Consider the following 115343-nt stretch of genomic DNA (forward strand, 5'->3'; position numbering starts at 1 on the left):
CTTTCACGCCCGCTTTATTATTCACTACTGTGATTGCTCCGGCCACTGGCGCTTTTGTTACTGTTTCAGATGCATACTTTACTGCCACACGTGCACTTTCTTCTTTATTCGCTTTTGTCACTGTTACGTACACTGTTCCACCTGTTGCTGTTAATAAATCTTTTTTCTCAATTGTTCCTTCTTTACCATTCTCTCCAACTGTTGTTGTAGCCAATGCCTTCTCTTCTTTAATCGCATTGTATATTTTCACAATATCTCCAGCTTCTAAATTACCAACTGAAATCGTATCTGTATCACCCGTTTTTTTATTTTCAACCTTAATAGCTGAAGTCGCTGGAGCTATCGATGGATTACCTGCCGCTAAAGCTGTGATAGATGGGGCTGTAGCAGAAAACATCAAAGCTGAACTCACACAAATACCCGTTAAAATTTTAGAATTTTTATTTTTTTTCATTATAATTCCTCCTGTTCTAATAGAACGATAATTAAATATTTTAATATTAACAGATTATATTATCTTACTTTTTTTAAAAATATGCTAGTAGATTTTTTTATTTTCAAGTACTTTTTCATCATAAAAATATATATTTAAAAGCAGTTATACTTAATTTAAAATATATAAACCAAACAAATAAGGTAATCAATCATATATATGAATTGACTACCTTACATTAATAGGAATACCAAATAATTACATATCTTTTTTTATAAAACTAACTTATCGACAAGACCAATTAACTCTTGAATATCCGGCTTACTTACTTGGGCGTTCGCACCAACAGCCTCACCTTTATGGAATAACTCATTCGTAATTAATGAAGAGAAAATAATGACAGGTAAACGATTCATTACTTCACTATCCTTAACCACTTTCGTTAAATGATGTCCATCCATTTTCGGCATTTCAATATCAGTAATTAGCAAGTGAATATGTTCAAACATTTTTTCGCCTTGCTCTTTCGCTAATTTTTCAATTTGTGCTAATGCCTCTGCACCATTGCTGAAGAAGTTCATTTTCGTATATCCAGCTGATGATAATGTTTCTTCTAATATTTGGCGAAGCATTGCTGAATCTTCTGCAATATAAATCACTTTTTCAGCTCGATCTCTTTTCTGTTCTAACCCTGCAAGTGATTTATTGTCATAACCCGTACCGCTAATTTCGCATACAATTTTTTCATAATCTAATAGCAAAATAATTTGTCCATCTAGTTTTACAATACCAGATGTTGTTTCTTCTAATCCCATAGATAATGAAGCTGGTTCATCAATTTGTTCCCACGAAATACGTTGAATACGATGCACTTCATCAACGCGGAAAATAACCTTCATTTGATTTAATTCAGAGATAATAAATTTCGTTTGATCAAGTGGCTTTGTCGATTTTAAATTAAGAGCTGTCGCTAAGTTAATAACAGGTAAAATTTCACCACGTACTTGAACAACACCTTCAACTGCATGATGAGATTCTGGCACAGTTGTAACAGGGAATGGATTAATGATTTCACGTACTTTCATTACATTAATACTAAATAGGTTTTCACCAACAGTATATGTAACAATCTCTAATTCATTTGTTCCACTTTCTAATAAAATACTTTGTGCTTGTGACATAAAGGTGTCGCTCCCCTTCCATTAATTCCGTATATCTAATTATTAAGCTTTATTAAACCGAAAAAGTCAACTACCTATATAAAAAATATAGATAGTCGAACGATTTATTTTAAAAGACGCTTAATCTTGTATAAACGAAGCAAGTGCCTCTAATAACACTTCTTGTGCTCCTACAATTTCTGTCGGCATTGCTTCCCACTTTTTCGAAAGCTCCGTTTCTACTCTTATTCTTAGCTCCGAATCCATTTCTTCTAACACATATTCTTTCGTCGCTATATCAACATCAAGTAGCGCAAGCGCATATAATTCTGGATCATTTATTTTTTTAAATAATTGTTTCAATATAGCTGGTGCTATATGTTTTAATTTTTCAATATGAATTTCCTTATCCGAAAATAGTAACTCATATTGAATAAATGTAACATTTTCTTTAATCACTTTAAAATAGCAATTATTTTTTTTATCATTTACAAAATAACCGTTCGGATCTGCAATGATACTCTCTACTTTACGAATTAAATCTGGCAAACTACTCGCCGCCATTACAGTCCGCTGCTCAACCTCACTTGGCGAAATGAATGTAACGCGATACTTATTTTGCGCCATCCTCCTCACCTCTCCTTTTATAGAAATCTATCGTCACAAATAAACTTATTAGTCCATCTAACACGCTAAGACCACAGGTATTATTCATACTACACTTCGCTTAAATCTTAAACTAACCTAGTAACTCTTCATATCTCTGGTCTTAAACAACGGTCAAGCACCCACATAAGCACTAACCGCCAGATCCTCTCTCTCAAAACCTAAAAAAGGGCTTTTAAAAGCTTTTTAAGAGCTTTTCAATAACTCGATGTTATTGAACCAAAATGCAATCTGCTGATCCGTTATCCCTGATAGTGTAATAAAAAACTCACGGCACTTCATCTCGTCCTTAAACAGTTGATACTTCCATTTTCGCTCGCTACCAACACTTACGAAATAAAACTCATGAATACGGCCAATGATTGATTGCTTTTCACCAAATGAATATGCAGGTACTTGCTTAATTTCAAATTGATCAGGTAAATATATATGCTCTTCTCGTTCCATTTTTAACACTTGCTCTGCAAGTTCACATTTATTTTCGAAAAAAGGCAATTGTAAAATTCGCTCTTGTCTTGTCGTCATACGAATAAAAAACCCTTTCTACTACATTACAATTTTACTTTATGATATATTATCGAATTAAGTTTACAACTTCATTTAATACTTCATCTGAAACTTTAATTACTTTCGCATTTCCTTGGAATCCACGTTGATAAAGCATTAAATCAACAAATTCTACGGATAAATCTACGTTTGAACTTTCTTTTGCTGATCCTCGTACATTACCTGCACCATTCTCACCAGCAACACCTATCCCCGGAATACCCGCTGATGGTGTCGCAACGTAATTTCCATTCCCAGTTTTCATTAATCCACCTGAATTTGGGAATGTAGCTATAGCTAGTTGTCCTACAACTTTCATACTACCATCCGAATATTTCATCATAACGAAACCACCGTCAGAAATAGAGTAGTCATTTGCAATTGCAGCTGGACGCCCCGTTACTTCTGTGGTAGAAATCGTTTTCCCTGTCGGATAATTTGTTAATCCGCTTAAATCAAGTGTTAGACCACCACCAAAAGGAATTTGAACAGATCCACCTTTAGTGATTTTACCAGTTACTGGATCTTTTTGTACAACCTCATCTGTCTCCTTTAAATTTCCTAATGTATCAAATTTAAGATTTTTTTCACCCGTCATGCCTTCGACAGGCTTAAATTCTTTTTCGTTTTTAGAATCATTCCTTACAGAAACTGTATATGTATATTCGCCTGGCACTGGCTTTTCAACTTCTTTACCATCTACAGTCTCTTTTGTAGTCTTTTGTTTAATATTTACACGTAACGTTAACGAGTTCCCTTCCGCATCAAAAACTGTAAATTCGTGAGATAATGCATTTTGGTTTCTAGGAAGGTTTCCGCCTATTGTCGCTTTATCTGTTTGAATCCCACCAACAGCTGATCCCATTGGAATATGAATTGGGCTTGGTCGTGAAGAAAAATCTACTTCTTGTGTTCCTGTTTTTACACCATAACCTAGTACATACTGTCCACCTGTATTTGTAACATAGCTATCTTTCGATACACCGAAAGACCCTTTTCTCGTATACTCTACATTTCCAGCATTACGATCACCAACTAAGAACAAACCGTTTCCTTCTATCGCTGTCTCCATCTTATCACTAGTTAAAGTAATAGAACCATCACTAAAATCTGTAGATGTCCCACTGAACTTTACACCGTTACCAATACTCTTTGGATTCGTGCCAGCATAAGCACCATCACCACGTGAACCAACCGTATTATTATATAGCAAATCATCAAAAATAGCCTTTTGCTTTTTATATCCAACTGTTTGTGCATTTGCAATATTATTTGAAGTCACACTTAATGCATTTTGTGCTGCATTCATCCCTGTAATACTTGTATATAACGCTTTAATCATAACCCTTGTACACTCCTTTTATTAATCTGGTTTAACCTCTTCATTTTTTTCTATATCATCTTTCTTCTCATCTTCCGGATTAGTTTCTGTTATCGGTTTATCAGAAACCCTCTCTATGAAACGAAGTGAGACAACTTGATTATCAACAATAAGTTGCACCTCGTTATTTTCAGCAAGTCGAACTGTTTCCACTTGACCAGTCACTTGCTTTCCATTATTGCTTACACCTCTAACGTACTTTCCTAAAAACTTCATCCCCCCATCAAGAGCTGTCGAATACATCGTTGATTGCAGTTTATCTACTGCTTTCGTCATATTCTGTACTTGCTCCATAAGCGATAGCTGTGCTGTTTGGTTCATCATTTGGTTCATATCCATCGCATTAAACGGGTCTTGATGTTGAAAGCTTGCTAAAAAAAGTTTCAGGAAATCATCTTTATCCATAATACCGGGTGTTTTTTGAGTACTTGCTGATACTCCGTTTGCTTGTTGAGCTGTCGACTGTGCACCAGTAACAGATGCGTTTTTTGTTTGTGCTCCTGCTTGTAACGGAATATGATTTGTACTCGTTTTATTTAATCCAACTGTTGGCACACTTTATTCCTCCAATAATCCCGCAAATTCTTTTGAATGTTGTTTTTCATGTTTCGTACTTGCTAATTTTTGTTTTTGTCTTTGCTCTTGTTCTCGCTGTTCTTTTCGATTTTCATCTTTATCTGAATAGCTAATTTGAATATTGATTTCTTTTTCTTTTAACTTCAATCTCAATTCATCAAAAATGATTTCAACACGTTTTTTCGCATCATGTTTTTCCATTTCTACGTGAACATCAATTTGATCTCCATTTTTTTTCATAAACACTGTTAATGTACCAAGTTTTTCTGGATTTAACTGAAATAAAACACGCTCTTGTTTCACTACAAATTTTTGCAATGCTTCTACTTGCGCTTCCATTTTCTTTCCTAAATCAGGCAATGAAACTTTCTCAGCGCCACTATTTGATTTTCCTATTTGATCCGTACCCGTTGCTTTATTTAGCAACTCCGCACCCGTTGAACTCGAATCGTTTAACACATCACCTTCCGGCAACTCTATCTTTACATCATCGCCCTCAGCTTTTGGAAGATCTACATCTAAGTCTTTGGAATCTTCTTGTTTTTTTGCGATATTACAAGTTTCTGTTTCTACAACTTTCAATACTTGCATCGTTTGCTCTGGCATCTTCACTTTATCTAACGCCATTTGCATTGTATCTTCTAAACATATAGCATTTTTGATATTCATATTTGAAAGAAGCTCTTGCAACTGTTGTAATTCATTGGCGGGTAATTCGTTAAGTTTTATATTCCCATATTCTTTATATAGCTCTTGTATTTTTTGTATGTATTGATATAACAATTCCGGTTGCACACGTAATTGCTCAATTGCAACCATTTGCTCAGATACAGCTAATAGTAACTGTTCTGTCTCTTTTTTTTCTTCTTTCTTTACAATTGGCTCTTCTTTCGTTACTGATTGTTTAGAAAGAATATATTCTTTTTTTTCTTCTTTTGGTGCTTCTTCTTGTTTCATTTTCTCCGTTTTCGGCTGCTTTTTATTTTCCATTCTCATCGTACGATCGAATGAAGAATCTTCACTTTTTGATTGTACTTCTAGCCCTTTTTCTTTTTGCGGAGGTAAACTTTGTTGCACCGGTAATACAGACTGTATCACTATATTCACCTCATCCATTCATACACATTTTCAAATCAAGAAGCATTTTTTCTTCCTGCTTTTCTCGTACTTTTGCAAGCTTTCTACAATCTTCTTGATACATCTCATCAATGACACGTTCTTTTTCTTTTACCTGTTCTAAAAGGCTTTCATTTTTTTGAATAAAATCTTCCGTTTTTTTAATTTTCCGATTCCATTCTTCTATTCTTTCAGGTGAAAACGTATGTGACGAAAGCATACCGGCCATTATACGCTGCCCAGTTTGTACGACTTTACTACGCGATTTTACTACATATAAATCATATTCTTTTTTTTGTTCTATTTTTCTTTTTTCACCTGTTAATTCATACACTTCTTTCAAAATCTGTTCTTTTTCTTGATTTATTTGCAATTTTATCGTGTCGTACTGCTGCTTATCCACCTGTTTTCATAGCCCCTTCCTATTATAACGCTCTCTTTTTCTATTATATAGTTTTTTCCCAAAAAAATCTGTGAAATATTAAAAAACAAAAAAATAAGACCTCTTGGGCAGAGGTCTTATACTGTATGGTGCATCGCTTCAACAATATCATCAAATTGGAAACTATCAGATCGACCTTGTTTTAAAAACGTATTTATACCTTCTACTTTGTTTTTACATTCAAAAATATAAGCATTTTCTGCATTTTCTTGAATCGTTCCTAATTTAAAATACAATTCATTTTCTTTATAAACAGATAAGATTTTTCTCATTTCATTTGCAAGTTGCCAATGAGTTGGCGAAACGATTTCTTCCATAATCCTACTCACTGAGTCTAGCACTGAAATAGCAGGGTAATGACTAAGTGTTGCAAGCTCACGTTTTAATACAATATGTCCATCTAAAATACCACGCGCTAAATCTGGTACAGGGCCGTTTAAATCGTCTCCATCAACGAGTACGGTATAAATACCTGTTATGGATCCCTTTTGTGTTTTCCCAGAGCGCTCTAACAGCTTCTTCATATAGCTTTCCATTAAGAGTGTTTTACCACCGATCGGCAACTCTTTAACGGCAATATCAACACTTCTACGCGCGTCAGCAAAACGAGTAACAGAGTCCATCATAAGTAGTACGTTATTACCTTGATCACGGAAATATTCAGCAATAGACGTTGCAAGTTTCGCTGCACGAAGTTGCATTAGGTGACTTTCATCTGACGTCGCTACAACAACGACGCTTTTTCGCATTCCTTCTTCACCTAATTCTTTTCGAATAAAGTCTTTTACTTCTCGGCCACGTTCTCCTACTAAACTAATAACATTAATGTCAGCTTTTGCGTTTTTCGCAATCATTCCGAGTAAAGTAGATTTACCAACACCAGACCCAGCGAAAATACCAATCTTTTGACCGATACCAATTGTTAGCATAGAATCAATGGACTTTATTCCCGTTTCAAATACATCAGTAATCTCTTCACGCTCAAATGCATGGATAGGGGGGGCATCTAATTTTATTTTCTGTAGTGGAATATTTTCAGCGTTCTCATTTAACACTTCACCATTCGCACTTAACACCTTTCCAAGTAAATGATCACCACGAGGTATAACAACATCTTCTGCAATTAATGTAACGGCATCTCCGTAACATACTTTTTCTGTCTGTTCAAACGGGAGTAACATATTGTTTTCTTTTTCAATTGCAATTACTTCACATAAGACGCTATGTTCTCCAACGAAACAAACATCTCCGATTTTTGCCTTTGGCCCTTTCGCTACAAAAAACTGTTCTTGTACACTATGAACTTTACCGACTTTCGTATAAAACGGCGTTTCAATAAATGTATTCCATTTTTGGTTTTCATTCATTAACAGTCGATTCATACATTTTGCTCCTCAAATAACTTCTCTTCTTCCCATTTCTGGCGAAGTTTCGCAAATATAGGTGCAAATTTAAATTCAAAGAACTCTTTCTCTTCTTCTAGAACAAATTCACCGAACTGTAAGGAGAAATCATATTTCCATTCTACTAATTGTAGTAACCAATACTCTTTCGTATTTTCCTTCTCTTCTTGAATACGTTCAAATGTTTCTGGGTGTACGGTAATGATTAATTTTTCAAACGAAGTAGGCAACGTTTGAACGATACCAGTTAAAATGGGTAACACATCAAGCAATCGTGAATCTACCGCTTGATTCACGATTTTTTCTGCTAGTTGAAAAGATTGATTCCATAATAACTCTGTCCATTCATATGCTGTTTCTTGTTGTTCTTTTTGAAACTGCATACGTGCTGCTTCCATCTGTTCCATTTGTTCATGAATATGCATTTGAAATTGTTCTTTATCTTGCAATAGCTGTTGATGCTCTCGTTCTAGCATTTGCTGTTCTTGCCTTAGTTGATTCATTTCCATATGTAACGATTCTTGTTGCGCGCGAAGTTCTGCATGATCAACTTGTAATTCTTCCTCTTCTATATGAACTGCGGCTGGCTTTGGGAATTGTAATTCATACGTTTCTTCAGAAAAAGAAACAGAATTCTTCGGAATTCTGTTTTTAAATAAGGACATCATCTTCACCTCTTTGAACGATAATTCTTCCTTCCTTCTCTAGCTTTTTCACTGTACCTGTAATCGTTTGCTGTGCCTTTTCAGCATCCGTCATCTTAAGCGGTCCTAAGCCATCTAATTCTTCTAGAATCATCTCTTTACGGTTTGAAGACATACATGTAAATAATTTCTCTTTAATTTCTTCTTTTGCAATTTTAAGTGCTTTAGCAATGACACCGTTATCTGTAATTTCTTCTAATACACGACGAAGTGCAAGATCTTCAAGTCCGAGTAAGTCTTCAAATACAAACATGTTTTCTTTAATTTTCTCAGATAGCTCATAATCCATTTCATCGAGCTTTTGAAAGACTGTTTTTTCAACACCTCGTGAAACATTATTTAAAATGTTTACTATTGTTTTCAAGCCATCTGTTTTATTAATTGCATTAAATGCCATATTATTTAATTTTGATTTTAATAAATCACCAATTTGATTTATTAATTCACCATCAACTTGCTCTAGCTTCGCAATCCCCATTACCGTTTCTACTCGCTTATGATCTGGTAATCTCTCAATTAATTGAGAAGCAAGCTGCGGTTTAATATAAGAAGCGATAATCGCAATCGTTTGTGGCGATTCATCATTAAGTACAGTAAGAAGCGGTTCTAAATCCGCAAGTGAATTTAAGAATTCAAACGGATTATCTTTGTTATACCAAAGATCTTCCAATAATTTTTCTAGTTCGTCTTCTGGCATATTTTTAAATATGCGACGAATATATTCTTTATCTGGAGTCACTAGGTTCAACTCTTTTACATTTAATTCATACAAGAATTCTCCTAGTACATTTTCTAACGTTTCCGGTTTATATACACGAAACTTCGCGATTTCACGAAGTAATACTTCTTTTTCCTCAGCCGTCATATATTCAATGACTTTTGCTGCCACCCCTTCTTCTAATGTACGAATAAGGATGGCAGCTTTTTCTTTGGAGGAGATTTCATCTAACATCGTTGTTCCTCCCTTACTGTCCATTTAACCATTTTTTAATTACTTTTGCAGTACCTTCTACATGTTCTTTCGTAGCATCCTGCACTTGTTCATCTAACGTCGGTTCTTTCGGCCCTTCTGGTTCAGGTTTTGGTTCTGGTACTATTTTTTCTTCAGGAATTTCCATAATACTTTCACTACTTGCAGCAATTTCCTCTTCTGCTAAGTATTCTTCATATTCCTCTTCTTCTTTCTTTCTCTTACGTCTTGCTAATAGGAACCATACTAGACCACCAATCGCTAATAAACCAGCTGGAATTCCACCGAATAACCACCAGTTTATACCACTTTCTTCTGGCTCTTTCTTCTTCTCTTCTTTCGGCTGATCGAACTGAACAGTTACAACGTTAACTTGACCGTTTGTAAAGTTTCCATTCGGATCAGCTTGAAGCCCAGCAGCTGTGCCGATTGCTTCTTTGAAAGTAGTCATATCTATTTTTCGTTTTACTAACGTATCGTTGTCTACCCATACTACAACATTTGTTTTCGTTAATTCTGGGTGTTTCTTAATTGTTTCAACTGTTTTATCTATTTCATAGTTTTCAATTTTGTTACCATTTTTATTATCATAGACGATTTTACCATTTTGATTATTGTTCGTACCGTAATTTGGCACTTCACCGTTCGCTGTAATACCAGCGCCTTGTTTCGTCTCTGCTCCTTCTTGTGCAGTAGAGCTTTCTTCTTGCTCTTGTTTACTACGAAGTACACCTTTATCACCATATTTTTCTGACTGGCGTGTAACTTCATCATAGTTTACAGACACTTTCGTATTCACTTTATATTCATTCGGTTTAAACATCGTCATTAATGTTGCATCAATATCTTGCTTTAATTTACCTTCAATTTGTTGCTGCATCTCTACTTCTTTTTCATAAGAAGAGGAACTAGTAGAATGTGCTTCATCTGCTCCTTTTGAGATAATACCTTTTTTGCTATCAATCACACTTACTTCTTCTGCTTTTACACCTGGAACTGCTGCACTAATCATTTGCTGTATACCTGCAACCTGATCTGCAGTTAATAATTGGCCACGTTTCACACCTACAGTAATTGCTGCTGTTCCTTTTGCTTTTTCTTCATCAAAAATTGTCTCTTTTTCAGGTAATGTAATTTGAACATTCGCCGTTTCAACTGTCGCAAAGTTTCTTACGATATCTTGCTCCAATTGCTTTTTCGTACCAACAATTTGCTTCATTTTTTTATCTTGCTCACTTGAACCGAGCGAGCTTTCTAATAAAATTTCCTCACCACTTTTAGAATTAAACGGTAAGCCCATTCCATTCATTTCTTTTCGAACCCATGGAGCATCATTTTTTTGCACACGAATCGAACCATCGGCCGCTAATTGATAATCGACACCTAACTTCGATAATTCTGCTGTAATCTCTTGTTTATCTGTATCATTTAAATTTTGATATACAACAACATATTTATCTGGCAAGGTGAAGTATAAAAGTGCTCCTGTTACAATCGCTAAAAGCGCAGCACCGATTACTAACTTATGCCACGTTTTTAATGATTGGATAACATTTTTTATCTTTTCCATTTAAACACACCCGTCCACTTTCCTAAATTTGCATATTAATTAGTGACTTATAATTTTCGATAAGATTATCACGTACGAGAGCAGCCGTTTTCATTTGGGACTCTGCCTTCTTCTGCTGAATTAAAACGTCATGCGTTTCCCCTACCCCTTTAGTTAGTAAATCGTATACTGCTGTTTGCGCATTGTTTTGCGTTTGATTCATATCTTCCAATAAATCAATAAACTTTTTCCCCTCAACTACAGATGTTTGAGACGTTTTCGGTGCACCAATTGACTGAATTGCTCCAAATGGTTGCGTATTTAACATTGGTTGGATTTTCATATTACTATATTCCCCCTTATCCTCTGCCAATTTCTAAATCTTTATCAAGCATTTTTTTATTCGCATTTAATACACTTGTATTCGCTTCGTACATTTTTTGGGCAACCATTACATTCGTCATTTCAGCAGTCACATCAATATTTGGATAGCGTACATATCCTTCTTCATTTGCATGCGGATGTGTTGGATCATACACTAAGTTTTCAGTTTTATCTGCTTCAATACTTTTTATTTTTACTCCATTTGTAGGAGACCCATCTAACATATTTGCAAAACTATTGTTTGATTCTAGCACTACACTACGACGCTCATATAAATCCGCCCCCGGAGCAGCCGTTGTATTTGCATTTACAATATTGTTAGAAGTAACTTCCATCCACTTTCTCGCTGTCGTTAGCCCTGAGCCACTTGCATTAATTGCCTGAAACATCGTTTGTCTCTCCTTCTACTTTTAACGTCCGCGTGCCGCTTGGTTAATTGCATATTGTGTATTAATCGCGTTAATTGAAATACCGTATAACTGATTTGCTTTCATTAAATCTAGCATTTCTGTCGTTACATCCACACTATTTCCATCTTTATTCGTTTGCATTGATTTTGTTTGCATCTTTGCATATGTATTTTTCGTATTCACTGTCGGTAAGTGCATTTCATTCGTTTGATATAAATTCGGATTACTCTTTAAGTCCGCAGCATTGTTCTTATATAATGCACTACTTTTATTCATTTGCTCAGCAAATGTTACATCTTGTGCTTTATAGCCGGGTGTATTCGCATTTGCAATATTACTAGAAACAGTATTTCGTTTCGTCACTAAATAATTCATATAATGGCCTACATCACTCACTAAATCTGGCATATTCCACACCCTTTCTTTTCTAACTTAATGATCCACTGATGGAAGTTTCACTTCATTATTTATTTTCTTATATGTGTTTATTAAAATATTTACAATCATGTACCCTTACATATTTTATTCCATTTTTCCATTGTTGTCTTTAGAAAAATACAAAAATATAAAAAAGAATACAAAAAAACTGTATACACGCAATAATCTATGAAACATTTCAATATATGATCTACAAACTAAAGTTCATTTTCACATTTTTTAGATTACTACTATTTTTTCATTACAGTCATAAAATGAAACCTCAACCAGCGGAAGTCTTTATTTAAACAAAGGAATGGATCCCCTCTTAAAAGGGGAATCCGTTTCTAAACTCTATCACTAAAATTTACCGTAAAATGAATTAGCTTTCATGCGCCCATCATTTGTCATAATCATTTCTTCCAAAATCTTTTGCTTATCTCGAATATGCTGTGCCGCTTTAATAATAAATGGGCTTACTTCTGCTGCAACTTGCGCACGCGTTTCTTCATCTAGTGTCATCATCCAACGATTTAACATCTCACTCTTCTCAGCAAACTCTTCATCTGAAACTTGTAATTCACCAATTTCATTAAAACAGCCGACAAACGTCCGATAAATATCATTGTTCATTTTCAAGTGCTCCGCGGTAACCGTCTATTAAATCTTGTAACACTTTCACAATCGCATCCACATCTTTTGCTTCACGTGTTACTTTCATCGTTTGAATTTGAATGCTAATCCAATCGTATAAGCCATATAAACTATCGTATAAATCTTTCGTAATCTCAGGGTTTAATTGAAGTTTTAATTCTTCAAAAATACGTTCTAACTTTTCAAGAAGTTCATCACCATCTTGAATTTTGAATGTATTTAAAAGTTCTTCCAATTTACGAAACTCGATAATACATCTTTCATAAATAAATATTGTATTTTTAATCGGATTACTCGTCATAATATCATTTTGCATATAACGTTGCCATGCTTGCATACAATCACTTCCTCAGCTTTCATTAGTCATCACTTTTTGTTTTTGTCATTGCTTGAATTGTCTTCAACTGACTATCAAGCAATGCTAACTGACTTTCTAATTTTGCATATTTATCAATAATTGTTTTTTGTTTTTCCTTATTAACCGTATCAATATCTTGAATTTTTCTCTCTAAATCAGTTACTTGCTTTTCAATACTTTTAGAACGTTTCCCAATAATCCCTTCATCGCCAAATATCCCGTCTAATTTTTTCTCTGTATCATGACCTAAGCCATTCAAGCCAAAGAAAAATTGTTTCGTAGATTCTGGACTCTCTTTAAAAGCTGTTTTCAATTTTTCCTCATCAAGAGTCATATTACCTTTTTTATCAATTTGAATTCCAAAAGAAAATAAATACTTATCATCTTGAGAAAATTTAAAAATACTTGTCATTGCATTATTGATAGCAAATGACACATTATTCCCTTGCATTACTCCATTTTCCCCAGCAAATAAATCCAAACTTTTAACAGCCTTATTATACTCGTCTTTCATTTTTTTTATTAAGTCTATCGAATTTTTTATATCAGAATCTTCAATAGTTAATTTTATTGGCTCTGTAGTTTCCTTTTCTAAATTAATAGTTAATCCTGGAATTGTATCAATCTTATTTGTTTTACTAGTTCCTTTTATTCCATTTATTGTATACTCAGCATTTATTGCTCCTGTCACTTGATGTGCAACAACATTCGTTCCATCCGTATTTTTCGCAGAAGTAACTAGCCCTATATTTTGTAAAAAACCATTGGCGCCATCAGTTAATTTCAGCTCTCCAGCTTCTCCTGCAGTAGTCGATGTGAAAAATAGTTGATCCCCTAAAGTATATACTGATGCACCATAATTTCCATTATTTATCTTATTGACAAGATCTTTATACGTCATATCTTTTGAGATTTTAACTTCTTTTCCATTTATCTGAAATACATCATCTACTCCGAGTTTTAAATCTAAACTAAATTGTTGCTCCATACCTTCAGGAGTTTTTGAAGGAGTAAGTGGAGCTGTAGTTACTTGATGTCTTTCAGCTACTCGTTCTACTGTAATTGTGTATGTTCCAGGAATTGCAGCAGCGTCAGCTTGTGCTTTCATAAAACCATCTTTGGATAGAGTTGTTTTCTTTTCATCACCTTTAAATGCGTATAAATCTTTGAACACTTGTACAAGATTTGCAAATTCTTTTTTCATGCTTGCATACACATTTTTTTCGTTTGTTAATGTTTGTTTTTGTGTAGTATAGGGTGTTTTTTTCATTTCCAATGCTTGTAACTCTAAATCTACTAACTTCTTTGTATCTATCATGTTATTTCCTAAATTCCATATTTGTTGTCTGCCACCATAATCAGATATTGTTCCTGCCATATTTTTCACTCCTTATCATTTACATGTAGTCTAAAATACTCGTTTTACTCATCGTACTAACAGCTTTTAATGTTGCTTCGTACGTTGCGTTTATATAAGCTAAATCAGAAATTGCGACCGCTAAATCAACATCCTCAATTTCTTTACGGTTTTCTTGAAGTGCTACATTTTGCTCGCTTAAAATTGTTTTAAACGTCTCCATTGTGTTCATTGTCGAACCAACTTCAGTTGTACGATTAATGATGCCATCTAAGTTTTGCTTATTTCCTTCTAATAACGGTTTTAACGCTTTTGGGTCACCGTTTTGCATCGCTTCACTCATCTGTTTTAACGTTTTTATAACTGGGGATAATAATGCTTCTCCGTTACGAAACGCTTTGAATTCATAACCGTCATTTAGTTGCCAGTTCACATCATTTTTTCCACCTTGGTATGTACCATCTTCTGTAAACGGCGGCTTCTCTGCACTATCACCACCGAAAATATAACGGCCTTGCTCTTTCGTATTCGCTAAATATACAACTTGTTTTAAAATTTGATCAATTTCTACACCAATAGCCTTCAATTCTTTTTCACTATTTGTTCCATTTAATGCTTGTACTGTTAATTGATCTGCTCTTGTTAAAGATTTCAAAACACCTTGTAAAGTATTTTCAGTTTGTGTTAACACATTTTTCGAATCCGCTAAATCTTTTTGCATTTGTTCAATATTCGCCAATGAATGTTGAATCGCAAATGATTTACTTGCTGCAAGTGGATCTTCACTCATAAGAAGGTTTTTCTTCCCTGAAGTTACTTGATTTCGATGGTATTGTTGTTGCACATTTAAATCCATTAACTGATTCTTTGCCCAGCTTGCATTTTGAAATGTAGATACTCTCATTTTTATCTCCTCCTTATATATTTCCAATCAACTACTATCACTTATCGAATAATCGAAAATAGGCTATCAAACACTTCATTCATCGTCGTAATAGCTTTAGAGTTTGCGACGAAATATTTTTGGAAGGCCATTAAATTAACCATTTCCTCTTCCATATTAACGCCTTCAACACCCATCTTTTCTTGCTGAATTCCCTCTAATAAATCCCCATGGATTTTTTGATAAGCATTCACTGCACTTTTATCAGATGCTACACCAACTATAAATTGGTCTAATGCTTGTTTATATGTAAGTCCTTCTTTATAATCATCATTCGTAATTGCTGCTAGGTTATTTGCTGTTTCAGCAGATATTTTCATTTTCGAAACATCTTTTGCAAATTCAGGGTTTAATTTCATATCTTTCGCTTGATCTTCCACAAAGAACTCTTTTCCCATTTCTGTGTTCACTTCATTCTTTACAGAAATCATTAATTCTTCAAGGTTTTTCTTATAACTAGCAATCTTCGCTTTCGTATCGATCGCTGATTGGATTGCTCCACTAGTTAAAGGAATTTCCGAACCGTAAATTTCAGCAGTCATTGGTTCTTTTTCTTTATTTAATTGAAGTGGATATGTATCTTGTCCATTTACTGTTAAAACACCATTCATTCTAACACTCGCGATATTAGGATTCATAGATTCATAAGACACTTCTATATTTGCATACTTAGACATTTCTGTAATGATACGATCACGTTCATCCAAAAGTTGATTTGGCACTTGTGTACCTGCTTGTCCAATTTTTTTATTCGCTTCCGCTAAGCTGCCAGCAAGACGATTAAATTCATTTACATGCGCTTCAATATCTTCTGTCGTTTGTGCTTCTGCTGTATCTAAGCCTTTCGCTAGACGATTTACTTGACTTGTAAACTTCCCAGTTTCAGAAATTAATGTATCGTAGTAATTTGGTTGTTCTGGATTTTTTGCAACTTCACGAAAGGCATTAAAGAAGCCATCCATTAAACTAGATAATGAATTCTTTCCTGTCGTTCCAACCATAGATTCTACACGTGATAAAGTCGAATTCATGTAGTTATAGTAAGAGAGTTGAGATAATTGATCGTTAAACTGTTTCGTCTTCACTTCATCTGTAATACGGTCAATGCCTAACGTTTGTACACCGTAACCTATTTTTTGTTCCGGTGAATAGCCCTGACTTGCTCCAGCCGATCCGTAATTCACCATTTGACGCACATAACCAGGCGTATGAATGTTTGATAAATTTTGTTTCGTCGTTTGTAATCCCATTTGTGCCGCTAACAAACCCGATAACGGCGTATTATAATCAGATAGTCTCATAATGTTTCACTTCCCCTTTACAATAGTTCGTTCATAAAGATTTGTGAATTATTGTTTCGCTCTAAATTATATTCAGAAACGGAATCCACAATACTTTCTGTAGTTTTTAATAGTACGTTTAAGTAATATTGATTTTTCAAAAGAATCATTTTTACATTCTCTTCTAATTCTGTTAGGTTTTTTTGTAATTCTTCCATTTTTTCAATTTCTTCATGAGAAAAATACGAAAATAACGCACTTACGCGAAATGCTTCCACTCCCTGTTCTTTACAAAACTGAGCAACCATTTCTTCAAATGAACTTGATAACTTTTTTAAACCATCAATGTACTGCAATTGCTCTACTTGTAACTTTTGAACTGCATTTACATTTTTATGTTTTAAATTCTCATATATTTGTTCTCCAAGTATTTGAATGTTTTCATATGCTTTTTGAATAATAACGAGCTTTTCATATAATTGTATGTACATATAGCTTCCTTCCCTTTTACAAGACTAAATTTACAATTAAACCGTGGATTTCTCCAATTTGATTTAACATTTCTAAATGTCCTGTTTTCGTATTAATTAAGTTCATAACATCTTCTAACTCATTTAATCCCATTTCCGCCTGTTTCACAATCGTCATTTTCTGTGAATATCCGTAACGCGGATGACGAGACATGACATCTTTATATTGCAATACATTATCTACGTAAAAATTCAAAAATGATTTTACTGTATTTTTGTATTCCATTACATTATCAAGCGTTAATTCCATTTCAATTTTCTCTTTAATTTCTCCAATGTTATCGACAAATGCTTCCATTTGTTCTAGCAATTTATCTTTTTTCGGATCTGCATGCAAATTATCCGAAAATGCAAGTCCTGTCCTGACATTTGCTTCTTTCGGCATTTGAGTAGCAGGCGGTATATGCGATAAAATTGGATTATGCGAGATCGAACGCAGCATATATATCACCTATTTATTTTTTTATTTCTTCCTAAACTTAATCGTAAAATCCAGTTATTTATAATTATACTCTGAACACTAATATTTTGCAGTTATTTTTTATAAAAGATATGTTACAATTTAGCATGAGGTGGCACAAATCTATGAATATTTTTCTTTGTGGTTCAAATCAATTAACAGCATTAGATCAAGAAGAAATAAAAAAATTTTTAACTGACTATGCTCACAAACATAAAATTTACATATTATGTTATAAATCTATCGAAAATGAGATTCTTCGTTTTTTCATCGAAAACGAAAGACTCGCTCAAAATTTATGCCTTTACACGCTACAGCCGTTACAAGCATTAACAGATGAATTTCAAGAGGTCGTTGATTACTTAAAAAAACACGGAGCCGAGTATGTCGCTTTTGATCATCCTTCCGACTCCATTTACCGATCAGATTATATGTTTTTTGTAAAACAAATAATCGAAGATACCGATTTAGTTCTCTGTTTTTATAATGGGGACAAGCATACTTCTGTCATTCCCGTTGACGTTGCAAAAGAAGCAGGAATTGATGCTGTTATTTATGATTTACCAGGTTTACATGAAAAACAGATGAAAAAAAACTTTGAACAAAAAATCCGTATGATGTAAAGGGGGAGGCACAATATCGTTATTGTGCCTATTATAAATATGATAATTGAACAAGATTATGATCATTTTATCGCGAGTTTTAAACAACAATTCAATATGGATATCGCTTCATATAAACAAGATAGAATGCGTCGTAGAATCGATGCTTTTATTTCGAGAAAGGGCTTTGAGAACTACACTAGTTTTCTAAGCAATTTACGTACCGATCAAAATTTATTTTTAAGTTTTATTGACTATATTACAATTAACGTTTCAGAATTTTTTAGAAATAAAGAACGTTGGCAAACGTTAGAGACGAAAGCACTACCAAAATTACTTGAACAAAATAACGGAAAATTAAAAGTATGGAGTGCCGCTTGCGCTGCCGGTGAAGAACCATATACACTCTCTTTGATTTTATCGAAGCATCTAGCTCCATTTCGTTTTGAAATACAAGCAACAGATCTTGATTTTCACATTTTAGAAACTGCAAAACGCGGTCAATATACAGAACGTTCTTTAAAAGAATTACCTATCGATTTGAAAGAGCGTCATTTCACAAAAGAAAATGATATATATTCATTACATCAAAATATTAAGCAAAACGTCACGTTCAAACAACACGACCTGTTAATGCAGTCGTTCGATACAAATTACGATTTAATCATTTGTCGCAACGTAATGATATACTTTACTGAAGAAGCAAGGGTAAAACTTTATGAAAAGTTTAGTCGTTCTTTACGAAAAGGCGGCGTACTATTTGTTGGTAGTACCGAACAAATTTTAACACCTGAACGTTATAATCTTCAGAGATTTGATACATTCTTCTACGAAAAAATATAAAAGAGGTCGTCACAATGTAAAGTGACGACCTTTTTATATAACTCGAATTAAAATAATAGCAACAATCCATACAAAGAGAAAAAGAAATGCCATAGACCATTTATGTTCTTGCATCGTTTGTTTCAGGGCCTGTGATAATTGTGTCATATTCATTTCTGCGAGCGCTCTCCATACACTTACATCCCGCTCTTTAGCTGTGCGATCTGTAACGCTAATTAAAATAGTTTCGTTAGACAATTTCGTTATGTAAGCAGTAATAACCGTTACCATTAAATTTATATTTCCTTCTGAAGAATCACTTTCCACTCTAGAAATGAGTGCACTTACATCTAATAACGGAATATGTACCTTTCTACCAAATGATAGTTGTACTTCTGCGAAATCATACGTTCCATCTAACAAAGGAAGTTCTTTTATATGCGCCTGTTTAACAAGCCCTTGTAAACTTCTCATTACTTGTTCAAATACTTTTTCTGTTTGCTTTCCTTCACCAGATAACGTATGTAACTTTTTAAAGAGTTGTAATACTGTATCCATCTCTTTAGAAAGCATTTCCTTCATAACCTTTCCATCACCTAAACTCGCAAGTAAAATCCCTATTTCATTATTTCTCGAAATAATCTTAGACTGTCCAGTAAACACTAGATTACTATGCTTTCGTTCTTTCTGGATTTCATGTTCCGAAATAGCTGCAGGCTGTTTTAATGGTTGTAGCGTCTTATTTTCAATTGTCGTACGTTTAATCTCCATCTAAGCGCCTCCACTACTATGAAATTATTAGCCCCATTCTTTATTACTTTTTAAAACTAAAAACAATACGAATAAACCTGACATGATAGCAAATACATTAGAAGCTTGTATTCCTTGTTCGCTACTGTCTTCTTTTTTCTTTTGCGGTTCTTCTATTTGTTCTTTCTTTTTCGAAACGACTCCATTGTCATTTCTACTTTTGTTCTCTTTTTGAGCCTTTCCATCACTTACTTCCTTATGATTTTCCAACGGCTCTTTTATAAAGTAAGTAATTTCTTCTTTCTCTTTCAGCGGCTCTTTTATAAGATCGTTTACTTTCTCTTCTTGCTTCGGAATTTGAACAACTGGCGGTTTTTCTTCTGGAAGCGGGATTTCTACTTTCGAGTCTTCCTGCTTCTCAGTTTCTTTCTTATCTTCTAATTTATCTTCATTCTCTCGTTCTTCTACCTTTTTATTATCTTCTGGTTTTTGCTCCAAAATAGAAACGATATACTCACTTTCTTCAACCAGTTTATTGCCGGCCGCATCCACTATCTCTACAAGTATTTCGTATGTCCCGATTGGCAACGCATCCGTTATTTCAAATACTTTTTGCCAATCCATGTCGCGCTTATTGTAATCTAATAAAAATGTAATCTCTTTATTTTCTTTCCCTTTTAATGTAACACGAACCTCTTTCACAACTGATTCTCCGTCTGTCGCCTTCACTCGCACACGTATAGAATCGCCTTGTTTCCGTTCAATTAGCTTCTCTTCCGCCTCGTCAACAGTAACTTTATGCAACTTCGGCAGTTCTTTATCTATTGTTGGCGTGTCATTATTTATACGAATAAATGGGACTTTCACTTCATTTTCTATAAGCTCTTCTTTCTCAGTTTCTTTAGAACTTTGAATGAGCTGAAGATTCCAATCACCTTGCAAATCAAAAGTTTCGACCTTGTAGTTAGCAATCCATCGCTTTGTTTCCTCTTCATACTTAAACGATAGCATTCTTTCTTGTTCATACTGATCGCCGTTTTTTGGCAAGCGCAAAATACCTTTTATACTTTGAACATTTTGCTCTTTCGGCTCTACAATAACTCGCACTTCTTCGCCAACTTTTAATTCCGACTTATTTACTGTAATAACCCCTTGATCCGTCTCTATCTTTTTTTCGACCTCTTGTTCATTTACTACTTCTTGTTGTTCCTCTTTACCTTGATTCACTTCCACTTGCTCTGGCTGCTCTTGAACTTCTTTGTTTTCTTCTTGTACATTCATTTCATTTAGTTTTTGATCTGGCTCAATTTGTTCTTCCGCCTGACTTTGCAGAGGGAAGAACAAACACACATTTATGAATAACCAGCTCATTAGAAAAAACTTTACGTTTTTCATCTACTAGCTCAAACTCCTATTTCAACGACTTATAGCGATTTCGTCACTTTTACTCCGAAAAATCCATCTACATTTACAAGTTCACCATACGCCACCAATACATCATTTACATAAATACGAATTGGCTCGTCAATATCCTCATCTAGTACAACCGCTTCATTCTCTTGTAAACTTAAAATATCTTGAATTGTTTTCACTGTGCTTCCAAATACAAATTTCACATTCATTTCTACATTTTGTAAGATGGATGTGTCCATGTATACTGGTTCCATTTGTTTTACTTCTTTAAATTCAATAGTTTGCACAACAGGTTCTACAATTTTTTCTTCTTCAATTTCTTCCGTAACAATCTCTTCTTCCTCTTCCACCATTGGATATAGAAGTCTTCTTACCATTTCTTTCGCTTCTGAAATCGGTAAAATTTGATACATTTTCGATTGAAGCAGGTCGCCAATTTCAAGGTTGAACGTAATTTGGACGAGTTCGTCCACTTTCATTGACTCTCCCAAATATTCCATTTCTTCTTTTAACGTTACGAATTTAACATTTGGTGGTGTCATGTCCATTTTTTCTTGAAACATTTCTGACATCGCCGTCGCAGCATGCCCCATCATTTGGTTCATGATTTCTTTAATACCGCTCAGTTCTAATTCACTAAGCTCCTTCTCTGGATCAACTTCCCCTGTTCCCATCATCATTAAATCTACCATTGTTAAAGCGACATCTTTCGTAAATACGAATACATTTTCATTCTTTAGCCCTTCAACAAAATCAACATTTAAAATAACAAACGGGACTGGTACTCCGTCATAATGACGAACATTGATTGATTCTACATTGGGCGTACTAATTGTAACTGGCTGATTTAATAGTGTTGACAATACTGTTGAAGCTGAACCAATTGAAATATTTGCAATTTCACCAAGGACATCTTTCTCTTCTTGTGTTAAATGCTCTTTTTCAACTTGTTCTTCTACAATCTCAGTTTCCACTATTTCTGCTGGCTCATCTTTTTCTTCTACTCCACCAGATAATTGCATTAATTTATTTACCATTCGTTTCGCATGTTCAACTGAAACAATTTGCACAAGTTTAGAGTTTACAAGATTATCTATCTTTAAATCAAACGATACTTTAACAATCGTTTGATTCCCATCAATCTCAGAAATTTTCTCCATTTCTTCTGATAACTTTACAACTTTAATTGTCGGCGGAGACATATCTACTGTATCTTGAAAGAATTCTGACATAGATGTAGCTGCGAACCCCATCATTTGATTCATCGCTTCTTGTACAGCACTTAGCTCTAATTCACCAAGTTCTTTTCCGTCTTCCACTTCACCTGTTCCCATCATCATTAAATCAGCAATGGATAATGCAACATCTTGCTTAAGGACAAGAAGGTTTTCCATATCTAATCCTTTTGTAAAATGAATGTTTAATACAACGTGTGGAACTTCGACGTCGCTTGAATCATATAAATCTACCAATTCTATGCGAGGAGCAGTAATACTTACTTGCCTATTTAAGATTGTTGATAATACAGTCGAAGCTGAACCAAATGATATATTTGCAATTTCGCCAAGAATATCGCATTCTTGAGGCGTTAAATGCTCATTTTCTTTTTCTAGCACAATTGTGCTCGTATCCCCTTTTGTATGTTGCTCAGGCATTTTCTCTGCCTCCTCATTTCTGTTTTTCTATCAAATGATATAAACTCTCATTTTATTTTAACAAACTTATTATATAAAACGTTAATATGTATTTATTCCCATTTTCAGATTAGTAACGATTAACCAAAAAGCTCCCCAATTGTATACAAGTGGGGAGCTTTCCTTCATTCCTATTATAAACCTTCTGGGTTTAAAATGAGGACCACTCGTCCATCACCGAGAATTGTCGCACCAGAGAAATAATTAGAACTCTCTGCAAAGAAGTCACCTAATGACTTTAAGACGATTTCTCTTTGACCGATAATTGTGTTTACAATAAGTCCATAGCTGCGATGTGTATTACGAACAATTAACACAGGAACCATTTGACCATCATATGACGCAAACGCCTCATCTACTGTTTTCTCACCAAATACAGTACTTAAATGCTTCACTTCAATAATTTGATTACGGTAATTTAACACATCTTTTCCTTGTAAGGATTGGATGTCTTCTCTCTTAATCCGAATTGCTTCAACAATATTACCAAGAGGGAAAGCATAACGTTTATCATTCGTTTGAACAAGCATAGATTGAATAATGGACAACGTTAATGGCAGTTCAATTCTAAATGTACTACCTTTTCCTTCTTCAGAATCAATAATTAAATGTCCACCTAAACTATGGATCGTATGTTTCACTACATCTAATCCAACGCCACGCCCAGAAAGGTCGGATACAACTTCAGCTGTACTAAATCCTGGTTGGAAGATCAAATCAAATACTTCACGATCCGTTAATTTATTTGCCTCAGATTCTGTTACAACACCATTTTTAATCGCTTTTTCTAATACTTTCCCTTTATGAATTCCATTTCCATCATCCGTAATTTGAATAACGACATGATTTCCACTATGAAACGCTTCTAATTTAATCGTACCTGTCTCATTTTTCCCTGCATCACGACGTTGTTCAACAGTTTCAACACCGTGATCAATTGCATTACGAATTAAATGGACGAGTGGATCACCGATTTCATCAATAACAATTTTATCAACTTCGGTGTCTTCACCTGTAATTTGTAAATCGATTTTCTTCCCTAAATCTTTCGCTAACATACGTACCATACGGGGGAAACGATTGAATACCGTTTCAATTGGTACCATACGCATGTTTAGTAGTACATTTTGAATATCTTTTGAAATATCGCCTAATCGATTTAAATGCTCAATTAATTCCTTGTTTTGAATTGCTTGTGCCAATTCATCTATACGACCACGCTCAATTACACTTTCTTCAAACATGTTCATTAATCTTTCAATTTTTTCTAATTGAACACGTATGGAACGATTTTCCACTTTACCATTTTTCGTTTTTGCAGCGCTTTTAGCAGGTGTAGCATTAGCAGATTGCTTCGAAACTTCTTTAGTTGATTCCACATGAGTAGCCGCTTGTAAATCTTCCTGCATAGCTTCTTGTGTACCCAATTCTTTCGAGACTACTTCTTTTAATGTATGTCCTTGCTTCACTTCTACTTTCTCAATTTCAGAAACATGAAGCACTACTTGTTTTAATTCTTCTTCACTTTGATCAGTATCCATAAATACTGTGAACTCAAACCCGAAAGCATCTGCTTCAATTTCTTCAATACTTGGAACTGTTTTTTGTACATTACCTACATTTTGCAGTGCTTCAATACACATAATTGCACGTACTGCTTTTAAAATAGCATGTTGCTCAACAGTTATATGCACTTCATGCGAAACTGCATCATCATTATTTATAGGTTCTTGCTCAATATATTCCGCAGGAGTTTCTACATTGCCATTCAATAATGCTTCTAATTTCTGCTTAGTTGTAATTACATCAATATCGCCCATTCCGCCTTGTTGCACATCTGCAACCATCTTCTCTAAATTATCAATGCACTCAAAAATCACATCAATAATCTCTGCATTTACAACTATATTCCCATGACGAATTTCATCTAAAACGTTTTCCATTTTATGCGTTAAATCCGCCATTTCCGTAAATTCCATACTCGCTGACATACCTTTAAATGTATGGGCTGAGCGGAATATTTCTCCTACTACACTCATATCAGCAGGATTCTGTTCTAAAATTAGCACATTTTCATTTAGCGACTGTAAATGTTCTTCTGATTCCTCAAAAAATATATTTAATAGATCTGTTTGCATTTTCATCCCCTACCTGTCTAACAAACATTTCATTTATGTATAACAATTTAGTGTTTTAAAGCAAGAAAAAAGGGGGCCACACGCATATCCGCTATCAATGTTTAGATTCCTTGTGGCACCCCTTCTATATTAGCTGTTTGCTACTTTTGTTAAAGCTTCAATTACTCGATCCGCTTGGAACGGCTTTACAATAAAGTCTTTTGCTCCACCCTTAATTGCATCTAATACCATACCTTGTTGTCCCATTGCAGAACAAATAACAACTTTTGCACTTGAATCAATTTTAATAATTTCTTTTAACGCTTCAAGTCCGTCCATTTCTGGCATAGTAATATCTAATGTTACAATATCCGGTTGAAGTTCTTTAAACTTCTGAATTGCTTCTACTCCATTCTCTGCTTCACCAATAATTTCAAATTCAGAATTACTTTTTAATAAGTTTTTAATCATCGTTCGCATGAACATCGCATCGTCTACAACTAAAATTTTATGTGCCATTCTTTTTAATTCTCTCCTTCTATGTATAAATATATCTTAATATTTCACCTTATCATTCTCACTCATTATACAAAATAAAATGATAAAATTTAATATTTTTTTAAAAGAATTTTCGTATTTTCATTATTTTATTATTAAAATGATAATATACTATTCTTTTATGTAAATGACAACGCGACGGTTTTTCTCCCAATTTTGCGGTGAATCATTTGGTACAACTGGCTTTGTGTCTGCATATCCTACCGCAGCTAGCCTTTTATCATCCACATTATACACTTCGATTAAGTGGTGAATCATATTTGCTGCTCTTGCTGAAGACAGCTCCCAGTTAGAAGGGAATTTGTCATTATGAATAGGTCTACTATCTGTATGCCCTTCAACAACAATCGGATTTGGTACTGATTGGAAAAACCCAACTAATTGACTTATTATCTCTTTCGCTTCCGGTTTAACGTTCGCGTCACCCGTATCAAATATTAAATTATCTACTATAACGACGCTTACTCCCGTATCCTCTCGATATACATTCACTTGACTAATACCGTTATTATCTACATATGCTTTTAACTTTTTATATAATTCGTCCATTCTCTTTTTAGAGACCATTTTTTCATCATTTTTTTCATGTGAAATATCTGGTATTGTATTTCCCATTACTTTTGCATCTACTTGCTCCACGTCACTAAACTTTTCAAGCATCTTTGACAATTTTACTGCATCCTGCTTTGATGTAGCAACTAGTAATACAAAGAAAGTTAATAATAACATTGTTAAATCTGTAAAAGTCGTCATCCAACGAGGCGATCCCTTTTGCGGTCGTTGCATCATAACCATACCACTCCTTGAAATATTAGGCTGCTCGTTTTACTTTTTTTATCTTTGTTTCGTATACATATGTATCGAGTTTCAACTTTAATTTAGAAGGAATTTGACCGCGATATAATTCTGAAATCGCTTCAATAACAAACTTCTTCTCTGTATATAAATCTTCAATACCACGATACACCTTTTCAGCAAGAGGGATTGCAATCATATTTGCAAGTACTGACCCATACAATGTCGTTAACATCGCAACTGCCATCCCTGTACCAATTTGCGATGTGTCTTGCAAGTTTTGAAGCATAATGATAAGACCGATTAAAGTCCCTATCATGCCCCAAGCTGGAGCGAAATCGCCAATTTTATCTAATAATGCTGCCCCTTTTCTTAACTCATACACTTCCGTTTCAACATCTTTCATTAACACTTCTTTTAATTCATCTTCATCGTAACCACTTAACATTAATCGAATTCCTTTTTGAATAAAAGGATTGTCTACTTGCTCTCCATCAACTTCTAAAGAAAGTAGGCCGTGTTTTTTAGACTTTTTCGAAAAATCAACAAATAAATCCGTTAACTGTTCTAAATTTTCTTCTTTTCTATGTAAAACAGTAAAAATGCTTTTCGTATATTTTTTTATTTCTCCAAATCGATATGCCACAACAATTGTCGCTGTAGTTCCCCCTATGACAATTAAAATAGATGAAATATCTAAAAAGTTTTTAAAAGCTTTTATTCCGCCGCCGCCAATCATAATTGCCGCTATCACTATAGCAAAACCTACTATAATGCCGACTGGGCTAGAAATGTCAAACTTCCTTTTTCTTCTTTGTGGTCTAGCAAATCCTTGATTTTCTTCTCCCATATTCCTGCCCTTTCCTTTTCATTTTTATAAAACATTTTTTTATTTTAATAATGCGTTTTCACATATAATAAGTATTATACGCTTATCATCTGTTTATCGCAATATACTCATAAAATTGACACATTTCATTTCCATATTAGAATTATAGTATGGAAATATGAGGAGGATTACGATGGAACATAACATTTTACAAGTCATTGCACTAGCAGAAAAATTAAAATATGAAATGCGACATAGCTGGCTTTCTAACGGACGTCAAGAAAGTGTTGCTGAACATACGTGGCGCATGTCTCTAATGGCCATTTTAGTTGAGCCTTATTTAGATCAAAAAGTAAATATTGAAAAATTACTTAAAATGGTTATTATTCACGACCTAGTCGAAGCTGAAGCTGGTGATATTCCTGCTTTTGATACAATGAATAGTCATGAATTACAATTACAAAAACAAATAAATGAGCAAGAAGCCATTTTAAATATTAAACGAACATTAAAAGGTTCTCTCGGTGAGGAATTATATGATTTATGGATGGAGTTTGAAGCGAAAGAAACGTACGAGGCAAAAGTAGCTAACGCACTTGATAAGCTTGAGGTGAAAATTCAGCATAACGAAGCTGATATTGATACGTGGCTACCAATTGAGCATAAAATGACATTCCAAGTAGCAAAGCATACAAACTTTGATTCTTTCCTATCTAAATTACAAAAAATGATTGAACAAGATGGCGAAAAGAAATTACTAGCTGCTGGCATTGATGTGGAAGCTTGCAAACGATAATGAAAAGACACTCAATATGAGTGTCTTATTTTATTATCGTTGATATAGCCTGCTTGTATATAAGCTGTTGTTTTCCATCAACTAACATTAAAACGGTAAATTTGTCTATCGCAACAACTTCTCCTACTATTCTAACGCCACTCTTTAAAAAAATTGTAATAATACCTTTTTCTTCTTTTATTTGTTTATATAACTCTTCTTGTAAATGTTCCAAATACTTTTCTCTCCTTTTTTACAAAATATCTTAATATAAAAAACTACAAATTATTTATTTGTGTACTTTATCTTTTACATTCATAAACTTATTAATAAGTATATCTAAATCTCGGCTAAATAACAAAACTTTATCATGATCCAATCCGTGTCTAGCAACAAGTTGGATTAGCTCTTTCTTTTTGTTTTCTATTTTATTGTGTAATTTTCCCATCTCCATCTCTTTACTAAAACTCCCTTTTCCCATAATATTACTTGTAAAATTATAGTACAAATCCTCTCATAAAAAAATATAAAAATGGTTTTTTTTACAATTTTTATATTTTTTTATGAACAAATTGCAAAATATATAATGATTTCTTCACATACCCCTAGCACAATATACAATCAAAATAACCATACAGGCGTTTGTCTAATTACAAAAGAGACTGGCTCCTTTTCCATACAAAAAACATACTGTATATAGTAGTCCATGAATTATATAGATTAACTTACTCAAAAGGAGGAAAACATATGAGCTATGGTGGAAGTTGCTCTGGTTTCGGCGGTGGATTTGCTTTGCTTATCGTACTATTCATCCTTCTAATCATCATCGGATGTAGCTGCTGGGGTGGCGGCGGATACGGATACTAATATATCCTATCCTTAACAAATGAACGAAAAACTATACGAAAACAGCTCATATTCGAGCTGTTTTTTCATACTTTCGTATGAAGTGATATCCCTCTTTTTTGTGATTTCAACTAATAAAAAAACGTTTACTATGAAATAAGAAATGTTTTACTAAGGAGGATTACAATGATTAAAGGTCTTTACGAAGCACACTTACCTGTCAGTAACTTAGAGATATCAATATCTTTTTATGAATCACTTGGACTGAAATTATATAAAAGAGGAGATGATATTGCTTTCTTTTGGATTAAAGAAAACGAAAGTTGGCTCGGTCTTTGGGAAGGCACAGAATACAAAGTTAATTATCACCCTTCTTTACGACACATCGCCTTTCAAGTAAGCTTACATGATTTAGAAAATGCAATACACTGGCTAAACCAAAAAGGAATTTCAGCAAGAAAAGATTTTGGAATGGAACCAATTGAGCCGATTGTTTTTCCAGAATTAGCACATGCCGCCGTATACTTTAATGATCCTGACGGAAATAGTTTAGAATTGATCGCACAATTACCTGTTGGACTTCCTACAGCGGAGAAAGTGTATTTAAGCGAGTGGAAAAAACAAGTTCAAGCATCATCATTACATAAGGATTAATCTTTTTATGTCAGTTTCTTATTCCGCACTTCTTAAAACAAATAGTAACTTCAAAAAACTATTTTACGGTCAAACATTAAGTGTACTTGGAGATTGGTTTCATACTGTAGCTTTAGTAACATTCGTCTATAGCCTAACGGAATCGCCATTTATGATTGCACTCACTTTTATAAGTAAAGGCTTACCACAGCTACTTCTTAGCCCTTTTATAGGCGGAGTTGTAGATCGTTTTTCTAAAAAGAAGATTCTGATTTTTACCGATTTTTTACGAGGCATGATCGTCCTCACTTACTTATTTGCATTATATAAAATTGAGATTATTTTCATTTCTAATATATGTTTATCCGTACTTTCTTGTTTATTTGAACCAGCTAAACAAGCAACCTTAAAAAATATCGTACACCAAAATCATTTCGTAACTGCTAACTCTCTTTCTAGTACAATTAATGGTTTTATGTCTATTATGGGTGCTTCTTTGGGCGGGATAATTGCACAATCTTTACATATTGAGTTCGCTTTTTTAGTAAATAGCCTGTCATACTTTATTTCAGCCTATTTTATTTATACTATGAATGTCCCTTCTCATGATACTTGTAACAAGAAAAAAGCATTTTTTACTGATATAAAAGATGGTTACACATACATATTACAAACAAAAATCATTTTAACGTTAATTCTTGTCGGCATTTCATGGGGTATTATTGGAGGCGCTTATCAGCTACTTCTAACGATCTATGCCGAAAAGATTTTCCACACCAACATTGGAATTTTATATACGATTCAAGGGGCTGGGCTTATGATTGGAAGCCTCCTCGTTAACCTTTATATATCTAAAAATGAAGAAAAAATGAAAAAAGCATTCGGTTGGGCCTATTTCCTACAAGGAATTTTCTTTCTCGGATTCATTTTGTCCGATCAACTTATTATCGGTATCATTACATTGCTTTGTATGCGCATAGCAGGAGGAATTATCGTTCCACTTGATACGACATTACTTCAAACTTATACGAAGGAAAATATGATGGGTAAAGTTTTTTCATTCCATTATTCCATTTACGGATCTCTTATTCAGTTATCCATGTTTTTTACAGGAGCGCTTTTAGAAATTCTTTCTCCGCAAATTATTGGTAGCCTATTAGCTCTATGCTGTATTTTTGTTAGTTTTATATGGCTTTACCTGTTTTATCGCGGGAAACTGATTGAAGAATCTACTAACACTTAATAGCATGTTTATGTACATGCTATTTTTCTTTATGTCGAAATATAAAGGAAAAAGGCGATTTATTTTCCTTATGTTCTAATTTTTTAGAATGTACAATAAATTTAGATCATCAGAAAGGAGATATCATAATGTTTGACGATAGACTTACTATTTCAGCTGAGCAGCAGAAGCTCATTTCTAATGCAACTCGCATTCAAATTCTTCACCTTTTAAAAGACGAGGCACTCACTGCAAAACAAGTAGCTACTAAACTAAATAAATCTGCTGGTAGCGTTCATTATCACGTTCAAATTTTATATGATGGAGGGTTACTTGAATTAGTAGACACGAAAGAAAAACGAGGAATTATTGAAAAATATTACAAGGCAAAATCTGCTCATTTCTATATTGAAGAAAGCGGCACAGAAGGAACGAATACAGGCAGTCATATTGTATCTCATTTATTCTTAACTCCAGAGGAATTACAACAGCTTACTTGGGAAGTTACACAAGTTTTATTACGCTGGGAAAACAAAACCGCTCGTCAATCAAACTCCGAAGAGGAATACGCTATTTCCTGCAGGATTAAAAAACAATGAAAGAAAGGTCCAACTGCTTATGAAAAATAAATTATTATTATTGTCGGGAACAGGAATTTCTCGTTTAGGTGATTTTATGTATCTCATCGCCCTAAACTTAATGGTGTTAAATAGTACAAACTCCCCTGCTGCTGTAGCAGGATTATGGATTGTAGGTCCAATTGCCACCGTTGTTACAAAAATATGGTCTGGTAGTATAGTAGATCGATTAAACAAACGGTCCATTATGCTCATCACAGATATAATTCGGGCAACTCTTATTGGCTGTATTCCACTATTTGATTCTATTTGGGCCATTTATATTTTTATCTTTTTAACTCGCATCGCTACATCATTTTTCGATCCAGCTTCATTCACCTATAAAACAATGCTCATACAAGCTGAAGAACGCGCTCAATTTAACGCTTGGAATAGCTTATTTACAAACGGAGCTTTCATTATCGGTCCAGCTCTTGCCGGAATACTTCTCACCACGCACTCAGCATCCTTTGTAATTTACTGCAACTCACTTTCCTTTCTACTTTCTACCATTCTCATTTACTTCTTGCCAAACATTACGTTACAAACAAAGCAAGACGAAGAAGTTGCAAATACTTTCGTACAAACATTACGAAGTGATTGGAAACAAGTTTTTTCATTCGCTCGAACTGAAACTTACATCATTCTCATATTCGTTTTATTTCAAGCCACTATGCTTGTTTCTATGGCACTCGATTCACAAGAAGTTGTATTCACAAATCAAGTACTGTTTTTATCCAATATAGAATATAGCATGCTTGTTAGTATAACTGGTGCTGCTTACGTTTTCGGTTCATTTCTTGTTTCTCTCTTTGCTAAACGATTACCAATTCAACATTGTATCGGATTAGGTATGATTTTCACAGCAATAGGCTATGTAATTTTCGCCTTTTCAAATTCATTTATAGTTGCAGCGAGTGGTTTCATTTTACTTGGCATTTCTTCATCATTTGCTGGTACTGGCTTTATAACATTTTATCAAAATAACATCCCTGTACATATGATGGGACGTATTGATAGCGTATTTGATTCCATAAAAAATTTCATCCAAATCTTTTTCATTTTAGCAATTGGGGCATCCGCACAATTTCTTTCCGTTCAAATCACTGTAATAAGCAGCTCATTACTCATTCTTTTCCTTTCCTGTTTATTAGCAATCCGGGTAATGACGCCTTCACGAGAAAAATATTTTAAGGCTACAGGGTCATCATTGGAATATTAAATGCGAGAAAAAAGCGGCTATTTAGCCGCTTTTTTCCCGTTTTAAAGGACAGTAAGCCCCACTGATTAAAGTTTCACTTTATGTTAAAATATGTATTGGACCTAATTATGTAGGAGGACTATATTGGAGATTATATTCACTTTCATATGTATTATATTAGTAGCTTCTATTTTACAAACAAGTACAGGTTTTGGCTTTTCTATTATGGCAACACCTTTCTTACTCATGCTATTTCTACCACAAGAAGCTATACAAATAAATATCATTTTATCATTAATTATTTCTATATCACTCATCTGGAAAATAAGAATGGACATTGATTTTATTCTACTGAAAAGATTAATTTTCGGAAGTATAATTGGTGTTCCTTTTGGTATTATCATTTTCACTTCCATTAACATCAACACATTTAAATTAGCAATTAGCATCCTTCTCTTACTATTAACGTTGATGCTAATATGCAACTTTAAGATTCAATCAACAAAATCTAGAGATTTCATAGTTGGCGGATTATCTGGTCTTTTAACGACAAGTATCGGTATGCCAGGACCTCCACTGTTACTTTATTTTACAGGAACTGATACGAAAAAGGAGAAGTTACGAGCAACTACATTGGCTTTTTATCTATTTATATATTTCATTAGCCTACTAACCCAAATACTCTTCACTGGGACAAACAAAACAATTTGGGAATCCAGTTTATATGCTATTCCAATCGTATTTCTAGGTTTGTATATAGGTCAAATTATTTTCAAATGGCTTAATCAACGGATTTTTAAAATATTTACGTACATCCTTTTGAGTTGTACAGGTATGTATCTTCTTATTGAAAGTTTGCATTTATTATAAGTAAGTTTTTCAAGATAAAACGATTAAAGCTTGCTTCATTTTTCTCCTCCAAAAAAGGCAGACCTGCATGCAGGTCTGCCTTTTTTCTCATTTCTTATTAAATCCTTTTTCACTTAAAAACTCTTTCATATGCATTCTTTTTTCTTTAGCCATAAACGAACTCATTGATTCCGTCCATGTTACGTTTTTCTTGTTTGCTGATCTTTCTTTGTAATACGAGCTCATCGTTTCATCGTATTCGTTTAATAATTCATCATATTTCTTTTCATCATACCCATTTTCATGAAGAATTGCTGCTACTGGTAAACGCGGTTTCACTCCATGATTTTCATCTGGTACACCAACTGTCATTCCGAATATAGGATATACTTTATCTGGTAAATGAAGCAATTCACTTACTTCTCTCGGGTTATTACGAATACCACCAATATAACAAATACCGTATCCTAACGATTCTGCTGCTAACGCTAAGTTTTGCGCGAACAGTGAAGCATCTACCGTCGCAACGATAAAGTCTTCTACTCCTTCATGCTTAATCTCTGTACCATGCTGTTCACACGCCATTTCAAGTCGTTTTAAATCTGCACAACAAACAAAGAATGCTGCGCAGTCTTTCACGTGACGATTTCCGGATAGCTCTGCTAGTTTAACCTTTAGGTCTTGATCTGTTACATATATAACAGAATACGCCTGTACAAAATGCGAGGAAGCAGCATGCTGCGCAGCTTGCACCATTCTTTCTACTACATCTTTCGGAATTGATTCTTCTTTATATTTACGAACTGAAACGTGTTGCTCCATTTTATGTATGATCTCATTCATGAAAAACACTCCTTTTTTCTCTTCATAATGAAAAATTAACATATCTTTTTCAATATTCACAACTTATAAGCACAAAAAGAGCAATTCTTTTTGAATTGCTCTTTTTAAAACTTCTATTAGTACGGTAAATGAAATTATATCGACGATTCCTTGCATTATATCAACGATTTTTCGAATATATCGACTTACCAACAAATACCGACAGGTTTACATCAAATTATTTCTTGTCTTATTACGCTGTTTTCAAAACTTTAACACCTTTTACGATATTCCAAATGAAGTAATAAACCCCTACAAGAATGAACACCGCATATGTGATCATCATTCCAATTCCAGCACCATCAGATTGATTGAAGCTTAAACCATATATGCCGGATACTGCTAATCCACCAAATAAAACCGCATACGGGAAAATATGTGACCAAAATGCTTTTTTCGCGTGGTATTTCACTTCATCCTCCGCAACGAAGTAGACGATAATTGGCAGTAAAAATGGTGCAAAAAAGATACTAAAGTAACATAGTGAAGATAATATATTATTTCCTTTCATCCGATTCACCTCTAAATAGTTTTTGTTATCTTCATTATGTCAGGAATCGATTCTAGAAACTATCGCTTTACCTTTCATGAACATGACATATTTGTAAGATTTTCATCAAAAATAACCCCGACTGGACTTCCAGACGGGATTACTTTTCTCTATATTCGATTCATAAACCAATATTGCGTAATGGCTAAATACTCTCGTATATTCGATGGAATGACAATTCGCTTCGGTGTTTCAGCCGGAAGACCTTCTAATTGTAAACCTTGCTTGGCTGCTATTTTTTTCGCTCTAAACATATGGAAGTCGTTTGTTACGATCATTCCTTTTTTCATATTGTCCGGAATTAACGGTTTTGAGAATTTAATATTCTCATCTGTACTCGTTGACTTATCTTCCATTATAATGCGGTCTTCTGCAATTTTTAGTTTCATTAATCCATTTTTCATTGCTAATGCTTCTGAAATATCTTCTCCTTTTCCTTTCCCTCCAGATACTATAGCAATTGTTTTCTCATGTGATTGTAAATACTCAGCTGCTTTATCAATACGATATTGCAATGAGTACGACGGTTTCGTTCCATTTACTTTCGATCCTAATACAATTATATAATCCGCATCGTAGGTTGCATTCATCTGTCCATGCTTATAAATGTTATATTGTAAAAATCCTGCATAAACGGTGCAAATGATTATAATGCCTATCATATACTTAATTATTTTCTTCTTTTTCATATCCATATACTCCTATGTTCTTTGCTTCTTTCATGATAATATCCATTTATTTGTTTGTATACAGACAAATTCCAATTCAGCCTAATTTATCCTCTGGAAAGTAATATTTATATTTCTTTCGGGAACAGTAAGTACAACTTTGCACGAAGGAGTGTCTCTATTGCTTCTCTTTTTATGTAACGTATCGTTCTTTTTCATCTTATTTTTACTATCACTTAAAATGCTCGGTAAATCAGCTTTAGCACAACTAACTCCTCATGATTTTGGTGCTATTATCTTTTTATCTTATTTAGCTTTTCAGGCCATACCTGTCTCTGGTGCTTTGCAAGCTTTTCTCGGTATGGTCGTTATTACATGTTTGCATTTGCTTCTTACAAAATTAAGCTTACTAAACAAACTAAATCGTTTTATTCTCGGACACCCTATCATTTTAATTAAACATGGTGATATTATTTTTGAAAACTTACAAAAAAGTAGATATCCAATCGCTGAACTACTGTCTAACCTTCGCGTCGCAGGATATCCAAGTGTTCACGAAATTGAATATGCTATTTTAGAAGCGAACGGAGCCATTAGCATTTTACCAAAGCGTGAACTTGTACCATTAACTCCAAAAGATTTAAACATAGATGTTACGTATGCTGGATTACCAATTGCCCTTATCGTTGATTCGCAAATTCAATACGATAACTTAAAGTTAATTCATAAAGACGAAAAATGGTTATATAAAGAATTAAAAGAAAAGGGCATCACTAATATTAAAAGCGTTGCTTTCGCGTCTGTTCAAGAAACAGATGGATCTTTTGCGATTAGTTTAAAAGAGTAAAAAAATCCCCTTACTTGCTCAAGGGGATTTTCTTCATTAAATCGCTTCTTTCTCTCCCGCCATATTTAATGGAACAGGATGTTTCATACGATTCATCGTAAATACGATAATCGCTGTCAATACTTCAGCTACTGGCATAACGAGCCAAATTCCATTTATCCCAAATACTTTTGGCATAATCCATAATAATGGAATAATAAATAGTAACCCTCGGCTCATTATAATCAGCACTGATTTTGTCGTTTGTCGCACTGATTGGAAGTACTCTCCATACACAATGTTATATCCTAAAAATACATATTGGATAAAGAACAAGCTAATACCCGTTAATGTTAACTCCAATAACTCTGGAGATTGGACATCAAATAGACCAATAATATATTTCCCGAAGAATAATCCGATAACTATTGCAATACCACCGAGTACTACCGCAATTTTTACAGCGAACTTTAATCCTTCACGCAATCTTTCTGGTAAATTTGCCCCGTAATGGAAACTAGCGATCGGTTGTAACGCTGCTCCAACACCGAAGAATAGTAGTAATGTCATCGCATGAATACTGTTCACCATCGCATAAGAAGCGACTCCTACTTCTCCTGCATATTGAACGAATGCAATATTAAAACCAATCGTAACAATCGCTACTGTACTTTCTGCTGTAAAACTAGGAAAACCTATAATCATAATTTGTTTAACTGTATCCCATTCAAAATGGAATTTCGTCCACTTTAAAATACTACTTTTTCTAAAGAAATGCGTTAATAATACAAGGAAACCAATTGCTGCTGAAAGAATAGTCGCTGAAGCAGCACCTGTTACACCCCATCCAAAGATGAAAATAAAGATATAGTCAAACACTATATTTAATACAGCAGTTACAACTAGACCTGCCATTGCTAAATTAGGATTTCCGTCATTTCGTATAAATGTACTTAAAATATTTTCTAAAACGTATATCATTCCAAATGTTAATAACACGTGTAAATAGTCTAACGTATACGGTAAAATCACTTCGTTTGCACCGAATAAGTATGCTAAATCTTCTATTCTCCATAAGCAAATCGCTGCTAACACACCTACGATAATTACTGCTACCGTCATGGATTGAGTAAAAATAGATCTTGCCCTATCTAATTTATTTTCACCTAGTGCAATGGAATATAACGTTGCCCCGCCCATTCCAATCCATAATGAAATAGAGAAGAAAATTGAAAACGCTGGAATAGCCACGTTTACTCCTGCTAATCCGTTCGCTCCAACTCCCCTACTAATCATAACCGCGTCAATCACAATATTAACTGACATTAACACCATTCCTAGAACGGCTGGTATTAAATAAGAAATAAATAAACTTTTTATCGGTTTTTCTCTTAACTTTTCTGTTGTTTCCATCATATAAATGCTCCTTTTTCAATGCTCTGTTCACAGTTTAAACCTTCAAGTTACTTGAAGGTCAATAGAGAATTAAAAAATAGGTAACTTAATTATCGTGTTTGATGCCAATTTGTAATGATACGAGTCCTACAACTTATTGCTTTGTTTTTTCATTATAGGAATTTGAATTTCTGTTACTTGCTCCTCTGGATTATCTGTTACAGACCAATCAATTAATGCAATCTCAATCGCATCTCCACTTACTTCGTATCCTTCTTGATTAATATATTTCATTAACTTCTTATACGTTTCATCCGTTTCTTCATATGGTCCATGATGATATACACAGGCAAACATGCCTTCTTTAATTTCATCTGAACTATGTATTTGAAAAGGCATGTAATCCAAAAGAATAAAAACACTGCTATATGCTTGAAACTCATTTTGCATTAATCCTTTTTTCGCAACTGTTACACCGATATCTCCAGAAAATAAGCTATCATCCATTTGTTTCATATTTTTTTGCAACGAATGAATATAGTACTCAAACATATCATCCGTCGTATTCGGGGCAACCGCAATTGCTGTAATTTTTCGCTGCGGGATCTCTTTAATTACCATTTGTTCAGCTTTTGCTTTTGTCGCTTCCTTAATTAAATGAATTTTATGTTCCATTTTCGCCAAAGCATACTCAATTTCTCTTTGTTTTTTCAACATCATTTCTTGTTGTTTTTCCAGTAAATTGAGTGCGTATGCCGGATTTCTTTCATCAATATATTTCTTAATTTCCTTTAATGGAATATTTAATTGGCGTAAAAATTTAATCGTATCTAATAGTGAAAATTGATCGATCGTATAATAGCGATAATTTGTTTGCGGGTCCACAATGGACGGATGAAAAATCCCCTTTTCATCATAATAGCGTAAAGTAGATTCCGCTATATTATGCATTTTTGCCATTTCTCCAATTGTAAAACGTTTATTTAATAACATCTTTTATTTCCTTCCATTTCTATTTATTTCATTATATGTTCATTCTGTCTTCAAAACAAAAAAGAATTCCCCTAAGAGAATTCTTTTTATTAAATCTTAAACCTCTATTATTATAGGAAGGATCATCGGTTTTCTTTTCGTGTTAGTATATATAAACTTCCCTAAAGCCTCTCTTACTTCTCTTTTCAAAATACCCCAGCTATTCACATTCTCTTTCTTTAAATTATTAATCGTAATAACAGCTAATTTATTTAATTCCTTCAAAAATTCTTCTGAATCACGAACATAGACGAATCCACGAGAGATAATATCAGGACCGGAAATAATTTCTCCATCCATTTTATTAAAGGTAATAACTATTACGAGCATTCCATCTTCTGAAAGTTGTTTTCGATCACGTAATAAGGCATTTCCAACATCACCAATTCCTAAACCATCTACATATATATTTCCAGCCTGTATTTTTCTAGATTGAATGGCCACTTCATTACTTATATCTACAACATCTCCATTACGAACGATAAAGATATTTTCTTTTTCGACACCAATTGATTCTGCTAACAAGCTATGGTGATGTAGCATTCTAAACTCTCCATGAATTGGGATAAAATATTTAGGTTTCATTAAAGTGAGCATTAATTTCAATTCTTCTTGATACGCATGACCAGATACATGAACTCCAGTAGAACTACCTGATCCATAAATTACTTTTGCTCCTAAAGCAAATAAATTATCTATAATTCTTGAAACGTTACGTTCATTGCCTGGAATCGGAGTCGCCGCTATAATAACCGTATCTTCTGCTAAAACATCAACTTGTCTATAGTTTCCACTCGCTAAACGCGCTAAAGCTGCCATCGGTTCTCCTTGACTTCCTGTACAAAGTATCGCTACCTGCTTTGGATCTAAACGATTTACTTCACTCGCTTCAATTAACATGTCGTCTGGAATATGTAAATACCCTTTCTCTAGAGCAACTTCTACTACATTTACCATACTTCTCCCGAGCAGAGCTAGTTTTCGATTTGTTTTTATGCAAGCTTCAACTATTTGCTGAACACGATTCACATTAGAAGCAAATGTAGAAATAATTACTTTTCTATTTGCTTTCATAAATATTTCCTCTATCCGTTCCCCTACCGATCTCTCTGATGGAGTAAAACCTGGTCGTTCTGCATTTGTACTTTCAGATAGTAAAGCTAGTACACCTTCACTACCTATTTTAGCCATTTTATGAATATCAGGATGTTGGTTATTTACTGGTGTTAAATCAAATTTAAAATCCCCGGTGTGTACTACAGTACCTTCTGGTGTATGAAACACAATACCGAGACAGTCTGGAATACTATGATTCGTTTTAAAGAATGTCGCCTTAATAGAACCGAGATCGATTTCTGATTCTGCGTGAATAACGATTAATTCCGTATCATTTTGAAGATTATGCTCTTTTAATTTAATTTCAATTAAACCTAACGTTAACTTCGTCGCATAGATTGGTACGTTTAGTTGTTTTAAAAAATATGGTATTCCACCAATATGGTCCTCATGTCCATGCGTCACGACTAACCCGCGAATTTTTTCTTTATTTTCTTGTAAGTATGTGATGTCTGGAATTATTAAATCAATTCCTAATAAACTTTCATCTGGAAATTTAGATCCACAATCAATAACGATAATATCATTTTCATATTGAATAGCGTACATATTTTTTCCTATTTCATTTACTCCACCTAAAGCAACGATAGACAAATTGTTTTTTAATGACTTCAAATGATAAGCCCTCCCTTTCACATTTATAATTCTTGAAATCGTATTTAGGCTTTATTATTTGTAATGAAAAAGGGCTTCATACTATTTCATACATATAAAAATTCACACACTATTCTTATATGTATATCCCTAATAACACCTTTTCTCTCCAAAAAAGCTCCCATTTTTTCATTGATTTTTTGTAAAATATATTATATATTAATTACAGGTTCAAATTACGAGTTCAAAAGAACTTGTAATCAGACCCTTTGTTTAATGGGTTTTACATATTTTCATTAGGCAAATTCCGAGAAATCGTATGATAAAAATAAAAATGATGAGGAGAGGATCCGATGGATTTCGAATTTTTCTTTCAAATTGCACTTATTTTATTAAGTACAAAGCTTGCTGGTGACCTTAGTGTTAGACTAGGTCAACCTTCTGTACTCGGTAAATTAATTGTCGGTATCGTTATCGGTCCAGCTATATTAGGTTGGATTGAAAATTCAGAGCTTCTAACACAATTAAGTAATGTCGGTGTTATTCTTTTAATGTTTATGGCAGGACTTGAAACAGACTTAGAGGAATTAAATGCAAATCGTAATTCTTCTTTAGCTGTTGCCCTTGGAGGTATCATTCTACCATTCGTAGGTGGTTACGTTTCTGGTCTTGTTATGGGAATGGAACAAGGAAATGCTGTATTTTTAGGATTACTTCTATGTGCGACAAGTGTTAGTATTTCCGTACAAACACTTCGTGATTTAGGAAAGATGAAAACACGTGAAAGTACAACTATGCTTGGCGCGGCTGTATTTGATGACATTCTTGTTGTTATTTTATTAGCATTTGCAATGAGCTTCTTAGGTACAGACGATGTTAACTTAACAATGGTTATCTTGAAGAAAGTTGTATTCTTCGCTTCTATTATTTTAATCGGATGGAAAGGTGTTCCTGCGATTATGCGCTGGTTATCACCACTACGCGTATCTGAGTCTATCGTGAGCGCGGCTCTTATCATCTGTTTCTCATTCGCATATTTCGGCGAACTATTAGGAATTGCTGGTATTATCGGTGCTTTCGCCGCTGGTATCGCTATTTCTCAAACGAACTACAAACATGAAGTAGAAAAGAAAGTAGAACCAATCGCTTACGCTATGTTCGTTCCAGTATTCTTCGTTAGTATCGGTATGAATATTACATTTGACGGTATTGGCAATCAAATTTGGTTCATCCTAGCATTAACAGTAATCGCTGTATTAACGAAACTAATTGGTTGTGGATTTGGTGCGCGAATGACTGGATTTGACGCTAAGTCTTCTGCAATTATCGGTGCTGGAATGGTTTCTCGTGGTGAAGTTGCACTTATCATCGCAGGAACAGGACTTTCTTCAGGTCTACTAGCACAAGATTACTTTACAGCTATCGTTATTGTCGTTATTTTAACTACAATGATTACACCACCAATGTTAAAATACACTTTTGGTGCAAAAGATAAAGCAATGAAAGCAAGTAAATAAGTTTAATAAAAAAGGAGATTGCTATCTTATAAGATAGCAATCTCCTTTTTCGTTTTATCTTTAAACAATTTTATTCGTTTTTAACCATTTTTCAAAAATAATTCGTGCTTCTTCATCATCAATATCATTACTAAATGAATACACCATAATGCCGTAATCATCTATATATTCACCTAGCTTCATTTTCTCCACTTTCTTATAAAAATTGTCTACCTCATAGTGCGGAATATAAGCGTCCCAAACTGGTTCATTTATTCTTTTGTACGCCGTCACTTCTAAATCGTATCCATCTTCATAATACCCGATGTGATAATGTTGACTAGGGTCATATTTCTTCATAAAAGTTCCCTCCCTTTGAAAATTTATCATATTTCACATAATAAACAAAAGCGAGCTGTATATTACAGCTCGCTCGATTCATTAAATACGTTCCATCGCCGTCTTCAACGTTCCAACAACAAAGGCAATTTCTTCACTTGAAATAACAAGTGGTGGTGCTAATGTTAAGACGTTATTATATCCTGCTGTTGTCATGCCGTTTCGTCCAATAATTAAACCTTTTTCTTTACAAGCATTTACAACACTTGCAATTTTGTCGTTATCAATTGGTTCTTTCGTCTCTTTATCATTTACTAGTTCGATTCCAACTAGTAGACCTTTCCCTCTAATATTCCCAACAAGTGGATGCTCTCCAATTTCTTCTTTTAATTGCTCTAATAAAAGCGAGCCCATTTGTGCAGATCGCTCAATTAAATTTTCATTTTCCATAATCTCTAAGTTTTTAAGCGCTAATGCACAAGCTGCAGGATTTCCACCAAATGTATTAATATGACGGAAGAATTCATATTCTCCCTTCCCTTTAAATGCTTCATATATTTCTTTTTTCACAGCTGTCGCTGATAACGGTAAATATGCGCTCGTAATCCCTTTTGCCATCGTAATAATATCTGGCTGAACGTCATAATTCATAAATCCAAATGCTTTTCCTGTACGTCCGAAACCGCAAATCACTTCATCACTAATGAGCAAGGCACCGTGTTTTTGACACGTTTCATGAACAGCTTTCATATAGTCTTGTGGCGGCATTAAAATGCCTCCGCCCGTAATAATTGGTTCCATAATAAAAGCTGCAATCGTTTCACTTAATTCCCATGTCATAACGCGATCTACTTCTTTTACACATTCTACATCATAAATATTCTCTCTTTCTATTCCAGGCATACGATAACAATCTGGCGGCGTTACATGTAAAAATCCTGAAGCAAATGGCTCATATTGATATCTACGCTGTGCTTGTCCAGTCGCTGCCATCGTTGCCATTGTATTTCCATGATACCCGCGGTAACGTGACATAAATTTATAACGATGCGGTTCACCTTTTTGAGCATAGTATTGTCTTGCTATTTTAAAAGCTGTTTCGTTCGCTTCCGAGCCACTATTAGAGAAGAAAATAACATACTCTCCTCCAAGCCACTCATTTAATTTTTCTGCAAGCTTTATAGCCGGTTCATGCGATTGTGACATTGGAAAGTATGATAATGTTTGTAATTGCTTATAAGCCGCCTCTGCGAGCTCTTTTCTGCCATATCCACTATTCACACACCAAAGACCACTCATACCATCTAAATATCTTTTCCCTTCTATATCTTCAACCCAGCACCCTTCTGCTTTTGCCCCTACCATTGTACTATTTGGACTAAAGGGACGCATTCCGTGCCAAACATATTGCTCATCTTTTGCTAATAATTCATCAGTCTGTTTCGTTTTCATCATTTCTTCCACCTTCCATAACAACTTATTTTTCACAAAAGCTGTGCTGGTGCCATGATGATTTAATTTTCTCCCTGCTTATTTTCATTCCACAAAATTAAGACAAAATCCTACTTACAATACAGTAATATTTACAAGAAAAAAAGAGCTTTTCTTATATATCGAAAAGCCCTTCTCTTTTTAATGTGACGATGCATCACTAACACCATGACCTGTATTAGATTTCACAAGAATCTCATCAAATTTCGCAGCATCTTCTTTCTTACTAGATAACACGGTTCCTAAATATGCTGCAAGGAATCCAAGCGGAATTGAAATAATTCCAGGTGTCGTATATGGGAATATCGCTTCCCCAACAAATATAGCTTTTCCAGCTACAGGGTTCCAAACATTTGGACTTAAGGCTACGAGAACAATTGCTGATACAAGACCAACGACCATACCCGAAATGGCACCTGTTGTATTGAAGCGCTTCCAATATATTGTGAATAATATAACTGGTAGATTTGCACTCGCTGCAACTGCAAATGCTAATGAAACTAAAAATGCTACGTTCAACGTTTGAGCAAATAACGCTAGTATAATGGATAATACCGCTACCCCAATAGACGCATAGCGAGCCATTGACACTTGCTCTTTTTCCGTTGATTTCCCCTTGCGAATAATTTCATTATAAAAATCATGTGCAAATGCTGATGCTGCTGTTAATACAAGGCCTGCCACTACAGCTAAAATAGTTGCAAAGGCAATTGCTGATACGAAAGCAAATAAGAAATCTCCACCTAACGCTTTAGCTAATAAAGGTGCTGCCATATTACCAGCAGGGTTTGCTTTCATAATTGCCTCATTTCCTACAAATGCTGCTGCCCCAAATCCTAAGAAGATTGTCATAATATAAAATGCGCCAATTAACCACGTAGCGTACACAACAGATTGCCGTGCCGTTTTTGCATCACGTACTGTAAAAAAGCGAACAAGAATATGTGGTAATCCGGCAGTACCAAGAACTAGTCCTAAATTTAAAGACAGTGTATCAAGACCATCCTTATACTTTACCCCTGGATTTAAAAATGAATCTTTTAATGGCGTAGCTGTTTTCATTTGCGCGAACATTTCAGTCACACTAAAATTAAATTTTGAGAAAACGATAACAGAAATAATAAATGTACCAGCCATAAGTAATACAGCCTTAACAATTTGTACCCAGCTCGTCGCAGTCATTCCGCCAAAAATAACGTACACTGTCATTAATGTACCAACGATTAAAACGGATGTCGTATATTCGATCCCTAATAATAATTTAATAAGTGCACCAGCCCCAACTAATTGTGCAATCATATAAAAAATCGAAATCGTCATTGTATTAAGCGCTGCAACGCCGCGAACTTTTTTCGCATCAAAACGCGCCGCAATCATATCTGCTAACGTGTACTTCCCTAAATTTCGAAGTGGCTCTGCAACTAAGTATAATACAACTAAGTAAGCAACTAAGAAACCGATACTATAAAAGAACCCATCAAAACCAGTTAATGCGATGGCTCCGGCTATACCAAGAAAAGACGCAGCAGACATATAATCTCCCGCAATGGCCAGACCATTTTGCCAACCAGTTAATCCCCCTCCAGCTGTATAAAACTCACTCGCATTTTTCGTTTTCTTCGATGCAAAATAAGTTATGACGAGTGTACCAAGAACGATGATTAAAAATAATGCAAAAGCGGTTACATTCAAAGTTAGCCCCTCCCTTTTTGCATATCTTGTAGAATTTTTTGCGAGATTTTATCAAAGGATTCTGCTTTTTTGCTATAAATCATACATAATGACCACGTCATGATAAATTGCGCAAATGCAAACACCCATGCCCACGTAACATCCCCAAATGCTGGTGTATTGAGCACCTTTGAATACGATGTTAAAATAGGTAATGCAATAAAAAAGCTTAAAAAGAAAATACTCATCGGAACGATAAACTTCTTTTTCGTATTTAATAGCAATTGAAATTCTTCTGACTGTACAACCTCTGTATAATTCACTTCATTTTGTAACTTACGTGCTGATGTATCATCTCTTTTCATTCCCATTCCCCTCTCTTACTGAAAATACAATTCCCCCTTGTATACCTAAAGACTAAATTTTATAAATATTCAGAAACTTATTTCTATTTTAGACAATCCATACATTCCTGCAAAGATTTTTCGATAGACATTTTTCGCCAATTTCTCCTAAGTTTTTAATATACTTTTTCAACATAAAAATTACGCACTTCAATTCCTCACCAGTCAAGCTTTACAGGAAGTTATCTTCCATCTAACTTCCTCATATTTGCCGGATTTTGAGGCGGGAGTTTTACCACCCGGCAAATTTCCAAATAAAAAAAGTAGTGCTTATCGCACTACTTCTGTCTTTTTCTCTTTTTCTAAATTACGAGCTGTTTCACTTAATTCAACGTCTTTCCCATCTTTAAGCGTTCCAAATATGAAATCGAATACTGGATTTGAAACACCAAACCAAAACTTTTCATTTTTATAATGGTGTAATATGTGCTGTTTTTTTAGCCATCTTCCAAACTTAGTGAACGGACGAATCGGCTTATGTGCAATATAATGTTTCCATTCATAAACGAGAAGCATGATAATCATTCCAATTCCGAATGAAAGTGTAATAGTAGCACTTTTTGTTATACCATATGCTATAAGTAAATATATAGTAAAGCTAGGTATACTAAACCATACAGGCAAAAACAATAGTTTTAAATCATCTGGATATACATGATGATCATAATGTAATCTTCTTAACATTTTTAATAAAAATACGTTTTTAGGTGGCTTTAAATGGAATAAAAACCGATGTGTCATATATTCGTTAAGCGTATAAAAAACAATCCCAAACAAACACGCGAACATACCGATCCATGTGAAAAATTGCATTTTTAAAATAATGATGAAAATAAATAAAATACTATACATAATAACGATATCATGTTGTAAAAAGAACTCTTTCCCCACTCTCTTCATCTTCCTTCCCCCTTTTCCAAAAAAACAGCCGCAACATATCGTTACGACTATTTCTTTTATTTTTTATTTTATTCTATTCACTTTACAAATTTGCCTGCTGCTCTATTGTCGAGAAAAAATTGTTCGATCCAAATATATTTTGCTTTGGAATAATATGTTCCACCGCAAACACTGTTACTTCTCCTCTTTGTACCTCTCCAATAATGAGCCCAAATATTTCATGATTTAGCGCAAACGTTGGTTGCTTTGTTTGCAGTAATCTTGCTGCATTATGAAATACCGCTTCATATAGTGGATTCCTATCAGTAATTTCTTTTCGGATTTTGGGTGCTAACGTAATAATAATTTCTTTTCCGTCAATAGTGGTTCGATACATAAAAATCTCCCCTTCAATCTTATGTGAACAACTGTAAAGCTTTGTATGCAAAATGGATAGAATATCCTACTAAAATAATACCGGCTCCGGCTGTTATATAGCCAAGTGCTTTTTGCTTTAATAAAGTTCTGCCAAAATGGACAGAAAAAGCAATATTTAAATTCCATAAAATAATGCCAACGATAATACAAAGACTGTATAAAAAGGCTTCTTGTTTCGTTACCTTCGTAAGCAATGAGCTAAGTGTACTTCCGTATATACCAAACCAAAAAACAAGATTTAATGGATTGGATATCGCAATTAAAAAACCTGCCATAAACGATTGTTTAAGGCCACCTACCTCTTCCTTTTTATATTCCATATTCGAGTGGGAAATTCCTTGTTTTACACTTTGAAATCCTAAATAAAATAATAAGAAAAACCCTGTGCAATACATAAAAGCTTGTACATATGTATACATAAACACAGAAGATAAACCGAAATAAATGAGAAGCATAAACAAAATATCTGCAGTCATTCCACCAATTCCAACAACCCATGCATGCCAAAAACCTCGTTCAATTCCTCGTTTTAACATTTCAATATTAATCGGACCTACTGGCGCAGCTAATGAAATACCTAATACAATTTGTTGTATAATCGCTCCAAACATCGCTCTATCCTTTCTACTTCCTTTACTATTAAGTAATGATGTAATGATTAAAAATAGACTAGCTTTCATCAAAATATTTACTACTAAAATACCCTTTTTTATCCAAAATATGCAAAAGAGCCATCTGGATGATGGCTCTTACTTTTCTAACTTATGAAGAAAAGGACATTTTCCTTTTATCGGCTCTACATCGTCTCCTATGAAGTATTGTTTCCATTCGCGATGATCTGGATCACCATAATGACTAATGTTAGGGTGTTTCGGCAGCTGATCCCACTTTTCAACTCGATCTCGGACCGTTTGTCTTGAATATGCTCCTTTAGGGCGATCCCCTTCTAATCCATCAAAGATGGTACGCGGTTGAAATCCAATAACGAGAGAATTTCCTAAATGCCTAGTTTTTCGTTGTTTATAAGCTGGCGCATTTCCAAATGCGAATATCGGTTCACCACCAAATGAAAATTCCCATAAGTAATGGTCTGGGTCTTCAGGAATTTGCTTCGGCCATGTTTGGTCATCGTTTTCATGTAAATATTGTAGTACTTTCCAAAAGTAATCACGATAATATTCCAGTGATTGTTCCTCACATTCCGGTTCCACAAAAAGAAAGAATCCTCTTCTTACAATTGGGCGCTCTTTCATTAACTCTAAAAAAGATAACATTGTATGTGGCAAATGACTCCAATCATTATGAGAGAGAAATGAATAACGAAGTTCATTCTTTTTCAAAGCTGTTAAGCCGAAATAACATGGGAAAGTTGGTTCTAGCACGACACTCGAAAAATTTTGAAATTCTTTTGCAACCCAATTTGGTATGTCAGTTCTCGTTCTCATTCCTTCATTATCTAATAAATAAGACTCGTTCATTCTTTCTTTCACCTCATTATGTATAGCATTCAATTAAGAATATTACATACTCGGCCTGTCCTATACCTATTTAAAATTCGGCTGAAAAATTATTTAAAAATACAAAAAAATAAAACCGCTTACTTGACTAATTTCTACCAATTCGTGTATATTTAAATTAATCATTTAGCAGAATATTCAAGATTATAGCATTTTTAGTTTATATTATCTTTCAAATGAATTTCACTAAATGAAAAAAGCAAATGTTTTTAGGAGGAATTGTAACATGCAAGGAAAAGTAAAATGGTTTAACAACGAAAAAGGTTTTGGATTTATCGAAATGGAAGGCGCTGACGATGTATTCGTACATTTCTCTGCTATTCAAGGTGACGGCTACAAAGCTTTAGAAGAAGGTCAAGAAGTATCTTTCGATATCACTGAAGGAAACCGCGGACCTCAAGCTGCTAACGTAGTAAAACTTTAATCCAACATATAACAGGAGGTTACCTTACTTGGTAACCTCCTTTGTTATTCCTTTGTATATTTCCGTTTTACAGAGCAAAAACTATGTGAAATGCGCAATATACAAAGGAGGAAGTAATAATGGGATCAGAAGTAAATGATTTTGAAGAAGTAAAATTCCGTGTAGAAACAGCACAAAAAATGGTAGGGTCAGCGACAATTTCAATGGATCCAGATACATTAGAGCATGCGACTACTGCTGTAGAAGCCGCTCGCTCTCAGCTTGAAATTATGAAATCTGTTGCGACAGATTTAGATGAGCCATTTTTAATGAATGAGGAAAAGAAATTAAGTAAATGCGAGCATCAATTAAATGAAGCAAGACACTAAAAAACATCCAGAGAATTTTCTCTGGATGTTTTTCATGATAACTGTTCCCCATACTTTTTCAATGTTTCTCCAACTGTACATTGTCGTATACAAAATGAATGAGCGTAATACTTACTATTTGTCTTTCGATTATGTTCTCGCAAGAAACATCCTTCACAATACGTTTCTAATAAGTCATTTACCTCTGTAATGAGTTGCTTTTTATCCACCTTTGCACCTCTCTATTCGGTTATTTCTTTATGACTATCAATGACTGTTCCTTCTAATGCTTGCGTAGCTAATTGATGCGCTTCTTTATTTTGTTTTCTAGATATCGGCTCACATACAAGTTTTAATTTCATTTGCTTCGCTTTTTGTTCAATTTGATCTAAGTAATGATTTAAATGCTCATCATAACAAGGCCATTCTCCAGCCAATTGCTGCAGTACAACTTGAGAATCGCCGCGAAGTGTAACTGCTTCATACTTAATTCCGAATTCCTCGAGTATATTCATGCCATATAGTAATGATGCATATTCCGCTTCATTATTATCATATATACCTTCTATATATGCATTACGGCGAATTCGGTATTTTGTATTTCCTTTTTTATAGTATACACATATACCTACTCCAGCTTCTTTCGTCTGTACATCATAACCGCCATCAAAATAAACGAGGATTTCTTGGGGCTCTTCCTCCACTTGTTTACTCAGCTTTTTCATTTCCTTTAATGACCATTCTGCATCCATTTCATCATAAAATGATAGTTCTTTCACTCTTCCTGTTTTCTCGAAATCCTCTGCAAATTGCAATACATCGTCTATGTTCATATAATCTGTCGTTAATTTCGTCTGCAATCCGCTCTTTGTTTTATACAACCAATGAATTTTATATTTCATACTAGATTCCCCTTATATAAGACTTCTTATATGTAGTCAGCTAATGAAAGCCTCACTTTATTTTATTATATTGTATCAAGAGTCACAGCATTATATTCAATATGATTACATACAAAAAGAGCTATCCCTATAGGAATAGCTCTTTCATCTATTGCATAAATCTTTCAAATTGTACTCGTTTATTAATCCAGTACATTACAGGCATACCAATTGCCATGACAACAAATTCACCGATGGCACATGTTAACCAAGTCAACATAAATGGTAAATCAAATGCAAGATGAAGCTCAATTGCAATCATAAACATTGTAATTGTAAAAATAACTGTATTAAAAATCATACGAGCCCAAACACCTTTAATAAATCGCATAGAAATAATCGTTGCAACTAATGCAAGAATAGATTGCCCTACTCCAAATACTAAATCGTAAGCGATCATAGGTGAGAAAAAGAGATTTGTTAAAAATACACCTAATACAATTCCGTAAATTGCTTTCTTATTAAATACAACAAGATGATTAAACATCTCTGAAATACGAAACTGTACACTCGTAAAGCCAAATGGCTGAATAAGCATAGAAACAGCAATATATAATGCCGCTAAAATACCATTACCGACTAATGTTCTTATATTCATGACAAAATCTCCTTAGTTTTTTTACGTGGGATGGTTTCGAACCACGTTATTCGTTTTTTAAGCAACAAGAATACATTCTACGCAATACACACTCTCTCGTCAATAGATTCCTATCATTAACTACCTTTTTTCTTTTAGACAACGTATAATAAAACATATGAAAGTTTTAGGAGGTTTCACTTCATGACAGCAACAATTCAAAATGAAAAAGTGGTCGTTTCCATTTCTGACAAAGGTGCAGAATTACAAAGCGTTCGCTTAAAAGAAGATAACACTGAATACTTATGGCAAGGCGATTCTTCTTATTGGGGGCGCCGCGCACCAATTTTATTCCCAATTGTCGGCCGATTAGTAGATAATACATACTACGTAGATAGTAAACCATATTCTTTAACACAACACGGCTTTGCTCGTGATCTTACATTCTCTGTACAAGAACAAAGTGAAACGAAAATCACTTATATTGTAACTAGTAATGAAGAAACATTAAAAAAATACCCATACCAATTCGAATTACTCGTTTCTTATGAGCTAGACRGACAAATCGTTCATGTAACATATGAAGTAAATAACCCTACTTCAAAAGAGATGTTCTTCTCAATCGGAGCACATCCTGGTTTCAACTTCCCCTTATTAGAGGGCGAATCATTTACAGATTATCATTTATCATTTAATGGTTCTGAACGCTTAGAAACAAGCGTATTAGAAGGACCTTACCTTTCAAGTAAAAAACAATTAATCGCTGAAAATACGAATGAATTACCACTTACATACGATTTATTCAAAAATGATGCGCTTATTTTTGAAAATATGAATACGGATGAAATCTCTATTCGTTCTCATAAACATAATAAATTTGTAAAAGTAGAATTTGATGGCTTCCCATTTGTTGGCGTATGGACACCAGGTGAGAACGCACCTTTCTTATGTATTGAACCTTGGTACGGTATTGCTGATGAAGTAAATCCAGCAAAAGATTTCAAGGAAAAAAAAGGAATTCAATCTTTACAAGCGAATGAAACATTTACATGTCGTTATAGTATTACAATCGGCTAAGTTACTCTATCCCCTACTTCAAAGAAACATATAAGTAGGGGATCATCTTATAATTTGGAGGTTTCTCATTTTGATTGAAGTATATATTGATGGTGCATCAAAAGGAAATCCTGGTCCTTCTGGTGCTGGAGTGTTTATTAAAGGGGTGCAACCAGCTGTACAATTATCATTGCCCCTTGGGACAATGTCCAATCATGAAGCAGAATACCACGCTTTACTTGCGGCATTAAAATATTGCACGGAGCATAATTATAACATTGTCTCTTTTCGTACAGATTCGCAACTTGTCGAGCGAGCTGTCGAAAAAGAATACGCAAAAAATAAAATGTTTGCACCACTATTAGAAGAAGCATTACAGTACATAAAAAGTTTCGATCTCTTTTTTATTAAGTGGATTCCAAGTAGTCAAAATAAAGTTGCTGATGAGTTAGCTAGAAAAGCTATCTTACAAAATTAACGGGGGTATGAGTGTGAAAAAAGATTGGGTTGCTCCTCTTGCTTTATTATTTGTCTCTTTTATTTGGGGAGCTACATTTGTTGTCGTTCAAAATGCTATGTCTTTCGTTGGTCCATTTACTTTTAATGGTATTCGCTTTTTATTCGCTGGAATTATTTTATTATTCGTTCAAATGATTTTCTCAAAAAAATCTTCAAAACAAGATATAAAACAGAGTAGTCTCGCTGGATTAATCGTTGGATTTTTTTTATGCGTTGGCTATGTATTACAAACATTCGGCTTACTTTATACAACTTCTTCAAAAGCTGGTTTCTTAACAGGTCTTAGTATCGTTATGGTACCAATTTTGTCTTTTATCTTTTTAAAACAAAAAGCTACCATTTTTATCGTAATGGGCATTGCTGTAGCAACAGCAGGTTTATACTTATTAACTGCTGGTGATTCTTTTCAATTAAACATTGGAGATATACTCGTTCTCGGTTGCGCAGTTGCTTTCGCTGCCCATATTCTTGTTAACGGCTTCTTCTCTAAGAAAATATCACCTTTATTATTAAGCACGTCGCAAGTATTAGCTGTCGGTATGTTTTCTTCTATTTGCGCCTTTTTGTTTGAAGATTGGGAAAAATTATTTTCAGTAGCACTATGGACGAATTCTTCCTTTTTATTCGCTCTATTTCTAACTTCCCTATTTGCGACATCCATTGCTTTTTTTATTCAAACATCAGCACAAAAACATACGTCTCCAACGAGAGTAGCAATTATTTTCGCAATGGAGCCTGTTTTTGCTGCATTAACAGGCGTTCTCGTTGCAAACGAACAACTTTCTATTTCCGCTATTATCGGATGCCTATGTATTTTCCTAGGCATGGTTTTTGTTGAATTACCTTCCAAAACAAAAAAAGAAGCGCAGGCTGCGTGAAGTTACGCTTGTAACTTCCGCATAAAAGCCTTAGCGCTTTTTTTATCTGTAATTTCTTCTTCTTTCAAACGTTCTAATAACGCAACAAAATAACTCCCATCAAACTGTAATTGATGTTTAATTGTCGCTTCTATTGCTGCGTTCACAATTCCATCAGATGCACCAGTATATCCTTGTCCAAACATAATAAACCCTTGTGCTTCCTCTGATAGTTTAAATCCTTTCGTATGTAAGAATGAAAGATAATCTTCTACTGTTTGCATGATATTCCCACCTACTCAAAAATTCTCCATCTCCTATCATACATGTTTTTACACGCTATGAGAATGAAATTTCTTTGACAACTTTGTAAATCTATCGTCTACTGCATAGACAATAAAGGATTTCCTTGCAATATGAATGAATATGTATAGTGGAACTTATTTCATATTAAAGGGGAGACACGATGAAACAAGCACTATTAATTATCGATGCGCAGCAAGAATTAATGGATGGGAATGAACAAGAAAAAGAAGTTTTTCGCAAAAAAGAGTTATTATCTACACTAAATACAGCCGTACAAAAAGCAATACATGCAAATGCCCTTATTGTTTTCGTAAGAGATATCGATGTTGCTTCTGGTAGCGGAGAAGGATTTGAAGTACATAATGAAATCAAAGTACCTCAGTCTGCAATCCTTATTAATAAAGCAGCAACAAACGCATTCTATGGCACTTCTCTACTTGAACTTTTAAAAGAAGAAAAAATTAATCATATCGTTATCGGTGGATGTAAAACAGAACATTGCATCGACACCGCAGTTAGAACAGCTACTGTACAAGGATTTGATGTTACATTAATTAAAAACGGTCATTCCACAACTGATTCTAACGTGTTATCTGCAGAACAAATTATTGAGCACCATACTAAAGTTCTACACGGTCATTATAATGTGGATCATTTTTCTATGGTGAGAGATATCGAGGAAGACCTCTTCCAACCAACTCACGACCAATATCGTGATTAATAAAAAAGAATCCTTCATTTAGAAGGATTCTTTTTTATCCAAAAATTTGCGCTGCAATACTGTATAGTTCCCCATTTCTTTTCAAAAATTGATCACTATTTCTCATCATAATTGGAGGTGTATTAACCTTTTGAAAACCAGTAATCTCTAATTCTTTCATGAAACCTTTCTTTCCTTCTGATACATCAATTCTTAATTTACCATGATGCTCTCTTGCTAAATCATGCACAATTCTCATTGCCATCGCATCATTTTTCGCAACGACTGGACCTATTATTTTATTTTCTGGTGTTTGTATACTTAAACCGTAACCTAATACATTTTGGTTGTTGTCCTTTACAACGATGCACTGTTCACTTTGTATAATTCTTTTCGTTAAAAATGCTTTTCTATTTGTTCCAAACGCATTTTCATCTAATTTTATTATTTTTTCTAAATCACACTCTTCATAATTCATCATATAATCTTCATTTCCTACACAATAATCATTCACATTGTACGAGTTACATATGTATTTAGAAACATAGCTTACTGCCCTAAATCCTAGTTTTTCATATAACGGCTTTCCTTCATCCGTAGCAATAAGCATAATTGGAGTTTGAGCCGATACGCTCTTAATGCATGAATTCGTTATCGCCTTTCCAATCCCATTCCCCTCATATTTCGGATGTACAATGACCATTCCGATAGACGCTAATTTCTCCCCATATAATATAATTGCCGCGCTAGCAATAAGTTCCTTTCTCTTATTCCACACACCGTATATAATACCTGAATCAAAAATAGTCTCAATTTCTTCTTTATTATAATCCCACCCAATATAAGAAGATAATGCTACAATATCGCCTATTTGTTCGTCCCTAAGACGCTCCACCTTAATTTCCAATTCAAGCATACTTCATCCCCTTCTCTAGACATTTAAATCATTATTATTAAATCAACTTGTACATGTTTCCCTTTATTTGTCACACACATATCCTATTTTGACCAAGACTATATTATAAATGAGGTGACAACATGCCCATTACGAATCGATTTTCTACCACCACTAACGGCGCACTCGCGATTACAGGTAATACTTTAGGCTTAAGTAAAATTAGTAATCAAAACCGGGCTGGTACAATCGGGGCAATTGGTGCATTTATAACTATAAATACCGCTTTACAAGTACCGAGTTTTCCTGCTGGTACAACATTAAGTTATACACAAAATAGTTCTACCGCTATTTTAAATATCCCTGCTGGTAGTACTATTCTTTACGCAGAACTCGTTTGGGGTGGAAACTACTTATCTCGTGATCAAAACATTACGAGTGTATTAGGAAACCCGGTTTCTTTTACAACACCTGTTTCAACATACTCGATTACCCCTTCAGCTGTTACAGCTTCAAATCAAACATTCGTTTCCGGATCTGTCACATTTGGATTTTATACACGTTCCGCAGATGTAACATCCCTCGTTCAAGCTGGAGGATCTGGCTCTTATACAACCGGTTCTGTCCCTGGACTTGTTGATCCTTTAGATGCTTCTAACGGAGCTATCAATTCTTCTGGATGGACGCTCATTGTCGCTTATCAAAACGGTTCCTTACCCGCAAGAAATTTAACAATTTACGTAGCTGGTAACCGTGTTTCTGTAGAAACTGGTAGTGCAGATGTATCTGTCTCAGGGTTTTTAACACCTGCCGGAGGACCTGTAAGCGGGAGATTATTTATAAGTTCTACTGAAGGGGATGCTGATTTAACTGGGGATCAAGCATTATTTGGACCAAATTTCAGTTCATTAAATGCATTATCCGGGCCAAATAATGCTGTAAATAATTTCTTCGGTTCTCAAGTGAATAATGCTGCTGGAAATTTGGATACAACTGGGACATTTGGAACACGAAATCAAAGTGCTTCTACAAGTACAAATATCTCCGCAGGAAGGCAAGGCTGGGACATTACTTCTATTGATATTTCTCCTTATTTAACAAATTCCCAAGTATCCGCCGCGATCCGTTTAACAACTAACGGAGATGCATATATGTTAAATACAGTCGGATTACAAATTAATATAAACTCGCCTAACATACAAGCAACGAAAAGCGTGAATAAAAGCGTCGCAGCAATTGGAGATGTTCTCACTTATACCGTTACTATCCCTAATACCGGGCTTCTTCCTGCCAATAACGTTATTTTTATAGACAGTCTTCCTAACGGCACTTCCTTTATACCTGGCACTGTAACAGTAGATAGCATACCACAAACAAATGCAAACCCGGCTGCTGGTATATCTCTTGGAACCATTAATAATAACGCTTCTCGTACAGTAACTTTCCAAGCAACTGTCGTTTCCCTTCCAAATCAGAATCCAATTTCTAACACTGCGAATATTACATTTCAATATACACCAATTGCCGGTGGAACAACTTTTAACGGTCTTGCAACAAGCAACTCTGCAGGAACACAAATTAATCTTGCAGATATTAATGGTACAAAATCAGTTAACAAACTTTTTACTGATTTTGGAGAAACGTTAACATACAGTATTGCCTTAGCTAATATAGGAAATATCGCGGCAACGAACGTTATATATACGGATCCGATTCCTAGCGGGACAACTTTCATTCCAGGGAGTGTAACTGTTAACGGCGTTACTCAAGCTGGAGCGAATCCCGCTAATGGTATATTCATTGGAACCATTGCTGCTAATTCTACGACTACTGTTTCATTTCAAGTATTCGTTCCTTCTATCCCGCAAACAAATCCAATATTAAATAGTGGCACAACAACATATCAATACATTCCTGTACCAAATCAGCCAGCAGTAAGCGGGACTGATACGACCAATATCGTATCTACTCAAGTGAATAACGCTACTGTCACAATGACGAAAGCGGTAGATAAAAATTTTGCAGATATTGGTGATACACTAACGTACACTGTTTCCTTTACAGGTACAGGTAATACTAATGCGAATAACGTTATTTTTACAGATATCATTCCTACTGGAACAACTTTTGTTCTCAACAGTTTAACAATAGATGGAACGACACAAGTTGGAGCAAATCCTGCTAACGGTGTAAATGTAGGATCCATCCCAACTGGCACAACAAAAAATGTTTCGTTTCAAGTAGTAGTAAACACAATACCCGCGTCAAATGTCGTTTCTAATGGATCAAGCGCTTCTTATCAATATACCGTCAATCCTAGCCAATCACCCGTTACAAAAAATATCTCTTCTAATCTTGTTTCCACTCAAATTAACAACGCGAATTTAACATTAACAAAATCAACAAACAAACAATTTGCTACAATTGGCGAAACGATAAGTTATACAATCCTCATTACAAACAGTGGAAATACAGCCGCAACTAACGTGCAACTAACAGATCCACTTCCAAATGGAACGATATTGACTCCTGGTACTGTAACACTAAATGGAGTTTTGCAAAATGTAAATTCTCTCGTCGCTTTACCTATCGGAACAATTCCTGGCGGAGCTACTTTTACTCTTTCTTTCCAAGTAACAGTTATTAATATTACCGCCCAAAATCCTATCATTAATAATGCTTTCGCTTCTTATCTATATACTGTTAATCCAAGTCTGCCACCAACTTCAAAAACAGCAAATTCTAATTCTGTTACATCAACAATTAGACTAGCAAACCTTCAAGCTACGAAGTCTGTAGATAAAACATTTGCGGAAGTTGGAGATGTATTAACTTATACCTTTGCTCTTACAAACGATGGAAATGTTGCGGCGAACAATGTAGTACTATCCGATTCAATTGCGAATGGTACTGCCTTTGTACCAAACAGTGTTACAATTAACAATGTTGCTCAGCCAGGTGTTACACCAGCTAGCATCAATATTGGTAGCATCAATGCAAATACTACAATTACAGCTTCATTCCAAGTATTAATAACTAGCATCCCAAATCCAAATCCTATTTCAAATAGCGCTTCTATTTCCTATAACTTTATCGTGGATCCAAACGCTTCACCTGTAAGTAAGAACACTACTTCAACCACTACATTTATTCAAGTAAACGATGCAAATGTCATTTCAGCAAAAACAGTGGATCGGGCATTTGCTACTGTTGGGGATGTATTAACTTATACTATTCTTTTAACGAATGCAGGAAGTGTTACTGCTGATAGCCCTACTTTCGTTGATACGAATCCAGACGGTACTACCTTTATTCCAAACACTTTCCTTATTAATAGTGTACTCCAAAATAACGCTGATCCAAACGCCGGTGTTCCGTTACCTTCCATTCCTGCTAACGGTGAAATTACTGTTTCTTATCAAGTAACCGTCACTGCTTTACCTACACAAAATCCAACAACAAATTCATCTAGTACACAGTATAGCTTTATTCTAAATCCAGGCGATCCACCAACTATAGAAACCTCTTTAAGTAACACTGTAAGCACACAAATTAATTTAGCAAATGTAGTTATTGTCAAACAGGTAGATTTAACTATTGCTGATGTTGGGCAACCAATCACATATACAATTGCCTTAGCGAACCTTGGGAATACTCCAGCGAATAATGTAGTTGTTACCGACATATTCCCTCCTGGTACGACTCTTGTACCAAATAGTATTTTTATAGGCGGCGCTTTACAGCTAGGTGCTGATCCAAGTGTTGGTCTTCAAGTTGGAACAATTCCCACAGGTGGAATTACAACCATTGTTTTTCAAATTAGTGCAAATAGTTTACCTTCACCAAATCCAGTTCAAAATAGTGCTGCACTACAATATAGCTTTATCGCAGATCCAAATTTACCTGCTGTTGTTAGAAATGCCACTAGCAATATCGTAACGACACAAATTAACACCGCAAATCTTGTTGCTACGAAACTAACAAGTACAAATTTCGCTGATGTTGGCGATGTCATAACTTATGCAACAATTTTAACGAATAACGGCAATATCCCTGCCACTAATGTAACGTTTACAGATATCATTCCAGATGGTACCATCTTTCTTCCTAATACTGTAACGATTAACGGTGTCCCTATAGCAAATGCAAATCCTGCTAACGGCATTTTGATCGGTACGATTGGGGCAAATTCATCACGTACCGTTTCATTCCAAGTTTTTGTACCAACTATTCCTGCTGTAAATCCAATTACGAATCAATCAGGCACTACATTCCAATACACGTACGATCCATCCAAACCAGCCATCATGCAGATGGTTACTTCTAACATTGTACAGACAACTATTAATAACGCTACGATTACCTCTGCAAAATCTGCTGATAAACAGTTTGCGAACGTAAATGATATTATTACGTATACGACTACTTTAACAAATAACGGGAACACACTTGCATCAAGTATAGTATTTACAGATACCATTCCAAGCGGGACATCTTTTATTCCAAATAGCGTAACAGTAAATGGTACTACACTCTCTAATGCAAATCCTGCTAATGGCATAGCAATTGATCCGATAAATCCCAATACAAATACAACAATCTCATTTCAAGTAATCATAAACTCTATCCCTAGTCCGAATCCAATTCCGAACCAAAGTAACACAACATACCAATATGTCGTAAATCCTAACTTACCTCCAGCATCCGCCAATGTGTTAAGTAACTTAATAACAACTCAAATTAACAATGCTACGATTATCGCTACAAAATCAGTGAACACACCGACTGCTGCAATTGGAGATATCGTTACCTATACGATTGCAGTTACGAACACAGGAAATATTCCCGCTAGTGCAACTGTTTTAACGGATGGACTTGGCGCAGGGGCTTCATTTATCCAGAATTCTGTAACTATTAATAATGTTCCACAGCCAGGATTAGATCCATCACTTGGTATTCACTTAGCAGATATTCCTCCCGGAGATACTATATTCATTACTTTTCAAGCACAAATTTTAGCGATACCACCTAGTGGCACATTAACAAATAATGCTCTTGTAAATTATGAATATAACGTGAATCCAAACCAATCACCTGCTGTTGGTAGTACAATTACGAATACGACGGTTACTCCAATTATTGATGCTACTCTATCTATAAATAAAACTGTCAATTCAACATTCGCTACTATTGGAGATACACTCACTTTCACTTCTACCATTATTAATTCCGGGAACACTACCGCAAACAATGTTATTTTTACAGATTTACTGCCAGATGGTACGACATTTACCCCAAATAGTTTTACAGTAAATGGAATAACTATTCCTAATACAAATCCACAAAACGGTATCAATATCGGGAACATAAATTCAAATGCATCAGTTATACTCAGCTTTCAAGTAAACATTACAACAATCCCAAATCCTAATCCAATTCCTAACAAATCATCGCTTCAATATAGCTTTATTGTTGATATAAATGAACCGCCTGTTTCACGAACCGTTCAATCCAATAAAACTTTTACTCAAGTAAATACTGCCTCCGTTATTGCAACAAAAACTGCAAGCAGTACATTTGCTGCTGTTGGAGATACAATTACGTATACAACTACTCTCACTAATAGCGGAAATACTACCGCAAACACACCTGTTTTTATCGATATATTACCACCTGAACTTTCATTCGTTCCTGATAGCTTACAAATTAATACCATCCCACAACTTGGATTTAGACCAGATAGCGGGATTTCTTTAGACCCCATTCCAGTTGGAGGAACAACAACAATTAGCTTTCAAGCTATCGTTGGCTCAATACCAGCTACAAATCCTACGTTGAATCAATCCAGTACGACATATTCTATCATTGTGGATCCTACCCAGCCGCCAGTGACAGAAACAGCTACAAGTAATCCAACTTTAGTGCAAATTAACGAAGCAATTATTCAAGCAACAAAAAGTGTCGATCGTCTATTTTCTGACATCGCACCCGGAAATTCATTTTTAACTTATACAGTTTTATTGGATAATATAGGAAACACAACTGCTACTAATATCACTTTTACAGATCCGATTCCAAATAATACAGTATTTATAGAAGATAGCGTTCGAGTAGGTGGGGTTTTATTACCTGGAGTAAATCCGGCGAACGGGATACCAATTGGGGATATTATTGCAGGAGATTTTATAAACGTCACCTTTCGTGTGCAAGTAGTTAGCATCCCAAATCCTATTTTTACAATCGGACCTGGGGGACCAAACTCACCCGTTGTAAACGGAGCTTCTATTAATTATCAATTTATGACAGGGCCTAATTTACCACTCGTTTCACGAAGTACAACATCTAATCCGGTTTCAACACAAATAAATTCCGGAGAAATTTTGGCAATTAAATCTGTAGATAAAACTTTTGCAAAGATCGGGGATACACTTTCCTATACAATTTCATTAAGCAACCCTGGAAATGTCACTTCACAAAATATACTTTTCACGGATATTTTGCCTGATGGATCGACATTTATATCTGGTACTCTTGTAAATGATTCTGGTGCTCAGCAAATTGGAAACCCCGCTAACGGAATTCAAGTTGGAAATATAAATCCTGGCAGTACGATTGCTATTACGATAAACGTACTTGTAACAAACATTCCAAGTATAAATCCAATTTCAAATTTTAGTTCTGTACAGTATTCACATGTGGTCGATCCTAGCCAACCTGCCGTATCACAAACGAATATATCTAATACTGTTTCGACAACTATTAATAGTGCTATATTAACTACTACAAAAAGTGCTGATAAATCCATTCTTTCTGTCGGAGATACGATTACGTATACAACTACTATTACAAATACAGGAAATACTGCAGCAACGAATATTACTTTCACAAGCGCTATTCCAGCCAACACTACATTTATACCAAATTCGGTCACAATCAATGGTATGCAGCAACTTGGTGCACGGCCAGCACTTGGAGTCAATATACCCAATATCGCTCCTGGCGAAACAGTAACCGTTACTTTCCAAGTAACTGTTATTTCTATTCCCCCTTCAAGTTCAATTATGGATAACGATACAATTTTATACTCTTATACCGTTGATCCAAGCGCAGCTCCTGTTACTACTTCTACTTCAACGAACAGCGTTACAAACCCTGTACTAGATGCTATGATAACGATGATTAAATCAGTTGATCAAACACTTGTAACACTAGGTGATACTATTACCTATACGACACTTTTAACGAATAGTGGGAATACAAATGCTACGAATATTACGTTCACTGACCTTATTCCAGACGGTACAACGTTCGTTTTGGATAGTGTCACAATAAATGGCATCACACAAATTGGTCTTAATCCTAATACAGGTATTACAATTGGATCAATTGCTCCTAACAGCTCAATAGCAATAGCATTTCAAGTTACCGCTACTTCTACTCCTGTTCAAAATCCTATTGCCAATTCGGCTAGTGCTTCTTACACATTTATCACTGACCCTAATGCCCCTATTGTTTCAAGGAATGTTACTTCAAACACAGTGTTCACTACAATTAACACAGCTATCATTCTTTCATTAAAACAAGTCGATAAATCCTTTAGTCGTATTGGAGACACACTCACCTATACTGTTGCTTTAACAAACAATGGAAATTCATCCGTACAAAATGTTATTTTCTCAGATACAATGCCGAGCGGAACTACATTTATTGTAAACTCATTTTCTATTAACGGGGTTCCTCAAAGTGGTGCGGACCCATCGAACGGTGTAAATATTGGGCCTATAACAGCTGGGTCTACAGTAAATGTTTCATTCCAAGTAAACGTGGACTCATTACCAACTGAAAATACAATTGTAAACTTCTCATCGACATCGTACCAATTAGTCTCACCGCCTGATCCAGAAACTTCAATTAGTAATCCTGTTTCAACACAAATTAAAGAAGCTATATTATCCATGACGAAAAATGAAAGTGTCTCCTTTGCAGATATCGGGCAAACTGTTTTTTATACTACGTCTATTTCGAATATAGGAAATACAGATGCAACTAATATTGTATTTGCAGATGCATTACCAAGTGGACTCACATTTGTTCCTAACACATTAACTGTTGATGGTGTTTTACAACCTGACGCGAATCCAAATACAGGTGTATTACTTGCAACACTTCCACCAAATGAAATATATAGTATCGTATTTCAAGTTACGGTTAACAGCATCCCACCTATTAACCCTGCACCAAATATAGCATCAACGACGTATGAGTTTAGTGTTGATCCAGGTAATCCGCCGGTATCGAATACAGCTAGCTCCAACACTACACTTCTTCAAATAAACAACGCAAATATTATTAGCACAAAAACAGCAAATCTTACTTTTGCAGATGTTGGTAATACAATAACATTTACACTTAACCTTCCTAATACCGGGAATGTTGCTGCTACTGATGTAACTATTATCGATATTCTTGATAGCAATTTAAGTTTCATTCCAAATAGTTTCACAGTTAATGGGCAAACCATTCCAAGCGCTGATTTGTCTACTGGTGTAAACATAGGTTCAATTAATGGTGGTAATACGGCAATCGTTACATTCCAAGCAACTGTTACTACACTTCCAACACTTAATCCAATTTCTAATTTTGCTTCTACCACATATCATTATGTCGTTGATCCTAGCCAGTCACCTATTACAACTTCCAATCAATCCAATACAACGACAACACAAATTAATAGCGCTATCCTTACTGCACAAAAAAATTCAAATGCGGAAACAGTAGATATCGGGCAAGATATTGTATACTCAGTTACGATTACAAATAGCGGCAATGTTAGTGCGACGAATGTTATTTTTACCGACCTAATTCCAGACGGAACTTCCTTTGAACCGAATAGTTTTACACTTAACGGAACTACCATCCCAAATGCAGATATCATTACAGGCGTTCCAATTGGTGATATCGCGCCAAACGAATCTGTCATCGTAGCATTTCATATTAATGCCAATGAAATTCCACCTATAAATCCAATTACCAATCAAGCTAGCGCTAGCTTCCAGCATATCGTTAATCCGGCTAATCCACCTGTTTCAAAAAATATTACTTCTAATAGCGTTACAACAAAAATTGAAAGTGCTATTTTAAACACTATTAAAATAGGAGATAAAGCTTTTGCAACGATCGGTGATACGATTACGTATACAACCACTATTACGAATACAGGAAATATCTCTGCTAACAATGTTGTTTTCTCAGACCCTATACCGACATGGACACAATTTGTTGCAGGATCAGTCATTGTTGATGGCACTTCATTACCATCCGCTTCTATCATTGACGGTGTTGGCATAAATACAATAACTCCCAATCAAATCGTAATAATTATGTTCCAAGTGCAAATCATAAGCAACCCAACAACGTTCACACCTGAACTCCAAAACTTAGGATTTGTGAACTTCCAATATAACGTAGGAAATGCATTACAACCTCAGCCTGGCAATGTGGAAACGAACGTCTTCGTTACTTCTATTAATTCAGCAATACTTTCAGCCGTAAAAACTGCTAATACAGCCTTTGCAAATATCGAAGACACGATCACTTATACAGTTTTGATTCAAAATAGCGGCAATACAAACGCTACGAATGTAAATTTCTCAGACCTCATTCCAGCAGGAACGACCTTTGTTGAAAATAGTTTTACTGTAAATGGAAGTACCATTCCAGGTGCAAATCCAAATAATGGAGTGAATATCGGAACCGTTAACGCGGGTAGTTCCTTAACTGCTACTTTCCAAGTCATAGTTACATCTACTCCACCTTCGAATCCAATTACAAACGTTGCATCTATTCAATACGAATTTATAGTTGATCCGGCCTCTCCTCCTGTTACCGGCACAATAAATTCTAATAGTGCTTCCACACAAATTAATAACGCGACTGTTACAACTGTTTTAGAAGCAAATCGTACAATCGTATCTACCTTAGATATCATTACGTATACAGCAACATTAACGAATACTGGAAACTTCCCTGCAAATTCTGTATTACTCATTAACGGAGTTCCTGAAGGGGCATTATTTGTTCCAAATAGTGTCACGCTTAACGGGATTTCACTTCCAGATGCAAGTCCAACTCTCGGTATTCCAGTTGGTATTATCGCACCAGGTGATTCTGCTACTATTACGTTCCAATTTCTTGCAAGTTCTATTCCACCACAAGGAGCGATTATAAATCAAGCACTTACAAGTTACACTTATATTGTCGACCCAAGTCAACCTCCAGTTACAGCAACATCTTCATCTAATACGGTAAATATAGCTGTCGTTGATGCATCGCTATCTGTAATTAAAAATACAGATTCTCTCGTACAATCTACTGACGGTACAATCACTTACACGGTAGTCGTTCAAAATAACGGAAATACAACTGCAAATACAGTTACTTTAACAGATTTGGTCCCAGAAGGAACTGCATTTATTCCAAATAGCGTAACCATAAATGGCGTTTCAGCTCCGGGTGCTGATCCAAACGTAGGAATCTCCTTAAACGCCATTGCACCTTCAGAAATCGTCACCGTCACATTCCAAGTTATCGTTCAATCCATTCCAAACGTGAATCCAATTTCTAATATAGCCCGTATTGACTATACTTTTATCGCCGATCCAACTGCTCCTATCATCTCTCGAACAATTACGTCTAATCCAGCTTTCACACAAATTTCGGATGCGAATGTTCTTTCTTTAAAAGCTGTCAATGCACAACAAGCAACAACCGGTGACATTTTGACCTATATGATAACGCTAGAAAATACCGGAAATATTCCAGCTACTAATCTCATATTTTCAGATACGATTCCAGAAGGGACTACATTCGTAGAAAATAGTTTTACACTTAACGGAACAGCTATACTTGGTGCAAATCCAAATGCAGGTGTTACTTTGCCTAACCTAGTAGCAAACCTTATTTCGTTCCAAATTCTTATTAACGATTCATTCTCGCAACAATCGATTACAAATCAATCTAATACAACATATACAATTCAACCAGACCCAGGACAACCGCCTATTACCGAAACATCTACAAGTAATATTGTCATTACAAATTTCGTGCAAGCACAATTGACAGTTACAAAAACGTCCAATCCAATAACTGTAGATATTGGCGGAACTATACTTTATATTTCTGAAGTGAAAAATATCGGCAACGTTGACGCAATAAATATTATTTTTACAGATTCTATTCCAGCTGGGACTACATTCGTTCCCGACAGTGTCACAATTAACGGTGTACTTCAGCCAGGTGTAAATCCAGAAAACGGAATACCAATTGGAACGATTACACCAAACAGTTCCAAAACAATACTATTTCAAGTACAAACAAATAATCCACCAACTGCAACCGAAATTGTAAATCAATCATCTGTAAATTATCAATATGTAAGTATTCCTACAGCTCCACCAGTGAATCGCTCTGCAAATTCTAATATCGTTACAACATCACTTCAAAATGCAAACATTATTTCTGTTAAACAGGCGGATGTTACTTTCGTAGCCATCGGGCAAAATATTACCTACACAAATACAATACAAAATATAGGAACTGTTCCAGCTAACAATACGGTGTTCATTGACAACTTTCCAGAAGGTACTATATTCATTGAAGATAGCTTATCAATAAATAATGTGATTCAGCCTGGTGCAAATCCTCAAAATGGAATAACTCTCGGCACGATACAACAAAATGAAACAGTCACTATTTCATTTCAAGTACAACTTACAAATATACCAGAGGGCAACACTGTCATTAACATTTCAGACACTTCGTATGAATACCAAATTGACCCTAGTTCTCCGATTGTTCAGCGTAGATCATTATCAAATGCAGTAAATACTGAAGTGCGGACGGCAAATGTTAGTGCAATTAAATCTGCTAACAGATCTATTACACGTATCGGTCAAATCATCACATATACAGTCGCAGTTACAAACGCTGGTACAGTACCTATTACAAATACTATCCTAATTGACGCAATTGCTGCTGGCACTACATTCGTTCCAAATAGCATCCTTGTAGACGGCATACCAAGACCTAACGAAAATCCAATTACCGGTATCAATCTTGGTATTATCCTTCCAAATAATACGATTATTGTTACGTTCCAAGTAAATGTAGTCTCTATACCTGCACAAAATACTATTAATAATATCGCTGTTATACACTATGAATATAAACCAGAACAAAGCGCACCACCAATTTCAGAAACAACCTCTTCCAATACTACAAATATACAATTTATTGATGTGATTCTTATCGCTACAAAATCTGCTAATAAAGTATTAGCTAATATTGATGACACCATTGAATATACAGTATTCATTCAAAATAACGGATCTACTACAACTAACTCCATCTTTTTTACAGATACTATAGAAGATGGAACAGTATTTATTCCGGGAAGTGTAACAGTTAACAACACTGTACTTCCTGCAGCAGATCCGAATATCGGCTTTTTCATTCCTAATATTGCGTCAGGGCAAGCGACTACAATAACGTTACAAGTTTCCGTTACGAATTTGCCAGCTTTAAATCCAACGCCTAATACTGCAAACATCGTCTACGACTTTATTTTCAATCCTGACTTTGCACCAATTCAAAAATCTACTACTTCCAATACTACTTTCGTCCAAATTAATGATGCTGATATCGTTTCACTGAAAACTGTTGATTTAACTTCTGTAACGATTGGTGACATTTTAACTTATACAACAACTTTAACGAATATAGGAAATGCAGATGCTACTACTGTTGTATTTACAGACAATATACCTGACGGAACAACCTTTATAGAAGGTAGCGTTTTAGTAAATAATATTCCTCAGCTTAACGCGAATCCAAGTACTGGTATACTTGTAGGAACGATTGCTCCTAACGTTTCTATCCCAGTCACATTTTCCGTTACTGTGGTAGCTCTTCCAGCTAGTGGTCGTATTCAAAATCAATCAACTTCTCGTTATACAATTAATAACGAAGAACAAATATCGACTAGTAATATTACTATCACCGAAGTTATTTCTGCTCATGTAATTGCAACAAAAACAACACCTATCCAATACGCTGACCTACAAACGATTATCCCTTACACAATTTCCATCACGAACAATGGGAATATACAAGTTGAAAACATTATCGTTACAGATATTATTCCGGCGAATACGAGCTTTATAGATAATAGTGTTATTGTGAATGGAAACGCCCGTCCAAGTGACAATCCACTTAACGGGATACGAATTGATAACATTCCGCCTAATACGACAGCAACTATTCTATTTCAAGTACGGGTTACTTCGATTCCGCAAACAAATCCAATCTCTAACACGAGTACAATCGAATACCAATACACCATACCAAACCAGCCGCCTATTACCGAAACTATCATTTCATCAGCTGCCGTAACAGAAATTCATCACGCAAATTTAAATAGTAATAAAGCTGTTGACCTTGCATTTGCAACAGTCGGTGACACGTTAACGTATACGATTACACTCAATCAAACTGGTAATGTTGCAGCGAATAATGTAACCATTCAAGATATGATTCCTCAAGGTACTGCATTTATAGAAAATAGCGTCATTGTAAACGGAGAAGCCCTTCCGGAAGTTAATCCAGTAAGTGGTATACCAATTGATACTATAACTGTCGGCGGAAACGCTGTCGCTTCATTCCAAGTAACCGTGACTTCTATCCCAACACCAAATGAATTGACGAACCAAGCCATTACTACTTTTAACTATATAGTCAATCCAAATAATTTACCTGTTACAAACACGACTACAACAAATACCGTCACAACAACTGTCCAAAATGATAATGTCGTTGCCATAAAGTCTGTTAATGCTTCGAATGCTTTACCTAGTCAAACTGTAACGTATACAATTACGATTACGAATAGTGGTAATGTAACGATTGAAGATATTATTGCCATAGACACCGCACCAGTAGATACAACCTTCGTTACAGGCAGCGTTACGATTAACGGAATCAATCAGCCTAATGAAAATCCTGAAAACGGTATTACATTAGGAAGCCTTACTCCTAATGAATCTACTATCATTACTTTCCAAGTAACAATATCTCCTACAACTCTTCAACCAGCAATTAATAACGATGCTTCTGTTTCCTATACTGTTACCATTGACCCGAATGAACCACCTATTACAATTACAAAGCAAACAAATGTCGTTACAACAACAGTAGTTGATCCTATGGTTCGTATTAACAAAACAGCCGACACATCTATTGCCGTTATAGGTGATATGATTACATTCACATTAGAGGTATTGAACCATTCCCCGATTCCTACGATAAGTACTTCTATTTTAGATATCATTCCAACTGGTACAACATTTATAGAAAACAGCGTAACCATTAACGGCACTCCTGTTCTAAATGTCCGTCCAGACACTGGTATGAATATCGGTGCTTTACCAGCTGGCTCCGTAGCAAAGATAGCATTTAAAGTTCTCGTCACGTCTATCCCTTCAAACAGCACAATTATCAATTCTGCTTCCGTCACAGCCGCCTTCCAATTGACACCACAGGACCCAATTATTACTTTCATTGACAATTCAAATATCGTTCGTATACCAGTTCAATTTATAACTGCAACAGTAGTGAAAGATGCTTCCGTCAGCTCAGCTTATTTAAACCAATATTTTGATTATACGATGCGTATTACGAATACTTCTGATATTTCACTTTCAAATGTTTCGTTACAAGATACCATTCCAGCAGGTTTACAATTTATGAACGGTACTGTCTTTATTAACAGCGAACGCTCTCCACTAGCGAATCCGAATATCGGTTTCCTAGTCGCTACTAATTTGGAACCAAACGAAACAATTATCGTATTATTCACAGTACAAGTGATAAGTCCACCTGTTAATAATGAATTTAAAAATACGGCGGATATTTCTTTACAACTTCAAGTCTCGCCTACCGATCCACCAATTACAGTAACCGTTACAAGCAACGAAAACATCGTCACTTTTATTCCAAAAAATCCTGATGAAACACTTCCAAATTTCAATTGTTTCTTTGACGGCGAACGTTTTATACGCATTACTCCTCGAAATATACGAAATTACTTTTGGACTTGGATTTGGTGGCGTTAATTTAAACAAAAAGAGATTGTAGTTTGGTTGAAACCAAATTACAATCTCTTTTTTATTCCCTTTATCGTAATACCTAATAACTCGTCCAAGCATTTACAACCAATCATCATCTCAAGTTATTTTAGTCGTAATAAGCTGACCAGCCTCATTAATCGTTACTTTCCATTTTGCTCCACTAGCAGTCTTCATAATGATACCTTTACTTGCTTCTATTTCAATATCTCCAAACATTCTTCCACCAGTTGTCGCTAACCAAGCATTCCCATTTTCCATCGAAGACCTTGCAAACATACGATTAATCCGAAAACGTTTATGGTCTTGAGAATAACCACTCAATGTAATTCTTACTTTATATAGTTGACTCGCCTTCATATTCGATATAATTGTATCGCCTACATTTAATGGAACATCCGATGCAACAACCCAATTTCCAGTTGCACTTAATGCATATTCAATTTTAATTTTCTTCGGGCTCTCTCCCCATCCAAAATACATTCCAAAACAATTTAACATTTTGATTGGATTTTTCGTAAAATCTAGCTCAATCACAACTGGATTACTATCTGGAACATCGATATAGTTTACACTTTGTTCATCTATTAAATTGAAGCAATTTGCAAGATTCCCCCCATAAGGTAATTTCCCACTAACTTGCTTAACAGTATACTTTTGCTGAGCGTTTACTAAAATATCATCTTGATTCCCTATTAAATGTGGTTTATTTAACGTAATCGGTAACTGAATTCGAAGAGATTCTTCATAGGTAGACGTACAAACATTGTATTGCCCTTTATCTACAATAGTTGTGGAAAGTAAATTTGAAAAAAGGTAGTTACGATGTGAATTAGAAGAAAATTCAATGACAATCTGTTCACTACTCATCCGGTACGTATCCCAAATCATACAATCAAATGTATTATAGGCACCCGTACAACGAATGACTTTTTTCGTTTGCTGTCTACATTGCACTTGAATATTCTGAAACGTATTTCCTGAACTTTCATTTGGTAAATCACTGTTTCCATCAACTTCTATCCCATACTGACATCCATCAATAAATATAGATTGAAATACATTTGCGTTAATCCAGCAAGGTGTATTTATATCATCTATATATTCTGTCTTCAAATGTATTGCAGTTTGAAAGTTTTTAATTTGAATAAAGTTAACTTGAAAGAAACTAATATAATCCCATGCTTTTTGACAATAAAAGTGTATAGCCTTACCTTTATATGACGACGTTGCATTTATTATATTAATATTTGATATAAGAGAGTGATTAGGAACTTCTATTTGTTGTGAACCGGAAACATAAATGACAGCAGATTGAAACACTGGGTTTATAACTTGAACTGTACCACCTGTAATAGACGCATTTTGTTGCAGTTCAAACGCATTAAAATCTCCATCAATTTGCAACGTAACAGTAGGATCTAGCTCTAATCTTACATTTGATTTAATAACAATCGGTTTTACAATTTTGTACGTATTTATCCCTGTAATTCTAACCGTCGAAATACGGTTCGCTACACAATAATTTATAGCTTGTTGAATTGCTAATGAGCTATCATTCCCTGAGTTCGGAACTGCACCAAAACAATCAATATGGACACTATTTTCTGGTGCACAATCTTCTTGGGAAGAAATATATTCTGACAAAATAAATTCACTCCTCATATTACCTTTTTCATATAATATGTGAGTTTTCTCTTAAAAGTTTCTCTAATAAAAAAAACAAACGACTTGCACGGTCATTTGTTTAATTCATATATACTTTTCGTTTCTTCTATCATTTTAGTTAATGAGAAATATCTCTCTGCTTTCTCTCGTGCTTTCAGTCTAATACGATTCACCTTTTCCTCATTTCCTTGTAGTTCCTCAAGCTCACTTGCAAACCCTAATTCGCAATATTCAGATACCAAAACACCTGATTCTCCATCTATTACCGCTTCATTTATTCCGCCAACATCTATTGAAACAATCGGTGTTCCTGTAGCCATTGCTTCAATTACCACCATTGGAAACACTTCACGAAAAGATAATAAAAGTAGGGCATTCATATTTCCTATAAACCTATGTGGCTCTGAAATATTCCCTAACATCTTTACACTTTGCTGCAATCCATACTTTTCTATTTCTTTCATAATAGATTCTTTTTCTGGTCCATCACCAGCAATATAAAACAAAAAGTCATCTCTTTTTTTTAACACATTTGCAATTTTTACAAATAATTGATGGTTTTTCTCCTTGGATAGTCTTGCTAATATCCCTATTTTATAAATAGATTCTGTCTTTTTCTGCTGGAATAAAAACTTTTCAATATCCACACCGTTATAAATTGTCTTTATTTTCTCTTCTGCTACATGCATTGAAATTAAATTATTTTTTTCAAACTCACTTACTGTAATAATATTATTCACATATTTATTTATAAAATAACGAAAAAGAGTTGGCATTTTCTTTTCTAATATCGTTACATTATGTTTCGTATACACGACTTTTATCTTTTTTTTCATGAACTTTTGAATTAAAAAGGCATATAATACCATTCGCAAACTATTTGCATGAATAAGTTCTATCTTTCGTTTACAAATCTCACTTCGTAAGTAATGAATATTTCTCAAATGATTCCATCGACTAAGTAACATGAAATTTTCTTTTCTAGTAAGAGACTCATATAGTTCTCCATCACCTGCAGCTGTATAAACCGTAAATTTCTCATCACGCAAATTGCTTTCCAATTTACAGAAATAACTCTCGGCTCCTCCAGTTATCAATTTATCTGTCATCAACAATATATTCATAATTGCGTCTTCCCAACTACATTGATTTTATTTTTTCTATAGGCATGATAAGCATACTTACTAAAATAGTAAAGGATTTGCACAGCATTAAGTCGCTTTTGTTCCCTTAATAATTTCCAATAACGAAAAGCGGCTCTAATTTTATTTCTCGAAACAGAATTTGCTACAATTCTATACTTCGCTAACACTTGCTGTATCCCTTTCGCTTCATGTCCTTCATGTAATAAGTTCAGCCATAACGCTGTATCTTCCGGCTGTACACTAGGCATTTCAATATGCGGAATTTTTTCACGATCAATCATTACTGTTAAACAACCGATAATTGTATTTCCTGCCAAACAATGATAGTCAACAAATTTTGGTACATCCACTTCACGATTTAGTTCATTACTGTTTTCATCGATTAAACTATACGATGCATATGAAAAGGCCGCATTCATTTCTTCCATAAATAACAATTGCGTCTTCAATTTATGAGGCAACCATATATCATCGCTATCTAAAAAGGCAATATACCTTCCTCTCGCCTCTTCAATCGCTATATTCCGAGCTTTAGCAGCACCAACATTTTCTTTTAATGATAATAATCTAATACGCGAGTCTCCTTCTATTATCTCTTTAATTTTTGCAAGAGATTGGTCAGTTGAAGCGTCATCAACGATAATCATTTCCCAATCTTCATATGATTGATTCTGTACAGATAAAATCGTCTCACCTATAAATCGTATACTATTATAAGAAGGTGTTATTACAGAAACATGAGGCGCCTTATTATGTGCTGATAGACATTTTACCATCTACCTTTCCCCTTCCTTCATATATTGAAATGTACTTCACAACCATTGCTAAAAATAAAAAGAACGCTTCGTTAATAATAAGTGACAATGACATCATCTGAAATAAAAATGCAATTATAGTCAATAAAAGGTACGGTTTTTCACGAAACAAAGTATACTGCGTTAACTTGAACATTAATATGAATAAAAAAGCGCTATATAAAAGAAAACCAATTGTACCCGATTCAGATAAAATTTCTAAAAATGTATTGTGTACATATAACTTTTCATTAAATTGAAACTCATAATAATTCGAAAAATTAAACGCACCGATTCCGATATATGGATTGGATAAATAATATTTAAAAGCAGCTTCCCATAATGTAAATCTACCACTTCCATTATCGTGCGAAAAATCAGAAATTCGTTTATTCAATATGTCATCCAATTGGCCACCCATTACACTATTTGATAAACTAAAAATCACTACACCAAATAATAGTAAACTTATCATTATTTTTATTTTTTTTGCAAAACTAGATGTACATATATATACAAAAACGACAAGCATAAGTGCTAATATCCCTCCTCTTGAAAAAGTTAATAAACTTGTCGTAACACATAAAATCAATCCTATAATGTTCGTCATATTATGTAGATTTGTCATATAATACATAAAAAATATTGTATTATAAAAAATAAAAATGTTAGGATCATCTAGCAAACCAATTAATCTTGGATACCCTCTATCAACTAATAGTCCAGCAAAAATTTCTCTCTCTTCTCCACCGTATAATCCAAAGTGCTGTAAACCGACTATATAAAGTATTAGGCTTACAACATTAAATACGAATCCTACATAGACGATAGATGATTCGAGTGTTGCTATTTCAACATTTCCTAATAAATTTCTCATTATAAAATAACACCCTAAAACAAGTAGCACACCAAGAATCATACGAATACTAGCATTTAAATATATAGAAAGAATTCCACTCAAACAATAGATGAAATAAAATAGTAAAAATACAACTTCATGAAAATATAGCTTTTGAATATGAAAGTTTTTAATTGTTAAACAAAAATATATAACTAAAAAAATCATATATATCTTCAGCGAAAATCCAATATATATGTTGTATTTACTTAACATGACAAATAATATTAAGAGCATAATCCATTTCATCGATATCTTTATATTATTTTCCATAGGCTATATCCCCTGTTTCGTAATATAATCCTTTTTGCGTGTTTTTCTTATAAACGAAAGAAGAAGTTTTTTCAGCTCGTAATCATATAGGAATATACCAACTACTACGATTAACGTATTCAGAACGAGCGCAATGAAATGATATGTGTGCAATATATATTGCACTCCAATAAAAGTTACGCCAAAATAAATTGTATACGGTATTACAATTTGGAATACAATTTTTTTCTTCACTACACTTACCGCTATATACCCAACTAAAGCCACAATTTCAAATAAAACCATAGCGTAAGCCGCTCCTATCACTCCACCAATACTACTAAAGCTATAAAGCATAATCCCACCTATCACTAATGCTATACATTGCACCACCGTTCTTTTATTTTGACGTCCACTCGTTGTTAAGCCGTCAGCTATAGCAATATTTAAACTTTGCAGCACAATGAGAAATGATAATATTTGGAGTGGTTCTACTGCATTTCTCCATTCCTCCTGAAAAAATATAGAAATAAAGTATGGCGCTAAATGATATAAACCTATCGTCATACATATTCCCACAATCGCCATTGATTTTATTTGAAGTAAGTTTAATTTCGTATGCTCTTCTAAATTATTCTGATTATAATGCTTAAAGAGTACTGGATAAAATGCACCTGCAATCACCCCTGGCACTTGATATAAAGCTGCTGGCATCCGATACGCCACTGCGAAAACACCTACCATACTTAATGGCAATGTATAGTTAAGTAAGATAGGTGCTAATTGTGGCGTACTCATTATTAAAAAACCACTAATAATAAAAGGTGTCAATTGCCAAAATAACGCTTTATGAATTACGACCTTCATATTCATACTCGTCTTTCTTTTCATTACATATATGCTGAATACACCACCAATCATATAACCAAATCCATATAAACGAGCAGTTATATAAACTGGTAACTCTACGAAAATACAAAAACATGTAATGATAATGACAACTGCCGCTGATACAACTTTAATAAGCGCTATATACTTCATACGCTCCGTCAGCTGAAAGTAGGCAATCCCTATATTTTGCCAAGTTAATCCTATTAACATGAAAAACATTACGTTTATCATCATATAAATCAAATTTCTATCCGCATACATATAATGAATAGCAATATAGCCGATTATAGAAATAAAAATAAGTAGAATCATCCTTACTTTTATATACGACGATAAAATTGTCTCTAAGTCTACTCCATCTTTTGCCCCTTCTCGAAGAAACGTATTCGTAAGTCCTAAATCTGTAAAAAATAACATAACAAACGTCACTGCTATGGCAACACTAAACATCCCATAATTTTGTGCATTAAAAAAATTTGCTAAAACAATTAAACTCACAGCCTGAAGAAGATTAGCTAAAATTGTGCTATAAAATAGATGGATAATATTATTTAAAATAGATCTCCCCATACCTGCTCTCCTTTGCAAGCAACCTACTTACATATATTTATCTTGCACCATTACCGTTCAATACTATTAAAACAGTTTTACATAAAATCCGAATATCCATCTTAATCGTTTTCAATTCAATATACTCCATATCCAATTTCAACTTTTCTTTCGGATCAAGATTATATCCTCCATTTATTTGTGCCCATCCTGTCAACCCTGGCTTCACTATTAAACGATCCTTGAATTCTGGAATATACGTATCAAATTGTTTATAAAAATACTCTCTCTCTGGTCTTGGTCCGACAAAAGACATATCACCTTTTAAAATATTTAAAAGTTGCGGTAACTCATCAATTCTCGTTTTCCTTATAAACGATCCAACTTTAGTAATTCTTGGATCATTTTCATTTGCCCATTGTGGTCCATTTATTTCAGCATCTTTTACCATCGATCTTAATTTAAATACATTAAATTTCCTTCCATTAATCCCTAAACGTTCTTGAAAATAAATTGGAGCTCCTGCTGTTTCGAAAGCAATCATAATACAAAAGAACAACATAATTGGTAGCGTTAATAGTAACAATATGAGTGAAAATATAATATCAAACAAGCGCTTTATACTTCGATTCAAAATACTGGTCTTTTCTTGAGCCGGAATCGTATACAACTTGGCTTGATTTGTTTCACGAATCATAGATCGTTACCCCCACATTCAAGAATATAAAACTATACCTATTAATTCACATTCTTTCCTCTTTATATTTGCTATCACTTTTTGCACCTTACGTAGGGAATCTTTTCGCTTTTTGACTGCTAAGACCACTCCATCGCATTTCCCTGCAATCATGTGCGTAGCAGGAAGCTCAAATACTTCAGAGGAATACAAGAAAATATAATCAAAATCTTCTTTCCACTTCGCCATTACATGATCAAATTCATCCGTAGCAACTAAAGGCGTTCCGGTGTGTACTGTTTTTTGGGCAGGAATACAATATAAGTATTTAGATAAATTACTAGAAAAAGATTCATAACTACAAGGGGAATCGTTTATTATATCGTTCACTGTTTTCGTATAATTGCTTTGTAATAGTAGATGTAGTTTAGGATCAGAAAAATTCACGTCGATAAGTAACACCTTTTTTTTCATCTCTGCAAACACTACCCCTAGATTTACTATAAGCGACGCGATAACACCTCTATCCTTCGTTGAAGTAACTGTGAACACTTGTTTCCCCGATTTTTTCAACTCGTGATACACCGTATAAAACTGCTCTTTCATAAAAGCATCATGCGGATTAAATGGCAGCTTTTTCTTTGTCTTAAACATCGACATGTTCACCTCGATATATAGATGATTGCGCATCAACTTCTGTAGATTTCTTTTTTCTATTCGGTTTCATATTTATGTGACCAATAACAGATACTGTTGTTATTTTCTCTAAATCTTGTTCCACGTATATACGCTCATCAAAATAATCTCGAAATACAGCTAAACCTATCCCAACAAAAAAACTAACAATTAAAGAGATAGGAATGATAAGTTGAAATTTCGGAAACAACTTTTCAGCTTTTTCCTGTAACTCAGGGTCAGTTAATATTTTTATCCCCTGTACATTCGTATACTGTTGAAAGCTTTTTTGAGATTGTTCTGCCAATGACTTTACAATTTCTTTGACGATTGTAGGATCCGAATCTTTTACTGTGACAGTAACGATTTGTGAGTTGTCCATATTCACCACTGAAATTTTTTGTGCTAATTCATAAGTTGATTGCTCTAATTTTAAATTTTTTTTAACCGTTGAAATAATGAGTGGACTTTTTAATATATCAACATACGACGTTACAAGTTGCTTATTTTCCTGTGTTTTATTCACTGCATTTTCCTTATTAAACCCATCTAAATTCCCAACGAGAATTTGCGTTGAATATTGATACGAAGGCTTTAATATATACATAGAAATAAGAATTAAAGAACCTGTTACACAACACATCGTCAAAATAATTGTTACTACTCTTCTTTTCAATAGCTGCTGAAAATCCTTCATACTAATTTCTTGCTTCAATTATTTCACCGCCTTTGTTTGAATGACATCCTGCAACTCACTTTCTGCAGATAGTCTTTTCTTTTCTAAATTCGATTGCTTTGTTATATACTTTCCGATCCTGAATGCAAATTTTTCTACAAACAAATAAGAAATTATTGCTAGTATAAACGAAAGAATGAGCGATAACATTAAAACAATAGGTAACGGAAATATTTCATGAAGCATATACACTAGGGAAAATAAAGATATGATGTGGTATAAATAAAGACTGTAAGAAATCTTCCCCAAATATAACAAGTATTTATTACGTAGCAAGGATGACAAAGTTGATACTGACAAGCTTAATATGACAAATAAACATGCACTTATCGCTACTACGTAGTCTCGAAATATAAAATTATTAAGCAAATTAATTTCTCCAACAAGCCCTTCATACATATAAAGTAAAACCGCAAATAAAAACCATGCAATTTTCTCATTTTTAGTACGATTACTATAAAAAACTATTAAATTATTTTTATATTTCGCAACTAGTGCTCCTAGTAAAAACAGCACTGTGTAATGCAGAGTTAATGCATAACTAGTTAATGTTAAACTTGAGTGAAATAAAAATAAAATCACGACAGAACATATACTAAAACTAAACAATGACAATAATGAATACCTCAACGTTTTTCGTAAACAAACCATCAAAACTAACGGAAAAATTATCGATATTCGCATTTCATGAACAAGTGACCAAATTACGCCGTTATATGCATCTGTATTATATTTCCCAATTAATAAAATATGTTGCGCTATTAAGCTTAAAGAACTTTCAATCGTCCATGAGCGATTAAACCATTCACTTAAATTAGAAATACCATATTTACTCATTGTAGTCTGGCATAAAATAGCTATAATTATTGCTACGATATATGGAATATAGATTCTACATATACGCTTTAAAAGGAATGATCCATAGCTATCGTAGTTTTTTTGAATGGATCTATACAAAACAAATCCACTCAAAACAAAAAAGATAATAACAGATTCGTTACCACTACTAAAAATTAGACGAGCAGGTGTTTCTTTTAATAGATAAATAACAAATGGTTTATTATCTTCATAACTGTAATTTTGAAATACTGAAAAAATCATTAAATGATGGCCAATCATTACTATTAATGAAGAAATTCCTCGTATAGAATCCAGTTCTTCATACCTATCCATCGTTTTACATCAACTCCTACTGAAATGATAATAATCATTTCAAAGCGACACCATTATTCATATTCCTCTCCTTTCTTTTCATTCCAATTTTTCATATTAAAATGATTTTATAGCGTAATTTTGAATGTATTGTAACATTTTTTGTAATATTATGGATAGTGAATCTTCAAAATTGATATATACCAATTACAACCTCGAAAAATGAATAATATTGACAGAAAAACACTATAAAAACATCTTGCATAGTTACAAAATTAAAGAGAGGAATAGAGTTTTTCAATATAAAATAAAAAAGATAGCCTTTAAAGGCTATCTTTTTTATTTTATTTAATTATTGGCACCACTATATGCTACATGTCGTTTCTCAATTCTCTCTTCAATTTCTTTCATATTTTCTTTATTATTTAATAGTGATTGTTTATTTTCAATTAATAATTGTTTAAAAGATTTTCTCACTTTTTTCTCATTTTCATTGTCCTCCTTGGGGGATGGTTTATATAAAAGATAAGGAATTATCTGTGTGCCCTTATAATAATTGATTGTTGTGAATTCCATTTGAACTTCATATGAAAATTCCATTTATTTTCTGACAACTTTGTGAACATACAAAAATGTGATCATCTTAAAACCATTTTGAAATTGCTTCATTTCATTATAAAAGTTGCTATTGTCATCAACTTCTATCAATATATTTTGTCGAAACATTTATATATTTAAAATTGAGTTCGATATAATTTTATTTACTACTATACTGTTCTTAAAAACAAAAAGAGGGGTGTTATATAAGTCAAAGTTTGACTTATATAACACCCCTCTTTCAAAACTATCTATAGCATATTGATTAATATTTCAGGTCTTCCCCAATTCATTTCTTCACAAACGAATCTAAGTTTTTCTTCATCCATTGTGTGTAATCCTTCTTCTAGTAAACATGAAATTGGAACTTCACAATGAATTTGTGCCAATTGTAATGAAATATTTAAGTTCTCTAAATCACTTTCAATCTTTGTGCGCTGCGCTTTCGTTAATGTTGCTACATTTTCTAGTACGGTTGCTACTGTTCCATGCTCTTGAATCAATTTATACGCTGTCTTTTCGCCGATACCTTTTACACCTGGGTAATTATCACTCGTATCTCCCATAAACGCTTTCGCATGCACGATTTGCCACGGCTCTACGCCTTTTTCTTCCATGATTTTCTCTGGTGTGTAATATTCGTAATTTCCAATTCCTTTGCGCAAGAGCATAACTGTAACGTTCTTATCAACAAGCTGAAGTAAATCCGTATCGCCTGTTAAAATATAAACTTCCGCTTCATTACAGTATTGTTTTGCAAGCGTACCAATACAATCATCCGCTTCATACCCTTTCATACCGATAACTGGAATAGACAATTTCGCAGTCATTTCTTGAACTAAATCAAATTGCGGAATTAATTCTTCAGGCGGCGCTACACGATTCGCTTTATAATTCGAGAACGATTCTGTTCTAAATGTCGTACTACCCATATCCCAGCATGTTACGATATGTGTCGGTTCAATTGCTTGCATAGCTGTTAATAAATGTTTCATATAACCATGAATCCCATTTGTAGGGGTACCATCTTGTCGTTTCATAAATTGTCCGTAGACACTTGTTGCGTAAAAAGCACGAAATAATAGTGCCATACCATCAACTAATAATACTTTTTTCATAATCCCTCTCCTACCAAAAAAATAATAACCCCACGTCATCACGTAAGGTTATATAAATAGATTACCATTCTACGTTTTTTCAACTTTGTCTATTATACATTGTTTTTGTATATTTAGCATCATTTACACATTAAGACGTTCTACTACAACAAGTATGAAGAATTCCTGTATACGTATTTTTCCCAGTCGAAACAACTACAGCCTTTGCATTTCCGCCAACAATATGAGTCCCTTTGAAACATACGTTTTCAAGTTCAAGTGGATTATAGTCTTTCATTCGTTTTAAAGGAATAAATCGTTTACGCTCAAGGTGATAGCAACTTTCAAATTTCTCAATACTTGCATCTTTTCCTGTTAGCACGGATTCATTTACTAATAAATCATTCGCGTAAATGATACGTACATCTGCTGGTACTGTATCACCTTCTGAAAGAAAAATCATATCCCCAGGAACAAGCTCTTGTACTGGCACATTCATCATTTTTAATTCACCGTTTAAACCTGTTACACTAGAACATTCTACTCGAGACACAGTAATTTTCTCACATTGTAATCCATCACGCACATATTGTTTTGAAAAACCTGGAATCATTCCACTTAGCTTCATCATTACTTCCGCAATACGCGCTCTTTTTGAAATTAATTCGTTTCGGCCGTATACTTGAATGCGTTTTTGTGCCTCTTTCATAGATAATCCGTCTCTTGTTGTTTTAAAATACGCAAATACAGATTTTACATCTCTCGTTGCGATTTCAATTAATAAATCTTTATTTTTTTGAAGCATTGTTTGTTCTTTCATTGATTTTTTACTTAATTTATATGACGTGTTACCCACAGTTTTGTTTGCATATAACATATTATCGTCTCCTCCTGTACAACATAGGAAGAAACGCTTTGTTTCTCAATTTATCCACTTTACCGTAACAGTGTTTAGCGCTTAAACATACATATAAACGCTACATTATGATAAATATAGAGGGAGGAACAAGTCGTTTCCTGCCTACATCATATATTTTTGATTTGAAGTATATGGGTAACGGAACCGAGTCAGAATTTGACATGCTCCTCACCTCCTCGTTTAATTTTATAGTTTATACTATGAAGTTACTCATAGATTTGTAACAAAAAGACCCTTACTCCGAAAAGAGTAAAGGTCATGGCATACACAAATAAACGATTCCTAAACAATTAGAAATCTACGGACCTCTCCCTCACCGAGTTTTAGCACTGTATAGCATAGGTACATTACCAGCTACGTTAAGAAAAACCTTAATTCGATCATTCCTGTTGACCCATTGGCGTCTCTCGACATTTTTGGGCAGTAGCATTTCTCTATACAGGAGCCTCACCTAACAGAGACTTATTTTTATTACATAGAAAATGTTACTCTTATTTAAAATAGATGTCAACAGTAGCCTACAATTTTTTCGAAAGGTATGGCGAACTAACGTATATAAAATAAAAACCTTTACGTCTAAACGTAAAGGTTTTAATAAGTTATACAACCAGCAATTACAATCCCAATGGAAAGCGATAAAAACATAAGAAAAAGACCGACTGCTTGATTATCTTCTTCAAGACTTTTGTTTATATTAAAGCGTGGTGTAAGCCACTCAGCTAAATAAAAGACGATAATTTGAGCCAAAATCCCAACGGCTCCCCACGAAACCATATCAAGAAGTGAAATGGAATTAGCTGCTGTCGAATATAAAACAATAGCTAACCCAAGTAATCGTCCTCCAAGTACATAGCTTACCGCCTTATTCCCTTGGGCCATTAACTTAAATTCTTTTACTTTCGTTGTCACTTCCATGAGGAACAGACCAATGCATAAAAGGCCCAGTGTTACTGCTAAATATAATAAAAAATTAATCATATACTTTCCTCCTTTTTTATACCTACCGGTAAATAGTACGATTCATTCCCCGTAATTTTTTCCCCAGCGCGAATACCGATACTACTCGCTTTTCCAGCAATTAAAAACGAACCAAACACATACGACAGTTTCTCCATCCCTTTCTCTGTTTCCAAAGATACGACTGGAAGTTCTGTATACTTTTGAAATATCGGCAGTGACGCTTTATACGTTTGGTGTGCATTTTGAATCATAATATTTTCGTCCTTATCGCGAACGGTAATTGTGTCTCCTTCTCTACCAAATGAAGGTTTTTGAACGAAAGAACCTTTTCCCAAAAATAAATCTCGTTCTAAATATGTAGGTAACATATATTCTTTAATCCACTGTTGTTCCTCATTTGTATAAAAGGCCTTTTCTTCTGCTAACCCCCAAATCAGACACTGAATTGATTTTGGCTGAAGTAAAAATGCTGACAAAGGATTTATTATAAAAAGCTTTCCGGCTTTTACAAGTTGCAACAGTTCCACACCTACGAAGTCTCCTGTTTCAGGATCTTGATCCTCAATTAAATCTTCTATCGGATATGTTTGGCGATATAAAATATCAATCTGTACTCCATCCCTATCCACTAAAGCATCTTTTGTAATTCTAAGTTCTGACATTGGCACTACTTTATTTTCAACATGGCATAACTGACTCAAATACATAGTCGTATTCCAATCCTCAATATGTTCATGATGTGCTGTAAAAACAACATTTGGGTTATCTATTCCCTTTGTCGCTTCCATTACGGCCTTTGTAACACCAGAAGATAGTAATCGTTCTTGACCCAAGTTTGGATCATCATAGCCTAGTTTTCCACAAACTTTTCCATTCATTTGAAAGCATTCCATAATAAAAGTTGGTGTATCACTATTAAACTCAAGCATTTTAATTTGGTTATCACTTGTTAAAACGAAATCAAATCGTGAAATAACAGATTCAGGATATAATCCTTTCATTCTAATAAACGATAAGCTTGCAGGAGGATACCCAAGTTCAAGAAGCTGTTCGTCACTTAAATTCCGCAAAAGTTTAGCAGTCTTAAAAAATATTTTCCCCATTCGTTCAGTTGCTAATTGCAATTGTTTCATAGTCTGATTTGTTATAGAGAAAACATGAAACAAACTATACTCACATTCATATAAATCCGACCAAAAATTCGGATATTTCGAATAAAACGCTTTTCGTTCTCTTATGTATTGCGACATATGTTAGCCCCCAAATCCTCCCTTTGAACCGCTTCCAATTCCACCTTTAAATTCCGCAGACGATTGATAAGATTTAAACGCCGATGAATTTTTAAAAGTGGATTTATTTTGATAGTAACTCCCACCATAAAAATAATGCCCACGATAACCTGACCTACTATCATCACACTGCCATACCCCAAGTTCATCATCCCAATCCCAATCTGAACAACTATTATCATTCGGTTTTGGGGGAAGATCTTGTGCGCAGCCAAATAAGGTGCCAGTCATTAAAGACGTTACGACACCACCTACTAGCCATTTCGTTTTTGTCACCTTCGCACTCCCCTTTTTAAATTCTATTCCTATTATATAAGATAGCATGATAAAGTAGAAGAAAAAGGAAGAAGAGGGATAAAATGCGCTTAGAATATCGACTTAATGATGAAACGAAAAGATATCCTGCTTTATGGAGCTACGCAAATATTTCTAACTCTGAAATCATCGCACGCATGACGTGTGAATATTTTATAAAGGATAACAAGACATATGTTGTTACTGCTACTTCAGTAGATCCAGACGGAACAGCAGTTATATATATTCAAAAAGAAGAGTTTGCAAATGACCCTTCAGATCCTACATACTCTCACATCGGTTTTGAGGTTAGAGAACTAAGTGAAACGAGTTCAAGCATAATAGATCGGAAAGATGTATGGAACTATGAAGAAATTTTGCCATCTCTTCATTCAGACCTTATATATATTCAGCGCGACGGCATGCATATGGAGTTCGCTTTAGATTCAAGAGAGATTGATGAAGATAGAAAGTGCTATATTTATTATGGAAACTTCACAGGTGAATCCAGATAAAATAGATATATGTATGCAACAAAAAAACCTTACGTATAAAACGTAAGGTTTTTATATAGCCCCACATATGCCGTTCTCTCTAGATGTCCATAAACCTGCTCTCACAGGTGGATGCTCTCACAAATGTTTGTAACTTCCTTCTTAAAAAGATGGCATGTTAGCTACATTTAAATATTGAACTTCCATATTAAACTTATTGGTTTAAGACATGCATAAGCTACGTACACCGTAGGAATTTTATATAATGTTAGTTGAAATAAGACCCCCGCACGTGCCGCTCCTCGTAAATGTCCAAAAACCCGCTACTCGCAGGTGGATGCCCTCACAGTTACCGTACATCTTCCTCCACAAGGAAGGCTTGATGATGGTCGCTAAATATTGAGCTTCCGTATAACTAACATCGGTTTTAGACATAAATAAGTTACGTACACCGCAGGATGTATTATTTACTTGTCGTTATATTATCACATTGTTTCCAATGTGTAAAATACAAAGTTTTTCGAGCAATTTCTTGCTTGTGACCTTATTTTAATACAAATTATTTTTGCATGCAAGTGATTAATCTTCTTCTTTTGCAATTTGATTTTCTGGATAAGAAATCCAATCACTCCAGCTACCTGCATACAATTTAACATTTTGGAATCCAGCTAATTTCAATGCAAGGATATTTGGACAGGCTGTAACACCAGAACCACAATATACAATTGTTTCCTTATCTTTCGAAAGATTTCGGAATCGTTCTTGTTGCCCAGCTTCATTCTTAAATTGCCCTGATTGTACAATTCCATCCTTCCAAAAATAGTTTACTGCTGTCGGAATATGTCCTGCTTTTGGATCAACTAGTTCCTCTACACCAGCATAACGTTTTGGCTCTCTAGAATCAATTAACGTAACATCTGCACCTGCATGAATATTCTCTCTCACCGTTTCCATCGTTACAAGCATATGATCTTGTACATTTGCTTTGAATGTTTTTCGTATAGCAACAGGAATTTCCATTGTTATCGGTAGTCCATTCTCTTTCCAAGCTGGAAATCCACCATCTAATATATATACTTTCTCATGTCCTACATAGTTTAATAACCACCAGAGACGAGAAGCATTTGCACCCGCTTGACTGTCATATGCAATTACTGTCGTATGTTCATCAATACCAGCTTGTGAAAGCTTGTCTGCAAACTCCTCAATATTCGGCAATGGATGGCGACCACCATGTTCTGTTACAGGACTTGATAAATCTAAATTCAAATCAAAATATAATGCATGAAGAATATGTTCTTCCTCATACTTTTCTCTACCCCAATTAGGATTCGCTAAATCAAAACGACAATCGATTATACGGACATTCTCATCTTCTATATGCTCACGTAACCATTCGACTGTAACTATCATCTTTAACGACCTTCTTTCTCTTGCAAACGACTTACATACTCCATAACCATTTCTTCTGTAACATATTTACGCTCTAGTGTAACACCATTTTTTGCAAGATCATTAATTTGCTTTGTTACAACATTAATGACATCAACCGAAAATTCTTTCCCATTTGACGCAAGAGATACGGCTGCTTCAATAGCTGCTTCACGCTGCGCATCTAATTGTAAACATGCTTTTACACTTTCATTTTGTTTACGAGAATGTGCTGTAATTGCTTTATGTACTTCCATCTTCTCTTCCCCCTAAATAAGTTATACGTTCTCATTCAATTCCATTGCAAGCCGAATCATATCACGGCATATAATCCCATTTTCAATAATCTCTTCTTCATAATGCTTCGAAAAGTAATCAAAATCAATAGAAAAAATACGAAATCCACATTTTTGATATAAAGCAAGTTGTGAAACACTAGAATTGCCCGTACCAACTTCAAGTTTTGACATACCATATCCTTTAGCAGTTTCTACGGCATGACTTAATAGCTGCTTTCCAATCCCTTTTCCTTGCAAATGCTCTACAACCGCAATATTCATAATTTCCATCGTCTTCGGCCTTGTTTCCAAAAGAACATATACACCGACAACTCTCTCCTCTTGCTTAGCTACATATGTTTTCCCTCTTTGTACATATGTATCAATTTGCCCCTCACTTGGATCAGCAAGCAATAATAAAGGTTTCGGTATAGCTTCTTTCGAAATATACTCTATTACTACACACATAAAAAACTCCCCTTTCTCTATTGTTCTAAACCCTCCTTGTCTACCATAAATAATAGAAAGGAGGGATTCACCATGGACAACAATGAGAAAAAGTGCAACGTCATCTCTATTGATGGAAAGAAGAAGAAAAGCGACACGTATTCCTACCCAAAATTAGTAGTAGAAAACAAAACATATGAATTTTCTTCATTCGTCTTATGCGGTGAAACACCAGACGGCAGACGCCTCGTTCTTACTCATATGATTTCTACCGATGAATTTGCTGGGTTTGTCAAATCTTTAGATACAGTATTGCAAAAGAAAATTGAACGAATCTTTTTCTCATAACGACTATATCACATAAATTTCTTTTTCAATCTCTACTAACTGCTTTTGCAATTGTTCTTTACTTTGTTCATATAGTGATACATCAATTGTTTCAGCCAATGCAAATAATACACTTTCATAATAATTCATCACATCTTGCTGCATCACTTTTTGGAATAAGTTCCATTTCAAATCCCACTCTTGCTTATAATGATGAACAAATATATCTTTTTCATCAGCTACATAGTTTGATACGAAAGGCTCTAATACAACTTTAGCCTCTTCTTGCATGAAAGCTTTATCATTTTTTTCAAAAAAGCTTTTTTCATTTTTAAAATGCGCCAGTGCTTTTTTGAAATCTTTTATTTCAACTGAAGGGAACGGTTCTTTATGTGCAATATCTTTATATTCATAATCCACTGTTCCACTCATAGAAATTGATTCATTTTCTACTTTACAGTTCACCACAATTTCATTCTTTGCACGCTTCATCGCTTCATCTATCCATTTCTCAAGGCGTAATGATGTCGCACGCATTTCTTGTAGTAAATCATGCTGAATAAATGCCACTAATTCCATAACGCACTGTTGCAACTGCACTTTCACATTCCCATCCGTTCGCAGCGATGCTGGATTAATAAATTCAGTAAACACATCGTTATAGCGTAGGAATAGACGCTGTTGCACGTAATAAAGCAATTCTTTCACTTCATTTTGCATCGCCTGCTCTTCAGCAAGCACACTATATGATGAAATAATATGAAGTAGCTGATCACGCTCTGCTTCATATTTTTTCGTTTGCTTCTCTTTCTCTTCATTCCCCTGCTTTGCACCGTTTATCATATTTACTAAAAGCTGATCTGCTCCTTGCAATGTACCATATAAAGCGTGAACAGATACGAGCATTAAATCTCTCATCATAAAGGATGTAAATGATTCCTCGAACTTAGCAATCCCAGAGTTTTGTAAAATACCGTACTTCTCTTTTTCAATATTCTTTCCTTGCTTCTCTTCAAGTGCACATAAACTTGAAATTGCAAATAAACGCGGATTTCTAATACCGTATTGCAGTAGCTGGTCTGCGATATAACCTTTTACCATTTCAAGTTCTTCTTCAGACTCTGCTAAATCGGCCGCATTAATTAAGAAGAACATTTTATCAAGTGCAAAAGTATCCTTTACACGACCAAGCTGGATTAAGAATTCACGGTCAGCACGAGAGAACACATGATTATAATACGTTACAAATAAAATAGCATCTGCGTTTTTAATATACTGGAACGCAACGTCCGTATGGCGGGCGTTAATAGAATCCGCTCCAGGTGTGTCTACAAGCGCTACTCCTTGCCTTGTTAAAGCACAATCATAATAAAGCTCCATGTACTCAACAAAACATGATTTTTCTTCATTCGCTACATAATCAGAAAACTCTTCTAATGTAACTTGTACTTGCTCCCCTAAATGAGCAGAAACCGTATCATACCCTTTTTGTACCGCTCTTAAAAAGCTAAATGTTGTTTTTTGCTTCCCAGTTGGTGAAGGATATTTCATAACTTTATCAATTTGTGCTAACGCTGCATCTAACGTAGTAATCTCATAATGAAACAACTTATAAACAGCTTTCATATCTTCTAATAGAGCTTGCTTTGATTTGAATTGAACCATTACTGTTCCGTGTGGTTTTTCCTCTGTAACCGGCAAAATTTGATTAATCGTTGCCGTCGTCGGATTTGGTGATACAGGAAGTACATTCCCACCAAGCAATGCATTGGCAAATGATGATTTCCCAGCACTAAAAGCTCCGAATAACGCTACTGTAAATTGTTTCGTTTCCACACGACGCCTTTTTTCTATTACCTCTTGCTGTACATGTTTCAGCGCTGGCAATGGCTCTAATATCGTTTCAGCTTTCTTCACTTTCTCTAATATACGCTGAATATTTAAAGCTGCTGTTCCTTTTATCTCTTCCTCACAAGCCATTACGTTATCGTTTACGCTTTCCTGCTCTTGTAGTGTGAATTTCTCACTAACAATTTGTATTTTACTTTGCAATATCTCCTCTATTCGCAAGCCTTCTGGTGTAGCAACACGCTCGTGCCAAACATTTTGCAAATAACTTTCATATGTCTCTAAATTGTTACTGTATTGCAATTGCGTTTCTTTTGCCGTTTGCAACATCATATATTTTTCAATCTCTTCTTCAATGCGTGCAACTGCTTCCTTCACCTTTTGCTTTAAAACGACTGCACTTTTATCAAAAATTTGCTGCGCTTTTGTAAAATAACGTTTCTTCAGTTCATTCGCTACATCCGCTGTATAAAGAAGTAAGTAATCACCTGTGAAACCTGCACCTTGTTTAATGACTTCAGCTAACATTTCTGGTCCAAAAGCAATTTCTAAAGCATATATGTCTTTCCCAATTTCCTCTGTGAACAATCCTTCTTCTTTTAAGAAGGCAACAATAAATTCTTTCACATGAAAATCAAGTTGCGTTTCAACAGTCTTTTGCAAAGCAGAATAAAAAGCATCTAAACGTCTCTGTTTTTCTTGCTCCGTCTTTCCTTTCGCAAACAACAAACCGACCTTAAATTTAGTTAATTTCGTTTCTAAATACGCATTTGCCAATTCTCTCATTTCAAATGGCATTAAATACGCGTTATCTAATATAGCTTGTAAGCCTTTTATAAATTCGTTTCTCACATGAGATTCTTTACTAGCCTCGCGTTGTTTAGTTTCCGTTAGCTCTTCTTTCTTTTCAACTATCTCTGAAATAGAAAGCGGCGATGCTAGCTCTTCCTCATATTTCAAAAGAGCTTTTTCATTTTCTGAAAGAATAAATGAAAAATGTTCCCCCATTAAATATTCTGTTTCTCGCTCCATTCCATCTCTTACATACTGCACTTTTTCTTTCATAATAGAAGTAATTAATGTTTCTAAGCTCCCAATTTCATTATGTGTATGGTTCATCATTCGTAATGAAGTATAATACACTCCATCTACTTCAATATCCCAGTTAGAGAACGATTGTTTTACACTATCTTTATAATCCTCAAACGATAATTCATTTTCTTTATGTTTATCTATTTGATTTACAACGAGATAAACCGTTTTATTACGTTGTTTCAATTCTTTAACAAATTGCAAATTCACTTCCGATTGGACGTGATTATAATCCATCATATAAAAAATCACGTCTGCTAGATGCAGCGTTGATTCTGTCGCTAATTGATGGGCATCATCTGTTGAATCAATCCCTGGTGTATCAACTAACATAACACCCTCAGGAATTGGCGCATCATTCCGATAAATATGAACACCAATTACCTCATCACCGTCTTTACAAATTTGTTTTAATTCTTCAGCTGAATATGCACCATCATATTCGTACTGTTCTCCAGATTTAACTGTTACAACAACACGATCCATTCCTTTTTCAATTTTGACAACGTTAGCGCTTGTCGGAATTGGACTTGTTGGTAACAACTGCGCTTTATATAGATGATTCATCATCGTTGATTTCCCTGCAGAGAAGTGACCGCAGAACGCTATCATAAGCTGTTCTTGTTTATATTTTTGAATCACCTCAAACAACTTTACACTATTCTCTGCATCGCCGTGTTTTTGCCACTCTTCATAAAAACAAACAAGTTTTTTCATACCGTTTGTCTGTACTATGTTTGTCATCCCCTTGTTCCCCTTTATCCAAGATGTATATACTTTTTCCCGCTATTTGCGAGCTCATAATCCTCAGGAGATACATCCCCTCATCGATTACAGTTTCACTTTACTATCATACTAAATTTTCAGCATATTCTCATTAAAAATAAAAAATCCCTTTCATTCTTTTTACAAATGAAAGGGATTTTATGTCATATCACTCATTTTGCTGTTCCTACTCCATTTAAAACATACTTTGCAATAACTGCATATACAGTGACTGTACCTGCTACTAATGCATATACCATACTCATGCACCAACCTTTTTTGATAATGATTATCACTTTTAAATACATTTTATCATTAAAGAGAATCATTATCAATACTTTTCATAAAGAAAGCCCCTTATAGAAAGGAGCTTTACTGCCTGTTTTGAAGAAGGTTAAAACTTGTTGTGCACTCTTATTATATCTCATAATACATATCTTAACAGTTTTAAAAATTGGAAATTACCTATATACCCTCCTCTTTACATTTTGTATAATAAAAGGGAATTACTTAACAAGGAGGAAAATAATGACACAAAATATTTCACAAGGCGAGAGGATACATTCCATAGATATTATTAGAGGAATAGCTGTACTAGGTATTTTTCTTGTTAACTGGCCAATTATCGCCGGGGTTGACTCACGTGATATTACAGGAATTTACGAAGGGATAGACAGCTATATTCGCCTATTTTACGATATGTTTATTCAAACGAAATTTTATACAATTTTTTCGTTTTTATTCGGATTAGGTTTTTATATTTTTATGAATCGTGCTGAGGCGAAAACCGATCGTCCAAAAACTTTGTTTGTTCGCCGCTTACTTATTTTATTATTATTTGGTTTCTTACACTACGTTCTTTTATGGGACGGGGACATTTTACATACTTATGCAATTACCGGATTTTTCTTATTTTTATTTTACAAGAGAAAGCCACGTACTATTTTAATATGGTCAATTGTACTATTAAGTTTCATGCAATTGTTCACATTAGTAGGTTCTCTTCTCATGTTATTAGTGCCGGTAGATGAACTAGGCCTTTCCATAGCCATTATGCCGTTAGAAAACTGGGGCTTACAAATTACAGACAGATTCCATTCTTTCTATTCTAAAGCAATAAGTAACAGTCTTATTATGCTTCCTGAAACACTAGGATTGTTTTTACTAGGATTATATGCCGGTAAAAAAGACATTTTCCGCCGTGCTAAAGAATTAGATCTAAAACTTAAAAAATGGCAAATCATTATGTTCATTTTAACATTACCGATGTGGTTTATTATGGTTTACTTCTTTATGAACAATCAACCATACACACCATTTTCACTTATGGGTATTACGATGATAAGCGGAAAGACATTGTTCATCTTCTACATTGTCACGTTAATGCGTTTATTACAAAAAGAAAGATGGCAAACATTATTACGTCCGTTCCAGTATGTTGGTCGAATGGCGTTAACAAACTACATTTCACATACAATTATTACATTACTTGTATTCGGACTATTGTTCAAAAATGATTATCTTGCTCCATTATGGGTAGGTCCTCTATTTTGCATTAGTTTCTATACGTTACAAATCTTTATTAGCCGCTGGTGGCTGTCACGTTATCAATACGGGCCACTTGAGTACATTTGGCGTCTTGGTACGTATGGGAAAATGATGCCACTTAAAAAGAAAAGCAAGGTCTCATAATGAGACCTTGCTTTTTTACGCTTCTCTTACTGCACTTTGCATAGACACTGGCTCTTCTTTTACTTTCACTTTACGCTGCGGCACCATATTAAATACAATATTTAAAAGTACTGCTGACGCACTTCCAAGTACAATTCCGTTATCTGTTAAAATACGAATGTTTTCAGGAAGTTGTGAGAATAATGTCGGAACAACTGTAACCCCAAGCCCAATTCCGACAGAACATGCAACGATTAATAAGTTTTCTTGTTTACCAAAATCAACGCTACTTAACATTTTAATACCATATGCCATTACCATACCAAACATCGCTAACATTGCACCGCCAAGTACTGATTTCGGGATAATAGTTGTAATAGCTGCGATTTTTGGAATAAACCCAAGAACGATTAACATACCACCACAAGTATAAATAATAACGCGATTTCTTACTCCAGTTAATTGAACAAGTCCTACGTTTTGAGAGTATGTTGTATATGGGAACGCGTTAAAAATACCACCTAACACCATCGCTAATCCTTCTGCGCGATAACCTTTTGTTAATTCTTTTTCACCAATCTTTTTATTGCAAATATCAGATAATGCAAAGTAAACACCTGTTGCTTCTACAATCCCTACGCAAGCAACTAAAATCATCGTAATAATTGGCGTTAATTCAAATGTTGGTGTACCGAAGTAAAACGGCTGAATACCATGGAACCAATCCGCTTCTCCAACCGCTTGCAAACTTACTTTCCCCATAAATGCTGCGACAATTGTACCGAACAATAGACCAAGTAAAATAGAGATTGAACGAATAAATCCATCAAAGAAACGATACATAATGATGATAAATAGTAATACACCAAATGCTAACGCTAAATTTTCAAGACTACCAAAATCCTTACTTCCTACTCCTCCAGCCATATCATTAATTGCTGCTGGAACAAGTGTAACTCCAATTACGGTAACGACAGATCCTGTTACAACAGGTGGAAACAGTTTTACAAGCTTTCCAAATAATTTCGCAAAAATAACAACGAATAACCCGGCAGCAATAATCGCTCCATAAATAGAAGACACACCGTATTGTTTCCCGATTGCAATCATCGGCCCAACCGCTGTAAATGTGCAACCAAGTACAACGGGAAGTCCAATACCGAAAAAGCGATTTGATAATGCTTGTAAAATCGTCGCAACGCCGCACATTAATAAATCAATCGAGACTAAATATGTTAACTCTTTTTGATTTAAACCAAGTCCGCCGCCCACAATAAGCGGAACGATAATTGCGCCAGCATACATCGCCAGCATATGCTGCATACCAAGCGATGCGATTTTAAATGGATGTTGCTTCATCGTTTATTTCACCTCCGCAGTTTCTTGCTGTACAAATGTAACTGTGCCGTTATCAAGTGATGCAATTTCTGCTAGTGACTCAACACGAACTCCTTGTTCACGAAGCTTCTTTCCTCCATCTTGAAATGCTTTTTCAATAACAATACCAATTCCTGCAATACTTGCTCCTGCTTGCTCTACTAAACTCATTAAACCTAAAGCAGCCTGACCATTTGCTAAAAAGTCATCGATAATTAAAACACGATCATTTTCATCGATATGATTTCGAGATAATGAAATTTCATTCGTTTCTTGTTTCGTAAATGAATATACGTTTGCAACGTACATATTATCTTGTAACGTTAACGATTTACGTTTTCTTGCAAAGATTACTTTTACACCAAGCTCTAATGCAGCCATAACTGCTGGTGCAATGCCTGAAGATTCAATCGTCACGATTTTTGTAATGTTCTCTTCTTTAAAACGTTTAGCAAATTCTTTTCCGATCTCTTGCATAAGTACTGGGTCAATTTGATGATTTAAAAATGCATCTACCTTTAATACGTCACCAGATAAAACCTTTCCTTCGTTCAAAATCTTTTCTTGTAATACTTTCATGTTTGTTCCCCCTCTTATGCAATAAAAAACTCCAAAAGCCGCCACCACTCGTTACAAGTGAGAGACGCGCTTTTGGAGTTTCGCAAAAAAGAATGCTAAACAAGCAAATATATTCGTCCTCACTCATAGTCAAAGTATTTACGGTACTTCGGTAGAAACTTGCAGGCCATATCCCCGCGATTATATGAGTGTAGCTAACTATTTATTTTATAGAAGGATTATAACGCACTTTTTATACTTTGAAAAGCATTTCTTAATAAAACACGTACAAATTTTATAAAAACATCATTTTTGTTCGAGTTTTGTAAACTCTTACATATTATTTCAAAGTGTCGTTAAAATAATCGGCCCATCTTTTGTAATCGCAATTGTATGCTCATATTGCGCTGATAATTTCCCGTCCATCGTTCTTGCAGCCCATCCATTTAAATCTACTTTTGAATATCGCATACCTACATTGACAATAGGCTCAATTGTAATTACCATTCCTTCTTGTAGTTCAGGCCCTTGTCCTTGTTTCCCAAAATGAAAAATTGCTGGTTCTTCATGAATCTCTTTACCAATCCCGTGCCCCGTAAAGTCTCTTGCAACCGAAAAACCTTCAGTAGCTACATAACTTTCAATTGCATAGCCAATGTCTCCTACATGATTACCGATTACCGCCTGACCAATCCCTTTATATAAAGCATTCTCAGCTACTAACAATAACTTTTCTGCTTCATCAGAAACATTTCCAATTCTATACGTCCAAGCAGAATCTGAAAGACCACCATTTAAGTTTACTACCATGTCAATTGTTACAATATCTCCCTCAGTTAAAGGAACATCGGCGGGAAACCCATGGCACATTTCAGCATTTACAGATGCACATATCGCATATGGATACCCGTTGTAACCTTTCTGCTGAGATGTTGCACCATGCTTTTCTAAATAAGCTTCAACAAACGTATCAATTTCTTTTGTCGTAATACCTGGTTTCATCATTTTGGCAATTTCCCTATGACATGAAGCAAGTAATTTCCCAGATTCATGCATCAAATCTATTTCATTTTTCGTTTTAATTGTAATCATTCTACCTCTCCTTGCTAAACCTGCTATTTGCTACTAAAGTTCAATCATACACATCCTCTGTCAAAATTTCAAAACTCTCAATTACAACAAGTACAAAAATATGTATCCTATACTTCTAAATCAAAATAAAGAAACAGAAGATCCCCTCTGTTTCTTAATCATTTTTACATATATAATTCATTTTCAAAAACTCAAAACAACTACCATTTGTTTTCTGTATAAACGTTCCAACAGCTTCAAATCCTGCTCTTTTATACACTTTAATCGCTCTCTCATTACATGTCGCTACTGATAGTGTTATATAATTGCAACCATATTTTTCTTTACTAAAAGCTAGTCCAGCGTTTACGAACTGTAAACCAAATCCATTTCCAGTTATATCAGGTCTCATTCCAAGACCTATATCAACCGTTCCATCATTTATTTTACAAACAGTAAAAAAACCAATGAGAGTGCCATTTTCCTTCACAGAAAATGTATGATTTCCTCTACTCTCATCATGTAAAAACTCAGCTAAATCTTCTTCATCTGCACCTATATCGTAAAAGGAATACCTCCCTTCATAATGCCAGTTATATGCAATTTCTTCTGCTTCTTCTTGCGTCATTACTGTATATGTATAAGCCATTCTTCTATCCCCCTTGAAAAAAAGAGCTGCAATTAAGCAGCTCTTTTTTATAACTCATAGATTTCTTTATACTTCGCTTCTAAATAATCTGCTAAGTAGTTTGCATTTAATCCTTCACCTGTCACATCTTCTAAAATTTCAAGTGGCTTTTTCGTTTTACCGTATTGGTGAATATTTTCTGTTAACCATTCACGAATTGGTGTTACGTTTCCTTCTTCTAATAATGCATCAAAGTTCGGAATGTCTTTTAACATTCTTTGCTTAAATTGCGCTGCATACATATAACCAAGCGCATAAGATGGGAAGTATCCAAATGAACCACCAGCCCAGTGAACATCTTGCAATACACCTTGTGCATCGCTTTCCGGACGAATTCCTAAATATGCTTCCATCTTATCATTCCAAGCCACTGGCAAATCCTTCACTTGTAATGTACCATCAAATAATTCTTTCTCAAGTTCATAACGAACCATGACGTGAAGCGGATATGTAAGCTCATCTGCTTCTATACGAATGAACGATGGCTTCGATTCGTTAATCGCATCATAAAACTCATCTACTGATATATCATTGAATTGACCATCGCTATACTCTTTTAATAAATCATAATTTTTCTTCCAGAATGATTTATTACGACCGATAAAGTTCTCAAAGAATAATGATTGTGACTCATGAATACCCATAGAAGTTCCACTACATAGCGGTGTACCTTCGAATTTCTCTGCAATATTTTGTTCATATACAGCATGGCCACATTCATGAATTGTTCCAAACACTGCCATACGGAAATCTTTTTCATCATAACGTGTTGTAATACGAACGTCCCCTCTATTTAATGTAATCTCAAATGGATGTACCGTTTCATCAAGACGACCTGCTTTAAAGTCATAATTCAATTGCTTTAATAACTCTAATGTAAAGTTCTTTTGTTTTTCTTTTGAAAAATGTTCTGATAAAGCACTTGTCTTTAATCTCTTTTGTGACTCCGATATTTCTTTTACGAGCGGAACGATACGCTCACGAAGTTGACCAAATACGTGATCTAACACTTCTACTGTAATACCTGGCTCATACATATCTAACAATGTATTATATTTATATGTTTCGTAACCCCAATATGTAATGAATTTCTTTTTAAATTCAACTATTTGTTCTAAATACGGACGGAACATTTCGAAATCAGATTTTTCCCGAGCTTCTTCCCACACACTTTCCGCTTTCGCTTCTAATTTCACATACGCCTCGTATTCCGCTTGTGGAATTTTCTTATTTCTATCATATTCTTTACGACACTCTTCAACCATTTTCTTCGTCGTTTCAGAAAGTTTATCTTCACTTATTAAAGCTTCAAGCTCTGTTAAATAATTTCCCATCTCATCTGAAGTCGACATAACAAACACTTCTGATGAAAGCATACCAATTACTTCTGAACGCTGGTCTACACCTTTTTTAGGCGCACCTGTTCTTAAGTCCCAAAACATTAAGCTTAATGCTTCACCGTAATTTTGTATCTTCTTCACATATGTTAAAAATTGTTTTTCTACTTCATATGTAGCTACTGTCATCGTATAAAACCTCCCTTTTCTACCTCAAACTTAATTCGACATGGAAACCTAAATTCCTTTTATAATAGAAAAAAAGCTTGGCAAGCGCCAAGCTTTCTCCTTATAATTCTTTACCTTCTACTGGTAGTACGTTTTTCACCGCTTCTATCACTTTCTCATCTTCTGTATCAGATAAGAAGATTGATATAGCCCCTTTATCGTCGCTCGTACGAATTAAACGTCCAATCCCTTGACGAAGACGTAAAATCATATACGGTACATCTACATCCCAGAATGGATTATTTACATGTTTACGCTTCGCTTCAAACACAGGATCGTTTGGAGGGAATGGTAATGACCAAATAATAACATGCGATAATGATGAACCAGGAATATCTAAACCTTCCCATAAATGAACAGCACAAAGTACAGTCTCTTCTTCATTTTGGAAACGAGAAACGAGCTGACTAATTTCTTGATCCCCTTCATATAGGAACGGAACGGACATTTGTTCTTTACTTACATATTCTTTAAACGCTGCAAGTTCTTGTGTTGTACGGAATAATACAAGTGTACGTCCATTTGTTTTCTGTATATTTTCAAGTGTATATTGACACTTTCTTTCCCATTCGTTCTCTTTCGTATGCGATAGTAAGTTTACTGCCATTTGCTCCTCATAATCAAACGGTGAGGCAACTGAGAATGATAAGTAATCTCTTACCCCTAGGCTATTTGCTGTAAATGCGAATGAATCGTTGTTAGATAATGTAGCAGAAGAGAAAATATACGGGATTTTCTTCGAGAATACTTTCTCTTGTAATACTTCTTCAACTGCACGTGGCATAATCACTAACGTGAAGGCTCCATCACCTTCTTCACCCCATGTAATTACATTTTTCTCGTGCATGAACAGACGAAGTGAATGTTCTAATACATCTAAATGTTCATCAACGATATTTAAATCATACGTGTTTACTGTATGCATTTCACTTTCAAATACTAATGCATCACCGACTTCACCAATTTTCGCATAAAGTCTATTCGCTTCAGCTGTTACTTTTTCTGTCACAGTAATTTCTAAACGATCAGAACCGGCGATTTCCTTTTTATTTTCTTGTAACACATCAAAGAATCGCTCTGTTTGCCAAATTGTTTCTTCTACTAAATGTGCAAACTCTTCACGAATATCGTTTTGCAACAATCTTGTTAAAAGTTGCTCCATCATCGTTTGCTTTAAACGATATGTTAAAGCTTTTTGAGCTGCATATTCTACAAGATGTCCTTCATCGAATACAACGCAGCTACTTTCAGGTAATAACGGAATTTGCCCTTCACGCTTACGAGCATCGTACGTCCAAATATGATCCATGTAGAAATCTTGAGAACAAATAATTAAATCTGCCGCTTTACGATAATGTTCACGAGAAAGAGTTTGACCACAACGATGACGAGAATCACAAGTGAAGCAATCTTGGAAGTAATCCCAATTTACTTTTGACCATTCCTCATCATTTAAAAGTGGAAATTCTTTTCTGTCGCCGTAGTGAGTAAAGTTTTGCATCGTACCATGATCGAATACAAACTGTGGTAATTCGTAGTATACATCTTCAATTACTTCTGGAGCTCGTCCACTCATAACATCTTCAAGTTTACGTAAACATAAATAATTATCCATTGATTTCGCAAGTCTAACATCAACAGATAGTCCTAATGCTTCAGATAACTTAGCAATGTCTCCTTCTTCTTTCACAAGCTGCTCAATTAACGTTTCATCAGCACAAGCGATAATAGCCGGTTTTCCAGTATAACGCGCATAGCAAATTGCATATAGAAGATATACAATTGTTTTCCCTGTTCCTACACCCGCTTCTGCGAACATTACTTTCTTTTCTTGGAAAGCACGCTCTAATTGAAACGCCATAAAAATTTGTTCATCACGCTCTTCAAAGCCTTTTTCTGGAAGGATATCGTAAAACACATCTCCAATCCATTCATTCAACTTATCATAAAAATTATCTTGTTTTCCTACTTCAAATGGTAATCTCTTCTCAGTAAACATCCTTAGCCTCCAACCAAAAAGTTTTTCTATAAAAAGATATAGCAACTGCTACTCATATGTGTGCAGCCACTTTCCCCTGTTGCCATACATAGAAATACACGAAAAAAAATTTTCCTTTCGAAAAAGGAAAATTTTTTTCTATATTAATGACTTTAAATACCGTTTATCAATCGCTGTTTCGTGTGAAAGAGCTGACAAATATTCTTCTTGTGCTTTTTGTATTTCCTCTACAATCGCACCTTGGCTATCCACTTCTTTCCCGATCTCATCATACGTACGATGAATAGCTTTTTGAATCATAGATAATTGGAAACTATCCATATCACGTCCTCCTTTACGCATTACATAATAGCCAGTATATGCGCGCTGGAGGAGTTTTATACTATGAATTACGCGGTGGACGTTTTCCGAAGTATTGGTAGTAATCTGTACGGATAAATCCATTAAACAGTTTACGTTTCTTCGATGCATCTTTTCCATAACACTTTTCAAATGCTTCGTAGCTGGTTAATACATACGCTGACCATGTATCTAATGGGCGGAATACTTGTCCCATTTCTTTGTACAATTGTTCAACGAGTGCTTTTTCACTTAAACGTTCTCCGTATGGAGGATTCGTTACAACATAGCCATAATCCTCTTTTGTCGTGAAATCTTTTACTTGCATTTGTTTAAATGTAATTAAATCACTTAAGCCCACTTCTTCTGCATTATCTTGAGCAACTCGGATCATACGATGATCAATATCTGATCCAATGATTTGTAGTGGTTGATTATAATTCGCTAAATCTTCAGCTTCTTGACGAGCTTCACGCCAGTTTTGTTTACCAACCCAGCCCCACTCATCTGATGCAAAACCACGGTTAAATCCTGGTGCAATATTTTGTCCAATTAATGCTGCTTCAATCGGAATTGTACCTGATCCACAGAAAGGATCCACGAAAGGACGATCCGGCTTCCAGTTTGTTAACTTAATTAAAGACGCAGCCAATGTTTCTTTTAATGGGGCTTCCCCTTGATCCATACGGTATCCACGTTTATGAAGTCCAACACCACTTGCATCAATTGTTAATGTTGCAATATCCTTGAGCATTGCGATCTCAATACGGAATAACGGACCATCTTCTTCAAACCAAGTTGTACGTTTATATGTTGTTTTTAATTTTTCAACGACAGCTTTTTTAACGATACGTTGGCAATCTGAAACACTGAACAACTCAGATTTTAACGATTTACCAATTACAGGAAATTCCCCATTCTCTGGAATATAATCTCCCCAGTTTAATGCTTTCGTCTTTTCAAACAGCTCATCAAATGTTGTCGCTTTGAATTCGCCAACTTTAATTTTCACACGGTCCGCAGTACGTAACCATAAGTTCGTGCGACAAATCGCCTTTTCATCTGCTTCAAATGTTACTTTGCTGTTTTCCACTTGGCATTCATAACCAAGATCACGAACTTCTCGGGCAACTAACGCTTCAATACCCATTGCCGCTGTTGCAATTAAAGTAACTTTTCCCATTTGCATTCACCTCTTATGTATAGTTAAACAATAATTAATAGCAATTTGTCCTATTAATCATTACATTTTACGAAGAATTTTCTCATTAACCATTTTAACTCATAATTTATAACTTCATACAAATAAAAAGCCCTCCTCTAACAAAGGAGAGCTGAGTTATTTCATAGTTGGTTCATAACGTTCTGTAAGCCATGTTCTGTTCCTTTGTACTGCAAACGGCCCACGCCTCGTACTCCGGTGGCAATCATCTATCTACAGGTTATACAACCTGTCCTTTCCCATCGTTCATTTCCTTGGAAAAGATTCCCCTACCATTATTTGGGTTTCTCGCTCGTGGGGTTTACCTCGTTCCACTCCTATCATTTCTTCAAGGACTTCGTCACTGTGGCACTTTAAAGGTAGTCAAACCATATCCGAAAGGACTTAGGTTTTTTCCCTGCCGTTAAACCAGCCTTACAGCCAGAATACCCTAGCTTATGAATTGGCTAGGCACGAACACTACAGCCATCTCAGGCCGTGCGAGCATGGACTTTCCTCTACAACGTTGGCGTTGCAGCGATTACCCAAACGTTATGACATCCATTAGTATAGTGGAAACAAAAAGATTTTGCAATGTTTTTTTCTATGTAAAATGCTTTAACCTTTTTACCACTAGAAATTATTCGTATAACTTACTTCCAAATACAGCTTTTTCTAAATTAGATAGACGTTTTAAAATGTCCGTATTCGTGTTGTTATATACAGGTTGTGCAACTGGTGTTTGTACAACTGGTTGTTGTGGCACTTGCGTTGCTACTAATTTTTGTTCCTCTAATTCACGCTTTAAACGAGCATTTTGTTGCTTTAATTGATCAAACTCCTTGTGGAAAGCTTCATAGTCTTTAATGATCATATCAAGAAACTTGTCTACTTCTTCTTGTTGATAGCCTCTCATGCCTGTTTTAAATTCTTTTTCTAAAATATCTTTCGCCGTTAATTTAATTTTATCCGAAATCATTTTCTTCACCTCAAATTTTTGCCAAAACTTTCATTACCTAAATTTTTTCAGAAACAATGCCTTTTGTCAATCATATATACGAGTACTATATTACATATTACTCAGCATTATTCCACTGTTCCTCTTCTATTATATCTTGTAAATCAGAAAAAAGAATAAAATAACTATGATAATTTTCTATTTCTCCTTTTTTCTTTGCTGCTTCTACAATATATTTGGGACTCCCTGGTTTTTCTTCATCATATACAGCTAAAAGTGCATCACTTTTTTCAATAAAAAATTGATTTTTTAATTTAAATTGTTCCGGGCTTTCGTACTTCCGTTTCGTAATACTATCAATATGGTCTGCTTGAGAGAGAATACATTCGTAATATTCACGGTTATCTTCCTTCCAGCTTTCTTCTTGTTCTAAAAACGGAGTAAATACCGCTAATTTTAGATCTGGATATTCTACTTGAATTTCAAAAACAACTTCAGCAGCCCATAATTCGACTCCTAACTGCCCACTTATTATCACCCATTCCAAACCTTCTTCTACAAAAGTAGTTAATTTTCGATGCAATGCTTTTTTTATACATTCCACCCCTGGATGATCATTTTTAAATATACCAAGTTCAAATGGCTTATATCCCGTTACAGCAATAACTTTCATATCAACACTCCAATTACAAAAAAAGAACTAGCATTTCGCTAGTTCTAACATATCATTTACTTTTTAAATATTCCACCAACGTTTGGTCCAATATTCGGACCTACTGGTGATACATTATTCGGTAAGAATGGTGATACATTTGGTCCTGGACCAAATGGAGATATTTGATGTCCAAAATGTCCATGATGTCCATGACCACATGGTCCACATCCGCCGCCGAATCCTGGATCAACTGGGTCTACCACATTTACATTCGAGTTTGTTTGTGGGAAGAAGTTTTGGTTTTTAATTTGTTGATGGTGTACATGTGTTGTATGCGTTGGGAAAATGTGTGGCACCACCGTTGTTGAAAAAGAGTGTGTTACGCATTGTTTCGTCGGATGAATGACAGGAGCAGTTGTACAAATAGGTCCTACAGGCTTATGCCCTCCAAAACAAGGATGACAATGATGCATAGTTTTTTCTCTCCTCTCTCGTTAAAAAAATCTGACTACACTTTACAATATGAGAAAAGAGAGAAAGCCGTTTGTTATATATACCCATTTATTACAAGGAAATTTGTCTAGCCTTCTGCTTTATACGTAATGCTTTTTATAGACAACCCCCAAAATTACTTACCAAAAAAACCTCCAACTTGCTTTACAATACCTGTCACTTGGTTCATCGCATTCATCATTTGTCCAGCTGTATTCATCATTTTATTTACATCATAGTTACCATCTGAGTTTTTAAATTGGGAAACAAAACTAGAAAATTGACTCGGTTGCTGTTGTTGTTTTTGTTTATTCTGCGTCGGGTACGGTTGTTTTGGTGGATAAAACATCGCTTGTTGATTTCCATAGGGAGATGGTGGTGGCATATAGTATTGTGAATTCATATAAGGTTGCTGTTGTTGATCCATATAAGGCTGCTGTTGTTGTGGTTGATTCGTATAGGGTTGTTGCTGTTGCTCCATATAGGGCTGCTGTTGTTGATTCGTATAGGGTTGCTGCTGTTGCTCCATATAGGGCTGCTGCTGTTGATTCGTATGTGGTTGCTGCTGTTGTTGTGGTTGATTCATAAACGATACTTCAAATGGCTGGTAATAATTTTGATTTCCATAATTAGGTTCGAAAGGATACATATTATACCGTAAATATGTATCCGTATTATATTGGTACATATTTTGCTGTGCATATGGATAAGATTGCTGATATACGTTAGATTGTTGAAACATGCATTCTCTCCTCCTTCACATAAGTTTCTACATATATAATATGTACTTGTAAAATAATTTGTGTGACGGAGTATCTGTCTATTTTTGTCGGAAGTTTAAATTTTTAAAAAATTAAAAAAGAAAACCCTTCCATGCTATGATAGTGAAGAAGAAGATTCTCATGGGGGAGGAATCAACATGGTATTAGGGGATTTAAAACAAGCGTTTTCTCAAAAAAAGGGGTATTACACAGAGAATGTAAATGAATTGTTAGACTTTGCGAGACATTGGTATCTCGAAGGGAAAATATGCATTTCAGATTACCGAACATTAATAAAAGAATTAGAAATAAACGGTGCAACAAAACCTACAACAATGACAGAAGCATAAAAAAAAACAAGAGGGTTTCCCCTCTTGTTACTTACATTGCTCAATTATATTTTGCAAAGTATACGAAATGGCTTGATGTGTTTCAAAGAATCGCTTACCTTTACCTTTATTTACAAAACATTGCAACACATTTGTCTGTAAATTATCGTACACTTGATCAATTTGCTGTACATGTATATACTTCGGTTTTTCTTCCTTAATCCATTTATAAGCTAATTCTTTCCACACTTTTAATTCCTCATCTACCATATCTACAAATGGTTTCATATCCTTATAAAAATCGTACTCAATCATTTCTCTTTTTTTCACATTCGCTTCATTATTATACTGCATGAGTTTTTCTGAAGATTGTATCAATGCTTCATACTTCATTTTATTCCCACCTTATTATGCACTCACTACGACGTTTTGAAATGCCTTCACCCAATTCCCTTTTTCTTCGTGATGCACTAATTTATTTTCCATATGCTCAATATGCATTTCTGTTATTTCTATCTTATTGCATATTTTTTCACCCGTATCCTTCAATGCATGATTCATTCTAATCCCTATATTCATTTCCAGCAAATCGAGAGAACTTAACATTTGATCCATTGTTTTCATTACATCTTCCTTCTGAACCATCGCCATATACAAAACGCCCCCTTCTTTGCTTTTCCTTTGTCATGTAATTTCGCCGAATGACTCCTCACTCCTGCTCACATGACAAAACTAGTTGTTATTCGTCAAAGAAATCATTTTGTATGTCATTTATAGAAATGGTAACAATACAAAAAGGAGGTGTATGAAAATGACAAAGAACAAAAACGACAAAAAGAAAAAACAAAACAAACAAAATAAACCCGAGACTGGCAACCCTAAGTTAGATGGTCCAAACTTCCCTGCTACATAAAGTGAAACTTTAGCACTTTTACAAAAAGCTAATTTCTGAAGCATCCTTAATCTCCTATATTCATTACGTTTTGAGATTAAATTGTTAGCATACACGGCAGGATTACTTCACATTAAGAAGTCCCGTCTTCATTTATGAAGACGGGACTTCTTTTTTATTATATCACGAACTCATCCATCCTTTTAACAAAACGATTTACGATAGAAGCAACATAGATTTGCTCCCTCTTTCTTTTATACCATTCTGTTATATCAACTTCACCCTTATACTCTTCCAGTAGAAACAACTCATTTATTTCCATATCTCTACAAAACCAATCTCTCATACTTATTTCCTTATGTGCAACGACAGGATAAACCTCTCTAAGGGCTGGCGTACAAGATTTTCTAGCTTCTCTTACATAATATTCATAATCTGCTCTTGATCCTGTGTGTATAGTTTGCAATGCAAACCTATGGAATAAACTTTTATAATTCGGATGAAACAGTAACTCCGCTAATTTCTGCCCTAGTTCTATACGCTTTTGTAACGTTTCAAATTGATAAACTGAAAAACCATACATCCTCCCTTCAACAGTCGGAAAAATAACAGCACTAATATGAAGCATTTCTTGCAATTTAAAAAGTGCAGTATGGAATACATGTTTTTTAAAATATGCATTCTCAATAACTGGTTTTTGAATTTTATTTTGCTCATTTATAATAAGCGCTGTCATGAGCCTATTTATATCTTTTTTTTCCCAAAAATAAATCCATTCTTTTTCCATAAAAATTGATACGTTAAAATATTGTAACAAATAGAATAGTGGTACCTGCCTCCTCTTACTTTCTTCGTATAACAATAGCTGAGGAAATGCATCTAAAAAAATAATCCAATTCGCTTCTTCATAAGTCAGAAACAAATGTTTTTTTACTGTTTGAGGTAAAACAGTAGCATAATATCTCCCTTTTAAATCAGTCATATTCCATCCAGCATTTCTCGAGACCATACTTGCTAAAAAGGCCCACCTAATTTCACTGTTCCTTACATAATATTCTTGATAAGACTGTGTTCGAGAAATATTGTCCATATTAGCCATTTCTATTTTCCTCTTAATGTTATAAACGATTGTTTTTTCTTCGTCTGTACAAACCATATTTTTACGATATTGTTTAATTTTCTCATAATCATTCCATGTAAACATAAATAAGTCATCATGCCTTTCTTCAAAAAGGTCACATCTTTTTTCATTTTTTGTTATAATCACCTTTGTAAGTAATTCTTAGCAAGTTGGGAGTGGACACACTATGACCATTCGTTACCCAAACGGAAAACGGTACAATCAAGCTTCACAACCTCATAAAACACCAATTAAAAAACATACTTATAGTAATAGAGGTATGTCCCTTGAAGAGGAATTGAATGAAACAAATGAATATTACTTAACCCATAATATTGCATGTGTACATAAAAAACCTACACCTCTTCAAATTGTAAAAGTAGATTACCCCGCTCGAAGTGCTGCAGTGGTAAAAGAAGCGTATTTTAAACAACCTTCTACAACAGATTACAACGGTGTATACAAAGGGAAATACATCGATTTTGAAGCGAAAGAAACAAAAAATAAAACCAGCTTTCCACTTCAAAACTTCCACCTTCATCAAATTGAACATATGAAGCAAGTAATCGTTCATGATGGAATTGCATTTGTTATTATTAAATTTACACTTTTTGATGAACTTTATTTACTAGATGCAAAACATATTATTGCATTTTGGAATCGTCAAAATACTGGTGGACGGAAATCGATTACGAAAGAAGAAATAGAAGAGCATGGATCTTTATTATCATGCGGTTATCACCCTCGGATTGATTATATCCGTGTACTAGACACGGTTTATTTTTCGTGATAGAGTCATCACTAAGGCTCTTTTTTCGACTTTTGGGGAGAGAATGAAAGGTAGGAGAAAGTATAATGTCAGATAATTATCGTTCTCGTACAGAACGAAATCATGTAAAAAATCAAAATCAAAAGCAAGAAACAAATAAAGAAAAAAAACCAAAGAAAAAAGGCTCCTTTTTTAAAAAATTCCTTATAGGTTGTCTACTTCTTGGTATCGTTGGTCTTATAGCTAGCGTTTCCGCTTTCTTTGTTATGGTGAAGGACGCTCCAAAATTAGACAAATCAAAACTTGTCAATCCTTTATCAACAAAGTTTCTTGATAAGAATGGGAACTTTTTCTATGAATACGGTGCTGAAAAACGAACCCACGTTACGTATGATCAAATTCCAAAGGTAGTTGAAAGTGCATTCCTTGCAACTGAGGATTCACGTTTCTATGATCATAATGGAATTGATTTTAAACGAACTACAAAAGCAGTTATGGAAAATGTCACTGGAGGGTTCGGATCTCAAGGTGGTAGCACGATTACACAACAAGTAGTCAAAAACTATTTTCTAACGATGGACAAAACTGCGAAGAGAAAAGTACAAGAATGGTACCTATCTTACAAATTAGAGCAACAATACTCTAAACATGAGATCTTAGAAATGTACTTAAATAAGATTAACTTAGGTAACCGTTCGTACGGTATTGCAACAGCAGCCAAAAAATATTATAACAAAGATTTAAAAGACTTACAGTTACATGAAGCTGCAATGCTTGCAGGTTTACCACAAGGTCCTAATATTTATGATCCAACAAAAAAAGACAACGTTGAACGAGCTACACAACGTCGTAACGTCGTATTATCATTAATGAATCGACATGGTTATATAACAAAAGATGAAATGAATAACGCAATGAAAATCTCTGTAACTGAGGGTCTTCAACCGTCTTCAGAAATAACTGAGATGAAGTATCAAGCATTTTTAGATGCTGTTGTAAAAGAAGTTGAAAAAGAATATCCCGATGTAAATATCGGTTCAGATGGTTTAACAATTCATACAACAATTGATCAAGATGCTCAAGATTACGCTGAAAAAATTATGGATGGCAACCTTATTAAGTATCCGAACGATCAATTCCAAGGATCATTCGTATTTATGGATACACAATCTGGCGAAGTTCGAGCAATTGGAGCTGGGCGTAAAGAAAGTAAGTCTACTTTCAAAGGTCATAATATGGCAACTGATTTAAAACGCCAAGTCGGTTCAACGATGAAACCAATTTTCGACTACGGTCCAGCATTTGAGAATTTACAATGGTCTACATACCATCAATTAAACGACTCAGAGTATACGTATTCCAATGGTAAGAAAATACGAAATGCAACAAAAAGTTACAAAGGTGACGTTTCACTACGTGAAGCTTTGAAAAAATCATTAAACATCCCAGCTTTAAAGACAGCTCAAGCGGTTGGTCTTCCTAAGTCACAAGCGTTTGCTGAAGGCTTAGGTATGACATTTAAAGACGGCAAAACATATGAATCAACAGCAATTGGTAGTAACGATAGTTCTCCATTAGAATTAGCAGGTGCATATGCAACCTTTGGTAATGATGGTAACTATAATAAACCGCACTTCGTAAAAGAAGTCATCTTCCCAGACGGTAAAAAGAAAAGTTTTAAACCGAAAGAACAACGTGCAATGCAAGACTACACAGCTTACATGGTTACTGACGTTCTTCGTGACGTAGTAAAACCTGGTTCTGGTGGTACAGGTCCAACAGCATACGTTTCTGGTTTTGACGTAGCTGGTAAAACAGGGACACAAAACTTTGATGAAGACGTTCTTAAAAAATATGGTATTCCAGCTGATGCAAACAGAGATAGCTGGTTCGCTGGATATACACCACAATATACAATGGCTGTTTGGACTGGTTACGAAAAGGATGGTCCAGAAAATTACATTGGTGATCGCTCTACTAGAATTGCACAACAAATGTTCCAAGTAATGATGAGCAAATTTGCTACAGATAAATCTCGCTTTGAACGTCCTTCTTCTGTACAAGAAATAAACGGAGAATTATACGTAAAAGGTGCGAAAAAAGATGCAATTAAACAAATTAAAGTAGATGCACCTAGTGGTCTTAATGTTACTTTCGATGGGGCTAGCACCGTTACACTAAACTGGTCTGGACCAGCAGAAGTTGATGCGTATGCAGCAAGCTATAAAGCAACTGACGGTTCAAGTGGTAGTTTATCAATAAATGGTACGACAGCTTCTCTTGGTGGTATTAAACCAGGCGTTACTTACAGCTTCTCTGTGGTAGCGAAAAAAGGTACTGGAACAAGCCCTGCAGTTGGTGCATCCTTCACTGCACCTGGCGGAACTCCAGACCCTAAGAAAGCTGAAGAAGAGGCTAAGAAGAAGGCTGACGAAGAAGCTAAGAAAAAAGCTGATGAGGAAGTACAGAAAAAAGCTAATGAAGATAAACAAAAACTAGAAGAAGCTCAGAAAAAAGCTGCTGAAGAGCAGCGTAAACAACAAGAGCAACAGCAACAACAAGAACAACAACGTAAACAACAAGAAGAAGCTCAGAAAAAGGCTGCTGAAGAAGAAGCCGCTAGAAAGAAAGCCGATGAAGAAGCTGCTAGAAAGAAAGCTGAAGAAGAGGCTGCTAGAAAGAAAGCTGAAGAAGAGGCTGCTAGAAAAAAAGCTGAAGAAGAACAACACAAGCAACAAGAACAACAACAAAATACCGGAGGAGATACACCTCACGCAGACGGAAATGCTGTTATAACAGAGTCTTAATACAAAAAGAAGTCCTTTCTCTTAACGAGAAAAGGACTTCTTTTTTGTTATCATTTTCTTTACATATAGCTTTTCTATTTCAATATACAACTGCGCTAACTGAATATAAGAATGATAATTATTCGTTTTTTTTATAATGAACGAATATCGCTCTACAAAATTAACTGGTTGTACTTCCAATATACTCGTGTAATCTTCCATTTCGTTCAAACTATGGATAGGTTGCTCATTTAACCAATATACAATTGATAACAAATGCGCTGCAAAAAGAATCATTGGACCTTCAACTTCTTGCTTATTTCTGTTTCGAAATAGTGTAGCAATGTCTTCATGCTTACTTTTCCATACATTCAACAGTACAGGAATACTATTTTCAATTTCATTCCACGGCTCATATTGTCTTTCAATATCAAATATAAAGTAAGTATTTTGTATTATTTCTTCAAAAGACTGATCTGTATGATACGTAATCGAAGTTACGCTTTCTGTAAAAAATGGTAAGCACCGAAATTCTTTCGGTATTTCTATAACTCGCTCCATCCTTTATTTCCCCTTCATTCGCTTCTTTCCTTCACGACACACTTCTAGTAATCGGCACTCTTCACATTGTGGTCGCTGTGCTTTACAGTGGTAACGCCCAAAGAAAATCATACGATGATGTGTAACGCCCCATTCATCCATCGGAACTTTCTTCATTAATGTCTTTTCTACTTCTAACACCGAATCTTTCCACCTACAAATCGCTAACCGTTTACTCACTCTCTCTACATGCGTATCAACAGCAATCGCTGGAATTCCAAATGCAACCGAAACAACTACATTCGCTGTCTTTCTTCCTACTCCTGGTAATTTCGTCAGCTCGTCACGGTCTTCTGGAACTTTCCCGTTATAATCATCTAGCAACATCTGGCACAATTTTTGAATATTTTTCGCCTTATTTCTAAACAATCCAATGGAACGTATATCTTGTTGTAATTCTTCTAAAGACACGCTTAAATAATCTTCTGGTGTTTTATATTTTTGAAATAAATTTTTCGTCACTTTATTTACAAGTGCATCTGTACATTGTGCAGATAACGCCACCGCGATTACTAATTCAAATGGATTATCATGAATTAATTCACAATGTGCTTCTGGATACATATCCGCCATTGTGTCTAAACAATAGCGAATTTGCGTTTTATTTAACATATACTTCCTCCTACATTACTGCTCCAACCAATTATAAAAAGGCACTTTCCCAGTAAATTTCGTCTCTTGTTTTGTCGTTTGCTGCGTTCGTTGTTGATTTGCTCTAAATTTCCGTCCTTGGTTTTGGGCTTGATCTACTGTTTTAATACCATTCTTTTTCCACTCAAATAAAATACGATCAATATATCGGAAATTAAGCTTACCGCTCATTACAGCTTCCCTGAGGGCCGCTTGAATTAAATTCGGATGATGTTGATCTTGATCTTCCCACATACCCAACGTTTCACATTCAAACGGAGAAAGTGGTCTTCCAAATTCTTTTTCAAATACTGTATATAAATTTACTTGCAGTTGTTTTATTTCTTTTTGTTCTTCCTCTATTGATTCGTTCATTAAGAAATGCAATATTTTTTCCCATAGCGGTTGTAAAGAATAACTTTCACACATCATCGCTTCTGATTTTTGTCCACCTTCTAGTGATAAAAAACCTTTTTGAATCAATGTCTGAATTACTTCCATACATTTCATTTCAGTAATCGTCATCCGTTCTGAAATCTCTGACGGAGTCGGAAACGAATTGCCCGATTCTAAAAATGTGTGTACATGAAGTACAACCATAAATTCCATTTCATTTAGCCCTAATTTTTTATAATGCATCATAAGTAATTTTGGAATTGCAATGCTTCCCTGCTCAAACCACTGTAACATCATTTTCTTTTTCATCACCAAACACCTCGCTCTCTAGTATAACACACCTTTCGCTATTTCTTTTTGCCACAATTCGTCAAAAAAACCTTCCTATTATGTAGGAAGGTTTTTTGTATTGCGTTAATAAAATATACAATTAAGCTTGCACTTTACTTTTCATAAACGTATGAATGCGTTCCAATGCTTTCTCTACTTGTTCAAGAGATGTCGCATATGATAAACGAACGTTATTTGGAGCACCAAATCCTGTACCTGGTACAAGAGCCACTTTTTCCTCTTCTAATAGAGCTTTTGCCCAATCATCCACAGTTTCGTATCCTGATAAAGCTACAGCTTCTTTTACATTAGGGAATAAGTAAAATGCACCTTGTGGTTTAATGCAAGTAAAGCCAGGGATTTGAATTAATTTATCATAAATAATGTTTAATCTTTCTTCAAATGCTTGACGCATTGTTTCTACAGGTTCTTGTGAGCCTGCATATGCTGCAATTGCGCCGTATTGAGCGATTGAAGTAGGGTTTGACGTACTATGACTCGCTAAGTTCGTCATCGCTTTAATAAGCTGCTTATTTCCTGCTGCATATCCAATACGCCATCCTGTCATAGAATGAGATTTAGATACACCATTAATAATAAGTGTTTGTTCTTTTAATGCATTAGAAAGCTGGGCAATCGAAGTATATTCTGCTCCACCATAAATTAATTTTTCATAAATTTCATCTGAAACGATTAAAATATCGTGTTCTAAACATATTTCTCCAAGCTGTTGTAATTCCTCTTTGCTATAAATCATTCCTGTTGGATTGCTCGGTGAATTAATAATAACTGCTTTCGTTTTCTCTGTAATTGCCTCACGCAGCTGCTTCGCTGTAATTTTGTACTCATTGTCTTCCAGGCCTTCTACGTAAACTGGCTTACCGCCAGCAAGCTTTACTTGCTCAGGATAACTTACCCAATAAGGAGTTGGGATGATAACTTCATCTCCTTCATCAAGTAACACTTGGAATAATGTATATAATGCATGCTTTGCACCGTTACATACAATAATTTCAGATGGATCATACGCAATTCCTTGATCACGTGTAAACTTCTTCACAATTTCTTGTTTTAACGCTTGTAATCCACCTGTTGGTGTATACTTCGTATGTCCTTCTAACATCGCTTTATGTGCAGCATCCATAATATGTTCTGGCGTATTAAAGTCAGGTTCTCCTGCCCCTAATCCAATTACATCATGACCTTCTGCTTTTAATGCTTGTGCCTTTGCTGTAATTTCTAAAGTTGCAGATGGTGTTAAAGCAGCTACTCGCTTTGCTAATTTCATTTGTAGTTCCCCCTACATCTATTTTTCAATGCTATATCGTTTTAAAAACTGACCATCTTGAAATGCAAGATTGTAGTAACTATAACGATTGTCATCATCAATATATGTAACTTCCCATAGTGGTATATTGTTTTCAACGCCTAATTTTACTTTTAAAATTTCTTTAGGCTTACTCTTGGACTCTTTACTGTCATCTCCGACTTGTTCAATCGTTCTTTGTAAAGCATCTTTTTCAGAAATACCTTCGCTCTTTTTCCTTACTATAGTTTCCCCTTTTTTCTCAGGCACCCAAACGATAAGTTTTTCTCCTTTTTCATCTGTACCTTGTACGACTGTATATGAAGATTCTCCATTATAATAATCAACAGATTTTACTTTTGTAAGCTTTGCCTTTTCTTTCGCAATTTCTACAGATTTTGCCTCTTTAGGGATTTTCTTTTCCATTGCTTTATTGTAAACATACGCCCCATATATTCCGCTAGCAACGATTACGATAACGATTGCAAAGATCCACTTTTTCATTGTATCACTACGTTCTGTAAATCGTAAATACAGCTATTTCTTTATCTTTTTCGTCTAATGCTAATCCGAACATGAGGTCCTGTTCTTTTAACGTACGATTCAAACTATCAACAATTTTATACAAGTCAGACGAATATTTAATACGCGTCGTTGATAGGACTTCGATTTTCTTATCCATGAAAAAACTCCTCCGTTACACAAAAATTTCTAATTATAGAAGAACGCAATACGGTTACAATAAGAGTACATTCTTTACAACCCCTGCTTCATCACCCATCTATTATAGCAGGACATGTACTGCAAAAAAAGGTTTCAAGTCGAAAACCAATACATTTTGTATACAAGAAGTAAGAAAAATAAAATTCCTCCTACCCACATTTTTTACGCCTGAAGCTTAAATGTACTTCAGGCGTATTTTTCTTCCAATTTTATTTATTTGGCCATGCCTTTAATTGTTCTAATAATTCTTCTAGAGGGCCTTCATAAAGCGGAACAGTTGGGATTGATTGTA

At 34.8% G+C, this 115343-nt stretch carries 115 protein-coding genes, 3 other RNA genes, 1 pseudogene and 3 riboswitches (1 of these 122 running past the window's edge); of the genes and pseudogenes, 25 read left to right on the forward strand and 94 right to left on the reverse strand.

Annotated elements, in window-relative coordinates:
- From AC1DMU_RS07720 to AC1DMU_RS07825, 22 genes and pseudogenes are all read right to left on the reverse strand, one after another.
- Positions 1–454: pseudogene (locus AC1DMU_RS07720) on the reverse strand (hypothetical protein); the annotation flags it as partial.
- Positions 455–705: 251 nt separating this feature from the next.
- A complete protein-coding gene (locus AC1DMU_RS07725) occupies positions 706–1614 on the reverse strand; it encodes a chemotaxis protein (RefSeq protein WP_088062777.1) in 909 nt (302 codons plus the stop codon).
- Positions 1615–1734: 120 nt separating this feature from the next.
- Positions 1735–2220, reverse strand: a complete 486-nt coding sequence (locus tag AC1DMU_RS07730; RefSeq protein WP_000068318.1) for a hypothetical protein — start codon at positions 2218–2220, stop codon at positions 1735–1737.
- A gap of 225 nt (positions 2221–2445) precedes the next feature.
- Complete coding sequence (locus AC1DMU_RS07735; protein ID WP_088062776.1) at positions 2446–2784, reverse strand: DUF3964 family protein; 339 nt, start codon at positions 2782–2784, stop codon at positions 2446–2448.
- A 49-nt stretch (positions 2785–2833) separates the two neighbouring features.
- Complete coding sequence (gene flgE / locus AC1DMU_RS07740; RefSeq protein WP_088062775.1) at positions 2834–4147, reverse strand: flagellar hook protein FlgE; 1314 nt, start codon at positions 4145–4147, stop codon at positions 2834–2836.
- Positions 4148–4168: 21 nt separating this feature from the next.
- A complete protein-coding gene (locus AC1DMU_RS07745; RefSeq protein WP_088062774.1) occupies positions 4169–4741 on the reverse strand; it encodes a flagellar hook assembly protein FlgD in 573 nt (190 codons plus the stop codon).
- 3 nt (positions 4742–4744) lie between these two features.
- Complete coding sequence (locus AC1DMU_RS07750; protein WP_142291705.1) at positions 4745–5860, reverse strand: flagellar hook-length control protein FliK; 1116 nt, start codon at positions 5858–5860, stop codon at positions 4745–4747.
- 10 nt (positions 5861–5870) lie between these two features.
- The gene (locus tag AC1DMU_RS07755; RefSeq protein WP_000360879.1) at positions 5871–6281 is read right to left on the reverse strand and encodes a hypothetical protein; all 411 of its coding nucleotides are present in this window, start codon (positions 6279–6281) and stop codon (positions 5871–5873) included.
- A 116-nt stretch (positions 6282–6397) separates the two neighbouring features.
- Positions 6398–7702, reverse strand: a complete 1305-nt coding sequence (fliI, locus tag AC1DMU_RS07760; protein WP_088062772.1) for a flagellar protein export ATPase FliI — start codon at positions 7700–7702, stop codon at positions 6398–6400.
- Complete coding sequence (locus tag AC1DMU_RS07765) at positions 7699–8388, reverse strand: FliH/SctL family protein (RefSeq protein WP_088062771.1); 690 nt, start codon at positions 8386–8388, stop codon at positions 7699–7701. The genes fliI and AC1DMU_RS07765 overlap by 4 nt, the downstream gene beginning before the upstream one ends.
- On the reverse strand, positions 8375–9379 hold the full coding sequence (locus AC1DMU_RS07770; RefSeq protein WP_000883360.1) for a flagellar motor switch protein FliG: 1005 nt from the start codon (positions 9377–9379) through the stop codon (positions 8375–8377). Before AC1DMU_RS07770 ends, AC1DMU_RS07765 begins: the two co-directional genes overlap by 14 nt.
- A 13-nt stretch (positions 9380–9392) precedes the next feature.
- A complete protein-coding gene (locus tag AC1DMU_RS07775; RefSeq protein ID WP_088062770.1) occupies positions 9393–10967 on the reverse strand; it encodes a flagellar M-ring protein FliF C-terminal domain-containing protein in 1575 nt (524 codons plus the stop codon).
- A gap of 22 nt (positions 10968–10989) precedes the next feature.
- On the reverse strand, positions 10990–11289 hold the full coding sequence (gene fliE, locus AC1DMU_RS07780; RefSeq protein WP_000701682.1) for a flagellar hook-basal body complex protein FliE: 300 nt from the start codon (positions 11287–11289) through the stop codon (positions 10990–10992).
- A gap of 16 nt (positions 11290–11305) precedes the next feature.
- Positions 11306–11719 (reverse strand): flagellar basal body rod protein FlgC, encoded by a 414-nt coding sequence (gene flgC, locus AC1DMU_RS07785; RefSeq protein ID WP_000484673.1) that lies wholly within the window; start codon positions 11717–11719, stop codon positions 11306–11308.
- A 21-nt stretch (positions 11720–11740) separates the two neighbouring features.
- Positions 11741–12148 (reverse strand): flagellar basal body rod protein FlgB, encoded by a 408-nt coding sequence (gene flgB, locus AC1DMU_RS07790; RefSeq protein WP_001113102.1) that lies wholly within the window; start codon positions 12146–12148, stop codon positions 11741–11743.
- 369 nt (positions 12149–12517) lie between these two features.
- Positions 12518–12790 carry a hypothetical protein gene (locus tag AC1DMU_RS07795; protein WP_001058076.1) on the reverse strand — a complete coding sequence of 91 codons (273 nt, stop codon included), beginning with the start codon at positions 12788–12790 and terminating at the stop codon, positions 12518–12520.
- Positions 12780–13148: a flagellar export chaperone FliS gene (locus tag AC1DMU_RS07800; RefSeq protein ID WP_088062769.1), complete on the reverse strand. Its 369-nt coding sequence runs from the start codon at positions 13146–13148 to the stop codon at positions 12780–12782. The genes AC1DMU_RS07795 and AC1DMU_RS07800 overlap by 11 nt, the downstream gene beginning before the upstream one ends.
- A gap of 22 nt (positions 13149–13170) precedes the next feature.
- On the reverse strand, positions 13171–14547 hold the full coding sequence (locus tag AC1DMU_RS07805; RefSeq protein WP_088062768.1) for a flagellar hook-associated protein 2: 1377 nt from the start codon (positions 14545–14547) through the stop codon (positions 13171–13173).
- 19 nt (positions 14548–14566) lie between these two features.
- On the reverse strand, positions 14567–15430 hold the full coding sequence (locus tag AC1DMU_RS07810; RefSeq protein WP_088062767.1) for a flagellar hook-associated protein 3: 864 nt from the start codon (positions 15428–15430) through the stop codon (positions 14567–14569).
- A gap of 41 nt (positions 15431–15471) precedes the next feature.
- On the reverse strand, positions 15472–16770 hold the full coding sequence (gene flgK, locus AC1DMU_RS07815) for a flagellar hook-associated protein FlgK (protein ID WP_088062766.1): 1299 nt from the start codon (positions 16768–16770) through the stop codon (positions 15472–15474).
- Between the two features lie 17 nt (positions 16771–16787).
- Positions 16788–17240 carry a hypothetical protein gene (locus AC1DMU_RS07820; RefSeq protein ID WP_088062765.1) on the reverse strand — a complete coding sequence of 151 codons (453 nt, stop codon included), beginning with the start codon at positions 17238–17240 and terminating at the stop codon, positions 16788–16790.
- A 16-nt stretch (positions 17241–17256) separates the two neighbouring features.
- Positions 17257–17721, reverse strand: a complete 465-nt coding sequence (locus tag AC1DMU_RS07825; protein WP_000946323.1) for a YaaR family protein — start codon at positions 17719–17721, stop codon at positions 17257–17259.
- 143 nt (positions 17722–17864) lie between these two features.
- On the opposite strand from AC1DMU_RS07825, the gene AC1DMU_RS07830 reads away from it, so the two are divergent.
- Positions 17865–18362 carry a hypothetical protein gene (locus AC1DMU_RS07830; protein ID WP_001020094.1) on the forward strand — a complete coding sequence of 166 codons (498 nt, stop codon included), beginning with the start codon at positions 17865–17867 and terminating at the stop codon, positions 18360–18362.
- Positions 18363–18401: 39 nt separating this feature from the next.
- The gene (cheR, locus tag AC1DMU_RS07835; protein WP_000582890.1) at positions 18402–19184 is read left to right on the forward strand and encodes a protein-glutamate O-methyltransferase CheR; all 783 of its coding nucleotides are present in this window, start codon (positions 18402–18404) and stop codon (positions 19182–19184) included.
- A 33-nt stretch (positions 19185–19217) separates the two neighbouring features.
- Here the strand turns inward: cheR and AC1DMU_RS07840 are convergent, their stop codons facing one another.
- The 7 genes from AC1DMU_RS07840 to AC1DMU_RS07870 all read right to left on the reverse strand — a co-directional run bounded on the left by AC1DMU_RS07840 (position 19218) and on the right by AC1DMU_RS07870 (position 27340).
- Positions 19218–19934 carry a hypothetical protein gene (locus tag AC1DMU_RS07840; RefSeq protein ID WP_088062764.1) on the reverse strand — a complete coding sequence of 239 codons (717 nt, stop codon included), beginning with the start codon at positions 19932–19934 and terminating at the stop codon, positions 19218–19220.
- Positions 19935–19961: 27 nt separating this feature from the next.
- Positions 19962–21308: a transglycosylase gene (locus AC1DMU_RS07845; protein WP_088062763.1), complete on the reverse strand. Its 1347-nt coding sequence runs from the start codon at positions 21306–21308 to the stop codon at positions 19962–19964.
- A 29-nt stretch (positions 21309–21337) separates the two neighbouring features.
- The gene (locus tag AC1DMU_RS07850; protein ID WP_088062762.1) at positions 21338–22981 is read right to left on the reverse strand and encodes a flagellar motor switch protein; all 1644 of its coding nucleotides are present in this window, start codon (positions 22979–22981) and stop codon (positions 21338–21340) included.
- A gap of 173 nt (positions 22982–23154) precedes the next feature.
- On the reverse strand, positions 23155–25158 hold the full coding sequence (locus tag AC1DMU_RS07855) for a chemotaxis protein CheA (RefSeq protein ID WP_088062761.1): 2004 nt from the start codon (positions 25156–25158) through the stop codon (positions 23155–23157).
- A 129-nt stretch (positions 25159–25287) separates the two neighbouring features.
- A complete protein-coding gene (locus AC1DMU_RS07860; protein WP_000940570.1) occupies positions 25288–25656 on the reverse strand; it encodes a response regulator in 369 nt (122 codons plus the stop codon).
- A gap of 150 nt (positions 25657–25806) precedes the next feature.
- Positions 25807–26484, reverse strand: a complete 678-nt coding sequence (locus AC1DMU_RS07865) for an OmpA family protein (protein WP_048566819.1) — start codon at positions 26482–26484, stop codon at positions 25807–25809.
- Between the two features lie 22 nt (positions 26485–26506).
- Positions 26507–27340, reverse strand: coding sequence for a flagellar motor protein MotP (locus AC1DMU_RS07870; RefSeq protein WP_088062760.1), 834 nt, complete (start codon positions 27338–27340; stop codon positions 26507–26509).
- A 172-nt stretch (positions 27341–27512) separates the two neighbouring features.
- Between AC1DMU_RS07870 and AC1DMU_RS07875 the strand changes: the two genes are divergently transcribed.
- Complete coding sequence (locus AC1DMU_RS07875) at positions 27513–28115, forward strand: HD domain-containing protein (RefSeq protein WP_064476552.1); 603 nt, start codon at positions 27513–27515, stop codon at positions 28113–28115.
- A gap of 25 nt (positions 28116–28140) precedes the next feature.
- Here the strand turns inward: AC1DMU_RS07875 and hfq are convergent, their stop codons facing one another.
- Positions 28141–28329, reverse strand: a complete 189-nt coding sequence (gene hfq, locus AC1DMU_RS07880; RefSeq protein ID WP_088062759.1) for an RNA chaperone Hfq — start codon at positions 28327–28329, stop codon at positions 28141–28143.
- Positions 28330–28383: 54 nt separating this feature from the next.
- Positions 28384–28602, reverse strand: coding sequence for an aspartyl-phosphate phosphatase Spo0E family protein (locus AC1DMU_RS07885; RefSeq protein WP_002096752.1), 219 nt, complete (start codon positions 28600–28602; stop codon positions 28384–28386).
- 239 nt (positions 28603–28841) lie between these two features.
- Between AC1DMU_RS07885 and AC1DMU_RS07890 the strand changes: the two genes are divergently transcribed.
- The 6 genes from AC1DMU_RS07890 (at position 28842) to AC1DMU_RS07915 (ending at position 33483) form a co-directional block, all read left to right on the forward strand.
- A complete protein-coding gene (locus AC1DMU_RS07890) occupies positions 28842–28961 on the forward strand; it encodes a YjcZ family sporulation protein (protein ID WP_000120183.1) in 120 nt (39 codons plus the stop codon).
- 165 nt (positions 28962–29126) lie between these two features.
- Positions 29127–29594, forward strand: coding sequence for a VOC family protein (locus AC1DMU_RS07895; protein WP_000589719.1), 468 nt, complete (start codon positions 29127–29129; stop codon positions 29592–29594).
- Between the two features lie 7 nt (positions 29595–29601).
- Complete coding sequence (locus AC1DMU_RS07900; protein WP_088062758.1) at positions 29602–30816, forward strand: MFS transporter; 1215 nt, start codon at positions 29602–29604, stop codon at positions 30814–30816.
- A gap of 128 nt (positions 30817–30944) precedes the next feature.
- Positions 30945–31394: an ArsR/SmtB family transcription factor gene (locus AC1DMU_RS07905; protein WP_000459087.1), complete on the forward strand. Its 450-nt coding sequence runs from the start codon at positions 30945–30947 to the stop codon at positions 31392–31394.
- A 19-nt stretch (positions 31395–31413) separates the two neighbouring features.
- Entirely contained in the window at positions 31414–32634 is a 1221-nt protein-coding gene (locus tag AC1DMU_RS07910) for an MFS transporter (protein ID WP_088062757.1), read from the forward strand.
- A gap of 123 nt (positions 32635–32757) precedes the next feature.
- Entirely contained in the window at positions 32758–33483 is a 726-nt protein-coding gene (locus tag AC1DMU_RS07915) for a sulfite exporter TauE/SafE family protein (protein WP_087985597.1), read from the forward strand.
- Between the two features lie 87 nt (positions 33484–33570).
- Here the strand turns inward: AC1DMU_RS07915 and nfsA are convergent, their stop codons facing one another.
- The 3 genes from nfsA to AC1DMU_RS07930 all read right to left on the reverse strand — a co-directional run bounded on the left by nfsA (position 33571) and on the right by AC1DMU_RS07930 (position 35583).
- The gene (nfsA, locus tag AC1DMU_RS07920; RefSeq protein WP_088062756.1) at positions 33571–34305 is read right to left on the reverse strand and encodes an oxygen-insensitive NADPH nitroreductase; all 735 of its coding nucleotides are present in this window, start codon (positions 34303–34305) and stop codon (positions 33571–33573) included.
- Between the two features lie 232 nt (positions 34306–34537).
- Positions 34538–34855: a magnetosome magnetite crystal formation protein family gene (locus AC1DMU_RS07925; protein WP_088062755.1), complete on the reverse strand. Its 318-nt coding sequence runs from the start codon at positions 34853–34855 to the stop codon at positions 34538–34540.
- Positions 34856–35004: 149 nt separating this feature from the next.
- The gene (locus AC1DMU_RS07930) at positions 35005–35583 is read right to left on the reverse strand and encodes a YdcF family protein (RefSeq protein ID WP_088062754.1); all 579 of its coding nucleotides are present in this window, start codon (positions 35581–35583) and stop codon (positions 35005–35007) included.
- Between the two features lie 160 nt (positions 35584–35743).
- Here AC1DMU_RS07930 and AC1DMU_RS07935 point away from each other — a divergent pair, with 160 nt between their 5' ends.
- Positions 35744–36409 (forward strand): DUF421 domain-containing protein, encoded by a 666-nt coding sequence (locus AC1DMU_RS07935; protein WP_000923941.1) that lies wholly within the window; start codon positions 35744–35746, stop codon positions 36407–36409.
- Positions 36410–36445: 36 nt separating this feature from the next.
- Here AC1DMU_RS07935 and AC1DMU_RS07940 read toward each other — a convergent pair whose 3' ends face one another.
- From AC1DMU_RS07940 to AC1DMU_RS07950, 3 genes are all read right to left on the reverse strand, one after another.
- The gene (locus AC1DMU_RS07940) at positions 36446–37801 is read right to left on the reverse strand and encodes an MATE family efflux transporter (protein WP_088062787.1); all 1356 of its coding nucleotides are present in this window, start codon (positions 37799–37801) and stop codon (positions 36446–36448) included.
- Positions 37802–37930: 129 nt separating this feature from the next.
- Positions 37931–38776 carry a MerR family transcriptional regulator gene (locus AC1DMU_RS07945; protein ID WP_088062753.1) on the reverse strand — a complete coding sequence of 282 codons (846 nt, stop codon included), beginning with the start codon at positions 38774–38776 and terminating at the stop codon, positions 37931–37933.
- Positions 38777–38872: 96 nt separating this feature from the next.
- Positions 38873–40546 carry a ribonuclease J gene (locus AC1DMU_RS07950; RefSeq protein WP_088062752.1) on the reverse strand — a complete coding sequence of 558 codons (1674 nt, stop codon included), beginning with the start codon at positions 40544–40546 and terminating at the stop codon, positions 38873–38875.
- A 332-nt stretch (positions 40547–40878) separates the two neighbouring features.
- Between AC1DMU_RS07950 and AC1DMU_RS07955 the strand changes: the two genes are divergently transcribed.
- Complete coding sequence (locus AC1DMU_RS07955) at positions 40879–42042, forward strand: cation:proton antiporter (RefSeq protein WP_048543422.1); 1164 nt, start codon at positions 40879–40881, stop codon at positions 42040–42042.
- A 60-nt stretch (positions 42043–42102) separates the two neighbouring features.
- Here the strand turns inward: AC1DMU_RS07955 and AC1DMU_RS07960 are convergent, their stop codons facing one another.
- The 8 genes from AC1DMU_RS07960 to AC1DMU_RS07995 all read right to left on the reverse strand — a co-directional run bounded on the left by AC1DMU_RS07960 (position 42103) and on the right by AC1DMU_RS07995 (position 48721).
- The gene (locus tag AC1DMU_RS07960) at positions 42103–42381 is read right to left on the reverse strand and encodes a DUF3986 family protein (protein ID WP_088062751.1); all 279 of its coding nucleotides are present in this window, start codon (positions 42379–42381) and stop codon (positions 42103–42105) included.
- An 81-nt stretch (positions 42382–42462) separates the two neighbouring features.
- On the reverse strand, positions 42463–43812 hold the full coding sequence (locus tag AC1DMU_RS07965) for an aspartate aminotransferase family protein (RefSeq protein ID WP_000850952.1): 1350 nt from the start codon (positions 43810–43812) through the stop codon (positions 42463–42465).
- Between the two features lie 180 nt (positions 43813–43992).
- Positions 43993–45543 (reverse strand): solute symporter family protein, encoded by a 1551-nt coding sequence (locus AC1DMU_RS07970; RefSeq protein WP_001103252.1) that lies wholly within the window; start codon positions 45541–45543, stop codon positions 43993–43995.
- Between the two features lie 2 nt (positions 45544–45545).
- Positions 45546–45887 carry a DUF485 domain-containing protein gene (locus tag AC1DMU_RS07975; RefSeq protein ID WP_062822009.1) on the reverse strand — a complete coding sequence of 114 codons (342 nt, stop codon included), beginning with the start codon at positions 45885–45887 and terminating at the stop codon, positions 45546–45548.
- 309 nt (positions 45888–46196) lie between these two features.
- Positions 46197–46826 (reverse strand): sterol desaturase family protein, encoded by a 630-nt coding sequence (locus tag AC1DMU_RS07980; RefSeq protein ID WP_000832138.1) that lies wholly within the window; start codon positions 46824–46826, stop codon positions 46197–46199.
- Positions 46827–46908: 82 nt separating this feature from the next.
- Positions 46909–47202, reverse strand: a complete 294-nt coding sequence (locus AC1DMU_RS07985; protein WP_000286360.1) for a hypothetical protein — start codon at positions 47200–47202, stop codon at positions 46909–46911.
- Between the two features lie 19 nt (positions 47203–47221).
- The gene (locus AC1DMU_RS07990) at positions 47222–47854 is read right to left on the reverse strand and encodes a LysE family transporter (RefSeq protein ID WP_000466560.1); all 633 of its coding nucleotides are present in this window, start codon (positions 47852–47854) and stop codon (positions 47222–47224) included.
- Positions 47855–47992: 138 nt separating this feature from the next.
- The gene (locus AC1DMU_RS07995; protein WP_001005942.1) at positions 47993–48721 is read right to left on the reverse strand and encodes a YqcI/YcgG family protein; all 729 of its coding nucleotides are present in this window, start codon (positions 48719–48721) and stop codon (positions 47993–47995) included.
- 265 nt (positions 48722–48986) lie between these two features.
- On the opposite strand from AC1DMU_RS07995, the gene cspB reads away from it, so the two are divergent.
- Together cspB and AC1DMU_RS08005 are read left to right on the forward strand one after the other, a co-directional pair.
- Positions 48987–49184: a cold shock-like protein CspB gene (gene cspB, locus AC1DMU_RS08000; RefSeq protein ID WP_001161731.1), complete on the forward strand. Its 198-nt coding sequence runs from the start codon at positions 48987–48989 to the stop codon at positions 49182–49184.
- 119 nt (positions 49185–49303) lie between these two features.
- Complete coding sequence (locus AC1DMU_RS08005; protein ID WP_000534395.1) at positions 49304–49552, forward strand: DUF2564 family protein; 249 nt, start codon at positions 49304–49306, stop codon at positions 49550–49552.
- Positions 49553–49584: 32 nt separating this feature from the next.
- On the opposite strand, the gene AC1DMU_RS08010 is transcribed toward AC1DMU_RS08005, so the two are convergent.
- The 3 genes from AC1DMU_RS08010 to AC1DMU_RS08020 all read right to left on the reverse strand — a co-directional run bounded on the left by AC1DMU_RS08010 (position 49585) and on the right by AC1DMU_RS08020 (position 51070).
- A complete protein-coding gene (locus AC1DMU_RS08010; RefSeq protein WP_000358801.1) occupies positions 49585–49761 on the reverse strand; it encodes a zinc-finger domain-containing protein in 177 nt (58 codons plus the stop codon).
- Between the two features lie 12 nt (positions 49762–49773).
- Positions 49774–50433, reverse strand: a complete 660-nt coding sequence (locus tag AC1DMU_RS08015; protein WP_088062750.1) for a ribonuclease H family protein — start codon at positions 50431–50433, stop codon at positions 49774–49776.
- Between the two features lie 148 nt (positions 50434–50581).
- Positions 50582–51070, reverse strand: a complete 489-nt coding sequence (locus AC1DMU_RS08020; protein ID WP_001026482.1) for a QueT transporter family protein — start codon at positions 51068–51070, stop codon at positions 50582–50584.
- Between the two features lie 6 nt (positions 51071–51076).
- A riboswitch (PreQ1 riboswitch) is annotated at positions 51077–51121 on the reverse strand.
- 132 nt (positions 51122–51253) lie between these two features.
- Between AC1DMU_RS08020 and AC1DMU_RS08025 the strand changes: the two genes are divergently transcribed.
- From AC1DMU_RS08025 to AC1DMU_RS08035, 3 genes are all read left to right on the forward strand, one after another.
- The gene (locus AC1DMU_RS08025) at positions 51254–52126 is read left to right on the forward strand and encodes an aldose 1-epimerase family protein (RefSeq protein ID WP_476941490.1); all 873 of its coding nucleotides are present in this window, start codon (positions 51254–51256) and stop codon (positions 52124–52126) included.
- A gap of 70 nt (positions 52127–52196) precedes the next feature.
- Positions 52197–52583, forward strand: coding sequence for a reverse transcriptase-like protein (locus AC1DMU_RS08030; RefSeq protein WP_000573873.1), 387 nt, complete (start codon positions 52197–52199; stop codon positions 52581–52583).
- 13 nt (positions 52584–52596) lie between these two features.
- A complete protein-coding gene (locus AC1DMU_RS08035; RefSeq protein WP_048543452.1) occupies positions 52597–53502 on the forward strand; it encodes a DMT family transporter in 906 nt (301 codons plus the stop codon).
- A 2-nt stretch (positions 53503–53504) separates the two neighbouring features.
- Here AC1DMU_RS08035 and AC1DMU_RS08040 read toward each other — a convergent pair whose 3' ends face one another.
- Entirely contained in the window at positions 53505–53765 is a 261-nt protein-coding gene (locus tag AC1DMU_RS08040; RefSeq protein ID WP_001195212.1) for a DUF6123 family protein, read from the reverse strand.
- Positions 53766–53947: 182 nt separating this feature from the next.
- Here AC1DMU_RS08040 and AC1DMU_RS08045 point away from each other — a divergent pair, with 182 nt between their 5' ends.
- Positions 53948–54508 (forward strand): cysteine hydrolase family protein, encoded by a 561-nt coding sequence (locus AC1DMU_RS08045; protein WP_088062747.1) that lies wholly within the window; start codon positions 53948–53950, stop codon positions 54506–54508.
- A gap of 34 nt (positions 54509–54542) precedes the next feature.
- Here the strand turns inward: AC1DMU_RS08045 and AC1DMU_RS08050 are convergent, their stop codons facing one another.
- Entirely contained in the window at positions 54543–55403 is an 861-nt protein-coding gene (locus tag AC1DMU_RS08050) for a GNAT family N-acetyltransferase (RefSeq protein WP_088062746.1), read from the reverse strand.
- Between the two features lie 122 nt (positions 55404–55525).
- Here AC1DMU_RS08050 and AC1DMU_RS08055 point away from each other — a divergent pair, with 122 nt between their 5' ends.
- The gene (locus AC1DMU_RS08055) at positions 55526–70549 is read left to right on the forward strand and encodes a DUF7507 domain-containing protein (RefSeq protein ID WP_088062745.1); all 15024 of its coding nucleotides are present in this window, start codon (positions 55526–55528) and stop codon (positions 70547–70549) included.
- Positions 70550–70660: 111 nt separating this feature from the next.
- Here AC1DMU_RS08055 and AC1DMU_RS08060 read toward each other — a convergent pair whose 3' ends face one another.
- From AC1DMU_RS08060 to AC1DMU_RS08130, 15 genes are all read right to left on the reverse strand, one after another.
- Positions 70661–72208 carry a glycoside hydrolase family protein gene (locus AC1DMU_RS08060; RefSeq protein ID WP_142291704.1) on the reverse strand — a complete coding sequence of 516 codons (1548 nt, stop codon included), beginning with the start codon at positions 72206–72208 and terminating at the stop codon, positions 70661–70663.
- A gap of 92 nt (positions 72209–72300) precedes the next feature.
- Positions 72301–73353 (reverse strand): glycosyltransferase family 4 protein, encoded by a 1053-nt coding sequence (locus tag AC1DMU_RS08065; protein WP_088062743.1) that lies wholly within the window; start codon positions 73351–73353, stop codon positions 72301–72303.
- Positions 73350–74150, reverse strand: a complete 801-nt coding sequence (locus AC1DMU_RS08070; protein ID WP_087985579.1) for a glycosyltransferase family 2 protein — start codon at positions 74148–74150, stop codon at positions 73350–73352. The genes AC1DMU_RS08065 and AC1DMU_RS08070 overlap by 4 nt, the downstream gene beginning before the upstream one ends.
- Entirely contained in the window at positions 74125–75339 is a 1215-nt protein-coding gene (locus AC1DMU_RS08075) for an O-antigen ligase family protein (RefSeq protein WP_088062742.1), read from the reverse strand. Before AC1DMU_RS08075 ends, AC1DMU_RS08070 begins: the two co-directional genes overlap by 26 nt.
- Before the next feature lie 3 nt (positions 75340–75342).
- Entirely contained in the window at positions 75343–76779 is a 1437-nt protein-coding gene (locus AC1DMU_RS08080) for an oligosaccharide flippase family protein (protein WP_141542765.1), read from the reverse strand.
- A 37-nt stretch (positions 76780–76816) separates the two neighbouring features.
- Positions 76817–77455 (reverse strand): sugar transferase, encoded by a 639-nt coding sequence (locus tag AC1DMU_RS08085; RefSeq protein ID WP_060489669.1) that lies wholly within the window; start codon positions 77453–77455, stop codon positions 76817–76819.
- An 18-nt stretch (positions 77456–77473) separates the two neighbouring features.
- A complete protein-coding gene (locus tag AC1DMU_RS08090) occupies positions 77474–78094 on the reverse strand; it encodes a CpsD/CapB family tyrosine-protein kinase (protein ID WP_137035195.1) in 621 nt (206 codons plus the stop codon).
- The gene (locus AC1DMU_RS08095; RefSeq protein WP_088062739.1) at positions 78081–78824 is read right to left on the reverse strand and encodes a YveK family protein; all 744 of its coding nucleotides are present in this window, start codon (positions 78822–78824) and stop codon (positions 78081–78083) included. Before AC1DMU_RS08095 ends, AC1DMU_RS08090 begins: the two co-directional genes overlap by 14 nt.
- Entirely contained in the window at positions 78825–80018 is a 1194-nt protein-coding gene (locus AC1DMU_RS08100) for an acyltransferase family protein (protein WP_087985574.1), read from the reverse strand.
- Between the two features lie 327 nt (positions 80019–80345).
- Complete coding sequence (locus AC1DMU_RS08105) at positions 80346–80474, reverse strand: FbpB family small basic protein (RefSeq protein WP_001231982.1); 129 nt, start codon at positions 80472–80474, stop codon at positions 80346–80348.
- A 371-nt stretch (positions 80475–80845) separates the two neighbouring features.
- Positions 80846–81712 carry a 5'-3' exonuclease gene (locus tag AC1DMU_RS08110; protein WP_087980021.1) on the reverse strand — a complete coding sequence of 289 codons (867 nt, stop codon included), beginning with the start codon at positions 81710–81712 and terminating at the stop codon, positions 80846–80848.
- Between the two features lie 130 nt (positions 81713–81842).
- Entirely contained in the window at positions 81843–82568 is a 726-nt protein-coding gene (locus tag AC1DMU_RS08115; protein WP_088062738.1) for a P-type ATPase actuator domain-containing protein, read from the reverse strand.
- Between the two features lie 342 nt (positions 82569–82910).
- A riboswitch (M-box (ykoK) riboswitch) is annotated at positions 82911–83076 on the reverse strand.
- 125 nt (positions 83077–83201) lie between these two features.
- On the reverse strand, positions 83202–83588 hold the full coding sequence (locus tag AC1DMU_RS08120) for a DUF350 domain-containing protein (protein WP_000606860.1): 387 nt from the start codon (positions 83586–83588) through the stop codon (positions 83202–83204).
- Positions 83585–84820, reverse strand: a complete 1236-nt coding sequence (locus tag AC1DMU_RS08125) for a glutathionylspermidine synthase family protein (protein ID WP_088062737.1) — start codon at positions 84818–84820, stop codon at positions 83585–83587. The genes AC1DMU_RS08120 and AC1DMU_RS08125 overlap by 4 nt, the downstream gene beginning before the upstream one ends.
- Before the next feature lie 3 nt (positions 84821–84823).
- A complete protein-coding gene (locus tag AC1DMU_RS08130) occupies positions 84824–85135 on the reverse strand; it encodes a hypothetical protein (RefSeq protein WP_000169026.1) in 312 nt (103 codons plus the stop codon).
- A gap of 83 nt (positions 85136–85218) precedes the next feature.
- On the opposite strand from AC1DMU_RS08130, the gene AC1DMU_RS08135 reads away from it, so the two are divergent.
- Positions 85219–85668, forward strand: a complete 450-nt coding sequence (locus AC1DMU_RS08135; RefSeq protein ID WP_088062736.1) for a hypothetical protein — start codon at positions 85219–85221, stop codon at positions 85666–85668.
- 54 nt (positions 85669–85722) lie between these two features.
- On the opposite strand, the gene ssrS (AC1DMU_RS08140) is transcribed toward AC1DMU_RS08135, so the two are convergent.
- The 5 genes from ssrS (AC1DMU_RS08140) to AC1DMU_RS08160 all read right to left on the reverse strand — a co-directional run bounded on the left by ssrS (AC1DMU_RS08140) (position 85723) and on the right by AC1DMU_RS08160 (position 87824).
- A non-coding RNA gene (gene ssrS, locus AC1DMU_RS08140) (6S RNA) lies at positions 85723–85906 on the reverse strand.
- A gap of 21 nt (positions 85907–85927) precedes the next feature.
- A non-coding RNA gene (gene ssrS / locus AC1DMU_RS08145) (6S RNA) lies at positions 85928–86110 on the reverse strand.
- Positions 86111–86226: 116 nt separating this feature from the next.
- Positions 86227–87060 carry a sulfurtransferase gene (locus AC1DMU_RS08150; RefSeq protein WP_000637539.1) on the reverse strand — a complete coding sequence of 278 codons (834 nt, stop codon included), beginning with the start codon at positions 87058–87060 and terminating at the stop codon, positions 86227–86229.
- Between the two features lie 2 nt (positions 87061–87062).
- Positions 87063–87335 carry a YpbS family protein gene (locus AC1DMU_RS08155; protein ID WP_000451816.1) on the reverse strand — a complete coding sequence of 91 codons (273 nt, stop codon included), beginning with the start codon at positions 87333–87335 and terminating at the stop codon, positions 87063–87065.
- 21 nt (positions 87336–87356) lie between these two features.
- Positions 87357–87824, reverse strand: coding sequence for a GNAT family N-acetyltransferase (locus AC1DMU_RS08160; RefSeq protein ID WP_088062735.1), 468 nt, complete (start codon positions 87822–87824; stop codon positions 87357–87359).
- A gap of 72 nt (positions 87825–87896) precedes the next feature.
- Between AC1DMU_RS08160 and AC1DMU_RS08165 the strand changes: the two genes are divergently transcribed.
- Complete coding sequence (locus tag AC1DMU_RS08165; protein WP_000369740.1) at positions 87897–88151, forward strand: DUF3931 domain-containing protein; 255 nt, start codon at positions 87897–87899, stop codon at positions 88149–88151.
- A 3-nt stretch (positions 88152–88154) separates the two neighbouring features.
- Here AC1DMU_RS08165 and AC1DMU_RS08170 read toward each other — a convergent pair whose 3' ends face one another.
- The gene (locus AC1DMU_RS08170) at positions 88155–91814 is read right to left on the reverse strand and encodes a dynamin family protein (protein ID WP_215559019.1); all 3660 of its coding nucleotides are present in this window, start codon (positions 91812–91814) and stop codon (positions 88155–88157) included.
- 549 nt (positions 91815–92363) lie between these two features.
- Between AC1DMU_RS08170 and AC1DMU_RS08175 the strand changes: the two genes are divergently transcribed.
- Positions 92364–93527 (forward strand): DUF418 domain-containing protein, encoded by a 1164-nt coding sequence (locus AC1DMU_RS08175; protein WP_088062733.1) that lies wholly within the window; start codon positions 92364–92366, stop codon positions 93525–93527.
- 15 nt (positions 93528–93542) lie between these two features.
- Here the strand turns inward: AC1DMU_RS08175 and pbuX are convergent, their stop codons facing one another.
- The 13 genes from pbuX to AC1DMU_RS08240 all read right to left on the reverse strand — a co-directional run bounded on the left by pbuX (position 93543) and on the right by AC1DMU_RS08240 (position 105151).
- Positions 93543–94865, reverse strand: a complete 1323-nt coding sequence (gene pbuX, locus AC1DMU_RS08180) for a xanthine permease PbuX (RefSeq protein WP_000809222.1) — start codon at positions 94863–94865, stop codon at positions 93543–93545.
- Positions 94866–94868: 3 nt separating this feature from the next.
- Complete coding sequence (locus AC1DMU_RS08185; RefSeq protein WP_000866483.1) at positions 94869–95462, reverse strand: xanthine phosphoribosyltransferase; 594 nt, start codon at positions 95460–95462, stop codon at positions 94869–94871.
- Positions 95463–95568: 106 nt separating this feature from the next.
- A riboswitch (purine riboswitch) is annotated at positions 95569–95670 on the reverse strand.
- A 116-nt stretch (positions 95671–95786) separates the two neighbouring features.
- Positions 95787–96533, reverse strand: a complete 747-nt coding sequence (locus AC1DMU_RS08190; protein ID WP_088062732.1) for a type I methionyl aminopeptidase — start codon at positions 96531–96533, stop codon at positions 95787–95789.
- Positions 96534–96687: 154 nt separating this feature from the next.
- Positions 96688–97161 (reverse strand): GNAT family N-acetyltransferase, encoded by a 474-nt coding sequence (locus AC1DMU_RS08195; RefSeq protein ID WP_087985567.1) that lies wholly within the window; start codon positions 97159–97161, stop codon positions 96688–96690.
- A 47-nt stretch (positions 97162–97208) separates the two neighbouring features.
- The gene (gene ypwA, locus AC1DMU_RS08200; protein WP_088062731.1) at positions 97209–98726 is read right to left on the reverse strand and encodes a carboxypeptidase; all 1518 of its coding nucleotides are present in this window, start codon (positions 98724–98726) and stop codon (positions 97209–97211) included.
- Between the two features lie 100 nt (positions 98727–98826).
- Positions 98827–100764: an ATP-dependent DNA helicase gene (locus AC1DMU_RS08205; protein WP_088062730.1), complete on the reverse strand. Its 1938-nt coding sequence runs from the start codon at positions 100762–100764 to the stop codon at positions 98827–98829.
- 138 nt (positions 100765–100902) lie between these two features.
- On the reverse strand, positions 100903–101085 hold the full coding sequence (locus AC1DMU_RS08210; RefSeq protein ID WP_000376888.1) for a DUF3921 family protein: 183 nt from the start codon (positions 101083–101085) through the stop codon (positions 100903–100905).
- Positions 101086–101146: 61 nt separating this feature from the next.
- Positions 101147–102286 carry a THUMP domain-containing class I SAM-dependent RNA methyltransferase gene (locus AC1DMU_RS08215; RefSeq protein WP_000521230.1) on the reverse strand — a complete coding sequence of 380 codons (1140 nt, stop codon included), beginning with the start codon at positions 102284–102286 and terminating at the stop codon, positions 101147–101149.
- 180 nt (positions 102287–102466) lie between these two features.
- An RNA gene (gene rnpB, locus AC1DMU_RS08220) (RNase P RNA component class B) lies at positions 102467–102857 on the reverse strand.
- A gap of 87 nt (positions 102858–102944) precedes the next feature.
- Entirely contained in the window at positions 102945–103283 is a 339-nt protein-coding gene (gene gpsB, locus AC1DMU_RS08225) for a cell division regulator GpsB (protein ID WP_000622425.1), read from the reverse strand.
- Between the two features lie 97 nt (positions 103284–103380).
- Positions 103381–103935, reverse strand: a complete 555-nt coding sequence (locus tag AC1DMU_RS08230; RefSeq protein ID WP_000862919.1) for an SLOG family protein — start codon at positions 103933–103935, stop codon at positions 103381–103383.
- A 56-nt stretch (positions 103936–103991) separates the two neighbouring features.
- Positions 103992–104390 carry a CotD family spore coat protein gene (locus AC1DMU_RS08235; RefSeq protein ID WP_087985564.1) on the reverse strand — a complete coding sequence of 133 codons (399 nt, stop codon included), beginning with the start codon at positions 104388–104390 and terminating at the stop codon, positions 103992–103994.
- Between the two features lie 155 nt (positions 104391–104545).
- Positions 104546–105151, reverse strand: coding sequence for a YppG family protein (locus AC1DMU_RS08240; protein ID WP_088062718.1), 606 nt, complete (start codon positions 105149–105151; stop codon positions 104546–104548).
- Between the two features lie 177 nt (positions 105152–105328).
- Between AC1DMU_RS08240 and AC1DMU_RS08245 the strand changes: the two genes are divergently transcribed.
- On the forward strand, positions 105329–105520 hold the full coding sequence (locus AC1DMU_RS08245; RefSeq protein WP_000242661.1) for a YppF family protein: 192 nt from the start codon (positions 105329–105331) through the stop codon (positions 105518–105520).
- 27 nt (positions 105521–105547) lie between these two features.
- Here AC1DMU_RS08245 and AC1DMU_RS08250 read toward each other — a convergent pair whose 3' ends face one another.
- Entirely contained in the window at positions 105548–105892 is a 345-nt protein-coding gene (locus AC1DMU_RS08250) for a YppE family protein (protein ID WP_000872967.1), read from the reverse strand.
- A gap of 15 nt (positions 105893–105907) precedes the next feature.
- Entirely contained in the window at positions 105908–106150 is a 243-nt protein-coding gene (locus AC1DMU_RS08255) for a hypothetical protein (protein WP_001252041.1), read from the reverse strand.
- 85 nt (positions 106151–106235) lie between these two features.
- Between AC1DMU_RS08255 and AC1DMU_RS08260 the strand changes: the two genes are divergently transcribed.
- The gene (locus tag AC1DMU_RS08260; RefSeq protein WP_087985562.1) at positions 106236–106412 is read left to right on the forward strand and encodes a phage portal protein; all 177 of its coding nucleotides are present in this window, start codon (positions 106236–106238) and stop codon (positions 106410–106412) included.
- 157 nt (positions 106413–106569) lie between these two features.
- On the opposite strand, the gene AC1DMU_RS08265 is transcribed toward AC1DMU_RS08260, so the two are convergent.
- Complete coding sequence (locus tag AC1DMU_RS08265) at positions 106570–107595, reverse strand: DUF2515 domain-containing protein (protein ID WP_087985630.1); 1026 nt, start codon at positions 107593–107595, stop codon at positions 106570–106572.
- Between the two features lie 103 nt (positions 107596–107698).
- Here AC1DMU_RS08265 and recU point away from each other — a divergent pair, with 103 nt between their 5' ends.
- Positions 107699–108301 carry a Holliday junction resolvase RecU gene (gene recU / locus AC1DMU_RS08270; protein ID WP_046958934.1) on the forward strand — a complete coding sequence of 201 codons (603 nt, stop codon included), beginning with the start codon at positions 107699–107701 and terminating at the stop codon, positions 108299–108301.
- Positions 108302–108366: 65 nt separating this feature from the next.
- Positions 108367–111087, forward strand: a complete 2721-nt coding sequence (locus AC1DMU_RS08275) for a PBP1A family penicillin-binding protein (protein WP_088062717.1) — start codon at positions 108367–108369, stop codon at positions 111085–111087.
- Between the two features lie 21 nt (positions 111088–111108).
- On the opposite strand, the gene AC1DMU_RS08280 is transcribed toward AC1DMU_RS08275, so the two are convergent.
- The 7 genes from AC1DMU_RS08280 to dinG all read right to left on the reverse strand — a co-directional run.
- Positions 111109–111627, reverse strand: coding sequence for a YpoC family protein (locus AC1DMU_RS08280; protein WP_087985560.1), 519 nt, complete (start codon positions 111625–111627; stop codon positions 111109–111111).
- Positions 111628–111630: 3 nt separating this feature from the next.
- Positions 111631–112278: an endonuclease III gene (nth, locus tag AC1DMU_RS08285; protein WP_046958931.1), complete on the reverse strand. Its 648-nt coding sequence runs from the start codon at positions 112276–112278 to the stop codon at positions 111631–111633.
- Positions 112279–112293: 15 nt separating this feature from the next.
- Positions 112294–113001: a DNA replication protein DnaD gene (dnaD, locus tag AC1DMU_RS08290; RefSeq protein WP_000728534.1), complete on the reverse strand. Its 708-nt coding sequence runs from the start codon at positions 112999–113001 to the stop codon at positions 112294–112296.
- Positions 113002–113122: 121 nt separating this feature from the next.
- Positions 113123–114310 (reverse strand): aspartate transaminase AspB, encoded by a 1188-nt coding sequence (gene aspB, locus AC1DMU_RS08295; RefSeq protein WP_088062716.1) that lies wholly within the window; start codon positions 114308–114310, stop codon positions 113123–113125.
- 18 nt (positions 114311–114328) lie between these two features.
- Positions 114329–114832, reverse strand: a complete 504-nt coding sequence (locus AC1DMU_RS08300; protein WP_088062715.1) for a cell wall elongation regulator TseB-like domain-containing protein — start codon at positions 114830–114832, stop codon at positions 114329–114331.
- A gap of 7 nt (positions 114833–114839) precedes the next feature.
- Positions 114840–115010, reverse strand: a complete 171-nt coding sequence (locus AC1DMU_RS08305) for a YpmA family protein (protein ID WP_000358351.1) — start codon at positions 115008–115010, stop codon at positions 114840–114842.
- A gap of 250 nt (positions 115011–115260) precedes the next feature.
- Positions 115261–115343 carry the 3' end of an ATP-dependent DNA helicase DinG gene (gene dinG / locus AC1DMU_RS08310; protein WP_088062714.1) on the reverse strand. Its footprint extends 2722 nt past the window's final position, so 83 of the gene's 2805 nt are visible here — the last part of the coding sequence; its start codon lies off the right edge, out of view — the gene reads right to left on this strand; its stop codon occupies positions 115261–115263.

The sequence above is a fragment of the Bacillus sp. 01N45 genome, from assembly GCF_056399205.1.

Excerpts from the sequence above, each read along its gene's own strand:
- AC1DMU_RS07800 (WP_088062769.1), bottom strand. The coding sequence starts at position 13,148 with ATGCAAGCATGGCAACGTTATATGCAAAATGATATTATGACGAGTAAT.
- pbuX (WP_000809222.1), bottom strand. The coding sequence starts at position 94,865 with ATGAAGCAACATCCATTTAAAATCGCATCGCTTGGTATGCAGCATATG.
- AC1DMU_RS08205 (WP_088062730.1), bottom strand. The coding sequence starts at position 100,764 with ATGTTTACTGAGAAGAGATTACCATTTGAAGTAGGAAAACAAGATAAT.
- AC1DMU_RS08155 (WP_000451816.1), bottom strand. The coding sequence starts at position 87,335 with ATGGAAGTACATAAAGCAATTACAGCACATTCTCGTAAACAAAATGAA.
- AC1DMU_RS07925 (WP_088062755.1), bottom strand. The coding sequence starts at position 34,855 with ATGAAAGGAAATAATATATTATCTTCACTATGTTACTTTAGTATCTTT.
- AC1DMU_RS07825 (WP_000946323.1), bottom strand. The coding sequence starts at position 17,721 with ATGCTGCGTTCGATCTCGCATAATCCAATTTTATCGCATATACCGCCT.
- AC1DMU_RS08165 (WP_000369740.1), top strand. The coding sequence starts at position 87,897 with ATGGACAACAATGAGAAAAAGTGCAACGTCATCTCTATTGATGGAAAG.
- fliI (WP_088062772.1), bottom strand. The coding sequence starts at position 7,702 with ATGAATCGACTGTTAATGAATGAAAACCAAAAATGGAATACATTTATT.
- AC1DMU_RS07850 (WP_088062762.1), bottom strand. The coding sequence starts at position 22,981 with ATGCCTGAGCAACATACAAAAGGGGATACGAGCACAATTGTGCTAGAA.
- AC1DMU_RS08160 (WP_088062735.1), bottom strand. The coding sequence starts at position 87,824 with ATGTGTGTAGTAATAGAGTATATTTCGAAAGAAGCTATACCGAAACCT.
- AC1DMU_RS08170 (WP_215559019.1), bottom strand. The coding sequence starts at position 91,814 with ATGACAAACATAGTACAGACAAACGGTATGAAAAAACTTGTTTGTTTT.
- AC1DMU_RS07775 (WP_088062770.1), bottom strand. The coding sequence starts at position 10,967 with ATGGAAAAGATAAAAAATGTTATCCAATCATTAAAAACGTGGCATAAG.
- AC1DMU_RS08215 (WP_000521230.1), bottom strand. The coding sequence starts at position 102,286 with ATGGGAAAAGTTACTTTAATTGCAACAGCGGCAATGGGTATTGAAGCG.
- AC1DMU_RS08050 (WP_088062746.1), bottom strand. The coding sequence starts at position 55,403 with ATGCTTGAATTGGAAATTAAGGTGGAGCGTCTTAGGGACGAACAAATA.
- AC1DMU_RS07810 (WP_088062767.1), bottom strand. The coding sequence starts at position 15,430 with ATGAGAGTATCTACATTTCAAAATGCAAGCTGGGCAAAGAATCAGTTA.
- AC1DMU_RS08020 (WP_001026482.1), bottom strand. The coding sequence starts at position 51,070 with ATGAATATAAGAACATTAGTCGGTAATGGTATTTTAGCGGCATTATAT.
- AC1DMU_RS07830 (WP_001020094.1), top strand. The coding sequence starts at position 17,865 with ATGAATATTTTTCTTTGTGGTTCAAATCAATTAACAGCATTAGATCAA.
- AC1DMU_RS07910 (WP_088062757.1), top strand. The coding sequence starts at position 31,414 with ATGAAAAATAAATTATTATTATTGTCGGGAACAGGAATTTCTCGTTTA.
- AC1DMU_RS07895 (WP_000589719.1), top strand. The coding sequence starts at position 29,127 with ATGATTAAAGGTCTTTACGAAGCACACTTACCTGTCAGTAACTTAGAG.
- AC1DMU_RS07990 (WP_000466560.1), bottom strand. The coding sequence starts at position 47,854 with ATGTTTGGAGCGATTATACAACAAATTGTATTAGGTATTTCATTAGCT.
- AC1DMU_RS07930 (WP_088062754.1), bottom strand. The coding sequence starts at position 35,583 with ATGAAAAAGAAGAAAATAATTAAGTATATGATAGGCATTATAATCATT.
- AC1DMU_RS08275 (WP_088062717.1), top strand. The coding sequence starts at position 108,367 with ATGTCAGATAATTATCGTTCTCGTACAGAACGAAATCATGTAAAAAAT.
- AC1DMU_RS08045 (WP_088062747.1), top strand. The coding sequence starts at position 53,948 with ATGAAACAAGCACTATTAATTATCGATGCGCAGCAAGAATTAATGGAT.
- AC1DMU_RS07860 (WP_000940570.1), bottom strand. The coding sequence starts at position 25,656 with ATGGCACATAAAATTTTAGTTGTAGACGATGCGATGTTCATGCGAACG.
- AC1DMU_RS08195 (WP_087985567.1), bottom strand. The coding sequence starts at position 97,161 with ATGGCTTATACATATACAGTAATGACGCAAGAAGAAGCAGAAGAAATT.
- AC1DMU_RS07730 (WP_000068318.1), bottom strand. The coding sequence starts at position 2,220 with ATGGCGCAAAATAAGTATCGCGTTACATTCATTTCGCCAAGTGAGGTT.
- nfsA (WP_088062756.1), bottom strand. The coding sequence starts at position 34,305 with ATGAATGAGATCATACATAAAATGGAGCAACACGTTTCAGTTCGTAAA.
- AC1DMU_RS08015 (WP_088062750.1), bottom strand. The coding sequence starts at position 50,433 with ATGAAATATAAAATTCATTGGTTGTATAAAACAAAGAGCGGATTGCAG.
- flgK (WP_088062766.1), bottom strand. The coding sequence starts at position 16,770 with ATGAGACTATCTGATTATAATACGCCGTTATCGGGTTTGTTAGCGGCA.
- AC1DMU_RS08065 (WP_088062743.1), bottom strand. The coding sequence starts at position 73,353 with ATGAATATATTGTTGATGACAGATAAATTGATAACTGGAGGAGCCGAG.
- AC1DMU_RS08230 (WP_000862919.1), bottom strand. The coding sequence starts at position 103,935 with ATGAAAGTTATTGCTGTAACGGGATATAAGCCATTTGAACTTGGTATA.
- flgE (WP_088062775.1), bottom strand. The coding sequence starts at position 4,147 with ATGATTAAAGCGTTATATACAAGTATTACAGGGATGAATGCAGCACAA.
- AC1DMU_RS08055 (WP_088062745.1), top strand. The coding sequence starts at position 55,526 with ATGCCCATTACGAATCGATTTTCTACCACCACTAACGGCGCACTCGCG.
- AC1DMU_RS08075 (WP_088062742.1), bottom strand. The coding sequence starts at position 75,339 with ATGGAAAATAATATAAAGATATCGATGAAATGGATTATGCTCTTAATA.
- AC1DMU_RS08300 (WP_088062715.1), bottom strand. The coding sequence starts at position 114,832 with ATGAAAAAGTGGATCTTTGCAATCGTTATCGTAATCGTTGCTAGCGGA.
- AC1DMU_RS07770 (WP_000883360.1), bottom strand. The coding sequence starts at position 9,379 with ATGTTAGATGAAATCTCCTCCAAAGAAAAAGCTGCCATCCTTATTCGT.
- ypwA (WP_088062731.1), bottom strand. The coding sequence starts at position 98,726 with ATGACAGTAGCTACATATGAAGTAGAAAAACAATTTTTAACATATGTG.
- aspB (WP_088062716.1), bottom strand. The coding sequence starts at position 114,310 with ATGAAATTAGCAAAGCGAGTAGCTGCTTTAACACCATCTGCAACTTTA.
- AC1DMU_RS08280 (WP_087985560.1), bottom strand. The coding sequence starts at position 111,627 with ATGGAGCGAGTTATAGAAATACCGAAAGAATTTCGGTGCTTACCATTT.
- AC1DMU_RS08305 (WP_000358351.1), bottom strand. The coding sequence starts at position 115,010 with ATGGATAAGAAAATCGAAGTCCTATCAACGACGCGTATTAAATATTCG.
- AC1DMU_RS07955 (WP_048543422.1), top strand. The coding sequence starts at position 40,879 with ATGGATTTCGAATTTTTCTTTCAAATTGCACTTATTTTATTAAGTACA.
- AC1DMU_RS07945 (WP_088062753.1), bottom strand. The coding sequence starts at position 38,776 with ATGTTATTAAATAAACGTTTTACAATTGGAGAAATGGCAAAAATGCAT.
- AC1DMU_RS07855 (WP_088062761.1), bottom strand. The coding sequence starts at position 25,158 with ATGCAAACAGATCTATTAAATATATTTTTTGAGGAATCAGAAGAACAT.
- cheR (WP_000582890.1), top strand. The coding sequence starts at position 18,402 with ATGATAATTGAACAAGATTATGATCATTTTATCGCGAGTTTTAAACAA.
- AC1DMU_RS08100 (WP_087985574.1), bottom strand. The coding sequence starts at position 80,018 with ATGGATAGGTATGAAGAACTGGATTCTATACGAGGAATTTCTTCATTA.
- AC1DMU_RS08120 (WP_000606860.1), bottom strand. The coding sequence starts at position 83,588 with ATGATTAATTTTTTATTATATTTAGCAGTAACACTGGGCCTTTTATGC.
- AC1DMU_RS08090 (WP_137035195.1), bottom strand. The coding sequence starts at position 78,094 with ATGTCGATGTTTAAGACAAAGAAAAAGCTGCCATTTAATCCGCATGAT.
- AC1DMU_RS08150 (WP_000637539.1), bottom strand. The coding sequence starts at position 87,060 with ATGATAGTTACAGTCGAATGGTTACGTGAGCATATAGAAGATGAGAAT.
- AC1DMU_RS07940 (WP_088062787.1), bottom strand. The coding sequence starts at position 37,801 with ATGGAAACAACAGAAAAGTTAAGAGAAAAACCGATAAAAAGTTTATTT.
- AC1DMU_RS07870 (WP_088062760.1), bottom strand. The coding sequence starts at position 27,340 with ATGGGAGAAGAAAATCAAGGATTTGCTAGACCACAAAGAAGAAAAAGG.
- AC1DMU_RS08110 (WP_087980021.1), bottom strand. The coding sequence starts at position 81,712 with ATGAAAAAAGTATTATTAGTTGATGGTATGGCACTATTATTTCGTGCT.
- AC1DMU_RS07985 (WP_000286360.1), bottom strand. The coding sequence starts at position 47,202 with ATGTATCGAACCACTATTGACGGAAAAGAAATTATTATTACGTTAGCA.
- AC1DMU_RS07735 (WP_088062776.1), bottom strand. The coding sequence starts at position 2,784 with ATGACGACAAGACAAGAGCGAATTTTACAATTGCCTTTTTTCGAAAAT.
- AC1DMU_RS07900 (WP_088062758.1), top strand. The coding sequence starts at position 29,602 with ATGTCAGTTTCTTATTCCGCACTTCTTAAAACAAATAGTAACTTCAAA.
- AC1DMU_RS08005 (WP_000534395.1), top strand. The coding sequence starts at position 49,304 with ATGGGATCAGAAGTAAATGATTTTGAAGAAGTAAAATTCCGTGTAGAA.
- nth (WP_046958931.1), bottom strand. The coding sequence starts at position 112,278 with ATGTTAAATAAAACGCAAATTCGCTATTGTTTAGACACAATGGCGGAT.
- AC1DMU_RS08080 (WP_141542765.1), bottom strand. The coding sequence starts at position 76,779 with ATGGGGAGATCTATTTTAAATAATATTATCCATCTATTTTATAGCACA.
- AC1DMU_RS07795 (WP_001058076.1), bottom strand. The coding sequence starts at position 12,790 with ATGAACAATGATATTTATCGGACGTTTGTCGGCTGTTTTAATGAAATT.
- AC1DMU_RS07805 (WP_088062768.1), bottom strand. The coding sequence starts at position 14,547 with ATGGCAGGAACAATATCTGATTATGGTGGCAGACAACAAATATGGAAT.
- AC1DMU_RS07980 (WP_000832138.1), bottom strand. The coding sequence starts at position 46,826 with ATGAAGAGAGTGGGGAAAGAGTTCTTTTTACAACATGATATCGTTATT.
- flgB (WP_001113102.1), bottom strand. The coding sequence starts at position 12,148 with ATGCCAGATTTAGTGAGTGATGTAGGCCATTATATGAATTATTTAGTG.
- AC1DMU_RS07765 (WP_088062771.1), bottom strand. The coding sequence starts at position 8,388 with ATGTCCTTATTTAAAAACAGAATTCCGAAGAATTCTGTTTCTTTTTCT.
- AC1DMU_RS07960 (WP_088062751.1), bottom strand. The coding sequence starts at position 42,381 with ATGAAGAAATATGACCCTAGTCAACATTATCACATCGGGTATTATGAA.
- AC1DMU_RS08175 (WP_088062733.1), top strand. The coding sequence starts at position 92,364 with ATGACACAAAATATTTCACAAGGCGAGAGGATACATTCCATAGATATT.
- AC1DMU_RS08255 (WP_001252041.1), bottom strand. The coding sequence starts at position 106,150 with ATGGCGATGGTTCAGAAGGAAGATGTAATGAAAACAATGGATCAAATG.
- flgC (WP_000484673.1), bottom strand. The coding sequence starts at position 11,719 with ATGTTTCAGGCAATTAATGCAAGTGGCTCAGGGCTAACGACAGCGAGA.
- AC1DMU_RS08040 (WP_001195212.1), bottom strand. The coding sequence starts at position 53,765 with ATGCAAACAGTAGAAGATTATCTTTCATTCTTACATACGAAAGGATTT.
- AC1DMU_RS08250 (WP_000872967.1), bottom strand. The coding sequence starts at position 105,892 with ATGAAGTATGAAGCATTGATACAATCTTCAGAAAAACTCATGCAGTAT.
- AC1DMU_RS07820 (WP_088062765.1), bottom strand. The coding sequence starts at position 17,240 with ATGTACATACAATTATATGAAAAGCTCGTTATTATTCAAAAAGCATAT.
- AC1DMU_RS07975 (WP_062822009.1), bottom strand. The coding sequence starts at position 45,887 with ATGAAAAGAGATGATACATCAGCACGTAAGTTACAAAATGAAGTGAAT.
- AC1DMU_RS07875 (WP_064476552.1), top strand. The coding sequence starts at position 27,513 with ATGGAACATAACATTTTACAAGTCATTGCACTAGCAGAAAAATTAAAA.
- gpsB (WP_000622425.1), bottom strand. The coding sequence starts at position 103,283 with ATGATTTCGGATAAAATTAAATTAACGGCGAAAGATATTTTAGAAAAA.
- AC1DMU_RS07725 (WP_088062777.1), bottom strand. The coding sequence starts at position 1,614 with ATGTCACAAGCACAAAGTATTTTATTAGAAAGTGGAACAAATGAATTA.
- dnaD (WP_000728534.1), bottom strand. The coding sequence starts at position 113,001 with ATGAAAAAGAAAATGATGTTACAGTGGTTTGAGCAGGGAAGCATTGCA.
- AC1DMU_RS08135 (WP_088062736.1), top strand. The coding sequence starts at position 85,219 with ATGCGCTTAGAATATCGACTTAATGATGAAACGAAAAGATATCCTGCT.
- AC1DMU_RS08115 (WP_088062738.1), bottom strand. The coding sequence starts at position 82,568 with ATGTTATATGCAAACAAAACTGTGGGTAACACGTCATATAAATTAAGT.
- AC1DMU_RS08085 (WP_060489669.1), bottom strand. The coding sequence starts at position 77,455 with ATGATTCGTGAAACAAATCAAGCCAAGTTGTATACGATTCCGGCTCAA.
- AC1DMU_RS08125 (WP_088062737.1), bottom strand. The coding sequence starts at position 84,820 with ATGTCGCAATACATAAGAGAACGAAAAGCGTTTTATTCGAAATATCCG.
- AC1DMU_RS08265 (WP_087985630.1), bottom strand. The coding sequence starts at position 107,595 with ATGTTTACATGGAATGATTATGAGAAAATTAAACAATATCGTAAAAAT.
- AC1DMU_RS07845 (WP_088062763.1), bottom strand. The coding sequence starts at position 21,308 with ATGAAAAACGTAAAGTTTTTTCTAATGAGCTGGTTATTCATAAATGTG.
- fliE (WP_000701682.1), bottom strand. The coding sequence starts at position 11,289 with ATGAAAATCCAACCAATGTTAAATACGCAACCATTTGGAGCAATTCAG.
- AC1DMU_RS08070 (WP_087985579.1), bottom strand. The coding sequence starts at position 74,150 with ATGGTAAAATGTCTATCAGCACATAATAAGGCGCCTCATGTTTCTGTA.
- AC1DMU_RS07905 (WP_000459087.1), top strand. The coding sequence starts at position 30,945 with ATGTTTGACGATAGACTTACTATTTCAGCTGAGCAGCAGAAGCTCATT.
- AC1DMU_RS08245 (WP_000242661.1), top strand. The coding sequence starts at position 105,329 with ATGGTATTAGGGGATTTAAAACAAGCGTTTTCTCAAAAAAAGGGGTAT.
- AC1DMU_RS08235 (WP_087985564.1), bottom strand. The coding sequence starts at position 104,390 with ATGCATCATTGTCATCCTTGTTTTGGAGGGCATAAGCCTGTAGGACCT.
- AC1DMU_RS07865 (WP_048566819.1), bottom strand. The coding sequence starts at position 26,484 with ATGATGCAACGACCGCAAAAGGGATCGCCTCGTTGGATGACGACTTTT.
- AC1DMU_RS08185 (WP_000866483.1), bottom strand. The coding sequence starts at position 95,462 with ATGAAAGTATTACAAGAAAAGATTTTGAACGAAGGAAAGGTTTTATCT.
- cspB (WP_001161731.1), top strand. The coding sequence starts at position 48,987 with ATGCAAGGAAAAGTAAAATGGTTTAACAACGAAAAAGGTTTTGGATTT.
- AC1DMU_RS07965 (WP_000850952.1), bottom strand. The coding sequence starts at position 43,812 with ATGAAAACGAAACAGACTGATGAATTATTAGCAAAAGATGAGCAATAT.
- AC1DMU_RS08240 (WP_088062718.1), bottom strand. The coding sequence starts at position 105,151 with ATGTTTCAACAATCTAACGTATATCAGCAATCTTATCCATATGCACAG.
- AC1DMU_RS08190 (WP_088062732.1), bottom strand. The coding sequence starts at position 96,533 with ATGATTACAATTAAAACGAAAAATGAAATAGATTTGATGCATGAATCT.
- AC1DMU_RS07890 (WP_000120183.1), top strand. The coding sequence starts at position 28,842 with ATGAGCTATGGTGGAAGTTGCTCTGGTTTCGGCGGTGGATTTGCTTTG.
- AC1DMU_RS08210 (WP_000376888.1), bottom strand. The coding sequence starts at position 101,085 with ATGGATAGTTTCCAATTATCTATGATTCAAAAAGCTATTCATCGTACG.
- AC1DMU_RS07995 (WP_001005942.1), bottom strand. The coding sequence starts at position 48,721 with ATGAACGAGTCTTATTTATTAGATAATGAAGGAATGAGAACGAGAACT.
- AC1DMU_RS07840 (WP_088062764.1), bottom strand. The coding sequence starts at position 19,934 with ATGGAGATTAAACGTACGACAATTGAAAATAAGACGCTACAACCATTA.
- recU (WP_046958934.1), top strand. The coding sequence starts at position 107,699 with ATGACCATTCGTTACCCAAACGGAAAACGGTACAATCAAGCTTCACAA.